This is a genomic window from Rhodopila globiformis, assembly GCF_002937115.1.
In the GTDB taxonomy this organism is placed as follows: domain Bacteria; phylum Pseudomonadota; class Alphaproteobacteria; order Acetobacterales; family Acetobacteraceae; genus Rhodopila; species Rhodopila globiformis.
Window position 1 is genome coordinate 1 of the sequence record NZ_NHRY01000263.1, and the last position, 114,025, is coordinate 114,025.

At 67.3% G+C, this 114,025-nt stretch carries 105 protein-coding genes; 52 read left to right on the top strand and 53 right to left on the bottom strand.

Annotated elements, in window-relative coordinates:
- From CCS01_RS36255 to CCS01_RS28455, 4 genes are all read left to right on the top strand, one after another.
- Positions 1–307 (top strand): IS66 family transposase (locus CCS01_RS36255; RefSeq protein ID WP_146102008.1); only part of this gene is annotated, 307 nt, incomplete at its 5' end.
- 103 nt (positions 308–410) lie between these two features.
- A complete protein-coding gene (locus tag CCS01_RS28450) occupies positions 411–1,016 on the top strand; it encodes a PhnE/PtxC family ABC transporter permease (RefSeq protein ID WP_239992447.1) in 606 nt (201 codons plus the stop codon).
- Positions 899–1,240 (top strand): PhnE/PtxC family ABC transporter permease, encoded by a 342-nt coding sequence (locus CCS01_RS35525; RefSeq protein WP_239992445.1) that lies wholly within the window; start codon positions 899–901, stop codon positions 1,238–1,240. The genes CCS01_RS28450 and CCS01_RS35525 overlap by 118 nt, the downstream gene beginning before the upstream one ends.
- A 69-nt stretch (positions 1,241–1,309) precedes the next feature.
- Entirely contained in the window at positions 1,310–2,050 is a 741-nt protein-coding gene (locus CCS01_RS28455; protein WP_104522151.1) for a dienelactone hydrolase family protein, read from the top strand.
- 24 nt (positions 2,051–2,074) lie between these two features.
- Here the strand turns inward: CCS01_RS28455 and CCS01_RS28460 are convergent, their stop codons facing one another.
- Positions 2,075–3,082 carry a Gfo/Idh/MocA family protein gene (locus CCS01_RS28460; RefSeq protein ID WP_104522152.1) on the bottom strand — a complete coding sequence of 336 codons (1,008 nt, stop codon included), beginning with the start codon at positions 3,080–3,082 and terminating at the stop codon, positions 2,075–2,077.
- 462 nt (positions 3,083–3,544) lie between these two features.
- Between CCS01_RS28460 and CCS01_RS28465 the strand changes: the two genes are divergently transcribed.
- The 11 genes from CCS01_RS28465 (at position 3,545) to CCS01_RS28515 (ending at position 15,484) form a co-directional block, all read left to right on the top strand.
- Entirely contained in the window at positions 3,545–3,991 is a 447-nt protein-coding gene (locus tag CCS01_RS28465) for a TerB family tellurite resistance protein (protein WP_104522153.1), read from the top strand.
- Positions 3,988–4,620, top strand: a complete 633-nt coding sequence (locus CCS01_RS28470) for an exopolysaccharide biosynthesis protein (RefSeq protein ID WP_104522154.1) — start codon at positions 3,988–3,990, stop codon at positions 4,618–4,620. Before CCS01_RS28465 ends, CCS01_RS28470 begins: the two co-directional genes overlap by 4 nt.
- A gap of 15 nt (positions 4,621–4,635) precedes the next feature.
- The gene (locus tag CCS01_RS28475; protein WP_338050010.1) at positions 4,636–5,406 is read left to right on the top strand and encodes a TerC family protein; all 771 of its coding nucleotides are present in this window, start codon (positions 4,636–4,638) and stop codon (positions 5,404–5,406) included.
- A gap of 552 nt (positions 5,407–5,958) precedes the next feature.
- Complete coding sequence (locus CCS01_RS28480; protein ID WP_193540176.1) at positions 5,959–7,278, top strand: UDP-glucose dehydrogenase family protein; 1,320 nt, start codon at positions 5,959–5,961, stop codon at positions 7,276–7,278.
- A complete protein-coding gene (locus tag CCS01_RS28485) occupies positions 7,278–8,516 on the top strand; it encodes an RsmB/NOP family class I SAM-dependent RNA methyltransferase (RefSeq protein WP_104522155.1) in 1,239 nt (412 codons plus the stop codon). Before CCS01_RS28480 ends, CCS01_RS28485 begins: the two co-directional genes overlap by 1 nt.
- A gap of 217 nt (positions 8,517–8,733) precedes the next feature.
- Entirely contained in the window at positions 8,734–10,344 is a 1,611-nt protein-coding gene (locus tag CCS01_RS28490; protein WP_193540177.1) for a heparinase II/III family protein, read from the top strand.
- Positions 10,345–10,579: 235 nt separating this feature from the next.
- The gene (locus tag CCS01_RS28495; RefSeq protein ID WP_104522156.1) at positions 10,580–11,731 is read left to right on the top strand and encodes a glycosyltransferase family 4 protein; all 1,152 of its coding nucleotides are present in this window, start codon (positions 10,580–10,582) and stop codon (positions 11,729–11,731) included.
- Positions 11,728–13,302 (top strand): bifunctional phosphoribosylaminoimidazolecarboxamide formyltransferase/IMP cyclohydrolase, encoded by a 1,575-nt coding sequence (gene purH, locus CCS01_RS28500; RefSeq protein WP_104522157.1) that lies wholly within the window; start codon positions 11,728–11,730, stop codon positions 13,300–13,302. Before CCS01_RS28495 ends, purH begins: the two co-directional genes overlap by 4 nt.
- Before the next feature lie 138 nt (positions 13,303–13,440).
- Positions 13,441–13,719, top strand: a complete 279-nt coding sequence (locus CCS01_RS28505; protein WP_104522158.1) for a hypothetical protein — start codon at positions 13,441–13,443, stop codon at positions 13,717–13,719.
- Positions 13,720–14,561: 842 nt separating this feature from the next.
- A complete protein-coding gene (locus CCS01_RS28510) occupies positions 14,562–15,026 on the top strand; it encodes a hypothetical protein (RefSeq protein WP_104522159.1) in 465 nt (154 codons plus the stop codon).
- Positions 15,023–15,484 (top strand): hypothetical protein, encoded by a 462-nt coding sequence (locus CCS01_RS28515; RefSeq protein WP_104522160.1) that lies wholly within the window; start codon positions 15,023–15,025, stop codon positions 15,482–15,484. The genes CCS01_RS28510 and CCS01_RS28515 overlap by 4 nt, the downstream gene beginning before the upstream one ends.
- 315 nt (positions 15,485–15,799) lie before the next feature.
- Here the strand turns inward: CCS01_RS28515 and pheT are convergent, their stop codons facing one another.
- From pheT to tsaA, 6 genes are all read right to left on the bottom strand, one after another.
- Positions 15,800–18,262 carry a phenylalanine--tRNA ligase subunit beta gene (gene pheT / locus CCS01_RS28520; protein WP_104522161.1) on the bottom strand — a complete coding sequence of 821 codons (2,463 nt, stop codon included), beginning with the start codon at positions 18,260–18,262 and terminating at the stop codon, positions 15,800–15,802.
- A 3-nt stretch (positions 18,263–18,265) separates the two neighbouring features.
- Positions 18,266–19,336: a phenylalanine--tRNA ligase subunit alpha gene (gene pheS / locus CCS01_RS28525; RefSeq protein WP_104522162.1), complete on the bottom strand. Its 1,071-nt coding sequence runs from the start codon at positions 19,334–19,336 to the stop codon at positions 18,266–18,268.
- Positions 19,337–19,418: 82 nt separating this feature from the next.
- Positions 19,419–19,775 (bottom strand): 50S ribosomal protein L20, encoded by a 357-nt coding sequence (gene rplT / locus CCS01_RS28530; protein WP_104522163.1) that lies wholly within the window; start codon positions 19,773–19,775, stop codon positions 19,419–19,421.
- A gap of 15 nt (positions 19,776–19,790) precedes the next feature.
- A complete protein-coding gene (rpmI, locus tag CCS01_RS28535) occupies positions 19,791–19,994 on the bottom strand; it encodes a 50S ribosomal protein L35 (RefSeq protein WP_104522246.1) in 204 nt (67 codons plus the stop codon).
- A gap of 339 nt (positions 19,995–20,333) precedes the next feature.
- On the bottom strand, positions 20,334–20,468 hold the full coding sequence (locus CCS01_RS35820) for a hypothetical protein (protein ID WP_275112982.1): 135 nt from the start codon (positions 20,466–20,468) through the stop codon (positions 20,334–20,336).
- 721 nt (positions 20,469–21,189) lie between these two features.
- Entirely contained in the window at positions 21,190–21,627 is a 438-nt protein-coding gene (gene tsaA, locus CCS01_RS28540) for a tRNA (N6-threonylcarbamoyladenosine(37)-N6)-methyltransferase TrmO (protein ID WP_104522164.1), read from the bottom strand.
- Positions 21,628–22,274: 647 nt separating this feature from the next.
- On the opposite strand from tsaA, the gene CCS01_RS28545 reads away from it, so the two are divergent.
- Positions 22,275–22,778 (top strand): MarR family winged helix-turn-helix transcriptional regulator, encoded by a 504-nt coding sequence (locus CCS01_RS28545; RefSeq protein WP_104522165.1) that lies wholly within the window; start codon positions 22,275–22,277, stop codon positions 22,776–22,778.
- A 207-nt stretch (positions 22,779–22,985) separates the two neighbouring features.
- A complete protein-coding gene (locus CCS01_RS28550) occupies positions 22,986–23,690 on the top strand; it encodes a ribonuclease activity regulator RraA (protein WP_104522166.1) in 705 nt (234 codons plus the stop codon).
- Between the two features lie 796 nt (positions 23,691–24,486).
- On the opposite strand, the gene CCS01_RS28555 is transcribed toward CCS01_RS28550, so the two are convergent.
- Complete coding sequence (locus CCS01_RS28555; RefSeq protein ID WP_104522167.1) at positions 24,487–26,277, bottom strand: aminopeptidase family protein P; 1,791 nt, start codon at positions 26,275–26,277, stop codon at positions 24,487–24,489.
- A 194-nt stretch (positions 26,278–26,471) separates the two neighbouring features.
- Here CCS01_RS28555 and CCS01_RS28560 point away from each other — a divergent pair, with 194 nt between their 5' ends.
- The 6 genes from CCS01_RS28560 (at position 26,472) to CCS01_RS35825 (ending at position 31,715) form a co-directional block, all read left to right on the top strand.
- Positions 26,472–26,783 (top strand): DUF1127 domain-containing protein, encoded by a 312-nt coding sequence (locus CCS01_RS28560; RefSeq protein ID WP_104522168.1) that lies wholly within the window; start codon positions 26,472–26,474, stop codon positions 26,781–26,783.
- Between the two features lie 1,000 nt (positions 26,784–27,783).
- Positions 27,784–27,969, top strand: coding sequence for a hypothetical protein (locus CCS01_RS28565; protein ID WP_104522169.1), 186 nt, complete (start codon positions 27,784–27,786; stop codon positions 27,967–27,969).
- Between the two features lie 23 nt (positions 27,970–27,992).
- Positions 27,993–28,577 (top strand): DUF1194 domain-containing protein, encoded by a 585-nt coding sequence (locus CCS01_RS28570; RefSeq protein WP_104522170.1) that lies wholly within the window; start codon positions 27,993–27,995, stop codon positions 28,575–28,577.
- Between the two features lie 38 nt (positions 28,578–28,615).
- Positions 28,616–29,800 (top strand): AI-2E family transporter, encoded by a 1,185-nt coding sequence (locus CCS01_RS28575; RefSeq protein ID WP_158258658.1) that lies wholly within the window; start codon positions 28,616–28,618, stop codon positions 29,798–29,800.
- Positions 29,801–30,813: 1,013 nt separating this feature from the next.
- A complete protein-coding gene (locus tag CCS01_RS33280) occupies positions 30,814–31,134 on the top strand; it encodes a hypothetical protein (RefSeq protein ID WP_146102009.1) in 321 nt (106 codons plus the stop codon).
- Entirely contained in the window at positions 31,131–31,715 is a 585-nt protein-coding gene (locus CCS01_RS35825; RefSeq protein WP_204848463.1) for a sensor histidine kinase, read from the top strand. The genes CCS01_RS33280 and CCS01_RS35825 overlap by 4 nt, the downstream gene beginning before the upstream one ends.
- An 83-nt stretch (positions 31,716–31,798) precedes the next feature.
- On the opposite strand, the gene CCS01_RS28585 is transcribed toward CCS01_RS35825, so the two are convergent.
- The 3 genes from CCS01_RS28585 to CCS01_RS33285 all read right to left on the bottom strand — a co-directional run bounded on the left by CCS01_RS28585 (position 31,799) and on the right by CCS01_RS33285 (position 34,619).
- The gene (locus CCS01_RS28585; RefSeq protein ID WP_104522172.1) at positions 31,799–32,044 is read right to left on the bottom strand and encodes an acyl carrier protein; all 246 of its coding nucleotides are present in this window, start codon (positions 32,042–32,044) and stop codon (positions 31,799–31,801) included.
- Between the two features lie 6 nt (positions 32,045–32,050).
- Entirely contained in the window at positions 32,051–33,937 is a 1,887-nt protein-coding gene (locus tag CCS01_RS28590) for an HAD-IIIC family phosphatase (RefSeq protein ID WP_104522173.1), read from the bottom strand.
- Positions 33,938–34,277: 340 nt separating this feature from the next.
- Positions 34,278–34,619, bottom strand: a complete 342-nt coding sequence (locus CCS01_RS33285; protein WP_146102010.1) for a hypothetical protein — start codon at positions 34,617–34,619, stop codon at positions 34,278–34,280.
- 128 nt (positions 34,620–34,747) lie between these two features.
- Between CCS01_RS33285 and CCS01_RS28595 the strand changes: the two genes are divergently transcribed.
- A complete protein-coding gene (locus CCS01_RS28595) occupies positions 34,748–35,254 on the top strand; it encodes a PEP-CTERM sorting domain-containing protein (RefSeq protein WP_104522174.1) in 507 nt (168 codons plus the stop codon).
- 626 nt (positions 35,255–35,880) lie between these two features.
- Here CCS01_RS28595 and CCS01_RS28600 read toward each other — a convergent pair.
- On the bottom strand, positions 35,881–36,573 hold the full coding sequence (locus CCS01_RS28600) for a Crp/Fnr family transcriptional regulator (protein WP_104522175.1): 693 nt from the start codon (positions 36,571–36,573) through the stop codon (positions 35,881–35,883).
- 280 nt (positions 36,574–36,853) lie between these two features.
- Between CCS01_RS28600 and CCS01_RS28605 the strand changes: the two genes are divergently transcribed.
- A complete protein-coding gene (locus CCS01_RS28605) occupies positions 36,854–38,716 on the top strand; it encodes a Hint domain-containing protein (protein ID WP_104522176.1) in 1,863 nt (620 codons plus the stop codon).
- Positions 38,717–38,923: 207 nt separating this feature from the next.
- Here the strand turns inward: CCS01_RS28605 and CCS01_RS28610 are convergent, their stop codons facing one another.
- On the bottom strand, positions 38,924–39,847 hold the full coding sequence (locus CCS01_RS28610; RefSeq protein ID WP_104522177.1) for a YihY/virulence factor BrkB family protein: 924 nt from the start codon (positions 39,845–39,847) through the stop codon (positions 38,924–38,926).
- Between the two features lie 230 nt (positions 39,848–40,077).
- On the opposite strand from CCS01_RS28610, the gene CCS01_RS28615 reads away from it, so the two are divergent.
- Positions 40,078–41,208: a type III PLP-dependent enzyme gene (locus CCS01_RS28615; protein WP_104522178.1), complete on the top strand. Its 1,131-nt coding sequence runs from the start codon at positions 40,078–40,080 to the stop codon at positions 41,206–41,208.
- A gap of 236 nt (positions 41,209–41,444) precedes the next feature.
- Here the strand turns inward: CCS01_RS28615 and CCS01_RS28620 are convergent, their stop codons facing one another.
- Together CCS01_RS28620 and thiS are read right to left on the bottom strand one after the other, a co-directional pair.
- Positions 41,445–42,227 (bottom strand): thiazole synthase, encoded by a 783-nt coding sequence (locus tag CCS01_RS28620; RefSeq protein ID WP_170114678.1) that lies wholly within the window; start codon positions 42,225–42,227, stop codon positions 41,445–41,447.
- 11 nt (positions 42,228–42,238) lie between these two features.
- Entirely contained in the window at positions 42,239–42,451 is a 213-nt protein-coding gene (gene thiS, locus CCS01_RS35920; RefSeq protein ID WP_239992438.1) for a sulfur carrier protein ThiS, read from the bottom strand.
- Between the two features lie 280 nt (positions 42,452–42,731).
- Between thiS and aroQ the strand changes: the two genes are divergently transcribed.
- From aroQ to CCS01_RS28645, 4 genes are read left to right on the top strand one after another with little or no spacing between them, the layout of a single operon-like run.
- The gene (gene aroQ, locus CCS01_RS28630) at positions 42,732–43,211 is read left to right on the top strand and encodes a type II 3-dehydroquinate dehydratase (RefSeq protein WP_104522181.1); all 480 of its coding nucleotides are present in this window, start codon (positions 42,732–42,734) and stop codon (positions 43,209–43,211) included.
- Entirely contained in the window at positions 43,208–43,666 is a 459-nt protein-coding gene (locus CCS01_RS28635; protein ID WP_104522182.1) for an acetyl-CoA carboxylase biotin carboxyl carrier protein, read from the top strand. The genes aroQ and CCS01_RS28635 overlap by 4 nt, the downstream gene beginning before the upstream one ends.
- Before the next feature lie 4 nt (positions 43,667–43,670).
- A complete protein-coding gene (gene accC, locus CCS01_RS28640; RefSeq protein WP_104522183.1) occupies positions 43,671–45,011 on the top strand; it encodes an acetyl-CoA carboxylase biotin carboxylase subunit in 1,341 nt (446 codons plus the stop codon).
- Positions 45,012–45,039: 28 nt separating this feature from the next.
- Positions 45,040–45,534: a cupin domain-containing protein gene (locus CCS01_RS28645; RefSeq protein WP_239992439.1), complete on the top strand. Its 495-nt coding sequence runs from the start codon at positions 45,040–45,042 to the stop codon at positions 45,532–45,534.
- 136 nt (positions 45,535–45,670) lie between these two features.
- On the opposite strand, the gene CCS01_RS28650 is transcribed toward CCS01_RS28645, so the two are convergent.
- A complete protein-coding gene (locus tag CCS01_RS28650; protein ID WP_104522185.1) occupies positions 45,671–46,150 on the bottom strand; it encodes a DUF6362 family protein in 480 nt (159 codons plus the stop codon).
- Between the two features lie 23 nt (positions 46,151–46,173).
- Positions 46,174–46,464 (bottom strand): AsnC family protein, encoded by a 291-nt coding sequence (locus CCS01_RS28655; protein ID WP_104522186.1) that lies wholly within the window; start codon positions 46,462–46,464, stop codon positions 46,174–46,176.
- Between the two features lie 744 nt (positions 46,465–47,208).
- On the opposite strand from CCS01_RS28655, the gene CCS01_RS28660 reads away from it, so the two are divergent.
- Positions 47,209–47,541, top strand: coding sequence for a helix-turn-helix domain-containing protein (locus tag CCS01_RS28660; protein ID WP_104522187.1), 333 nt, complete (start codon positions 47,209–47,211; stop codon positions 47,539–47,541).
- A gap of 3 nt (positions 47,542–47,544) precedes the next feature.
- On the opposite strand, the gene CCS01_RS28665 is transcribed toward CCS01_RS28660, so the two are convergent.
- Complete coding sequence (locus tag CCS01_RS28665) at positions 47,545–48,528, bottom strand: L-threonylcarbamoyladenylate synthase (protein ID WP_104522188.1); 984 nt, start codon at positions 48,526–48,528, stop codon at positions 47,545–47,547.
- Between the two features lie 89 nt (positions 48,529–48,617).
- On the opposite strand from CCS01_RS28665, the gene CCS01_RS28670 reads away from it, so the two are divergent.
- A complete protein-coding gene (locus CCS01_RS28670) occupies positions 48,618–50,108 on the top strand; it encodes a leucyl aminopeptidase (RefSeq protein WP_104522189.1) in 1,491 nt (496 codons plus the stop codon).
- 34 nt (positions 50,109–50,142) lie between these two features.
- Entirely contained in the window at positions 50,143–50,583 is a 441-nt protein-coding gene (locus CCS01_RS28675; protein WP_104522190.1) for a DNA polymerase III subunit chi, read from the top strand.
- A gap of 126 nt (positions 50,584–50,709) precedes the next feature.
- Here CCS01_RS28675 and CCS01_RS28680 read toward each other — a convergent pair whose 3' ends face one another.
- The gene (locus CCS01_RS28680; protein ID WP_146102012.1) at positions 50,710–51,372 is read right to left on the bottom strand and encodes a hypothetical protein; all 663 of its coding nucleotides are present in this window, start codon (positions 51,370–51,372) and stop codon (positions 50,710–50,712) included.
- Positions 51,373–51,375: 3 nt separating this feature from the next.
- Here CCS01_RS28680 and CCS01_RS33290 point away from each other — a divergent pair, with 3 nt between their 5' ends.
- Positions 51,376–51,618, top strand: coding sequence for a hypothetical protein (locus tag CCS01_RS33290; RefSeq protein ID WP_146102013.1), 243 nt, complete (start codon positions 51,376–51,378; stop codon positions 51,616–51,618).
- A gap of 460 nt (positions 51,619–52,078) precedes the next feature.
- Positions 52,079–52,426, top strand: a complete 348-nt coding sequence (locus CCS01_RS28685) for a response regulator (protein WP_158258659.1) — start codon at positions 52,079–52,081, stop codon at positions 52,424–52,426.
- Between the two features lie 262 nt (positions 52,427–52,688).
- Here the strand turns inward: CCS01_RS28685 and CCS01_RS28690 are convergent, their stop codons facing one another.
- Positions 52,689–54,554: an ABC-F family ATP-binding cassette domain-containing protein gene (locus CCS01_RS28690; RefSeq protein ID WP_104522193.1), complete on the bottom strand. Its 1,866-nt coding sequence runs from the start codon at positions 54,552–54,554 to the stop codon at positions 52,689–52,691.
- 1,353 nt (positions 54,555–55,907) lie between these two features.
- Here CCS01_RS28690 and CCS01_RS28695 point away from each other — a divergent pair.
- Positions 55,908–57,749, top strand: coding sequence for an alpha-amylase family protein (locus CCS01_RS28695; protein ID WP_104522194.1), 1,842 nt, complete (start codon positions 55,908–55,910; stop codon positions 57,747–57,749).
- A gap of 570 nt (positions 57,750–58,319) precedes the next feature.
- Here the strand turns inward: CCS01_RS28695 and CCS01_RS28700 are convergent.
- Positions 58,320–59,552: a polyhydroxyalkanoate depolymerase gene (locus tag CCS01_RS28700; RefSeq protein WP_104522248.1), complete on the bottom strand. Its 1,233-nt coding sequence runs from the start codon at positions 59,550–59,552 to the stop codon at positions 58,320–58,322.
- A 157-nt stretch (positions 59,553–59,709) separates the two neighbouring features.
- Between CCS01_RS28700 and CCS01_RS28705 the strand changes: the two genes are divergently transcribed.
- Positions 59,710–60,366 (top strand): glutathione S-transferase family protein, encoded by a 657-nt coding sequence (locus tag CCS01_RS28705; RefSeq protein ID WP_104522195.1) that lies wholly within the window; start codon positions 59,710–59,712, stop codon positions 60,364–60,366.
- Between the two features lie 476 nt (positions 60,367–60,842).
- Here CCS01_RS28705 and CCS01_RS28710 read toward each other — a convergent pair whose 3' ends face one another.
- The 3 genes from CCS01_RS28710 to CCS01_RS28720 all read right to left on the bottom strand — a co-directional run bounded on the left by CCS01_RS28710 (position 60,843) and on the right by CCS01_RS28720 (position 65,415).
- Entirely contained in the window at positions 60,843–61,478 is a 636-nt protein-coding gene (locus CCS01_RS28710) for a cupin domain-containing protein (protein ID WP_239992440.1), read from the bottom strand.
- A gap of 958 nt (positions 61,479–62,436) precedes the next feature.
- Positions 62,437–64,287, bottom strand: coding sequence for a chloride channel protein (locus CCS01_RS28715; protein WP_104522197.1), 1,851 nt, complete (start codon positions 64,285–64,287; stop codon positions 62,437–62,439).
- 141 nt (positions 64,288–64,428) lie between these two features.
- The gene (locus CCS01_RS28720) at positions 64,429–65,415 is read right to left on the bottom strand and encodes an NAD-dependent epimerase/dehydratase family protein (protein WP_104522198.1); all 987 of its coding nucleotides are present in this window, start codon (positions 65,413–65,415) and stop codon (positions 64,429–64,431) included.
- A 63-nt stretch (positions 65,416–65,478) separates the two neighbouring features.
- Here CCS01_RS28720 and CCS01_RS28725 point away from each other — a divergent pair, with 63 nt between their 5' ends.
- Complete coding sequence (locus CCS01_RS28725; RefSeq protein ID WP_104522199.1) at positions 65,479–66,639, top strand: diaminopropionate ammonia-lyase; 1,161 nt, start codon at positions 65,479–65,481, stop codon at positions 66,637–66,639.
- A 99-nt stretch (positions 66,640–66,738) separates the two neighbouring features.
- The gene (locus tag CCS01_RS28730; RefSeq protein ID WP_158258660.1) at positions 66,739–67,296 is read left to right on the top strand and encodes a DUF2939 domain-containing protein; all 558 of its coding nucleotides are present in this window, start codon (positions 66,739–66,741) and stop codon (positions 67,294–67,296) included.
- Between the two features lie 523 nt (positions 67,297–67,819).
- On the opposite strand, the gene CCS01_RS28735 is transcribed toward CCS01_RS28730, so the two are convergent.
- On the bottom strand, positions 67,820–68,221 hold the full coding sequence (locus CCS01_RS28735; RefSeq protein ID WP_104522201.1) for a rhodanese-like domain-containing protein: 402 nt from the start codon (positions 68,219–68,221) through the stop codon (positions 67,820–67,822).
- A 1,211-nt stretch (positions 68,222–69,432) separates the two neighbouring features.
- On the opposite strand from CCS01_RS28735, the gene CCS01_RS28740 reads away from it, so the two are divergent.
- On the top strand, positions 69,433–69,990 hold the full coding sequence (locus CCS01_RS28740; protein ID WP_104522202.1) for a GNAT family N-acetyltransferase: 558 nt from the start codon (positions 69,433–69,435) through the stop codon (positions 69,988–69,990).
- On the opposite strand, the gene CCS01_RS28745 is transcribed toward CCS01_RS28740, so the two are convergent.
- Positions 69,947–70,558 carry an MlaC/ttg2D family ABC transporter substrate-binding protein gene (locus tag CCS01_RS28745; protein ID WP_104522203.1) on the bottom strand — a complete coding sequence of 204 codons (612 nt, stop codon included), beginning with the start codon at positions 70,556–70,558 and terminating at the stop codon, positions 69,947–69,949. The genes CCS01_RS28740 and CCS01_RS28745 overlap by 44 nt on opposite strands.
- A 32-nt stretch (positions 70,559–70,590) precedes the next feature.
- Entirely contained in the window at positions 70,591–71,415 is an 825-nt protein-coding gene (locus tag CCS01_RS28750; protein WP_104522204.1) for an MlaA family lipoprotein, read from the bottom strand.
- 208 nt (positions 71,416–71,623) lie between these two features.
- Between CCS01_RS28750 and metF the strand changes: the two genes are divergently transcribed.
- Positions 71,624–72,574 (top strand): methylenetetrahydrofolate reductase [NAD(P)H], encoded by a 951-nt coding sequence (metF, locus tag CCS01_RS28755; RefSeq protein ID WP_239992441.1) that lies wholly within the window; start codon positions 71,624–71,626, stop codon positions 72,572–72,574.
- A 509-nt stretch (positions 72,575–73,083) separates the two neighbouring features.
- Here metF and CCS01_RS28760 read toward each other — a convergent pair.
- The 4 genes from CCS01_RS28760 to CCS01_RS28780 all read right to left on the bottom strand — a co-directional run bounded on the left by CCS01_RS28760 (position 73,084) and on the right by CCS01_RS28780 (position 77,214).
- A complete protein-coding gene (locus CCS01_RS28760; RefSeq protein WP_104522205.1) occupies positions 73,084–73,731 on the bottom strand; it encodes a choice-of-anchor E domain-containing protein in 648 nt (215 codons plus the stop codon).
- Positions 73,732–74,485: 754 nt separating this feature from the next.
- Positions 74,486–75,226 (bottom strand): type II toxin-antitoxin system PemK/MazF family toxin, encoded by a 741-nt coding sequence (locus CCS01_RS35925; protein ID WP_338050011.1) that lies wholly within the window; start codon positions 75,224–75,226, stop codon positions 74,486–74,488.
- Positions 75,227–75,469 carry a CopG family transcriptional regulator gene (locus CCS01_RS28775; RefSeq protein WP_104522206.1) on the bottom strand — a complete coding sequence of 81 codons (243 nt, stop codon included), beginning with the start codon at positions 75,467–75,469 and terminating at the stop codon, positions 75,227–75,229. It abuts the gene before it with no gap.
- Between the two features lie 725 nt (positions 75,470–76,194).
- A complete protein-coding gene (locus tag CCS01_RS28780) occupies positions 76,195–77,214 on the bottom strand; it encodes a zinc-binding alcohol dehydrogenase family protein (RefSeq protein ID WP_104522207.1) in 1,020 nt (339 codons plus the stop codon).
- 392 nt (positions 77,215–77,606) lie between these two features.
- Here CCS01_RS28780 and CCS01_RS28785 point away from each other — a divergent pair, with 392 nt between their 5' ends.
- Positions 77,607–77,954 (top strand): hypothetical protein, encoded by a 348-nt coding sequence (locus CCS01_RS28785; protein WP_104522208.1) that lies wholly within the window; start codon positions 77,607–77,609, stop codon positions 77,952–77,954.
- Positions 77,955–78,424: 470 nt separating this feature from the next.
- On the opposite strand, the gene CCS01_RS28790 is transcribed toward CCS01_RS28785, so the two are convergent.
- Positions 78,425–78,874 (bottom strand): winged helix-turn-helix domain-containing protein, encoded by a 450-nt coding sequence (locus CCS01_RS28790; RefSeq protein ID WP_104522209.1) that lies wholly within the window; start codon positions 78,872–78,874, stop codon positions 78,425–78,427.
- Positions 78,875–79,065: 191 nt separating this feature from the next.
- Between CCS01_RS28790 and CCS01_RS28795 the strand changes: the two genes are divergently transcribed.
- Complete coding sequence (locus CCS01_RS28795) at positions 79,066–81,111, top strand: hydantoinase/oxoprolinase family protein (RefSeq protein ID WP_104522210.1); 2,046 nt, start codon at positions 79,066–79,068, stop codon at positions 81,109–81,111.
- Positions 81,112–81,127: 16 nt separating this feature from the next.
- On the opposite strand, the gene CCS01_RS28800 is transcribed toward CCS01_RS28795, so the two are convergent.
- From CCS01_RS28800 to CCS01_RS28820, 5 genes are all read right to left on the bottom strand, one after another.
- Positions 81,128–81,631 carry an OsmC family protein gene (locus CCS01_RS28800; protein ID WP_104522211.1) on the bottom strand — a complete coding sequence of 168 codons (504 nt, stop codon included), beginning with the start codon at positions 81,629–81,631 and terminating at the stop codon, positions 81,128–81,130.
- Between the two features lie 9 nt (positions 81,632–81,640).
- Positions 81,641–82,435, bottom strand: a complete 795-nt coding sequence (locus CCS01_RS28805) for an N-acyl homoserine lactonase family protein (RefSeq protein WP_104522212.1) — start codon at positions 82,433–82,435, stop codon at positions 81,641–81,643.
- Positions 82,436–82,437: 2 nt separating this feature from the next.
- Positions 82,438–83,466, bottom strand: a complete 1,029-nt coding sequence (locus CCS01_RS28810; RefSeq protein WP_158258662.1) for an LLM class flavin-dependent oxidoreductase — start codon at positions 83,464–83,466, stop codon at positions 82,438–82,440.
- A 308-nt stretch (positions 83,467–83,774) separates the two neighbouring features.
- On the bottom strand, positions 83,775–84,812 hold the full coding sequence (locus CCS01_RS28815) for an MBL fold metallo-hydrolase (RefSeq protein WP_104522214.1): 1,038 nt from the start codon (positions 84,810–84,812) through the stop codon (positions 83,775–83,777).
- Between the two features lie 77 nt (positions 84,813–84,889).
- Entirely contained in the window at positions 84,890–85,951 is a 1,062-nt protein-coding gene (locus CCS01_RS28820) for a citrate synthase (RefSeq protein WP_104522215.1), read from the bottom strand.
- Positions 85,952–86,005: 54 nt separating this feature from the next.
- On the opposite strand from CCS01_RS28820, the gene CCS01_RS28825 reads away from it, so the two are divergent.
- On the top strand, positions 86,006–87,478 hold the full coding sequence (locus CCS01_RS28825; protein WP_104522216.1) for a tetratricopeptide repeat protein: 1,473 nt from the start codon (positions 86,006–86,008) through the stop codon (positions 87,476–87,478).
- Here CCS01_RS28825 and CCS01_RS28830 read toward each other — a convergent pair.
- The 4 genes from CCS01_RS28830 to CCS01_RS28845 form a co-directional block, all read right to left on the bottom strand.
- Positions 87,465–88,241, bottom strand: a complete 777-nt coding sequence (locus CCS01_RS28830; RefSeq protein WP_146102015.1) for a hypothetical protein — start codon at positions 88,239–88,241, stop codon at positions 87,465–87,467. The two genes, CCS01_RS28825 and CCS01_RS28830, sit on opposite strands and share 14 nt — an antisense overlap.
- Complete coding sequence (locus CCS01_RS28835; RefSeq protein WP_104522218.1) at positions 88,238–88,705, bottom strand: hypothetical protein; 468 nt, start codon at positions 88,703–88,705, stop codon at positions 88,238–88,240. The genes CCS01_RS28830 and CCS01_RS28835 overlap by 4 nt, the downstream gene beginning before the upstream one ends.
- Positions 88,706–88,718: 13 nt before the next feature.
- Positions 88,719–88,952, bottom strand: coding sequence for a hypothetical protein (locus CCS01_RS28840; protein WP_104522219.1), 234 nt, complete (start codon positions 88,950–88,952; stop codon positions 88,719–88,721).
- A 1,370-nt stretch (positions 88,953–90,322) separates the two neighbouring features.
- Positions 90,323–91,648: a B12-binding domain-containing radical SAM protein gene (locus CCS01_RS28845; protein WP_158258663.1), complete on the bottom strand. Its 1,326-nt coding sequence runs from the start codon at positions 91,646–91,648 to the stop codon at positions 90,323–90,325.
- Between the two features lie 750 nt (positions 91,649–92,398).
- Between CCS01_RS28845 and CCS01_RS36260 the strand changes: the two genes are divergently transcribed.
- Positions 92,399–92,602 (top strand): hypothetical protein, encoded by a 204-nt coding sequence (locus CCS01_RS36260; RefSeq protein ID WP_408887518.1) that lies wholly within the window; start codon positions 92,399–92,401, stop codon positions 92,600–92,602.
- Positions 92,603–92,989: 387 nt separating this feature from the next.
- On the opposite strand, the gene CCS01_RS28855 is transcribed toward CCS01_RS36260, so the two are convergent.
- Together CCS01_RS28855 and aat are read right to left on the bottom strand one after the other, a co-directional pair.
- Positions 92,990–93,199 (bottom strand): dodecin, encoded by a 210-nt coding sequence (locus tag CCS01_RS28855; RefSeq protein ID WP_104522222.1) that lies wholly within the window; start codon positions 93,197–93,199, stop codon positions 92,990–92,992.
- 194 nt (positions 93,200–93,393) lie between these two features.
- Positions 93,394–94,065 carry a leucyl/phenylalanyl-tRNA--protein transferase gene (gene aat / locus CCS01_RS28860; RefSeq protein ID WP_104522223.1) on the bottom strand — a complete coding sequence of 224 codons (672 nt, stop codon included), beginning with the start codon at positions 94,063–94,065 and terminating at the stop codon, positions 93,394–93,396.
- Positions 94,066–94,111: 46 nt separating this feature from the next.
- On the opposite strand from aat, the gene CCS01_RS28865 reads away from it, so the two are divergent.
- On the top strand, positions 94,112–94,525 hold the full coding sequence (locus tag CCS01_RS28865; protein ID WP_104522224.1) for a VOC family protein: 414 nt from the start codon (positions 94,112–94,114) through the stop codon (positions 94,523–94,525).
- A 504-nt stretch (positions 94,526–95,029) separates the two neighbouring features.
- Here the strand turns inward: CCS01_RS28865 and CCS01_RS28870 are convergent.
- Positions 95,030–95,758: a hypothetical protein gene (locus tag CCS01_RS28870; protein ID WP_239992442.1), complete on the bottom strand. Its 729-nt coding sequence runs from the start codon at positions 95,756–95,758 to the stop codon at positions 95,030–95,032.
- 214 nt (positions 95,759–95,972) lie between these two features.
- On the opposite strand from CCS01_RS28870, the gene CCS01_RS28875 reads away from it, so the two are divergent.
- Positions 95,973–97,673 carry a dihydroxy-acid dehydratase gene (locus tag CCS01_RS28875; protein ID WP_104522226.1) on the top strand — a complete coding sequence of 567 codons (1,701 nt, stop codon included), beginning with the start codon at positions 95,973–95,975 and terminating at the stop codon, positions 97,671–97,673.
- Between the two features lie 209 nt (positions 97,674–97,882).
- Positions 97,883–98,467, top strand: coding sequence for a Uma2 family endonuclease (locus CCS01_RS28880; RefSeq protein WP_104522227.1), 585 nt, complete (start codon positions 97,883–97,885; stop codon positions 98,465–98,467).
- Between the two features lie 9 nt (positions 98,468–98,476).
- Here CCS01_RS28880 and CCS01_RS28885 read toward each other — a convergent pair whose 3' ends face one another.
- The 8 genes from CCS01_RS28885 to CCS01_RS28920 form a co-directional block, all read right to left on the bottom strand.
- Complete coding sequence (locus CCS01_RS28885) at positions 98,477–98,785, bottom strand: hypothetical protein (protein WP_146102016.1); 309 nt, start codon at positions 98,783–98,785, stop codon at positions 98,477–98,479.
- Complete coding sequence (locus CCS01_RS28890; protein ID WP_104522229.1) at positions 98,782–99,009, bottom strand: hypothetical protein; 228 nt, start codon at positions 99,007–99,009, stop codon at positions 98,782–98,784. The genes CCS01_RS28885 and CCS01_RS28890 overlap by 4 nt, the downstream gene beginning before the upstream one ends.
- A 453-nt stretch (positions 99,010–99,462) precedes the next feature.
- The gene (locus CCS01_RS28895; protein ID WP_104522230.1) at positions 99,463–99,960 is read right to left on the bottom strand and encodes a nucleoside deaminase; all 498 of its coding nucleotides are present in this window, start codon (positions 99,958–99,960) and stop codon (positions 99,463–99,465) included.
- A 365-nt stretch (positions 99,961–100,325) separates the two neighbouring features.
- Positions 100,326–101,564 (bottom strand): CaiB/BaiF CoA transferase family protein, encoded by a 1,239-nt coding sequence (locus tag CCS01_RS28900; protein ID WP_104522231.1) that lies wholly within the window; start codon positions 101,562–101,564, stop codon positions 100,326–100,328.
- Between the two features lie 11 nt (positions 101,565–101,575).
- A complete protein-coding gene (locus tag CCS01_RS28905) occupies positions 101,576–102,274 on the bottom strand; it encodes a dienelactone hydrolase family protein (RefSeq protein ID WP_104522250.1) in 699 nt (232 codons plus the stop codon).
- Positions 102,275–102,354: 80 nt separating this feature from the next.
- Positions 102,355–103,269 carry a 50S ribosomal protein L11 methyltransferase gene (locus tag CCS01_RS28910; RefSeq protein ID WP_104522232.1) on the bottom strand — a complete coding sequence of 305 codons (915 nt, stop codon included), beginning with the start codon at positions 103,267–103,269 and terminating at the stop codon, positions 102,355–102,357.
- Between the two features lie 491 nt (positions 103,270–103,760).
- Entirely contained in the window at positions 103,761–105,971 is a 2,211-nt protein-coding gene (locus tag CCS01_RS28915) for an ATP-dependent helicase (RefSeq protein ID WP_104522233.1), read from the bottom strand.
- A gap of 633 nt (positions 105,972–106,604) precedes the next feature.
- Positions 106,605–107,429 (bottom strand): TIGR03619 family F420-dependent LLM class oxidoreductase, encoded by an 825-nt coding sequence (locus tag CCS01_RS28920; protein ID WP_104522251.1) that lies wholly within the window; start codon positions 107,427–107,429, stop codon positions 106,605–106,607.
- A gap of 198 nt (positions 107,430–107,627) precedes the next feature.
- Between CCS01_RS28920 and CCS01_RS28925 the strand changes: the two genes are divergently transcribed.
- Positions 107,628–108,620: a bifunctional GNAT family N-acetyltransferase/(deoxy)nucleoside triphosphate pyrophosphohydrolase gene (locus CCS01_RS28925; protein ID WP_239992446.1), complete on the top strand. Its 993-nt coding sequence runs from the start codon at positions 107,628–107,630 to the stop codon at positions 108,618–108,620.
- A gap of 11 nt (positions 108,621–108,631) precedes the next feature.
- Entirely contained in the window at positions 108,632–109,420 is a 789-nt protein-coding gene (locus tag CCS01_RS28930; RefSeq protein ID WP_104522234.1) for a competence/damage-inducible protein A, read from the top strand.
- Between the two features lie 510 nt (positions 109,421–109,930).
- Here CCS01_RS28930 and CCS01_RS28935 read toward each other — a convergent pair.
- Positions 109,931–111,277: a substrate-binding protein gene (locus CCS01_RS28935; RefSeq protein ID WP_104522235.1), complete on the bottom strand. Its 1,347-nt coding sequence runs from the start codon at positions 111,275–111,277 to the stop codon at positions 109,931–109,933.
- 310 nt (positions 111,278–111,587) lie between these two features.
- On the opposite strand from CCS01_RS28935, the gene CCS01_RS28940 reads away from it, so the two are divergent.
- Complete coding sequence (locus CCS01_RS28940) at positions 111,588–112,928, top strand: substrate-binding protein (RefSeq protein ID WP_104522236.1); 1,341 nt, start codon at positions 111,588–111,590, stop codon at positions 112,926–112,928.
- A gap of 16 nt (positions 112,929–112,944) precedes the next feature.
- Positions 112,945–113,820: a branched-chain amino acid ABC transporter permease gene (locus tag CCS01_RS28945; RefSeq protein ID WP_104522237.1), complete on the top strand. Its 876-nt coding sequence runs from the start codon at positions 112,945–112,947 to the stop codon at positions 113,818–113,820.
- Positions 113,821–114,025: the final 205 nt, after the last annotated feature.

The window sequence follows — 114,025 nt, forward strand, 5'->3', positions numbered from 1 at the left end:
CATCATGCGGACGGCGCCCAGCAATCGCCATGGCCAGCGGCTGCGAAAACGTTACGGCAGGCTGCGCAGCCACCTCTTCACCTTCCTCGATTATCCCGAGGTCGGCGCCGACAACAACGGCTCGGAGCGCGAACTGCGTCCCACCGCGACCTACCGCAAGGTCACCGGCGGCTTCCGCTCCAAGTGGGGCGCTGACTTCTTCGCCGCGGTCCGCTCCATCATCGGAACCGCCGCCCGCCGCGGCATCGACGCCTACCAGGCCATCAAGATGGTTGTACAGGGAAACTCCGTGCTCGCTCCCACCTGAACACAGCGGGGGGGAGATGAGCAAATACCCTGATCCTGCTGATCGTCGTCGCCATCGACCTGCTGTCCGAGCAACTGCGGCATCGCCTCATCGGCGCCGCGGCATGACCGACACGCTCGATATTGCCGCCGAACGAGCCCGCCACCCGCAAGCGTTCCGTTCCGTGGGCCTGTGGCGCGGGCTGCTGCTTGGCGGCGCCCTGGCCCATCTCGCGTATCTGCTGTGGCTGTTCGACTTTGGCCGTGTCTTCTCGCAACTGCCGCGCGCCTGGGTGATCCTGCGGCTGATGCTGGACTGGTCGGGGTTTGCCGGCTGGGACCACGCGGCACTGTGGCGGTCGATGCTGGAGACCGTGGCGATGGCCTATCTCGGCTCCATGCTCGCGGCGGTTTGCGCCGTGCCGCTGGGCTTCCTCGGCGCGCGTAACGTCATACCCGAGCGCCTGTTCTACTTCGTCACGCGCCGCCTGTTCGACGGCCTGCGCGGACTCGACCAGTTGATCTGGGCGCTGGCGTTCGTGCGCGCGGTGGGCTCGGCCCGATCGCCGGCATCCTTGCCATCGCCGTCGCCGAAACCGGCGTGCTGGCCAAGCTGTTCGCCGAGGCGGTGGAAAACGTCGACCGCCGCCAGGTGGACGGCATCACCGCAACCGGCGCCGGCCTGCCCGGCCGCCTGCGCTTCGGCGTGCTGCCGCAGGTGCTGTCGGTGATGATCAGCCAGACCCTGTATGCCATCGAATCGAACACCCGCGAGGCGACGATCCTGGGCCTGGTCGGCGCCGGCGGGATCGGCCTGCGCCTGTCGGAGCGGATCCAGATCAACGTCTGGGATCAGGTCGCCTACGTGATCCTGCTGATCCTGGTTTCCGTTGCAATCATCGATGCGGTCTCCCGCTTCCTGCGCCTGCGCATCATCGGCGTTGCCGGACGCTGACCCGCTTGCCCGATCACCCCGGCCATGGGACCATCCCCGGAACAGCGAACAACGCCGTGGGAGTGAGACATGATCGAGGAGATCCGCGACATCGCCACACGCGCCGGAACGATGGAAACCTTCATCGTCCATCCCGAACGCCACGGCCCGCATCCCGCGGTCTTCCTGCTGATGGACGCCCCGGGCATCCGCGAGGAACTGTACGACATGGCCCGGCGGCTCGGCACCGTCGGCTACTACGTCGTGCTGCCGAACCTGTACTACCGCGCCGGCCGGGACACGAAGTTCGGGCCGGACGTCCTGACCAGGGACAGCGCCGAGTGGGCGCGGATGCGGGCGGTGCGCACGAAGATGACCATCCCGCCGGTGATGGAGGACATCGCCGACATGCTGTCCTTCCTGCAAACCGAGCCGGCCGCGAAGCCCGGCCCGGTCGGCGCGCACGGCTATTGCATGAGCGGTCCGTATGCGCTGGCGGCCGCTGCCCGCTATCCGGACCGCGTCGCCGCCGCAGCCTCGTTCTACGGCACCTGGCTGGTCAGCGACGCCGAGGAAAGCCCGCACCTGACGCTGGGCAAGGCCAAAGGCGAGCTTTACATAGCCTGCGCCGAACATGACGAGCTGGCGCCGCTGCAGATGGTCGCTGAACTGCGGTCATTGTTCGACGAATCCGGCAACGGCGGCGAGCTGGAGATGTATCCCGGCGTCCACCACGGCTTCGCCTTCCCGCAGCGCTGGTGCTACGACAAGCCCGCCGCTGAACGGCACTGGGAGCGTCTGATCGCGCTGTACCGCCGGCGGTTGGGGTGAAACCAGGGGTGGCGCTGAAGCGGGCTATCCCGCCTTGATCAACCCCGACGCTTCCATCTGCGCCCGCGACGCTGCCATGCTCTCGCCCACCGCCAGCGCCGCCGCCAGGGCCCGCCGCCCGACGGCCGCGTCCACCAGCACCGGCGCGCCGTCCAGGATCGACGCCACGAACGCGGCATGCTCGGCGGCGAGCGAATCGTGGTCTTCCCACGCCACGTCCTCGATGCCGTAGCCGGCGAGGCCCGGCGCCGGCTGCTGTCCGGGCGGGCCCGCGCTCTCGTCATCCGGCATGCGCCCGACCACCGTCAGGGTCCGCGCCGAGAAATCCGCCGCCATGTAGGAATCCTGGGCGAAAATCCGCATCCGCCGTTCGGTCCGCGCCGAGATCCGGCTGGCGGTGACCGTCGCCACCGCGCCGTTGCGGAAGCGCAGCCGGGCATTGGCGATGTCCTCATGCGGGCTGGCCACCGGCGCGCCGACGGCATCGACGCTGTCGATCTCGCTGTCCGCCAGCGCCAGCACGAGATCGAGGTCGTGGATCATCAGGTCGAGGATGACCGAGACATCGGTGCCGCGCGGCTTGAACGGCGCGATGCGCGTCGCCTCGATATACAGCGGCGCCCCGATGCGGCCGGCCATCGCCTGGTAGGCGGCGGAGAACCGCTCGAGATGGCCGACCTGCAGCACCAGGTTGCGCTCGCTCGCCAGCGCCGCCAGTTCGTCGGCCTGCCGCAGGGTCGCGGCGATCGGCTTTTCCACCAGCACGTGCTTGCCGGCGCGCATGGCTTGCGCCGCCAGGTCGTAATGCGCCTCGGCCGGCGCGGCGATGACCATGGCGTCGACCATGTCCAGCAGCTCGTCGAAGCCGCACTCCGGCGCGCCGGCTTCCCATCCCACGGTCTTCGCCCGCTCGAGGTCGGGATCGTACACCCCCATCAGCTGCGTGCGGCCGGAGGCGGCGATCTTCAGCGCATGGTAACGGCCGAAATGACCGGCTCCAGCCAGGCCGACACGCAGACGGGAGTCTATCATCGCAATTCCAACCGTGGAGGAGGGACGAACATCGAGGCTTGGCGTGCCAGACATCGCGGCAGGCTTTGTGTCAAGAGGTATCGGCAATCCGGGCCTGCGGCAACGCCCGGGGCCGCGGCATTGTCAGCCGGCGTCCCTGGCGTCATCGTTCTGGCCCTGCTGTCGCGGACGGCGAGGCCACCTGGTTCGAGCGCCTGCTGCTCGTCGGCGCGCATGGACCGCCCGGCCTTCTGCGCGTGGTCGGGGGCCGACGTGTCCGGCGCCGCTTGACATCCGGCGTGCGGTCAACCATTTCGACGCCCAACAACACGATCCGGGCCCCTCTGGCGGGACGTCGGCGCAGGCCGGCCAACCTTGCGATGTCGGATCACCGCATGCGATCTCGCAGCGGTCGATCCCGGCCCGTTCTTCCGAGCTCGACGTTGCTTCGCATGCGTTCCCTGACAGCAGCGGAGCAAGACCATGTCACTGCGTGAAAGCACACGTTCCAGGCAGCCCGCCGGATTTTCCGTATCGGCCCGCCCGGGGCCCCGAGCCTTCGACAGCCTGATCACCGTCGCGGCCGAAATGGCCCTGGCCGACGGGGAGGCCCAGCCTGCCGAGCATCTGGCACTTCTCGCATTTCTTCGGCAGCACGACATGCTGGCCACGCTCGGCCGCCGTGCGACGCTGGACCGGTTTGCGGCAGCGCTTGATACCGTGGCGGCCCGGCACGCCGCCGGCGAGCCCGATGCGCCGGACCTGGCCGGGATGCTGCGTCCTGTTGCCGGGACCCAGGCTGCCCGCCTGGTCGCGCGCGCAGCCGCCCATGTCGCCGCGGCCGACGGCGCGCTGCATCCGCGGGAACTCGCGCTGCTGCACTCACTGCACGCCGCCCTCGGCTTGATCCGGGCGGAGCAACCGGCATGAGCAATGGAGCCACCCCCACCATCCGGATCCAGGGAGAAGCCGTGGGACCTGTCGAAAAGCTGCGAGCGATGCTCGATGGGTTGCCCGACGGTTCGGTGACGCTTGGCGACGTGATCGATGCACTCGGGTCCGCCGGCACCGGCCTGTTCCTGCTGCTGCTCAGCCTGACGGCCCTGGTTCCGGGAATCGCGCCTGTTTTCGGTGCCGCCCTCTGCGCCATCGCCGTCGGGCTGGTCCTGGGGCATGAACAGCCGCTGCTGCCGGCGCGCATGCGCCGCTGGACACTCGACCCCGGGCGCCTGCGCGCCGGGCTGGACCGCCTGGCCCCGCGCATTGCCTGGCTGCAGGCGTGGCTGCGGCCGCGCGGCGATCACCTGCTGCGCGCATCCGGCCCGCGGATGCTCGGCGTTGCCAGCCTGATCAATGGCCTGTTGATCGTGCTGCCGATTCCGTTCGGCAATACGGCGCCGGCGATTGCCATGCTCCTGCTGTCGCTCGGCCTGGTGACGGGGGACGGGATCGCCGTCGCGGCCGGACTGGCGGCAACTGTTGTTGCCCTGGCCGTTGATGCCGCGTTCGTCGGGCTTGGCTTCGCCGCTGTCGCCAGCCTGGTCAACAGCCTCGTCTGACAGGCAGAACATGCGATGATGGATGTGCTCCCCGATCCGTGGCTGCTGGCCGATCCGCAACTGTGGGCCAGCCTGCTGACCCTGACCGTCATGGAGATCGTACTTGGAGTGGACAACCTCGTCCTCCTCGCGGTCATGGCCGATCGGCTGCCGGAGCGGCGCCGGGGGGCGGCGCGGCGGATCGGCTTGCTCGCGGCGCTTGGCACCCGCCTTGCGCTGCTGTCCAGCATCACCTGGATCATGCGGCTGACGGCGCCGGTCATCGCACTGTCATGGCACAGCTTTTCCTGGCGCGACCTGATCCTGGTCACCGGCGGCCTGTTTCTGGTCTACAAGGGCACAAGCGAGATCCACCACAGGATCGAAGGCGAGGCGCAGGCGGAAACAGCCCCGGCGCGCCACGCCGGGTTTGCCGCCACGATCGTGCAGATCGCGCTGCTGGATGTCGTGTTCTCGCTGGACAGCGTCATCACCGCCGTCGGCATGGCGAACCGCCTCGGCGTCATGATGGCGGCCGTCATCATCGCCGTCGGCATCATGATGCTGGCATCCGGGCCGGTGGCCGGCTTCATCAACCGTCATCCAACGGTAAAAATGCTGGCCCTGAGCTTCCTGCTGCTGATCGGCATGACGCTGATCGGCGACGGGTTCGGCGCCCATATCCCCAAAGGGTATATCTACGCGGCGATGGGCTTTTCGGCCCTGGTCGAGGCGTTGAACCAGGCCGCGGCCCGCCGCCGGCGCGGCCCGGCGAGGCCGGAAGGAACGCCGGGCGCGCCCGGCTGATCGTCAAACGGCACAGCCGGCACGGTCGTTTTTCGTTCCGAGGGTACGCAGGGACGCGGTGCTATCGCATGCGTGGCTCGCATATCCGGCGTGGGCATCCTGCCCATTGGGATGGGACGGGGGTGTGTTTGCCGCCGCAATCAAGCGGACACAGAGTTCCACGGCGTTTGCACGGAGGAAGTGGATATTGCGCTTCGCGCGAAGCGCCTGAAATCATCGAACGCCGCCACAGGGGCGACCATGTTGGAGGCACCCCGGACGACTCCGTGAAACTCCGTGCCAACCCCGTGTAACTCCGTGTTCGCTTGATTGCCGTCGGTGAAACCGGCACAGGCCTTGACAGTATGAGGCATGGCTGCAGCGGACCGTTTCCGAGGTTTGTGCATCCCGTAGGGACGCGCCCGGCCATGACGGTGAGACGATGACCCTGCGGAACCGTATTTTCGTAGCAGTGTCCAGCCCGATGGATCACCGCCCGGGAAAAGCAAACCGCTGGCATCCGGCACCGCCATGTGCTGAAACACGCCCGCATCGATCGAGGGAAGGTACCACGTGCGCATCACGATGATTGGCGGCGGCTATGTCGGCCTGGTGTCCGGCGCCTGCTTCGCCGAGTTCGGCACCGAGGTAACGGTGGTGGAAACCGATGCCAACAAGCTCGCCGCACTGCGCGAAGGGCGGATGCCGATCTATGAGCCTGGCCTCGAGGACCTTGTGCAGTCCAACGTCAAGGCCGGACGCCTCAGCTTCACCGGCGACCTCGCCAGCGCGGTGGCCGGCACCCAGGCGGTGTTCATCGCCGTCGGCACGCCGACGCGGCGCGGCGACGGCCATGCCGACCTCAGCTACGTCTATGCCGCCGCCGAGCAGGTGGCGCGGGCGCTGACCGGTTATGCCGTCATCGTCACCAAGTCCACCGTCCCCGTCGGAACCGGGCGGCGCATCGAGGAGATCATCCGCTCCACCCGTCCCGACCTGGACTTCGACGTCGCCTCGAACCCCGAGTTCCTGCGCGAAGGCAACGCCATCGGCGACTTCATGCGGCCCGACCGCGTGGTCATCGGCGCGGAAACCGACCGCGCGCGCGAGGTGATGCGGCTGCTCTACCGTCCGCTGTACCTGATCGAGGCGCCGATTGTGTTCACCGCGATCGAGACCGCGGAACTGACGAAGTACGCCGCCAACGCGTTCCTGGCGATGAAGGTCACCTTCATCAACGAAATGGCCGACCTGTGCGAGCGGGTGGGCGCCGACGTGCATGACGTCGCCCGCGGCATCGGCCTGGACGGGCGCATCGGCCGCAAGTTCCTGCATCCGGGGCCGGGCTACGGCGGGTCGTGCTTCCCCAAGGACACGCTGGCCCTGCTGCGCACGGCGCAGGACTACGGCGCCCCGTCGCGCCTGGTGGAAGCCACGGTCGCGGTCAACGACGCCCGCAAGTCGTCCATGGCGATGCGGGTGATCAACGCCTGCGGCGGGTCGGTGCGCGGCAAGACCATTGCGGTGCTGGGCCTGACGTTCAAGCCGGAAACCGACGACATGCGCGACTCCCCGGCGCTGGCCATCGTCTCCCGCCTGGTTGGCGACGGCGCGGCTGTCCGTGCCTTCGACCCCGAGGGGATGGAGCAGGCGCGCCCGCTGCTGCCGGACGCAGTGGTCTATTGCACCGATGCGCTGGACGCGGCATCGGGCGCGGATGCGCTGGTGCTGATCACCGAGTGGAACGAGTTCCGGGCGCTGCCGCCGGCGCGTCTGGGCGAGGCGATGCGCGGCCGGGTGCTGGTCGACCTGCGCAACGTCTATGATCCGGTGGCGATGCGGCAGTATGGGTTCACCTATTACGACATCGGCCGCTCGACACGATCCCTCTGATGGCCGATGCGACGCGCGAGTCGGCGTTCGACCTGCTGACGGCGGTACTGGAGCGGCGGCGGCCGCTGGAGGAAGCCCTGGACGCGCTGCCGCCGCAGCAGAGCCGGGACCGCGCCGCGGCGCACCGCCTGGCGGCGTGCGTGCTGCGCCGCACGGGCACGCTGGATGCGGTGCTGGAGCCGTTCCTGCGGCGGGAGCCGCCGGATCCGGTGCGCCTTGTGCTGCGTATCGGCGCCGCCGGCCTGCTGTTCCTGGAAACCCCGGGCCATGCCGCCGTTGCGACCGCCGTTGCCCTGGCCAAGGCCCGCGGCCTGGCGCCGTTCGCCGGGTTGGTGAACGCCGTCCTGCGCAAGATCGCCGTTGCCGGCTCCGCGGCGCTGGCGGATCTGGATTCGCCGCGGCTCGATACGCCGGCCTGGCTGTGGTCGTCCTGGGGACCCGACGCGCGCGCCATCGCCACGGCGCACCAGGCCGAGGCGCCGCTCGACGTCACCCTGAAGCCCGGGACGGCGCCGCCGGATGGCGGGGTGCTGCTGCCGACGGGCTCGGTGCGCTTCCCGGCCGGCACCCGGGTCGCCGACATCCCGGGCTTCGAGCGCGGCGCGCTGTGGGTCCAGGATGCCGCCGCGGCGCTGCCGGCCCGGCTGCTGAACGCCCAACCGGGGGAGCGCGTGGCCGATTTGTGCGCCGCCCCGGGCGGCAAGACCGGCCAGCTCGCGACGACGGGCGCGGCGGTCACGGCGGTGGAGCGCGATCCGGCGCGGGTGGCGCGTCTCGTCGCGAACCTGGAAAGGTGGGGCGCACACGCGGACGTGATAACGGCCGACGCGGCTGTCTGGGCCCCGCCGGCGCCATTCGATGCGGTGCTGCTGGACGCGCCCTGCAGCGCCACCGGCACGATCCGGCGCCACCCCGATGTCGCGCACCTGAAGCGCAAGCGCGACGTCGAGTCTTTGATTCGATCCCAGGACAATTTGCTGGATGCCGCGGCCTCCATGTTGCGGCCGGATGGCCGTCTGATCTACGCCGTTTGCTCGCTGCAACCCGAGGAGGGGGCGCCGCGCATTGCCGAGGCCGTCCGGAAAGGCCGCCTGCGCCATGATCCGTTCCGCCCGGAGGAACTGGGGGGCGTGCCGGAGGCGTTGACCAGGGACGGCTTCCTGCGCACGCATCCCGGCCTCTGGCCCGGCCGCGGCGGCATGGATGGCTTCTTCGCGGCGCGACTGATTCGCGTGTGAGTCGATATCCGGCGAGGCCGATGGCGGGGGATGGCGAAATTTATCCCGCCTTGTGCGGCATCGGCGCGGATGTTTACAAATCTCATATGGTTTCCACCGAGTCGCGTCCCGTCTTCACCGCTTCAGGTCTGTTCGCTGCCAGGCGCATGCGGCCGGCCGGGCGCCGGTCTGGGGCGGGAACCGGCGGCCGCATCGTCTTTGCCGGGTGCACCAGGCCATGAACAACGCCAGATCGGGACGCTGGCTGCGGGGGGCGAGGCGCGCGATGGCCCGCCTGCCGACGATGCGCATGGGCCGGGTGCCGGATGCGCCGGCGCTGTCGGTGCGCGATCCGTGGCCGGGCGATCCCTCGCGCGGGGCCCGGCTGATCAAGGGCGAGTATGAACACGGCGGCATGGTGATGCCGCTGCGCCAGGGCGGCTGGGGCGACCTGGCCGGCACGCCGGTCATGCTGGCCGGCGCGCACGGCTTCGCCTGGCTGCGCGACCTGCGGGCGCTGGGCACCGACGCGGCGCGGCTGCGGGCCCGGGCGCTGGTCGCCGACTGGATCACCTATGCGCCGAATGAGTCCATTGCGCATCGCCCGGATGTCGTCGGCGCGCGGATCACCGCCTGGCTCGGCCATTACGATTTCTTTGCCGCCACGGCGGACGACGCGTTCCGGCAGCGGCTGATGTCGCAACTGGTGATCGACGCGCGCAGCCTGTCCGCCGCCCTGCCGGCCGAGGAACTCGACGCCCGGGCGCTGACGGCGATGAAGGGCCTGGTCGCGGCCGCGGTCGCCTTGCGCGAGCATACCGGCTTCCTGACCCGCGCCCTGCGCCTGCTGCCGCAGGAGGTCGCCCGCCAGGTGCTGCCCGACGGCTGCCATGCCGAGCGCAGCCCGGCGGCGCAGTTGGCGGCCTTGCAGGACCTGACCGAGATACGGGCGCTGTTCCAGACCTCGCAGACCCAGCCGCCGCCGGTGCTGGGCGCGGCGATCGAGCGCATGGCGCCGGCGTTGCGGATGATGCGGCACGGCGACGGCGGGCTGTGCCTGTTCAACGGCAGCCGCGAGGAAACCCCCGCCCTGGTCGAGCTGGTGCTGACCCAGGCCGGCCGCGGCGGCCGGGGGCCGGTGTCGCTGACCGATGGCGGGTTCCACCGCATGCAGGCGGGGCGCAGCGTGATGATGGTGGATTGCGGGCTGCCGGCGCCGCCCGGACTCGACCGCTTCGCGCATGCCGGCACGCTGTCGATGGAACTGTCCGTCGGCCGCGATCGGCTGATCGTGAACTGCGGTGCCTTCCCGGCTGGGCCACCGGAATGGCGCGACGCGGCGCGGTCCACCGCGGCGCACTCGACGCTGGTGGTCGCGGATATCAACAGCAGCGAACTGAAGCCCGAGGGGCTCGGCCGCCGCCCGACCGTGGTGGAGGTGAACCGGCAGGAGGCGGCCGGCGCCCATTGGCTGGATGTGTCGCACGACGGCTGGAAGAAGCTGTTCAACGCCGTTCACCGCCGCAGCCTGTACATGGCCGAGAGCGGCGAGGACATCCGTGGCGAGGACCTCGTCGAAGCGCCCGAGCCTCAGCCGTTCACGCTGCGCTTCCACCTGCACCCGGATGTGCAGGCGAGTTTGCAGCAGGATGGCAGCACCGTGCTGCTGCGGCTGAAGTCCGGCAGCTTCTGGCGCCTGCGCGCCGACGGGGCGCGGATGAGCCTGGAGGAAAGCATCTACCTGGGCGGCCCGGAACCGCGCCGCAGCGAGCAGATCGTCCTGAGCGCCTTCGCCGACGACCCGCAGCACGTCAAATGGGCGCTGAGCAAGGTTGAGCGTGCCGGATAGCGCTCTGTGGGCGACAGGATAAGCAGTCTGGCGGCTCAGGATAAGCGGGCTGGCGGAGCAAGGTCTTCGCCCCCACCATCATGGCCGGGCGTGTCCCGGCCATCTGCGCTTCGTCGGCGGGGGGTGGATGGCCGGGACACGCCCGGCCATGACGGTGGGGCAACGGACCAGGCACCAAATTCTTCCCCAGCCGCTTGCCCATCCTGATGCCCGCGGGTAACGCCTGGAAAGCCTGATGAAAATCATCGAAATAACCAACGTGGACTTCTCCCTGCGGCACTTCCTGCTGCCGCTGATGCGGGCGATCCGGGCGGCGGGCCACGAGGTCGTCGGCGGCTGTGCCGAGGGGCCGCTGCTGGACTCCGTGCGCGCCGAAGGGTTCCGCGTCATTCCGCTGCCGTTCGTCCGCCGCCTGTCGCCGTTGGCGCATGTGCGGGCGTTCCGGTCGCTGGTGGCGATCCTGCGGGCGGAAAAGCCTGACATCGTGCATGCCCACATGCCGATCAGCGGGTTCCTGGCGCGGCTGGCGGCGCGGGTGGCCGGCGTGCCGACGGTTGCCTATACGTGCCATGGGTTCCTGTTCAATCACCGGTCGTCCTCGCTGCCGCGCCGCGCGCTGTCGTTTGTCATGGAGTGGCTCGCCGCGCGCGTGACCGACGTGTTCCTGACGGTTTCCGAGGCCGAGGCGCGGGACGCCCGCCGGCTGGGTATCGCCGCGCGGGCGGAAGCGGTGCGGAACGGGCGTGATCCGCGTGTGTTCCGTCCTGATCCGGTTGCCCGCGCCCGCATCCGGGCGGAACTGGGCGTGCCGCAGGATCGCGTCGTTATCATCGCGGTGTCCCGGCTGGTCTGGCACAAGGGCTATCCCGAACTGGCCGTCGCCATGCGGTCCGTGCCGGAGGCGGAGCTCTGGGTCGTGGGCGAGCGCCTGGACAGCGACCGCGGCCCCGACATGATGGCGCTGCTACGGGACGCCGGGCTCGGCTACCGGCTGCGCCTGCTGGGCTACCGGGACGACATCCCCGCGCTGCTGGCCGCCGCCGACATTTTCACCCTGCCGAGCCGGTTCGAGGGGCTGCCGATGTCGGTGATCGAAGCGATGCTCACCGGCCTTCCGGTCGTCGCCACGGACGTGCGCGGGCCGGACGAGCAGGTGCGGCACGAGGTCACGGGCCTGAAGGTGCCGGCGGGCGATGCGGCGGCGCTCGGTGGGGCGTTCGCGAGGCTGGTGCGGGATGCGGCGTTAAGGGCTCGGATGGGGCAGGCGGGGCGGCAGCGGGCGCTGGACTGCTATGACGAGGCGAAAGTCCTCGCGCGGACGCTGGACCTGCTCGGCTTGTCGGTTTATCCCGCCGCGCTTGCAGTATCACGGGATCGAGCGCCATGAGCGACACTGTTTCCATCCGACGGGCTTTGATCTCCGTCTCCGACAAGACCGGGCTGGTGCCGTTCGCCCGCGCCCTGGCGGATCGGGGCGTTGAAATCCTGTCCACCGGCGGCTCCGCCAAGGCTCTGCGTGAGGCGGGCGTGCCGGTGAAGGAAGTCTCCGACCACACCGGGTTCCCCGAGATCATGGACGGCCGCGTCAAGACGCTGGTGCCGCAGATCCACGGCGGCATCCTGGGGCGGCGGGACCTGCCGGAGCATGTCGCGCAGATGCAGGCGCACAACATTGCGCCGATCGACCTGGTGGCGGTGAATTTGTATCCGTTCGAGGCGACGGTGGCGAAGGGCGCGCCGTTCGAGGATTGCGTCGAGAACATCGACATCGGCGGCCCGGCGCTGATCCGCGCGGCGGCGAAGAACCATGACTTCGTCACCGTGCTGACGGACCCGGACCAGTACGAGGAGGTGCTGGCCGCCCTGGCGGGCGCGGGCGGCACCTCGCTGGCGCTGCGCCGGCGCCTGGCGGGGGAGGCTTACGCGCGCACGGCGGCGTATGACTCCGCCATCAGCGCGTGGTTCGCGGGGCAGCGCGGGGAAGCGTTTCCGAAGCGGCTGAGCATCGCCGGCAGCCTGCGGCAGACGCTGCGCTATGGCGAGAATCCGCACCAGGCGGCGGCGTTCTATGCCACGGACGCGCGCCCGGGCGTGGCGACCGCGGTGCAGGTGCAGGGCAAGGAACTGTCCTACAACAACTTCAACGACACCGACGCGGCGTTTGAGTGCGTCTCGGAGTTCGAGGCGCCGACGATCGCGATCATCAAGCACGCGACGCCGTGCGGGGTGGCCTCGGCGGCGACGCTGGCCGAGGCGTGGGATGCGGCGTTCCGCTGCGACCCGGTCTCGCCCTATGGCGGCATCGTCGCGGTGAACCGTGTTCTGGATGCGGCTGCGGCCGAGAAGATCGCGGCCATCTTCACCGAGGTGATCATAGCGCCTGACGCGGATGAGGCGGCGAAGGCCGTGGTGGCGCGGAAGAAGAACCTGCGGCTGCTGCTGACCGGCGGGATGCCGGACCCGGCCTCGGGCGGGTTGACGTTCCGCAGCCTGTCGGGTGGCTTCCTGGCGCAGACCCGCGATGCCGGGCGCGTCGGCGCGGCGGATGTGAAGGTGGTGACGAAGCGCGCGCCGACGGACGCCGAACTGGCGGACCTGCTGTTCGCCTTCCGGGTGTGCAAGCACGTCAAGTCCAACGCCATCGTCTATGCGAAGGGCGGCGCGACGGTCGGCGTAGGCGGCGGTCAGCCGAATCGCGTGGATTCGGCGCGGATCGCCGCCTGGAAGGCCGAGGAAGCGGCGAAGGCCGCCGGCCTGCCGGAGCGGCTGACGCAGGGCAGCGTGGTGGCGTCCGATGCGTTCTTCCCGTTCGCCGACGGGCTGGAGGCGGCGATCGCGGCGGGGGCGACGGCGGTGATCCAGCCGGGCGGGTCGATCCGCGATGCGGACGTCATCGCGGCGGCGGATGCGGCTGGGATCGCGATGGTGTTCACTGGGATGCGGCACTTCCGGCACTGAGGTTTGGCCCGCAGGGGTGTGATCCCTGCGGGCTCTTGCGCGGCTTTGAAATGGGCGCTGGTTCCGGCCCTGGCCGGATCAGCCGGAATCGACGTGCGGTATCGACCCGGACCGGCTATCCTGCCATCGGAGGTTCGCATGGGTGTCGTTCAGGTCCGGCTGCCGGACAAAATCCGGGCAATGATCGGCCGGCAGGTCGCCGAGGGCCGTGCTGCGGACGCATCCGATTTCCTCGCCGAGGCAGCACGCCGCTATGCGGAGGAATTCGAGCTGGACGCCGAATGCGTGTCCGAGGCCAAGGCGGGCATCGCCGATGTCGAGGCCGGGCGGTTCCGGACGGTTTCGACACGCGAGGATCTGGCAGCGTTGGAGGCCGAGGTCATGGTCCGCGTGCGTGAGCGGCTTGCCAGGACCTGATGCCCTGGCGAACGCGGACGGCACCTCGCTGGCGCTGCGCCGGCGCCTGGCGGGGATCGCGATGGTGTTCACCGGGATGCTGCACTTCCGGCATTGAGGTGCGTAAGCGTTGGGAACTGCGTCAGCGTTGGCGGCTTACGGTCGCACGCCGCAGCGCTGCAGCAGCCTGACGGTCAGGCTCCGAAACGCCGCGTAGCATTCCAGCACTGCCTGCTGATGGCCGCCAAACGCGCCATCCGCGGGCTTCAGCAGAAACATCGGCTTCCGCGCATCCTGCGCCAGCGGCATGAGGGCGCGGAAGTCCCTGAGAACGGCAAGGCAGTTCGGATCGTCTTCGACGCTCGGGTATTGCGGAGGCCGTGACAGGATCAGGCGCGCATAGTCGCCGGGACTCCGCGACAGCCAGCGCCTGATGAGTCGGGCGATCGGTCCATGCGCGGGGAATGCCGCATGACGATATAGCCGGCAGGCGCCATTGAACCGGTTGGCAGGTCGATGCCGGGCGGACGGCGCTGATGGCGGATACGCCGCTGGACCCGCGCTGCATTCAGGGCGCCAGCAGCATAGAACAGCCCCTGCGACGAAGCCATATCCGCCGGCAGAGGGATGACAATACTGTCGCAGGCAAGCAAGCGGCCTGACTGGTGGCCAGACCCGTCCCCCACCGTCATGGCCGGGTCGCCGCTGTGGCGCAGATGGGCGGGACATGCCCAGCTATGACGAGGACACAACGATCTATCTCAACGCCGGCTGGTATTACGCCGTGGACAAGTTCTGATCGACGTACAAACCTAAGCCGCTGGGATTGAATAACCTAACGGCTTAGGCTAAAGTCACCCGCCATGAAGGTCTTCGATGTTCCCGGGGTGGGCGACGCGCTCATATTCCCCGACGATCATCCCCCGCCGCACGTGCACTTCGTGCATCGCGGTGAGGGGTGGACCGTCAAGGTTCGCTTTTCCTTCCTCAGCGACGTCGTCGGCCGCTATGGCGAGATCAGGATGGTGGGGCATCGTCCCACGGTGCGGACGGTCAACGACGTGCTGAACGAGGTCGAGGCGAACCTGCAGCGGTGCCGGGAGCGTTGGTGGTCCTTGCGGGGAACGACCGGACTTGACGGCCGCTGGGCCGAAGTGTCGCCGACGGGGATGGTCCGGCTGCCTTTGGCGCCGCCCCAGCGACCGCGCCGGGTGGCGCGGGCGACGTATCGTGCCCAGACCAAGGAGGTTCGCCTTGTCCTGGACGACGGTTCCCGGCACGTCATTCAGGCGGGGCGCGGAATTGAAGAGGCGGAGGAGTGGTCATGACCGAGCAGTGGACGATGCCGGCCCGTCGCCGTGTCACGCAAAAAGAGATCGACCGGGCGGTGCAGGCCGATGCCGAGATCGCGCGCACGGAATTCCGTGCCGTCGCGGTTTCGTACGACGAGTCAGCCGATCGGGTGAACTTCAGCCTCCCCGGCGGCGAGGTTCTCGCGGTCCCGCGGGCTTCGATCGACGGCCTCAGTGAACTCTCGCCCGCGGACATGCATGGCCTCCGGCTCTGGCCGGACGGCGTGCTCCTGGAGATCCCCGAGCGTGACGTCCATCTCCACGTGCCGCGGCTGCTGGCCCGTGCGATAGAGGTCATCACGCCGCCCGCGGTGTTGACCAGTATCTTCGGGCGTGTCGGCGGCTCCGTGACGTCCGAGAAGAAGCGTCTTGCTTCGATAGCCAATGGCAAGCGTGGAGGCAGGAAGCCGAAGCCGCAGACGGCCCTCGGATGAGGTGAAGGCGCCATCGGCATCGCACAGCGTCATCGTGCACGGGCGATCACCACCTCGATCCAGCGGTCAAGGTATTCGGATCCCTCGCTGACGAACCTTGAATGACGTCGGATGATCACCGCCGGGCGCTTCGACGGGCACCTTCACCAGGACGCCAAAGGTGGCCTGGCGGCCGTCCTCGCTCCGCGGTGCCTGCCACTGATCTCTCGGTCGTCAGGGGATCGCGGGCCCAGGGGGGAGGCCAGCCACGGCTTCGATGCCTGGATGGCACGCGGTCCCCAGCCGTTACCGCCCCAGCCCTTACCGCCCCAGCCCTTACCGCAGCGTCGCCCCCGTCGCCTTCGCCACCGCGGCGACGACCTTCTGGCACGCCGCCTCGATCTCGACGTCCGTCAGCGTCCGCTCGCGCGGCTGGAGCGTCACCTCGATCGCCAGCGAGGTCTTGCCCTCCGGCAGCTTGTCGCCGGCATAGACGTCGAACAGCGCCACGTTGGTGATCAGGCTGCGCTCCGCCCCCCGCGCCGCCCGGAGCACGTTGTCCGCCGGCACCGTCGCATCCACCAGGAAGGCGAAGTCGCGCCGTATCGGCTGGAACGCCGGCAGGTCCGCCGCGGCCTTACGGCGGCGCTTCGGATCGGGGATGGCGTCCAGGTTCAGCTCGAACGCCACCATCGGCCCGGGCAGGTCGAGCGCCAGCAGCAGCCGCGGGTGGATCTCGCCGAAATAACTCACCTCCGTCTTCGGTCCCTGGCGCACCACGCCGGAGCGGCCTGGATGCAGGAAGGCGGGTGCCTCGGCGGTCACCTGCAGCGACTCCAGCGGCATGCCCAGAGCCGTCAGCAAGGTCCACAGGTCGTTCTTGGCGTCCCACACATCCACCGGGCGCTGCGGCGTCAGCCAGTTGCGCGCGGTCGCGCCGCTGCGCAACCCGGCGGCGACCAGCTTCTGGCCCTCCGGCGCGTCAACCGCGAAAGCCGGGCCGATTTCGAACAGCGCGACATCCGAATAGCCGCGTGCCGCATTCCGCTTCGCTGCCAGCGCCAGGGTGGCCAGCGGCGTCGGCCGAAGCTGGTCCAGGTCCGCCGCGATCGGGTTGAGCAGCCGCAGCGCGTCGGGGACGGCGCCGAAGCGTTCCGCGTCGGACCGCGCCATGAAGCTGAAGGTGACGCACTCCATCAGCCCCGCCGCCGCCAGCGTCCGCCGCGCCAGGGCGGTGCGCTGCTGCCGCGGCGTCAGGGTCGTCGCCGGCACCGGGCTTTCGCGCGGCAACGACACCGGCGGCACGGCGTCGAGGCCGCGCAGGCGCAGGACTTCCTCGATCAGGTCATTCTCCGCCTCGACCTCGGCGCAGCCTGCCGCCGCGGCGGCGGCCTTGGCCGGGTCGAGCCCCGGCGACTGGTCCAGCACGATCGGGGCGGCGATGTCATTGCGCCAGGACGGCACCGCGACGGTGACGCGGGATTCGTCGCGGGCGCGGACGGCGAAGCCCAGCCGTTCCAGCGACCCGACCGCCTCATCCGCCGGGATGTCGGACCCGCCGAACCCGGCGATCCGGGCAAAGCGCATGGTCGCGTCGCGCTGCCAGTGCGGCTCCTGGCCCGCCGCGGTGACCGTGCCGGGCTCGCCGCCGCACAGCTCCAGGATCAGCGCCGTCGCGGCTTCCACGGCATCCGGCATCAGCGCCGGGTCGATTCCCCGCTCGAAGCGCTGGCGCGCGTCGGAGACGATTTGGTGACGCCGACCGGTGCGGGCGATGCGGACCGGGTCGAACAGGGCGCACTCGACGAAGACGGTGGTGGTGGTTTCGTCGCAGCCCGTTGCCTCGCCGCCGACGACGCCGGCGATCGACTGCACGCCGGCAGCGTCGCAGATGGCGCAGTCCTCGGGATCGAGGACGTAGTCCTTGCCGTTCAGCGCCCGCATCGTCTCGCCGGCGCCGCGCCGCAGGGTCAGCACGCCGCCGGTCAGCTTGGCCACGTCGAACACGTGCAGCGGCCGTCCCAGGTCGAACGTGAAGAAATTCGTCACATCGACCAGCGCGTTGATCGGCCGAAGACCAATGTATGTCAGGCGGTCCTGCAGCCATTTCGGGCTGGGCGAGTTCTTCACCCCGCGGATGGTGCGGCCGATGATCCAGGGGCAGGCCTCGGGGAAGGCAATCTCCCACCGCGGCCCGCCGTCGAACGCCGGCGGCACGACGGAGGGCGCGAACGGCTTCAGCGTGCCCAGCCCGGCGGCGGCCAGGTCGCGCGCCACGCCGCGCACCGAGAAGCAGTCGCCGCGGTTCGGCGTGACGCTGATCTCGATCACCGGATCGTCCAGCCCGGCCCATTGCACATAGGGCACGCCCACCGGCGCATCGGCCGGCAGCTCGATAATGCCCGAGTGGTCCTCGCCCAGGCCCATCTCGCGGGCCGAAAGCAGCATGCCGGCGCTGGTGACGCCGCGGATCTCGCCGACTTTCAGCGTCGTGCCGGTGCCGGGAATGAAGGTGCCCGGGCCGGCGAAAACCGCCTTCATGCCGGTATGGGCATTCGGCGCGCCGCACACCACTGACACCACCCCATCCCCCGCGTCCACCCGGCACGCCCGCAGCCGATCGGCGTTGGGATGGGGGGCGGCTTCCAGGACGTGGGCGATGCGGAACGGGGCGAGGGCGGCGCCGCGGTTCTCCACGCCCTCCAGTTCCAGGCCGATGTTGGTCAGGGTGTCGGTGATCCGCTCCAGCGAGGCGTCGGTCTGAAGATGCGTCTTCAGCCAGGACAGGGTGAACTTCATCGCTCAGACTCCCTCGTGCAGCATGGTGGGAGCCAGCGGGTTGAACCCGTAGTGCCGCAGCCAGCGGACATCAGACTCGTAGAACGGTCGCAGATCGGCCATGCCGTGCTTCAGCATGGTGATGCGCTCGACGCCCAGGCCCCAGGCGAAGCCCTGCCATTCCCGCGGGTCGATGCCGCAATTGGCCAGCACGCGCGGATGCACCATGCCGCTGCCCAGGATCTCCAGCCAGTCGCCGCCGCGGCCAAGCTCGCCGGTGCGGCGGTTCCAGCCGATGTCGACTTCCATCGAGGGCTCGGTGAACGGGAAGTAGGAGGCGCGGAAGCGCACCGGCAGGTCGGAGATGGCGAAGAAGGTGCGCAGGAAGTCGATCAGCACGCCCTTGAGGTGCCCGAGCGTCATGCCGCGGTCGATCACCAGCCCCTCGCATTGGTGGAACATCGGCGAATGCGTCGCGTCATGGTCCGCGCGGTAGGTCCGCCCGGTGACGATCACCCGGATCGGCGGCTCCTGCGACAGCATGGTGCGGATCTGGCCGGGCGAGGTGTGGGTGCGCAGCACCGCCGGCGTGCTGCCGCCGCGGGAGGGCGGCAGGTAGAACGTGTCGTGGTCCGCCCGGGCGGGGTGGTGCGCCGGGATGTTCAGCGCGCTGAAGTTGAACCAGTCGCTTTCCACGTCGGGACCGTCCACCACGGTGCAGCCCATGGCGCCGAAGATGGCGGCGATTTCCTCCATGGTGCGGGCGATCGGGTGGACCAGGCCGGTATCGCGCGGGCGCGGCGGCAGGGTCGGGTCGATCCGCTCGGTCATCAGCCGGGCGTCCAGGGCGGCGTCCTCCAGCGTGACCCTGCGCGCCTCGATGGCGCCGGTCAGCGCCTCCTTCAGCTGGTTCAGCGCGATGCCGCGTTCCTTCTTCTGCTCCGGCGGGACCTTTCCCAGGTCGCGCAGCATGGCGGTCAGGCTGCCGTTGCGGCCGAGCACGGCGATGCGGACGGCATCCCAGGCGCGCATGTCGGCTGCGGCGGCCAGGGCGGCATCGGTCTCGGTCTTCAGGGCGTCAAGGTCGTCGTTCATTCCATTGTCCCGGATACGGAAAGGGCCGCCCTGGTCAGGCGGCCCCTGTTCGCTCGTTCTCGGTTTCGGAGAGGAAACCGCGCTAGGCCAGGGCGGCCTGAACCTTCTGCACGATCGCCGCGAACGATGCCGCATCATCATAGGCAATGGCGGCGAGGACCTTGCGGTCCATCTCGATCCCGGCCTTCTTCAGCCCGCAGATGAACTGGGAATAGGTGAGGCCGTGCTCCCGCACCGCGGCGTTGATGCGCTGGATCCACAGGCCGCGGAACTCGCGCTTCTTGTTGCGGCGGTCGCGGTAGGCATACTGCAGCGACTTTTCCAGCCGTTCCCGCGCTATGCGGTAGTTGGTGGAGGAGCGGCCGACGAAGCCCTTGGATTGTTCCAGGACCTTCTTGTGACGGGCGTGGGTGGTGGTGCCCCGTTTGACGCGTGCCATGTCCGTGCGCCTTCCTTATTCGAGACCGTACGGCGCCCATTGCTTGACGGTCAGGCCGTCAGCATGGGTCAGAGTCTGGCTGCCGCGGTTGGTGCGCTTGGCCTTCTGGCTGCGCGCCATCAGGCAGTGGCGCTTCTTGCCGGGGCCGGCGAGCACCTTGCCGGTCGCGGTGATCTTGAACCGCTTCTTGACCGACGACTTGGTCTTCATTTTGGGCATTTCGTACTCCTTCACATGGCGCCTGCCGCGGCGCACCGGATGGTGCACGTCAGGCGGTCGCGGCCGGGCATGCCCGTTCCAGGCCCGGTCTCGCAAACAGGGGCGGGGATATAGCGGCGGCGGCGCGGACAGGCAAGCATGTTCGCAGCGCCGCCGCCGGCCGGCGGCTCAGGCGCCAGCCCCGCTCGCCGTTTCGTCCTGGTCCGACAGGGGGCATTGGCGGCAAGCGGCACAGCCGTGCCGGGCGGGTCAAGGCGGCGGCGGAGTCTGGATTGCCTGCCGCTTTCCAACACGGAGAACGCGAAGGACCACCGAGGACCACGAAGGGGTGTGAACGCGTCAGACAACGAAGCGCCGCAGGCCGTCCTTCAGGTACGCGGCATGGACACAGCCGGGCAAGCCTGCGGCGAGGATGCGATGCACCGCGATCGCCAGTCCCGCGATGCGGGTCGGCCGGTCCCGATCGGCCGGCAAGGTCCGGTCTTCGTGGCCCTCCGAGGTCCTCCGCTTTCTACCATGAAAATACGGTTCCGGACGCCTGGCCCCGCCGTCATGGCGGCCGCAGGGCCGCGATCCACGCCTTGCGACGCCGGTATCAGCAGAAGGCGTGGATGGTGGGCCTGCGCCCCATTGGCGTTAAAATAGCGTGGCGGCGGCACGATGCTTGCCATTCCGTCATGGCCCGGCTTGTCCGGGCCACCTATTCCAGCACTTGTGCCGCGACAGATGGCCCGGACAAGCCGGGCCATGACGATGGAGGAACGCTCTCGGCGCCCAGGCAAGCACTTGATTTTACGGTCATTTCCGACTCGTTTCCAGGATGTGTGCATTGCGTAGGGACAAGCCGGGCCATGACGAGGAGACAACAGCCAGCCCTATTTTAACGCCAATGGGGCCTGCGCCCACCATGACGAGGTGGCACCGACCTCGCCCATTTTCCGCCATCGCGGTGCCGGCGCGCCGGCTGGCTAACTCCGTGTTGAAATTTCGGAAGGATGACCAGACATGGACGGTCCTGGATTCCCCCGGCACCGCCCGCCGCGGAGTCAGCCCCCCTGTCCCCGGATTGGGCGCACCGGCCCCTCCACCATGACGGCATCGTCGCAGCCGGGTTCTCCATGAATGCGCCACAGGCACCGGTCATTCGTGGACGGGAACGATGAGCCAGGGCGTTTCCGACCAGGCCGGACGCGCTCTACGCCGGCTTGATGTCGAGCAGCGGCGTGCCGTCCACGCAGTCCAGGCCGCGCACCGTCAGCCGGGTTCCCTCCACGGCGACCAGCTCGACGATCGAGGAGGCGATCGGATTCGGCCGGATCGGCGACCGCAGGGCAAACGTGCCACTGGTCCGTCCGGCATGGTTCGGGGTCTGTAGCACGAGGTCCCGCCGCGCCTGGTGCATCCAGTACAGCACCTGGATCTGCGGACGGCCCGCAAGCCCCTGCAGCGCCTGGGCCCAACGCGGATCGACCTCGATGACACAGTCCGGCCCGGACGAGTCGCCGCGTCGCGGACAACTCTCCCGGGTTGCCCATGGCGTGTGGATTCGTCCTATATAGTAGAGTCCGGCATCAGTTCGACACGGTAAGGTTGTGCTGACTTCTCCGGCACGAAGTAGCGTGTCATCCGACATCAGCGGCGTTCTCCTCAGGTGGGGCGAATCCGGCAAGCGCACCGGCCGGATAGCATATCATCCGCGGGCGATTAACCCTTTGGGAGTCCGCTACCGTACACCCACGATTCCCAACACCATCCCGGGTGGCACGACAGGGACGCCGCGGCACCTGGCACCTGTGGCCGGCGACGGGCGTGGAGTCCCGGCGGCCCGTCCCGGGGATTGGTCGAGCGCTGAGTCCCGGACAAGAAATCGTGGGCGCATTTCAAGAAACGGCGTTGAAGCGGCCAGTGCAGGAGGATGCCGGTGCGCCTCACCCTGGTGTAACGCGGCCGGAAACCTTGCCCGGGAGGCCATGCCTGTTGTCGTGAAGCCCGCTTTGCGCTGCCGACGACTGCGCCTGATCCCCATGGCCTCATATGATACTGTCTGCAGGAACTATCCTGCTGCAAGTCATTTGCCCGCAGGCCCATGCCTGCGAGCAGCAGAGAGAATCGAATTCCCAAGTCGTCACCCCCGCGAACTGGTCGAGGCGAAGTGCCGGAACAGCCGATTCGTCTCGCTGGAGACGATTTTGAGTACCCGAGATACTACTTTGATAAAGAACATCTTGTTGAACAGCAATTTCTAATGCATAATGGTCCTACTTTCCGGGGTGGTTACAAGTGAAAGAACCAATACAGACTGATGGGAACGGCAGCGCCGAAGACTTCCGGCTCGAAGAATTCCTGCCGTTCCGGCTGGCGGTGGCGTCCGAGGGCGTTTCCCGCGTGATTGCCCGCAACTATCTCACGCGGTCCGGGCTGGGCATGCCGGAATGGCGGCTCCTGGCGGCGGTGGGGCGATTCTCCGTCCTGTCGCCGACGGCCGCCGGTGAGCGGACCTCGATGGACAAGGTGAAGGTCAGCCGTGCCGCGGCCAGCCTCGTCGCCCGTGGCCTGCTGCGCCAGGCCCAGGACCCGGCGGACGGCCGGGGGCGGCTGCTGCGGCTGACGCGCAAGGGCGCCAGCCTCTATGCCGGCATCAAACCGATGGCCGAGCAGATTGAAACCACTTTGGCCGCCGGCCTGAGCAGGACGGAGTGGAACGCCTTGCACAAGGCGCTGGGGCGGCTGATGGAGCACGCCCAGGCGATCAACGCCGGCAGCCCAGACAGCGACGTCGATTGAGGCGGCACGGCCGGCGGCTGATCCGCGCCGGCTCCGGTGTCCATCGTTGCGGGCGTGCGTCCGCAACGAGTGTCGCTGCCGGCGGTCTTCGCCGGTGGCGCGCGGCGCATCGTGATGGCACCCGGCTGGCGCCGCGCTTGCGCCGGCCGGGCCATGGCGTGTCAATGCAGCGTGACTGACTGGCCACTCTGCAGGAGACGGACCGCCATGACCATCGATTCAGCCATCCTCGCCGCCCTGTCCGGCGTTTCAACCGCAACCGTCACCACGGTGCTGCTGAAGAAGGGGTTGCGAAACGTCTGGATGCGCGGCACCAGGCCGATCCGCGCCGGCCAGCCGCGGCTGATCGGCCGCGCCTTCACGCTGCGCTTCGTGCCGGCGCGGGAGGATCTGGCAACGCCGGAATCGTGGTCGTCGCCGATTTCGACCCGCGCGGCCATCGAGGCCATGCCAGACGGTTGTATTGCCGTGGTGGATGCCATGGGCGTCACGGATGCCGGCATTTTCGGCGACATCCTGTGCGCGCGCATGGCGAAGAGGGGCGTCGCCGGCTTGGTCACGGACGGCGTGGTGCGCGACCTTGCGGGCGTGCTCGGCAGTGGGCTGCCCGTGTGGTGCCAGGGCGCGGCGGCGCCGGCCTCGGTGGCCGGGCTGACCTTCGTCGCCTGGCAGCAGCCCATCGGCTGCGGCGGCGTGGCGGTGTTTCCGGACGACGTCATCATGGTAGACGATGACGGCGCCGTGGTCATACCGCAGAAGCTGGTGGCCGACGTCGCCGCCGTGGCCGCGGAACAGGAGCGCATGGAGGAATGGATCATGGCGCAGGTGAACGAAGGCGCCGCGCTGCCGGGCCTGTATCCGCCCAATGCCGAGAACAAGGCGCGCTACGAGGCCTGGGCGAGGGGGCGTTAAACCCTGGCGCAGAATAACCGCTCGGCTTGCCGCCCGGACGCTCCAACCGCCATGGCGAGGGGGGCAGATCCCCATAGGCGTTAAAATAGGGCTGGCTGTTGCCTCCTCGTCATGGCCCGGCTTGTCCGGGCCACCTGTCGCGGCACAGTGCTGGAATAGGTGGCCCGGACAAGCCGGGCCATGACGGAATGGCAAGCATCGTGCCGCCGCCACGCTATTTTAACGCCAATGGGGCAGATCCCCGCTTCCAAAGCGGCGTGTCGATCTCTCCGAGGTTCGCTGCCGCACGGGCCAGGCTGCCGTCAGACAGCCGCTGCTTCGAAAATACGGTTCCGCAGGATCATCGCCCCACCGTCATGGCCGGGCGTGTCCCGGCCCATCCACCCCCCGCCGTTCGTGCGCAGATGGCCGGGACACGCCCGGCCATGACGGGGGCAACGGCGCCTGCCATTTTCATCCATCGTGATGGCCGCGCGCGGCCAGGGGGACTGTGTTGAAGCCAGCAGTTGTGGCGGCACGGACGGTGATCGTGGGACACGGACGGGCCCGTGCGGTTTGTTCTGTCGCTTCAACACAAAGACACGAAGCCACTAAGAACAGCGTGACCGCCAGGCTGACGGGCGTTCTCGGTACGCTCGGAATGGCGCCGGCGTGCAGAACCGGCCGAGGTGGATCGGTTATTCAGGCTCGGTCCATAGTAGTACAGCCGGCCGGGCAGCATTCGGTTGTTGAAGCAAAATTGTGTCTTTAAAAAAATAATACGAATTTCGCTTTTTTTCCTCGCTTCCTCCAGCCGCTACGTCCTACCGCGCGGATCCTGTCCGATCGGGGCGCAGGCCGCGACGAGCCACGCTCTCGCCGGCGGGGTCAGCGCCGGGCCGATCGTTTCCAGGACCCGCTGGTGGTAGCCATCGAGCCAGGCCCGTTCCGCTTGCGTCATCAGCGCGGGCTCCAGCAAGCGCCGGTCGAACGGGGCCAGCGTCAGCGTTTCGAAACGCAGGAACGGCTTCGCGGCGCCGGGCAGATCGGCCGGCTGGACCAGCAGCAGGTTCTCCAGCCGGATGCCGTAATGGTCGGGGCGGTAGTATCCAGGCTCGTTCGACAGAATCATACCGGCGGCAATGGGTACCGGCCGTGCAACCCGAGAGATGCTGACCGGTCCCTCATGCACCGAAAGATAGCTGCCGACCCCGTGGCCGGTGCCATGGTCGAAGTCCAGGCCGGCCTGCCAGAGCGCCCGCCGCGCGAGCACATCCAGGTGCGGGCCGCCGACGCCCGTCGGGAAGATGGCCGTGGCGATCGCGATATGGCCCTGCATCACCCGGGTAACCTGGTCGCGCAGCGCGGCCGGCGGCTGGCCGGGACCGGTCCAGACGGTCCGCGTGATGTCCGTGGTGCCGTCGGGATACTGCGCCCCGGAGTCGATCAGATACACCTCGTTCGCGCCGATCGGCCGGTTCGACTCCGGCGTGACCCGGTAGTGGATGATCGCGCCATGCTCGCCGGCGCCGGAGATCGCCGGGAAACTCTCGCCGCGAAAGCTGTCGACTTCCCGCCGGAAGGCCAGCAGGGTGTCGGCGGCGGACATCTCGGTCTGCCGGCCGGCCGGGGCCTCGGTGGCGAGCCAGTGGAGGAAGCGGCACACCGCGACCGCATCGCGCCGGTGCGCCGCCCGCGCGCCTTGCTGCTCGGTTTCGTTCTTGCAGGCCTTGGGCAGCAGGCAGGGATCGCTGGCCGCGGCTACGGTCGCGCCGGCGGCACGCAGTTGCTGCGCGAACCAGACCGGCGATCCGGCGGGATCGACGCGCACCGTCCTGCCGGCGAATTTCCGCAACGCCGGCCCCAGTGCCGGCCGATCGGCGATGGCGACCGCGTTGCCGAGCCAGGTCCGGGTTTCGTCCGGCAGCTTGGCCGGGTCGATGAACAGCTCGGTCGCGCCATCCGCGTGGACCAGCGCGAAGGCGAGGGCGAACGGCGTGAACGGCACGTCGTCGCCGCGGATGTTCAGCAGCCAGGCGATGGAGGCCGGATCGGTCAGCACCGCCGCGTCCTGCCTGGCCTCCCGCAGCACGCCGGCCACCTCGGCGCGCTTGTCCTCAGACGCCTTGCCGGCGTAGCGCAGCGGATGCGGCACCGCCGCCGCCACCGGCGGGGCCGGCCGATCGGCCCAGACCGTGTCGAGCGGGTTGCTGTCCAGGGGCACCATGTCGAGCCCGGCGTCGGTGTAGCGGGCGAGGCTCTCCTGGCTGATCAGCAGCGGGTCGTAGCCGATGCGGCCGCCTTTCGGCGCGTGCTCGGCGAGCCACAGGTGCGGCGGCTGCTCGGTGACGTGCAGGCGTTGCCACAGCCGGGCATCCGTTTGCTGCGCCAGCTGTAGGACATAGCGCCCGTCGGTGAACACGGCCGCCGTCGCGGCGAGCACCACGGCGAGGCCGGCACTGCCGGTGAAGCCGGTGAGCCAGGCGAGCCGCTCGGCCGAGGCCGGCACGTATTCACCGAGATGTTCGTCGGCCCGCGGCACGATGAACCCATCCAGGCCCAGCCGTAGCAATTCCCGCCGCAATTCGGGCAGTGCTGAAACGCTCATGTTCAATCCCTCGCCGGCCGGTGCCGATGCCGCTTCATAACTCGTTTGGCTTCCATGCGCTCAACGCATGACTGCTTGTGCTTTTTGACTCTTAAACCGAATGTAATCCGCCCTATGTTGCGCTGCATCATAAACCTGGGGGCGCCTCGCCACCCCGACGTCGCGTTGGTCCCGGGTTCGTTTGGGTATTTGTCATGAGCGTGCAAACCGCTGACTCGCAGTTTTCCTTCAAGCTCCCCAGCTTGAGCTATATTGATGCCAGATGGGAAGAGCCGGAGCTTCTGGCGCCGGCCGCGGCGCCGGGCCGCAGGACCGGGCTGGCCGCCTGGCTGTCCGCGCGGGTCGCCGCTTTCCAGGCGTGGCGCCGGGACCGCGAAGCCGCGGCGGAACTGGCTTCCATGTCCAGCCGCGACCTGATGGACATCGGACTGACTCGCTCCGACCTGAGCCGGGTGTTCGATCCCGCCTGCAACGACGATCTGCGCACACGCGGCGCCCGCCGCTGATAGCGAAAATCTGAACAGGCCCCTTGGGGCCTGACGCAGACGCTTCAACCGTTATGGCGGCTATCCGGGCCGCCATTGACGCCATTCCCTGTATCGGCATCGCAAGGCGTGGATGGTGGGCCTGCGCCCCATTGGCGTTAAAATAGCGTGGCGGCGGCACGATGCTTGCCATTCCGTCATGGCCCGGCTTGTCCGGGCCACCTGTCGCGGCACAGTGCTGGAATAGGTGGCCCGGACAAGCCGCATGGGCGCTAACCCAGGCGGCCGGGCGCCGGCCACCGCCCCGTCGTCATGGCGGCCGCAGGGCCGCCATCCACGCCTTACGGTGCTGATATCGGCAAAAGGCGTGGATGGTGGGCCTTCGCCCACCATGACGGGGTAGCAACGGCCGTGCCCCTGTCCGCCTACGTTAGCGCGTATGCGGACAAGCCGGGCCATGACGAGGAGGCAACAGCCAGCCCTGCTTTGACGCCAATGGGGCCTGCGCCCACCATGACGCGGAGGGTCGGGTGCGCCGGCGCGGGAGCCCTTGCGGTTGCGCCAACCCGGACCGTTGCGCCAACCCGGGCCGTTAACGCACGGTATATCGACCGGGCGTCGCGTGCCCAGGGCCCGCCGTGGCAGTTCCGCCGTTTCAGACCGGCCAGTGCATCGCCGACAGCGTAGCACCGATCATGGCGGGCAGTTCCTGCCATTCCGCCAGAATCCAGTAGCAGGCTATCAGGAGGATGATCCCGACCAATGGCGCGGCAAACCCCTTTCCGCCTCGCCTCTGATTCCGGGACAACGGCATTCCGCAACCTCCAGCCACAACAAAAAGCGGCCACACGGTTTGTGTGGACGCTACGCAGTGACTTGGTCACTGATTGCGGCCTATGTTAGGAATTCCTGTTAATTTTATGCCACAACAGAGATAGCTGATCCCCACCCGACGCATGGGTCAGGCCCGGCTGCCACGGGCACGATCCGCGCTGTCGTCTTCGGGGATCGAGGAGAGCCCGTGAGCCAGAACGCCGCCATTTCGACGTCCGGCACGGCGGCGCGGCTGGCCGCCGCCTCGCGGCTTCGGCTGCCTGTCGGCCCGGCCGCCGCGGCCCGGGGGCGCCGCGCCGGCGCGACGGGACGCGGCACGGCCCACCAGCTGTATTCCCGCCTGCCGCCGCCCGGCCTCGAGGCCCGAAACTGACCGCCGATCGGCCGGACCTGGCCATGGTGCTGGCGGTCGACGGGTCCGCCAGCGTCACCTATGAGGAATTCGGCCTGATCGCCGGTGGCATGGCGACGGCGCTGCGCGACCCGGCGGTCGCGGAGGGACTGACCGGACGCTCCATCCTGGCACTGCTGCTGTGGTCCGGCTCCGGCCAGCAGGACATCATCACGCCGTGGACCCGGATCGGCACGGCGGCTGATCTGGCGGCGTTCGCCGACGGCGTGGACAACATGCCGCGCACGGTGAGGGCCGGCACGACCGCGATCGGAGAGGCGCTGCTGGCGTCGCTGACGTTGCTCGGCCATGTTCCGGTGGCGCCGAAGCGCAGCATCGTGGATGTCATCGGCGATGGCCGCTCCAACGACGGGATCGCGCCGGGTCCCATCCGCGACCGCATGGCCGCCGCCGGCATCACCATCAACGGCCTGTGCATCCTGCATGAGGAGCCGGACCTGCTGGCCTCTTATACCAAAGAGGTGATCGGCGGTCCGGGCGCGTTCGCGGTAACCTGCCGCACTTATGACGATTTCACCGAGGCGATGCGGCAAAAACTGACCCGCGAGGTCAAGGGATTGATCGTCTGACAGCCGCGTCCCCATCAGAGATGGAAACGCACCCGATCATGACCGACAGCCAAGGGCCGGGTTCCGACGACCGGGTCGTCGCGGCGGAGACACGCAGCGAATTCGTGACCACCGGTGAGCAGACGGTCGGGGCGGTCACCGAGAAGAAGACCTTCGCCGCCGCGGCCGAGGCGGATGAGGACATGCCCCTGCCGACTGATCCTAAGACGATCTTCCTGGGCGGGCTGTTCTTCATCGCCGCCATGACGGTGCTGTATTTCGCCGCCGAGATCGTCCTGCCGCTGGTGTTCGCGATCGTGCTGAAGCTTCTGCTGCAGCCTCTGGTCCGGTTCCTGGAGGGAATCCGCATTCCGCGGCCGATCGGGGCGCTGCTGACCGTGATCCTGGTGCTGCTGGCGTTCAGCGGCCTGATCAGCATGCTGGCCGGACCCGCCACCACCTGGGCCAGCAAGCTGCCGGAGGCGATTCCGAAGCTGCACGACAGCTTCTATCTGCTGAAGCGGCCGATTGATACCGTCCAGGGCATGATGCGCCAGCTCGATGGACTGACCGGCGGCCAGTCGGCGCCGGCGCCGGCGGTGAAGTCGATCAACCTGGTGCGCGCCGTGTTCAGCAGCACCGCCGCCGCAACGTCGGGGTTGCTGACCACGCTGCTGGTGCTGTTCTACCTGCTGAGCTCGGGCGAGACCTTCCTGCGGCGGCTGGTGGAAATCCTGCCGCGCTTCAAGGACAAGCGCCACGTTGTGGAGCTTTCGGCGGATATCGAGCACAACGTCTCGATCTATCTTCTGACGGTGACCTGCATCAACGCGCTGGTCGGCTGCGCCACCGGCTGCGTGATGTGGCTGTGCGGCGTCGCCAATCCGGTGCTGTGGGGCACGGTTGCCTTCATGGTGAATTTCGTGCCGATCCTGGGGCCGGTGGTGGGGATCGTCGTCTTCCTGATGGCGGGCATCCTGTCGCTGGGGGTCATCTGGTGGGCGCTGATGCCGGCCGGCCTGTATCTGGGCATCCACATCATCGAGGGTGAGATCACCACGCCGATGGTGCTGGCGCGCCGGTTCACCATCAATCCGGTGGCGGTGATCCTGGCGCTGATTTTCTGGTACTGGATGTGGGGCGTTGCCGGCGCGATCCTGGCGGTGCCGATGCTGGCGATCACCAAGATCATCTGCGACGACCTGCGGCCGCTGCGGGCTATCGGGCATCTGCTGGAGGGGTGAGCCGCATCCGTACACCAATGGGTGGCCTGTCTCGCCGTCATGGCGGGGGCAGGGCCGCCATCTGCGCCTTGTGGTACCGGTGTATCGGCAGAAGGCGTGGATGCTGCGCCTTGGCCCACCATCACGCCGTTGCAGCGGCCGTGCCACTGGCCGCCCAGGTCAGGGGCCGAGCCTGAATAAGCGATCCACTTCGGTGGGTCCTGCCTTCCAGCGCCCTTCTGAGCGGACGGGGAGAACGCCCGGCCTGGCCCGTGACGCTGTTCTTACAGCAGGCCGCAGGTCGCTTGAGACAGGGCGACGGCGCTCCCTCATCGTCATGGCCCGGCTTGTCCGGGCCACCTATCGCGGCCCATGTGCTGGAACAGGTGGCCCGGACAAGCCGGACCATGACGATGAGGATAGGGGACCTCAGTGTCCCAACCGACCTGCGGTCTGCTGTAGTGGCTTAGTGTCTTTGTGTTGAAGCGGCAGAAGAAGCCGCACGGGCCTGTCCGTGTCCCGCGGGCGCCGTCCGTGCTGCTACAATCCTTGGCTTTAACACAAAGACACTAAGCCACTAAGGCTGGCGGCGTCTCGCGATGCCCGGGGATGGGCCCGTCCGCCGGGGCGATACGGTCCGCAACGCTGCGGGCAGGAACACGCTCTGCCAGCAAGACGCGAGTCGGAATAATAGAGCCGTGACACGGTTCCTGGGGAACATTGTCGGTTTCATCACTCTTCAGGCCATCGCAGGCCGCACCAACTGTCGCGGGAAAACGGCCAGAATTTCCCAGGCGCCGTATTATTCGGGCTCGATGCCTTGGGGCCTGTGGGACAGCACCCTCGCCCGGTTGCGGCCAACACTTTGGATCCGGCGCGGCCGTTGGCCCGGGGCGCGCAGAGGCAGGGAAATGCGGCATGACGATTCGTATGATTTCAAATTATTTCGTTGTATTCTGCTACTGAACCTCCAATCGATTCCGTTATTGGATGGATGGCGGGATAATCCGGCGGCTTGCGGAACGAGGCTGTGAATGACGGTGCCGGTGGTGAACAACGAGCTTGACGCGCGGGCACCGATCGATGGTGCCACACCGACGGTGCCAGGCTGGCCGGGTAGCTGCCGGTTGCGACCACCGGAGCGCGCGAGGCGGCGCCGGGCGAACCATATCGCCGATGCCATCCCCGCCGGTTTGGCGGGCGGCGCGGGGGATCGCCATCGGCGCGCCGGTGCCGCAACCGGCGACCAGGCAGGCCAGCCATCATTCACGGTCGGCCGGGCGAGCATCCGTGACTCCACCCCGATTCCCCACGTGGTGGCCGAATACTCCCGCATGAAGGCGCCCGGCCCATGAGCGAAGCCGCGGCACTGCTGGCCATCCTCGGTGGTGCCGGGCTGGTGCTGCTGATCGTGTCCCGCCAGGCGGCCTGGCGTCAGGCGGCGGCAGCGCGACAGGCGCTCGACCTTGCCCGCCTGCGCGAGGACGAACAGCGGCGCGTGCTGGATGGCATGCCGGGCGCGGTTTACCGGATCGTGTGGCCCGGCCGCGATGCCCTGCCAATCGGCCTGTTCCGCAATCAGGTCTTTGCCACATGGTTCGGCATACCGCAGGAACGGCTCGGAAACCGCGGCGGCGACATCACCGACCGGCTCGACCCGCCGGTTTCCCGCCGTGTCACGCTGGCGGTTGCCGACAGTGGCCCCGGCATCCCGCCCGGCGTGATGCACCGGCTGTTCGATCCGTTCTTCACCACCAAGCCGTCCGGCAAGGGCACCGGCCTGGGGCTGTCGATCTGCCAGGGCATCCTGACCAAATGCGGCGGCACCATCAGCACGGCGAACGCGCCCGATGGCGGCGCCGTCTTCACCCTGGACCTGGCGTGCTGGCAGGCGGAGGGCAATGCCGCAGCCGAAGCAGGCGCGCAGGCTGCCTGAGCGGAGGCCGTTGCAATCCGGTCAGGCCGGGCGTGTCCCGGGCAGCCACCATGACCTTGCGGCGACGACCGGCGGCGGCGGGATCAGGGAGTCTTCCTGCCGATCATCGCCGCAAGGTCGCCGACGCAGCGCAGGCTGTCGAGTTCGCGGGTGTTGAACTTGATGCCCCACTTCTCCTCGCTGGCCATGATGATCTCGATCTGCTTGAAGCTGTCCCAGCCCTGGACCTGTTTGGCGGTCAGTTCGGGGCTCAGCACGATGTCGTCGCGCAGGAACACGTCGTGGAAGATCTCGGTCAGCGCGCTGTAGATTTCGGCCTCGGTCGCCATGCGGTTTTAGCCCTCGACTACGTGGATGAAGGTTTCGGCGGGGGTGAAGCTCGCCAGGTCCAGGATGTTCCGGTTGCCGCCCGCCGGGTCGGTTTCCATAACTGTGAAACCCAGCCTGGCATAGTGATCCTTCACCATGCCGTTCTTCTTGGTCGGGATGTACTCGCCGGCCAGCCGCCTCGCGCCCAGCCGGGCCGCTTCCTGCGCGATCAGGTTCAGCGTCGTCGGCTCCACCTGGCGGCCCAGCACGCGACAGCTCATGAGCCAGGTGTCGATCGTCAGGTCCTTGTTGTCCTGCAGCCGGCCGATGATGATGGCGATGATGCCGTTGTCGCCGAACCGGTCGGTCAGGCGCAGTTGCAGGCCGAACGCCGTGTCATCGGCCATCACCGCAAGGACGTCTGCCTCGGTGTAGCGGCGGGTGGTCAGGTTGAACTGGTTGGACTTGTTGATCAACTGCACGATGCGCTGCAGGCCGATGGTGTCGAAGCGCTTCCAGACCAGCTGCATCTCCAGACTGCGTAGATACGACGGAAGGTCGGTCACCGCCGCCTTCAGCGCCTCGCGCGCCCTGTTGCCCTGGTACTGGCCGGTGCGCTCGCGGTCTTCCTCGGTGACGGACAGGCCCTCGAAATAGCCGCCGTCGGCCAGGGCGAGCGGATAGAAGGTGGGGTCGTCCGGCACCTCCGGCACCGCGACCATCGGCAGTTCCTGGCGCACCAGGTTGCGCTCGAACGGGTTGTCGTCGACGAAGCACAGCGCGTCGAGGCCGATGTTCAGGTCCTGCGCGATGGCGCGGATGTTGTCGGCCTTGTTCTGCCAGTTGGCGACGAAGCTGGCGATGTCGCCGCGCTTCAGCACCATGTCGGGATGCTTGTCGAACGGCTCCAGCGCATTGGCCTCGTCGTTCTTCGAGCACACCGCCAGGATCACGCCGCGGCGGCCGAGTTCGCGCGCGTATTCCTGGAACGCGGTATAGGCCTCGCCGAGCGGGCTGCCCTGGCCGATGACGATGCCGTCCAGCCCGTCGTCGCCGACGACGCCGCCCCAGATGGTGTTGTCCAGGTCCAGCACCAGGCACTTGTAGGAGCGTCCCTGCTTCGCCGCCAACCAGCGGCCGACCAGGTCGCCGTAGAGCGGGCCGGCGGTGGGGGAGACCTCCTGCTTCGAGCGGTGCCACAGCGCGGGGTCGTGCCACTTGCCGATGCCGTCGCGGGCGGCGCGGTCGTCCACCGCCAGGATGTCGACGCCGTCTGCCTCGGCCATGGCGCGGATCGCCTGGTTGAGGCGGGTGACGAACCAGGCGCGCGAGCCGGGCAGGCGGTGCTCGTTGTTGCCGAGCAGCGGCAGGTGTGCCGGCAGGATCGCCTGCTGGAGGACCGGGCAGCGGAAGGCGTCGCGCGCCAGGCGCCAGGCTTCGCGGATGCGGCCCTGCATGTCGGCCAGCGCGGCGTCGGCGCCTTCGAGGTCCAGGGTGGCGGTGACGCCGGCTGTCATGTGATAGGCGTCCAGCGCGAGCAGGGTCGCCGTCGGCTGGAATTCGTGCAGCGCCGAGCCGGGGTCTGATAGCTCCTGGCGGTACTGGCCGTAGTCGTTCTCGTAGGTGTCGATCCAGATGCCGCGGCGCAGGCCGGCGACGCGGATGGCCGGCAGCAGGTGGGTCAGGGTGGAGGAGCCGAGGACGGCGAGGCGGACCTTCCTGGTGGCCAGGGTCTCGGGACCGGCGGGCAGCACGCGGCGGAGGGTTTCGTCCAGGGCGTTGGTCAGGACGAAGTTCAGGCGGGCGTTGGCGAGGGCGACGGCGGTGTCCCAGGCGGTGGCCGGGTCGTTGGGGAGGGTGCGGAGGCGTTGACGCCAGTTGGGGACCTCGGGCAGCCAGTGGAGATCGGTCACGAATCCTCCGTTATGTCTTGCGGACCCGGGAATATGGTGCGGTGCCGCGGGCAGCTAACACCCACATGCGGTGGGCGCAACGAAAAAGCCGTCGTCGCCACTTTGTTCCGCGGCCTGCGGGCTGACAGGATCAGCCTCGCGGTGCAGATGTCGTCAAACCTCTCACGCAGTCGAACCGGTTTGTCATGTGCCTGCCCCGGTTCATCCGCGGCTGCAGCCTGTGCCAAAGCCGATCGAATCGCGCCTTTGCCCGTGTCATCGAGACTGGGAAGATTCGTGAGATACCGAGGCGAAAAAAAGTGGACGTGAGCGTATATTATATGTTGTGGGGTATAGAATGTTATTCTAGCGTATGCGACATGGTTGCTGTGGCGCTTCGATCCGCATGGAGGCGCGATGGATACGTGCCCCCTCCATCCCCGGGGGCGTTCCTGAACGTACACGATGCTGCCGGCGAGGAGTCGGAAAAATTTACAGCGCCGCCGTGCTCTCTGGTTCGTCGGCCGCGGCGCACCGAACAGCCAAATAATTGCTGATGTAGATCGATCAGGCGCACGCGGGCATTGCGTAACTTGGAAAAAACCGGTTGCGTATAACCGGAAAAGGCATTGGCGATCGTAGCCGCATGCTTGTCGTCGTCCTTGACTTCTCCGGCTTTTGCCGCCGGGTCCATCGAATTCACGGCGTAGATTTCTGTCGGAAATATTTACAGTACCGCCCTGACGTTTAATAAAACATGCGCTGAACCAATGGCTTATGAATTGGCATCCCGTTTGCATCGGTGGCGGTGGCAATTGGGGAGTTAGTCTCATGACGACGTTTCGTTCTTTTGTGCTGGTCGGCGCGATCGCGTCTGCCCTGACGCTATCCGGGACCCAGGCGCACGCCAGCCTGCTGAACTTCAGTTGGACTGACACCAATGGCGACACCGCCTCCTGGACGATGGATTCCAATCCGACCCCAATCAGCGTTAATACGGGCCAGAGCACCGAAGTAGCGGTGAACTCCGGAACCAGCAACTTGCTCGCGACCTTTTCCGCGGTTTACTTCTACATCGGGACTGTAGGAGGCGGCTTCTCGGACCCGAACGCGACGCTGAATACGGCTGGCGAACAGGTCTATACAAACACGGAGGCGGCGCCGGTGTTCTTGGTCGGCAGTTACGCCGTGGGCCGCGCTGATCCCAACACGGACAACTTGATCTCCAACGGCACGCTGACCGTGACCGCGGCGCCGGAGCCTGCCAGCCTGGCTCTGTTGGCCGGGAGCCTGATCGGGCTGGGCGTGGCGCGCCGCCGCATGGCAATCCGCGACTGATATCCCGCCCTGTATCGGCTGCCCGGCTCCAGCGGACGTCCATGCGGAGGCCGGGATCCGGTCCAAGGGGTACCATGACCGCAGAGTTGGCGGCCCATTTCTTCGTCGCTAATTCCATTGTGGCGCCGAACGGATCGCCACCGCTTCATGCGGTTGCGAAAATCGTTCCTGATCGGCCAGTTTCATCGGCCAGTTTCGAGGCTTGATACCGCGGTGCGGGAAACCTGGCGCGCCGGAGTTTCGCTCGTCGCTTGACAATGCGTGCAGCGATCGACAACGAGGCCGCGGGCCGCAGGGATTCCCCCCCCTGGGCCCGCGTGTTTCCATTCCAGCCAACAATACCCTGTCGTCATGCGCCGGCCTGTCGCGACCACACCCGCCGCCTGGCCATGGCCGGTGACCAGGTCTGGTGCAAGCGTCGCCAGATCCATGGCTCCCGTTGAACTTGGCGTGCAACGTTCGCGCTGTTGCTGCCGATCGTGTGCTTAATGTTAGTGTCTGCCCGACAAGTTTCCCTTATCTTCCAACTGGTTACGGACGACGCGGTGTCGCTCCTCGGCGGAAACCGCCGCTACTTTCGAAACCGTTCTGCTATCAACAGTGGGTTAACCACTTGATTCCATTGGCTACCTTCTCGGACAGACACTTAGGCCGGCACAGGATCGCAGCACCGCGACGTCCCGAATAACCACGACGCCGCGCTGTGTTTCGACACCCAGGCGGCGCAGGGCCGCAAAGGCACGCGACAGATTTTCCTGGGTACAGCCGATTTTTGCCGCGATATATCGTTTCTCCAGTGGCAGCACGAAGCGGGCCGGTGCCGAGTCCTCGCCGTCTGCCAGTCCAAGGAGATAGCGCGCCAGACGCTGTGTGGCTGGATGGCGCTTCAACTCGCAAATCTCGATCTGTAGCCGATGCAGGTCAAGCAGCGCATGGCTGAGAAAGCGGCGCGCGACTTCCGTATCCTGCTCGATCAATGTCCGCAGCGGCGCGGTGGGCACGATGACGAGCGTCACGGAACTGATCGTCCGGACGCCAAAGCGCGATGGCAAACCCAATATGGCTTCCGGACAGGCGATTGCCGAAGGCGACTGAATGACGTCAATGAGGACATCGCCATGATCCCCGTTCGCTTGTGTGGCGACCGCGGCGCCAGACATCAGGAAAATCAGGTCCGACGGTGTACGGCCTTCCATGAGAATGTCATGGTCCGGCCCCAACCGGGCCAAGTCACCAAGTTCGTTGAGAACGTGCAGTTGCTCCGCGTTGAGGGCGGCGAAAACGTGCAAACCTCGCAGTGTTTCGACTCCTGGTCTCATGTTCTGCCACTCGTTTTGTGATTTGAGGTGGTCACCACAGCTTTTGGTTGTAAGCGACGGTCGGAATCTCGAACTTCGGGGCGGCGACTATCGGAAATGATAATTATCAATCAACGACCTGACGTAGCGCAATTCTAGATACAAGAAACGACAAGTGTGATTTTGCGTATTGCATGTCAATGCAACTCGCGTCAATCGGAAATAGTTGCAAAATCGCTTTGGAAGCGCCCTCCGGCTAATCCGGTCGGACGCTTACGCAGCAGTCGTGAGGAACGAGGCCATGAGTATCGACAGTTGGGTAAAAGCAGGTAGATTGGTAGGCGGCACTTGGAGCCAGACCGGACATTGGTCGGCGAAAGGCATTCCCGGAAGCGGGGACACCGCGGACATCAGTCGTGCCGCAAAAAGCGCCTATACCGTCATTGTCGATGGCTCGTATACGATTGCCGATCTGACAATCGGCTCCAGCTATGCAACGCTTGCCTTTAATGCAGGCACAAGTCTCACAGTCAGCGGCACAACCACCCTTTCTGCCGGCACGATCGCGCTTGGCAGCAGCGGGGCGACGCTTTCAACCGGCATCCTGGATACTTCCAACGGCACGGCCATCACGATCGGCACTGGCGCCACACTGCTCGCTGGCAGCGGCACAATCAGCGGGGCAGTCTCCGGTCCCGGCACCATCGAGGCCAATGGCGGGACGCTGGATTTCAGCGCCGGGATTGGTGCGAATACTGGGCTGAACTACGAGATCTCCAATGCGAGTTTGTCTGTCCTTCAGATCGACTCGACTGTCGGCAACAACAACACGTTCAGCTTCGCCGGCGCGGCCGGTGTGCTTGACTTCACCGCCACCAGCACCAACCTGAACCAGACCGTGTCGGGCCTGAATGTCGGCGCCAGCGACACAGCGCCTACCAACTTCATCCAGGTTGCGGGCATCGTCACCGTCAGCGATGCCACCAACCTCTATTCCTATTCCGGCGCACCGGTAACAGTCGACTTCGGCAGCGCTGGCAGCCTGACCCTGACCAATGTCAGCGGCAGCAGCGGGTCGTTTTACGTCGATACCGTCATCACAGGCGGCAACACCGACATCTTCCTCGCCTCGACCGTCTGCTTCGCCGCCGGCACCCGCATCCTGACCGCATCCGGTGAGCAGGCGGTCGAGACCCTGCGTCCGGGCGACATCGTCCTCACGCTCACCGGCGACACGCTCACCCCCGAACCGGTCAAGTGGATCGGCTACCGCCGGATCGACCTGACGGCGCATCCGCGGCCCGAAATGGCGGCTCCCATCCGCATCCAACGCCACGCCTTCGCCGACAACCGGCCGCACACCGACCTGGTCGTCTCCCCCGACCACGCCCTGTTCGTGGACGGCAAGCTGATCGCCGCCCGCCAACTGGTCAACGGCAGCACGATCCGCCGGGAAACCGCCTGCAAGTCCGTCGAATATTTCCACGTCGAGCTCGACCACCACGCCATCCTGCTGTCCGAGGGCCTGCCGACGGAAAGCTACCTCGACACCGGCAACCGCGGCTTCTTCGCCAACGGCGGCGACCCGCTGGTCCTGCACCCGGACCTGATGGACGAATCCGATTGCCCGACCCGCGAGGCGGCCTCGTGCGCGCCGTTCGCCTGGGACGAGCCCACGGTGCGGCCGGTCTGGCAGCGCCTGGCCGATCGCGCGGCGACTTTGGGCCAGCCGGCGGTCAGCCCGGAAACCACCCGCGACACCGACCTGCACCTGCTGATCAAGGGCCGGGCCCTGCGGCCGCTGTACGCCGAGAACGGGCTGTTCATCTTCGCGCTGCCGCGCGGCACGGCCGAGGCGCGGCTGGTGTCCCGCGCCGGCGCTCCGGCGGATGCGCGCCCCTGGCTGGACGACCGCCGCGTGCTCGGCGTCCAGGTGCAGCAGATCACCCTCCGCGATGCGACCGACGTCACCACGATCGCCCTCGACGACCCGGCCCTGTCGCAGGGTTGGTGGGACGTGGAGCGGAACGGCATGACGATGCGGCGCTGGACGGACGGAAACGCCGTTCTGCCGCTGCCTCACCTGCCGGGCGTGTCGATGCTGGAAATCCGGGCCGGCGGCCTGGACTACCTGATCGGCAACGACCGCAGCGCCGCCGCATAGAGCGGGATCGTCCGGGGTCGGCGCGCGGCGGCGCGGCGACCTCGGGTCTCAATCGCCCGCGTCAACCAGGACGCCAGAGCACGATCGGGTCAACCTGACCCGATCACGCGCCAGGCCACGCCGGCAGGCGGCGCCCCGATCCCTGGCCGCGCCACCCGAACCGCCGCTCCGGCTGGCCATCCCTGCGTTCCGCCGCCGGAACCGGGATCAGGCTGCGGCGGGGTCGGCCCCGTTGTCTGCCCGGGCGGCGTCGGCCTGCTCCAGCCGGGCGTTCAGCTCCGCCCCCAGCAGCACGGCATAGGCGGACACATAGAACCACAGCATCACGCCGATGATGGCGGCCAGCGACCCGTAGGTCGCGCCGAAGCTGGACATGCGCGAGACGTAGAACGACAGCGCCTCCGACGCGACCAGCCACAGCACGGTCGCCAGCGCCGCGCCGGGCGCGATGCGCGGCCGCCTTGGGACCCGCCGCAGCGGGCCGAAGCGGTACAGCAGCGCAATGGCCACAAAGAAGAAGCCAATCAGCATGGCCATGCCGGCCGCATGCACCAGGCTGCCGCCATGCCGCGTCAGGCCCAGGAAGCTGATCGCCGGCGGCAGCAGCACCAGCACCGCGATGGCCAGGATCGCGCACAGGACGGCAATCAGGGTCATCGACAGGCCGATCAACTGGAACCGCAGCAACGGGCGCCGCTCGGTGACGTCATAGGCGATGTTCACTGCGGACAGCACCGACTTGCTGCCGGTGGAACTGCTCCAGAAGGTCAGCAGGAAGCTGATCGCCAGGTGCGCGCTCAGCTCGCCGCCGCTTTTGTGGACAAGCTGGTGCACCCGGTTGGCGATCAGGCCGAATGCCTGCGGCGGCAGCAGCCCGGCCAGGGCTGCCAGATGCTGCTCGGCGGTGACCGGGGCGAGCACCAGGCCCATCATCGAGATCAGCATGCTGATGGCGGGAAACAGCGCCAGGGTGGCGTAGAACGCGCAGCCAGCCGCCGCCAGGGAAATCCGGTCGGTGGTGCTGGCCAGCAGGGTATCCCGCACCAGCCTGGCGTAGCGGGCGCGGGCCGGTTCGGCGGTGGGGCCGTCCTCGGGCACGGTCACCTCGTTTCGATCAGCTTGGGCGGGCATGCGGCACGACCACGGCAGAGTTGAAGCCACTCAGATATTTCCTGTTGCAAGGGAGGGAAAGCGGTCTTAAGTGGCCCCCACGCAGCAACGCACGTGCCTCTGGCCCTCTGTGGTTACGCAACGACGTCAAGCGTTCTGGCAATCGCATGGTCGCTGGTTCGTTCGACCGTTTCGTTAACTACGCTCATCGCCTGGATAGATGAGCGTTCATAGGAGGGAGGCCCGGCGCGATGACCCCAAAAATCGCCCGTTTCCTGGCCCAGCATCAGCCGGCGACGCCGTGCCTGGTGCTGGACGTCGACCGCGTGGAGGAGAACTTCCGCGCGCTGAGGAACGCCTTGCCGCTGGCGCGTATCTACTATGCCGTCAAGGCGAATCCGGCGCCGCAGATCCTGCAGCGCCTCGTCGGCCTCTCCAGCCACTTCGATGCCGCCAGTATCGAGGAAGTGACGGCGTGTCTCGACGCCGGCGCGCGGCCCGAGGCGATCAGCTTCGGCAACACCATCAAGAAGGTGTCGGCGATCCGCCAGGCGCACGAACGCGGCGTCGGCCTGTTCGCGTTCGATTCGCGTGAGGAACTGGAGAAGCTGGCCGCCCACGCGCCCGGATCGCGCGTCTATTGCCGCATCCGCGTGGAGAACGCCGGCGCCGACTGGCCGCTGTCGCGCAAGTTCGGCACGACGATCGAAAGCGCGAAGGAGCTGATGACCGAGGCCGCAACGCTTGGGCTCGACCCGTACGGCCTGTCGTTCCACGTCGGCAGCCAGCAGACCACGACGCAGGCGTATGAAGCCGCCATCGGCAAGGTTGCGATGCTGTTCACCGACCTGACCGAGGCCGGCGTCAACCTGCGCATGATCAACCTCGGCGGTGGGTTCCCGACCCGGTATCGCGACGAGGTGCCGGGAATCGACCAGTTCGGCAACGCGATCATGCGGGCAATGACCGAGCATTTCGGCAACGCCCTGCCGGAGATGCTGGTCGAGCCGGGCCGCTTCATCGTCGGCGACGCCGGTCTTGTCGCGGCCGAGGTCGTGCTGGTCAGCCGGCGCGACCGCAACGATCCGGTGCGCTGGGTGTACCTGGACATCGGGCGCTTCGGCGGCCTGGCCGAGACCGAGGGCGAGTCGATCAAGTATCGAATCACCACGCCGCATGACGGCACCCGGATGGGCCCGGTGGCGATCGCCGGGCCGACCTGCGACGGCGCCGATATCCTGTACGAGAAAACCAACTATCGCCTGCCGCTGGCGCTGAAATCGGGCGACCGGGTTGAGCTGCTGTCCACCGGCGCGTATGTCTCGACCTATGCCAGCACGAAGTTCAACGGCTTCGCGCCGCTGGCGGAGTACTATTTGTAAAGAGTATCGATGACGGGGCGGCCGTCGCCATCCCGTCATGCCGGGGGCAGGCCCCATAGGCGTCACTATAGGGGCGCCGGCGGTGCGACCGCTCCGTCGTCATGGCGGCCGCATGGCCGCCATCCACGCCTTGCGGTGCCGGTATCGGCAGAAGGCGTGGATGGTGGGCCTCCGCCCACCATGACGGTGTAGGAACGGCCGTGCCGTCACCCCAGCCTGCCCGCGGCTTGCCCTCGTTACCGGATCAGACCCGTCAGCGGGCTGGACGGATCGGCGCCCATACGCCGCGGCATACGCCCGGCCAGATAGGCCAGCCGCCCGGCTTCGATCGCGGCCTTCATCGCGCGCGCCATCAGCACCGGATTCCTGGCATGGGCGATGGCGGAATTCAGCAGCACCGCGTCGCAGCCCAGTTCCATCGCGATCGCCGCGTCGGAGGCGGTGCCGACGCCGGCGTCGACCAGGAACGGCACGGTGATCTGCTCCCGCATCAGGCTGATCATCGCCGGGTTCTGCAAGCCCAGCCCCGAGCCAATGGGCGCGCCCAGCGGCATGATCGCCACGCAGCCCATATCCTGCAGCCGCTTCGCCGCCAACGGGTCGTCGGCGCAGTACACCATCACCTCGAACCCGTCCTTGATCAGCGCCTCGGCCGCCTCGAACGTGCCCGGCATGTCGGGGTAGAGCAGGGGCGCCGGCCCCAGCACCTCCAGCTTTACCAGGTTCCACCCGCCGGCCTCCCGCGCCAGGCGCAGCGTGCGCACGGCCTCGTTGGCGGTGAAGCAGCCCGCCGTGTTCGGCAGGTAGGTGTATTTCTTCGGATCCACGTAATCCTGCAGCATCGGCGCGTTCGGATCCGACAGGTTCACCCGCCGCACCGCGACGGTGACGATCTCCGCCCCGCTCGCTTCGATGGCGCGGCCGGTTTCCTCCAGGTCCTTGTAGCGTCCGGTGCCGACGATCAGCCGGGACCGGAAGGTCCGGCCTGCGACGGTCCAGGTGTCGTCAGCCGTGCTCATTCCGTCCATGCTCAGCCTCCACCGATAAAGTGCACGATCTCAAGCGAGTCCCCGCTCGCCAGCCAGGTCTCGGCATAGCGCGAGCGCGGGACGATCTCCTCGTTCCGCTCCACCGCCACCTTGCGCGTGTCCAGGCCAAGCGCCGCGAGCAGCGCCGAGACCGACAGCGGCCCATCCGCGGGTCCCTCGAACACCCTGCTTTCGCCGTTCAGGGTCAATGTCACAGAACTGTTCATGCCACCAGTATGGTGCGCCCGCCGCCCGGCGGCAATGCTGGGGAAGGGAAGGCCAGGGCTCCGCCCTGGACCCGCAAAGGGGCGAAGCCCCTTTGATCCCATGACGGCGGATGAACAGGAGGGGGGCGACCGTGCCGTTGCAACGGCTGTGTTGCCCCCCTCCTGTTCATCCGCCATTACCGGGTTCCAAGGGCCGTCGGCCCTTGGCGGGGTCGAGGGGCGGAGCCCCTCGCCTTCCTTTCACAGTCATGGACCACAGGCGCGGCCTATGCTACGCGCGGTGGTTATGCCTCATTCTGCAATCCGACCGTTGGTGGCGGTGCTGAACGGGCCTAACATGAACATGTTGGGCCTTGGGCAGCCGGACGTCCATGGCCGGGCCACGCTGGACGACGTGGAGGCGCTGTGCGCCGAAGCGGCTGAGGCGGCCGGGTTGGCGATCGACTTCCGCCAGACCAACGGCGAGGGGGAACTGGTGACCTGGGTGCAGGAATGTCGCGGCCGGGCAGCGGGGATCGTCATCGCTCCCGCCGGCTTCGCCACGACGTCGGTTGCCTTGATGGACGCGCTGCTGGCGACCGACCTGCCGGTGATCGAGGTACATATCAGCAACATCCACCGGCAGGAACCGTTCCGGCGCAACTCGTACGTCTCGCTGGCCGCGACCGGTGTCATTTGTGGACTTGGCGTGCGCGGCTATGCCATGGCCTTGCAGGCGATGGCAGATCTTCTGGAGGACCTTCGTTGACCCGTATTCCCATCGATCCCGATGCCATCCGCGCTCTTGCCATGGTGCTGGCCGAGACCGGCCTCTCTGAGATCGAAATCGCCGACAAGGACAGCCGTATTCGCGTCGTGCGGAACGTGGCGCCGACGACGGTGCTGACCTCGGTCGCGCCGGCGGCCGCTGCCGCGCCGCTCCAGGCCGCGGCTCCGCAGGCGCCGGTGGTGCAGGACCTGTCGAACCACCCGGGCGCCGTCACCAGCCCGATGGTCGGCGTCGCCTACCTGTCGCCCGAGCCCGGAGCGCCGCCCTTCGTCACCGCGGGGCAGCAGGTCACCGCCGGGCAGACGCTGCTGCTGATCGAGGCGATGAAGACGTTCAACCAGATCAAGGCGCCGAAATCCGGCACGGTTTCGTCGATCCTGGTGCAGCACAGCGCGCCGGTCGAGTATGGCGAAGTGCTGATGATCCTGGAATAGTCTCTTGTTTCAGAAAATCCTCATCGCCAACCGGGGCGAGATCGCTCTTCGCATCCAGCGCGCCTGCCGCGAGCTGGGAATTGCCACCGTGGCGGTGCATTCCACCGCCGACGCCGACGCCATGCACGTGCGCCTGTCGGACGAGAGCGTCTGCATCGGCCCGCCGCCCGCCAAGGACAGCTACCTCAACATCCCGTCCATCCTCTCGGCCGCGGCGATCACCGGGGCGGACGCCATCCATCCAGGCTATGGCTTCCTGTCGGAGAACGCCAGTTTCGCCGACATGGTCAGCGCGCACGGCCTGACCTTCATCGGCCCGTCGGCCGAGCACATCAGCATGATGGGCGACAAGATCGCCGCCAAGACGGCAATGGCGGCGGTCGGCGTGCCGCTCGTGCCGGGCTCGGACGGTGAGATGCCAGACCTGGAGACCGCGCGCAGCGTCGCGTCCCGCATCGGCTACCCGGTGCTGATCAAGGCGGCGGCGGGCGGCGGCGGGCGCGGCATGAAGGTAGCGCGCGACCCGTCGGAGCTCGAGGACGCCTATCGCCTGGCGCGCACCGAATCGCGCGCCGCGTTCGGCAACGACGCGGTCTACATGGAGAAATACCTCGACAAGCCGCGCCACATCGAGCTGCAGATCATGGCCGACGGCCACGGCAACGTGGTGCACTTCGGTGAGCGCGACTGCAGCCTGCAGCGGCGACACCAGAAGGTGCTGGAGGAGGCCGGCTCCCCGGCGATCTCGGCCGCCCAGCGGGACGCATTGGGCGAAACGGCGACGGCGGCGCTGCGCAAGCTGGGCTACCGCAACGCCGGCACGCTGGAGTTCCTCTACCAGGACGGCCAGTTCGCCTTCATCGAGATGAACACCCGCCTGCAGGTGGAACATCCGGTGACGGAAATGCTCTGCGGGATCGACCTGGTGCGCGAGCAGATCCGCGTCGCCGCCGGTGCCAGGCTCGGCTACGAGCAGCGCGACGTGACGTTCAATGGCCACGCGATCGAATGCCGGGTCACCGCCGAGGATCCGCAGACCTTCATGCCGACGCCGGGGCGGGTGATTGCGTACCACGCGCCGGGCGGCCTGGGCGTGCGAGTCGATTCGGCGCTGTATGCCGGCTACTTCGTGCCGCCGAACTACGACAGCCTGGTCGCCAAGCTGATCGTGCATGCGGCCACGCGCGAAGAGGCGATCAATCGGCTGCGCCGCGCGCTGGATGAATTCGCGGTGGTCGGCATCAAGACGACCATCCCGCTGCACCAGCGGATCGTCGATGACCCGCAGTTCCAGGCGGGTGACTACACGATCCATTGGCTGGAGAAATTTGTCGCTGGCGGCTAGGTTTTTTCCTTCAGGAGGAAGGAAAGCCTTGAGTCATCAGCACGAATCAACACCGGTACCCGGCACGGTTGACTGGAAGGTCAACGGTGTCCGGGTGATCAGAGGCGACCAGCTCGACACCAACACGCCGCAGACGCCTGGGATGAACCGGGCGGCGGCGATCAACGCGGCGCGGGTCGGCGCGCAGAAGATCTGGGCCGGCACGGTCGCCATCCATCCCAATGCGAAAACCGGCGCGCATCACCACGGCGCACTGGAGAGCGTGATCTACGTCGTCCGCGGCAAGGCCCGGATGCGCTGGGGCGAGGCGCTGGAATTCGTCGCCGAAGCCGAGGCCGGGGATTTCATTTTCGTCCCGCCCTACGTGCCGCACCAGGAGATTAACGCCAGCACCGACGAGACGCTGGAATGCGTGCTGGTGCGCAGCGACAACGAGGCGGTCGTGGTCAACCTCGACATCGAGCCGGTGGAAAAGCCCGAGGCGGTGTACTGGGTGGACCCGATCCATCGCCAGCCGTCATAGGGGGACAGCGACTGGGGCGGATAGCGACTGGCGCTGGAGCGTTCCCGCTCTGAGCGAGCATGCTCCAACTCCTGTTTCGTGCGCCATTTCATCGGCCTGAAATCGCCCCGCGAGCTCCAGTCAGGCCGATATTGCTCTAAGCCAGCGCCTTCAACGCCTCGACAATGATGCGAATGCCCTGGGCGTGCCAGCGCTGGACCGCCTTGTGATCGGCGCCGAGCGCCGCGCCCAGCCGCCGCCAGGGGAACAGATGCCGATCGGTGATCGGATGCACGAGGCTGCGGGCGCCGACGATGCGGCGCAGGACGTAGCGGTCGAGCGGAATCAGCGAAATCCAGCTCAGGGCTTCGTCCATGCGGGTGATCTTCTCCGCCGACGGCGTCACGGGACGGATGCGCGCCTCGGTCCAGCCGTAGGATTCCAGCGCGGTGCGCACGATCTCCAGGGACGAACTGCGCAACCGGGTTGACCAGCCGGTGTTCGGCAGGGCCAGCAGGGTCGCGCCGGCTTCCTCCAGGCGATAGATGACGAAATCGGCGTCGATCTCGTAGCCGTTGGTCACGACCGGGCGGATCCCCGGCCGCGCGGCAGGCTTTGATGCACGGACTGTCGGCATGCTCATGTCCTTTCGTGGCCCGGTCAGCGGATGGTCTGCGGGATGCGGAAAGGCACGCCTTCCAGCACCGTGCCGCGGGTGATGACGTCCCAGCTTCCGCTGTGGCCGGCTGGCAGCGGCAGACGGTCGGATTCGTCGAGCGTGGCGACGGCGTTGGCCGGCGGGCGCGCCACGCCGATGACGCGGCCGCGCTCGATCACCGTCCAGCGGGCCAGTCCGAGCGTGAGGGCGATGACGTCCCAACTCGCACCCTCGGTGCGGAGGCGGCGGATCTGGGTGTCCTGACCTTCTGTCCAGATGATTTTCTTCGGCACCGGCGGCTCCCTCGGGAATGATCCTGCGGAACAATTCAGCAACACGCCGTTAGTTAGTGGAACAAACGTTCTGCGTCAATCAAAATAACAAAGAAGCAAGGAAAATTTGCCTTGTGACAGCCGCCGGGCGCCGAGAGAGACCGCGCACCCGGGTCGCGCCGGCAGCTGGGCCGTCTGGCACCGGCTCAAGCCGGTATCCTTGCGGTGCCGATCGCGGCAAAGGCGTGGAGGGCGGCCCCGCGACCGCCATGACGGTTGAAACGTTCGTGCCGCAAGTGGAGCGGTTACCCTGCATCAGGCCCTGTAGGATCCGAGCCCGAATAAGCGATCCGCTTCGGCCCATCCTGCATGCCAGGCCATTCTGAACGAACCGGAAGAACGCCCATCGGCCTGGCGGTCACGCTGTTCTTAGGCGATCCCCAAAAACTAACGCTCCTGGTCAACAATATAAATGGCAGGGTATCGGCCGAATTTTGAATGCTGACGTGAAGCAGTTATTTTTGGGAATCGCCTTAGTTTGACTGTGTCAAAAACTGAGGGATAGTCAATGTTATCAATGGGTTATGGCGGGCACCTAGTTTGCGAGAAAACGTCGTAATTTCAATGTGTTAGGCGGAAACTGACACAGTCAAATCAATTGCCATCCGCCGCCGTCAGTGTCTGGCCGATCGATCTGGCGAACTATGACTTTTATCCTTCTGAATTCACTGGATCAGCTGACAAAGGTCAGCTAAACTAACATTTATGAGCACATCACAGCACATCGGGACCCGCATCCGCACCCAGCGGCGCGAACGGGGCCTGACCCAGGACGACCTCGCGCATCACGTCGGCGTCTCCCGCAGCGCCGTCGCGCAATGGGAAACCGGGCGCACCGGCCAGATCACCGGCAACCTGTCACGCATCGCCGCGGCGCTCGACGTCGGCGTGGAATACCTCGTCCACGGCGACGACAAGCGTGCCGCCGCCGAGGCGCGCCAGGGCGACGAACTGGCTCTGCTGCGCCTGTACCGGGACTGCGATCCCGAGGACCGCCAGATGTTGCTGCGGACCGCCCGGCGCCTGGCCCGCCGCTGAGCCTCAGCCGCCCCGCGGCGCCGCCGCCCGTTGCAGCCGATCGGCGATGGCCAGGCCGAGGCCGGTGGTGGGGATGGGCATGACGGCAATGCCGCGGGCGCCCAGCCGCGCGCCCTCCGCGTCCAGCCGGCGCAGGCCCTCGAACAGCCGGGACGCCGCCTCGGTGGCATCGGTCGCAAGGCTGAGCTGGAACTGGCAGGCGGCGCCCGGCAGCGGCGGCCCGAACGCCAGCAGCGCCTCGTCCGCCGCCACCGCCACGGCGTCCAGCCGGACCGGCAGGGACGGGGCGTAGTGCGAGACCATCAGGCCGGGGGACCGCAGCCCGCTCGCCGCGTGCGCCACCGCATGCGGCACGCCGCGCTGGATCGGGCCGATGGCCGCTTCCAGCGCCTCCACCGGCACGCCGCCCGGGCGCAGCAGGACGGGGCCCGGCCCGGTCAGATCGAGCACGGTGGATTCGACGCCGACACGGCAGGGGCCACTGTCCAGCACGGCGGCGATCCGTCCCGACAGCCCCTCCAGCACATGCCGCGCCGTGGTCGGGCTCACCGCCCCCGACCGGTTCGCTGATGGCGCCGCAACCGGACGATCGGCCTGGCGCAGCAGGGACTGGGCGACCGGGTGGTCCGGCACGCGCACCGCCAGCGTGTCCAGGCCGGCGCTGGTGAGCAGGGCGACCGGGCAATCCGCGCGGCGCGGCAGCACCAGCGTCAGCGGGCCAGGCCAGAACTGTTGCGCCACCTGCCGGGTCCGCGCGTCGGCGACGACATGCGCCAGCGCGGCCTCCACCGCGCCGTAGTGGCAGATCAGCGGATTGAAGCGTGGCCGGCCTTTCGCCTCGAAGATGGCGGCGACCGCCCGGGCATTGGTGGCGTCGCCACCCAGGCCATACACGGTCTCGGTTCCGAACGCGACCAGGCTGCCCTCGCGCAGCAATCCGGCCGCGCGGGCGATGCCGGGCGCGTCCGCGGTCAACATCTCCGTCATGCCGCGCAGCCTTTAAACGTTCCATCCGGACATGGCAAAGTCGAATGGGCCGGGCTAGGGTCACCGGCAACGAACTGGAGACACCACGCATGCTCGACATCGCCTTCGCCAAGCCGACCTTGCCGAAATCCGGCGCGTTCGCGTTGCTGGTTTATGAAGGCGAGAAACCCTCGGGTCTGTGGCAACAGGCCGACGAGGCGACCGGCGGCGCCGTGTCGCGTGCCTTCGAGGTGGCGGAATTCAAGGGTGCCAAGGGCAAGACCTGCCTGATCCTGGCGCCGGGCGCCGGCCTGACCCGGATTCTCGCCGTCGGCCTGGGCAAGCCCGCGGACCTGACCCGCAAGATCCTGGAGGAAGCCGGCGGCGCCATCGTCACCAACCTCGACAAGGAGCCGGCGGCCATCGTCGCCAACAGTGTCCTGACCGCCCAGCAAGCCGCCGACGTCGCCCTGGGCGCCGTGCTGCGCGCCTACCGGTTCGACCGCTACCGCACCAAGGAAAAGCCGGAGGACAAGCCGAAGCTGTCGAAGCTGACCGTGCTGACGGCCGAGGCCGGCAAGGCCCGCACCGCCTGGGAGCCTCTGGAAGCGACCGCGAAGGGCATCTTCCTGTCGCGCGACCTGGTCAGCGAGCCTGCCAACACCCTGCATCCCGCCGAAATGGCCGATCGGTGCCGGGCGCTGGGCGAGCTTGGGGTCAAGGTCGAGATCCTCGGCCCGAAGGAAATGGCCAAGCTGGGTTTCGGCGCGCTGCTCGGCGTCGCCCAGGGCAGCGCCAACGAGCCGCGCATGGTGGTCATGACCTGGAACGGCGCGGCCGGCAACGGGCGCGGCAAGGCGAAGGACAAGCCGGTGGTGTTCGTCGGCAAGGGCGTCACCTTCGACACCGGCGGCATCAGCATCAAGCCGGCCGCCGGCATGGAGGACATGAAGTGGGACATGGCCGGCGCCGCGACGGTCACCGGGCTGATGGCCGCGCTGGCCGGGCGCAAGGCGAAGGTCGATGCCATCGGCCTGATCGGCCTGGTCGAGAACATGCCGTCCGGCTCCGCGCAGCGCCCCGGCGACGTCGTCACCAGCTACTCCGGCCAGACGATCGAGGTGATCAACACCGATGCCGAAGGACGCCTGGTGCTGGCGGATGTCATTTGGTATGCGCAGCAGAAGTATGACCCAAAATTTATTGTCGATCTGGCAACTTTGACTGGCGCCATTATTATTGGCCTCGGGCATGAATACGCCGGTCTGTTCAGTAACGACGATGCCCTGGCGCAACGCCTGACGGCGGCCGGGCTGGCGACAGGCGAGCGCGTCTGGCGGATGCCGCTGGACGAGGCCTACGACAAGCAGATCAAGTCCGACATCGCCGACATGAAGAACGTCGGCGGCCGGCCGGCCGGCTCGATCACCGCCGCGCAGTTCATCCAGCGCTTCGTCAACGGCAAGCCGTGGGCGCACCTGGATATCGCGGGCATGGCCTGGAGCACGAAGGACGCGGCCGTCATTCCGAAAGGCGCAACGGCCTTCGGCGTCCGGCTGCTCGACCGCCTGGTGGCCGACAATTACGAATCGCAGGGATGATGGGCGCGCATACGCGGCATCGCGGGGCAGGCGCGTGACCGAGATCGGTTTCTATCACCTGACCCGGTCAACCCTGGCTCAGGCGCTGCCGCGCCTGCTGGCGCGTACGCTTGCCTCCGGGCAGCGGGCGCTTGTCGTGGCGAAATCGGCCGCGGACCTCGATAGGCTGAGCGCGGCGCTGTGGGCGCAGCCGGCGTGGCTGCCGCATGGCTCGGCGGCCGAGGGGGATCCCGATCTGCAGCCGATCTGGCTCAGCCTGGCGCCGGAGGCGTTGAACGGCGCCCGTTTCCTGTTCCTGGTCGACGATGTGGCGGCGGACCGTCTGGACGAGTTTGACCGGGTATTTGCGATATTCGACGGCAACGATTCCGCTGTTGTCGAAGCCGCGCGGGCGCGGTGGAAGGCATCCAAGGCCGCGGGCCATGTGCTGACCTACTGGCAGCAGACCGAAACCGGCTGGCAGAAAAAAGCCTGACGAATTCTGCGGGCCGGGCTGGCTGTCCGCCTGGACGCGAGCGGCACGCGGCAGTGGCCGTCGCCTGGCAGTTCGTGCGCGCCGGTTTGTTCGGTCGGCCTGCCCAATCGGCCTACTTGGGGCGCTTTACCGTCGTTTCGCGGCAGGTTTCGTATTCAGCCACCACTTGACGGGTTCGGGTTCGGGACTGCTGTCCTCGACGACTCTGGCACGCCGGATTTTCTTGTCGGCAGCCGGCGGTTCCGCAACCTGGCGCCCACGCCGCGCCGGCTCGGCCCGCTTCGGTTCGGCCCGCTTCGGTTCGACCGGCGCCGGCTCGGGCTGCTGCTTCGCGGCCTGCCGGCTGGCGGACGCGGCCGGGGAGCGTGTGGCCGCTTGTCCGGACAGCGTTCTGGCCCGTTCCTCCGCGGCCTTGCAGGCGGCCTGGGAAGCTGCCAGCGCCTTTTCGGCGGCGACGCGCGCCTGGCGCTCCTCGATCAATTGATTCTGGCAGTCCTGGACAGCATCTTCTGCCGCCTGAGCGCGTTCTTCCGCCGCGTGCAGACGTGCTTCCCATGCCTGCGCCTCGGCGCGCGTCTGGCCGATCGTCTCGCGTTCGCGACGCAATGCCTCGATCGCTTCATTCTTGGCGAGCTCGGCGTGACCGATCTTGGTCTGCAGGTCCTTGACGACCGCATGGCTCTCATTCAGCAGGCGCTCGGCCTTTTCCCGCGCCGCGGTTTCGGCGGTCAGGGCGGCCTCGGTCCGCTGCAGGCGGCTGCTGGTGGGGACGGCGACCGGCGCGACCACGCGGTGGGGCTGGCCGTCGTGTCCGGGTTCACGCCGCAGGACCGTGACCGGGATGTCGCCATCCTGGACGAACCGGCGGCGATGGAATCCGCCGCCATATCCGCCCCCGGACCGCGCCGGCTGTTCCAGCCGATCGGCTTCCGGGCGATGGCGCGGCGGCTCCCCGAGCAGCCCAAGCGCCCGGCGCATCTGCGACTCGGCCTCATCATTCGGACCGGCTTCCGCGGATGTCGTCTGGCTGGTTAGCCGGGAATGCCTGTCCTGCTGACTGTCTTCCGTCGGCATGTCGAGGCGCAGTTTAACGTTTTCAGACAATTCCATCACCTGGAGATAGAGAGGGCCGAGACAGAAACAATGGCGCACCGTTCCGGCCCGTTGCTTGCCACGAGGACAATTGAATGCCAGAGCGCCAGTGACCGTGCAGAGTCGGCCTTGAAGTGGGTGCTAGGGAACAAATGGTTCAGGCTGTCCGCTCGGTTGCATGTGCGATACACATCATCTGCCGCATTGGCCAAGCGGCTGATCGTATGATTCGCATCACCTTACATAGGCAACTTATCGAGTGCCACAAACAATAGCAAGTGATCAAGTGCATTCAAGGGTTAATCGCTCCAAGCCAGACGGCTAGCATATGGTGTGATCGTGACCACTTCGACCGTGGTCGAAAAAGGGGACGCATTGAATGGACCGGGACAGTGCGAGCATCGTGGCCGTCATCGACGATGACGATGATGTCGGGGATGTCCTTGGCGGCCTGCTGGAAACAATGGGCTACCAGGTTGAAACCTACCGCTCGGGGATGGATTTCCTGTCGGACGCGCAGATGGATCGGCTCGCCTGCCTGATCGTCGACCAGAACATGCCGCGCATGACGGGCCTGGAAATGATCGAGCGCCTGTCCGATCGCGGCTTGAATATTCCGTCATTATTGATTACGGGGATTCACGATGCGGAGGTCGAGCGGAAGGCGGCCAGCCTGGGGGTGATGACCGTGCTGGAAAAGCCCATGTCGCATCATGAGCTGTTGCGGTTTATCTCCGTCACGGTGGGATAAGGTATTCGCATGCGGATGTTGCGCCGGCAAGGACGGCGCCGCGGTGGCTGGTTTCATATGTAATTAATTGATCTGTACAGCGCCTTCTGCCGGGTTTATTGGAAGATTGTTCGTTACTGCCCGGGCCGGCGAAGGCAGTTGTATGATCGCCGGCAAATCAACAACGAAACCGGAAGTATAGTCCTCGCTATCACAGGAACGATGCCGATCGGCGGCGGCGCCGTGTGCGGCTGCCGAACCGGGCCTGTCTTCTTGACGAATATCAATAACCGGCAAGTTCAAGCTCTTCCGCAGCCGCCAGCCACTCGGTTTCGGCCGCCTCGGACTCCCTGGCGATTGCGGCCAGGCGGGCGTTGGCGGTGGTGATCTCGGCCGTGCGGCCGGGCGCATAAATGGCCGGATCGGCGAGCTTCGCCTCAATCAGGGTCCGCTCCGCCGCCAGGGCGGCGATCCGCTTCTCCGCCGCCTGCGCCTTCCTGCGCAGCGGCGCCAGGGCCGCCCGCGCTTCCGCGCGCTCACGCCGATCATCCTTGCGGGTCGCGGCGCCAGCCTTGGCCACCGGACGGCTGCGCTCCACCAGCAAGGCCCGGTAATCGTCCAGGTCGCCGTCGAACGGCCGTACCGTCCCGTCCGCCACCAGCCACAGCCGATCGGCGATGAGCTGGACGAGGTTGGGGTCGTGGGTGATCAGCAGTACAGCGCCCTGGAAATCCGCCAGCGCCTTGACCAGCGCATCGCGGGCGTCGATGTCGAGGTGGTTGGTCGGCTCGTCCAGGATCAGCAGTTGCGGCGCGTCGCGCGTCGCCAGGGCCAGCAGCAACCGCGCCTTTTCCCCGCCCGACAGGTTGGCGACCGGCGTTTCCGCCCGATCGGCGTCCAGCCCGAACCGGGCAAGATGCGCCCGGACCTTGGGCGGCGGCGCGTTCGGCAGCGCGCGGGCCATGTGGTCGACCGGGTTTTCGTCCAGCACCAGTTCCTCGGTCTGGTGCTGGGCGAAATAACCGACTTTCAGCTTCGGCCCGCGCCGCACCTCGCCCGCCAGCGGCGCCAGCCGATCGGCCAGGAGCTTGGCGAGGGTGGACTTGCCGTTGCCGTTGGCGCCGAGCAGGGCGATCCGGTCGTCCATGTCAATAGTCAGCGAAACGTTCCGCAGGACCGTCGTCGCGCCGTAGCCGATGTCGACCCGCTCCAGCGCGAGGATCGGCGGAGCGATGCGCGCCGGCTCGGGGAAGACGAACCGCGTCGGGGCGTCCTCGATGACCGCCTCGATCTGCGGCAGGCGCTCCAGCGCCTTGATCCGCGCCTGCGCCTGGCGGGCCTTGGAGGCCTTGTAGCGGAAGCGGTCGATGAAGGACTGGATGTGCGCCCGCTCGGCCGCCACGCGCTCGGCCGCCCGGGTTTGCTGCAGCGCCCGCTCGGTGCGGATACGGACGAATTCGTCGAAGCCACCGGGCGTCAGCGACAGCTTGCCCTTGTCGAGATGGGCGATCGCCTCCACCGCCCGGTCCAGCAGGCCGCGGTCGTGCGAGACGACCAGCGCGGCGCCGGGGAAGCGGGCGAGCCAGCCCTCCAGCCACATCGTCGCCTCGAGGTCGAGGTGGTTGGTGGGCTCGTCCAGCAGCAGCAGGTCGGGGTTGGCGAACAGCGCCGTCGCCAGCGCCACGCGCATCCGCCAGCCGCCGGAGAATTCCCGGACCGGCCGCGCCTGCGCCGCCTCGTCGAAGCCCAGGCCGGCCAGGATGGTCGCGGCGCGGGCGGGCGCGGAGTCGGCGGCGATGGCCAGCAGGCGCTCATGCACCTCCGCCAGCCGGTGCGGGTCCGCGGTTTCCGCCTCCGCCAGCAGGGCCAGCCGCTCGGGGTCGCCCTGCAGGACGACGTCGATCAGCGAGTCCGGGCCTTCCGGCGCCTCCTGCCGGACGGTGGCGATGCGGGCGCGCGAGGCCAGGCGGATCTCACCGCCGTCGAGCGGCAATTCGCCGGCGATGGCGCGCAGCAGCGTGGATTTTCCCGCGCCGTTGCGGCCGACCAGGCCGATGCGGCGGCCCGCGTCGATGGTCAGGTCCGCTTCGTTCAGCAATGTGCGGCCGCCCATGCGGATGACGGCGCCGGAGATCACCAATAGGGACATGGGCCGCATTTAGCGCCGGAGCGCGGGAGATGGAATGTCTGATTGCGCCGGCGGCGGCAGAGGGGGCGAAAGCCGATCGGCCGGATGCGGGCGGTCCGGGGCGGATGCGGCCCTGGTTGTCCGCAACTTTTGCCGTTGCCCAATGATGGATGGCCGGATCGGCGGTGCTCGCCGGCGCAGCTTTCAGGACCCTGAGCGCGGTGTTCTGGCCGATTGCGGTCAACCGGTTGCCGCGGTACCCGGGTGCGGCTGTGCTGGTCCGCTTCGAAGGGGGCGGTCCGGCCAGCAATCGTCGCTCGGGCTTGCGGCATCGATCCACTTGCAGGCGCTGCCGAAGCCGCCCCCGGCCGTCGTGGGAGCGGGAGGGCTGCTGTCAATCCTGATAATGGTCATGGTGTCAAAATGAGATGCCGGGTCGCCGGAGAAACCTGGTTGAACATGCCGTCTTCGCAGTCGTTGAACAGCGCTCGCTTGCTTGCGGCAAGTAAATGCGCCACGACCGTAAGTCATCGCGCCTGGACGGCGACGTCCCCGTAGGCGTTAAAGTAGCTGGCCGGCGGCGCGATGGTTGCCAGCCTGTTATGGTCCGGACACGCCTGGCCATGACGAGGAGGCAACAGCCAGCCCTGTTCTTACAGATGCGGCCCTCCTCGCCCTGAATGCCAGGCCGCGCGGCGCAACGAGAACAGCTCGGCCACGGTCCCTCAGCTATTGCAACGAGCGGCGGTATCGTCCCGGGTGGGTCAAGGCGGCGGCGGAGCCTGGATTGGCGACCGATTTTTAACACGGAGAACGCGAAGAACCGCAGAGGGCCACGAAGGGTGTGAACGAGTCAGAGCCTGAAAATCAACCGACTCCTGGCCGGAGCCGAAGTTGCTCCAGCATAGCGCAGGACGGTGGGGGGTCAGCTTGCAGGCATACAGCGGCGGCGTCGTCCGCTTCGGGCTACGGCCGGAGCGCCCGTCCGGACCACATGACGGTGCGGCCAGGGGCGTGCGGCCCTGGCATGGCCGGTGCCTGTTGCGGCCGACGATGGTTTACCACAGAGACACAGTGACACAGAGATTGCAACGAAGCCGTCGGCGGCGCGGCGATTCTGATCTCTGTGTCCCTGTGTCTCTGTGGTAGAATCCGCGGATTTTCCGCCAGTACAACATCGCCGATCGGCCCTGACGCCGCAGCCCGTTGCTGCGTGGAGGCACCCTTGCCGCGGCGCTTCGCGGTCCTCCGCTCTCTATGTATTGAAAATCAAGGAAGAACGAGCAGGCACGGCCGGTTCCCGTTTTGCCCGGTTACCCCCGCCTCACTTCCTGAGTAGGGTGCGCGCCGTGCCGTCGCACCCCGAGGAATCCAATGCGTATCCGCCGAGCCCTTTGCCTTGCTGCCCTGCTGTCCACCGCCGGCACCGCCGCCCACGCCGAATCCTGGCGCGGCTTTCCCGTGATCGAGTGGCAGACCCGCCCCGCGCAGCAATTGGCGGCCATGAAGCACCTGGGCATCACCGCCGAGGCAATCATGGCCGATCGGCAACATCCTGATCAGCCACGCCGGCAGGAGCTGCAGGCGGCGCAATCCGCCGGCACGGGTTTCTACGTCGAGAACATCGCCACCGATTTCTATTCCGCCTACCATCGCTGGTTTCCCGGCAAGCCGGTGAACTGGCGCTTTGTGGAAGCGCAGCAGCGCTACCGGGCGGACCCGGCGAACGACTCGCTGCTGTTCCGCGACCCCAGCCTGTCCGACCCGGCCTGGCAGGCGAGCATCCGCGAGCGGCTGATGGCCACGGTGCGCACCTATCACGCGGATCAGCCGCTGTACTACGACCTGGGTGATGAAAGCGGCATCGCCGATTTGTCGGCGTTCTGGGATTTCGACCTCTCGCCGCCCGCGCTGGCCGCCATGCGGCAGTGGTCGCAGCAGCAATATGGCTCGCTGGCGGCCCTGAACGCCGAGTGGGGCACGCATTTCGCGCGTTGGGATGACGTGCGTCCGGAGACGACACGCCAGGCGATGCGCCGCACGGACGGCAACTTTGCCTCCTGGTCCGACTTCAAGGCGTGGATGGATGTCGCCTATGCGCAGGCATTGCGTGCCGGCACCGATGCGGTGCACGCGGCGGACCCGCAGGCCGTCGCCGGCATGGAAGGCGTGCAGGTTCCGGGCTGGGGCGGCTACAATTTCGAGACCCTGGCGCACAGCGTGGACCTGATGGAGGTCACCGGCGCCTACGGTGAAAGCCTGCCGCTGCTGCGGGCACTGAATCCCCGGCTGATCCCCATCATCACCTCGTTTTCGTCCTCGCCGGCCAGCCAGCGCCGCACCTGGCACGCGGTGCTGAACGGGGCCCGCGGGCTGGTGCTGTGGGACGAGAATGATGCGATCGTGCGGCCCGACGGCACGGTGGGGCCGGACGGCACGGCCCATGCGCCGCTGTTCGCCGCGCTGCCTCGCGTCGCGGCGCTGCTGCACGACAGCCAGCCGGCGCTGGATGCAGTGGCGATCCTGTATTCACCGGAGAGTTTCCGGCTGCAGTGGATGCTGGACCAGCAACCGAAGGGCGACGCCTGGATGCAGCGCAAGTCGGAAACCGAGCTGGAGGACAATGCCTGGCGCCATGCGCTGCACGGCTACATGCAGACGCTCAGCGGGCTGCATCTGCAGCCGCAGTTCGTCACCGGCGCCATGCTGGCGGAGCTGCACAGCAAGGTGCTGATCCTGCCCGACACGCTCGGCCTGTCGCAGCAGGAGGCGCAGGCGATCGCCCGGTTTGCCGCGCAGGGCGGCGTGGTGATCGCCGATCGGCCTGCGGGCGGCTATGACGGCCACGGCAAGCGGCTGCCGCAGCCGGTGTTCACGGCCGGCGTGGCCCGTATCGTGGCGCCGGAGGATGCCCCACAGATCACCCGGCTGCTCGGCCAGGCCGGGGTCAGCCAGCCGATTGGCGTGCGCAATCCGGATGGCAGCAACGCGGGGGACGTGACGCTCTACAGATACCGCCACCACGGTGACACCGTGGTGGCGCTGGAGCGGCAGGATCGCGGCGCGCAGGGCAGGGCGGTGGTGCTGGACTTGCCAGCGGCAATCGCCTCGGTGAGCGATGCGCGCACCGGCGCGGCCGTGGCGGGTGGCAGGCAGGTGACGGTTCAGCTTGACCCGGTGGTGCCGACGATCCTCTGGGGACACGCCCGGCCATGACGGTGGAGCAACGGGCCGCTGCCATTTGCATCCATCGTGGTGGCCGCGCGCGGCCAGGGCGACGGCTACGCACATGCAGATCCGGACGCCTGGTTTACAGCAGACCGTAGGTCGGTTGGGACAGGACGACGGCGTTCCTTCATCGTCATGGCGGGCGGCGGCCCCATTGGCGTTAAAATAGGGCTGGCTGTTGCCTCCTCGTCATGGCTCGGCTTGTCCCTACGCAATGCACACATCCTGGAAACGAGTCGGAAATGACCGTAAAATCAAGTGCTTGCCTGGGCGCCAAGAGCGTTCCCCCATCGTCATGGCCCGGCTTGTCCGGGCCACCTATTCCAGCACTTGTGCCGCGACAGGTGGCCCGGACAAGCCGGGCCATGACGAAAGAGAAACGCAGCGGCGGACCGTTTCCGAGATGTGTGCATCCCGTAGGGACAAGCCGGGCCATGACGGAATAGCAAGCATCGTGCCGCCGCCACGCTATTTTAACGCCAATGGGGCCGGCGCCCACCATGACGTGGATGGGCCGGTGCCCTGCATCCAATAACGCGGTTATTCCCTGACGGACCCTCAGCGAACGCTTGATTGATTGGTGACCTCGATCATGGCGCGCACCCTGGGATAGACCTCCCGCGCCCAGCGCGACCCACTGAAGACGCCATAGTGGCCGACGCCGCTCTGCAGGTGGTGACGCTTCTGGCTGACCCGCACGCCGGTGCACAGGTCCAGGGCGGCCATCGTCTGGCCGATGGAGCAGATGTCGTCGCGCTCGCCCTCGACCGTCAGCAGCGCGGTGCGGCGGATCGCCTCGGGCCGCACCGGGTTGCCATGCCATGTCAGCCGCCCCAGCGGCAACTCATGGTCCTGGAAGATGCGCTGCACCGTCTGGAGGTAGAATTCCGCCGGCAGGTCCATCACGGCGTTGTATTCATCATAGAATTTCTTATGTGCCGCCGCGGCCACGACGTCGCCGCAGGCCAGCGCGCGGAACTGCGCCATGTGCGCGTTGATGTGGCGATCGAGGTTCATCGAGATGAACGCCGTCAACTGCATGAAGCCGGGATAGACCCGCCGGAAAGCGCCGGGATAACGCCACGGCACCTTGCCGATCAGTTTCTTCTCGAACCACTCGATCGAGCGCGACTTGGCCAGGTCGTTGACCTTGGTCGGGTTCCGCCGCGTGTCGATCGGCCCGGCCATCAGGGTCAGGCTGCGCGGCTGCGCGCGGTTATGGGTCTCGGCCATGACGGCGGTGGCGGCCAGCGCGGCGACCGTCGGCTGGCACACCGCGATCATGTGGCTGCCCTCGCCGACGACCTCGAGGAACCGGATCAGGTGGTCGACATATTCGTCGAACCCGAACACGCCGTCCGACAGCGGCACGTCGCGGGCGTTCTTCCAGTCGGTGATGTAGACGTCGTGGTCCGGCAGCAGCACGGCGACGGTGCCGCGCAGCAAGGTGGCAAAGTGTCCCGACATTGGCGCCACGACCAGGGCCCGCGGCTGCACCACGTCGATTTCCTTGCGGAAATGCAACAGTGTGGCGAAAGGCGTTTCGAACCGCGATTCCTCGACGACGCCGACCGTGGCGTTGCCCACGGCGACGGTCTTGAAGCCGTAGTCCGGGCGCTTGTGGGTCAGGCCGGTCTCGGCAATCATGGTGCATGCGGCGCCGAACTGCCGCAACGGCGCCGGAGTGTATTCTCCCAGGTCGAATGCCCGCGCCAATCCGGCTCCCAGTCTGGCAAGCTGGCGGGTGGGATACAGCAGGTCGGCCTGCGCTTGGTAAAGTTTGTAAATCATCGCCTGCTGGATCACGCCACTTTTGTATCGTTCAGTCTGGATCATTTTTGGATAGGTGTCATTAGCATGTCACCATGTTCACATGGGGCCTCGCCATCCCACCGCGGCTACTGATATATTGCGTCGCAGCATGCCAGCAGGTTCAGGGGTTGTCACTATGGCGGGAGCCACACTTCTCATTAGCAGCAAAAATTATTCCTCCTGGTCGCTGCGTGGCTACCTTCTGGTGCGCCTGGCGGGCTTGCCGTTCGAGGAAAAAGTGGTCGATCCGGACGATCCGGCGAACCGCAAGGAACTGCTGCTGCAGTCCTCCTCGATCCGGATCCCGGCGCTGATGCACGACAAGGTGGTGATCTGGGACACGCTGGCGATCGCCGAATACCTGAACGAAACCTTTCCGGACGCGCACATGCTGCCGGCCGAGCGGGTGGCCCGCGCCCGCTGCCGCTCGGTTTCCGGCGAGATGCATTCCGGATTCGCCGCCCTGCGGGAGGCGCTGCCGATGAACCTGCGGCTGTTTCGGCCCGGCTTCACGGTCTGGTCGGCCGTGCAGGAGGATATCGATCGCATCACCGAAATCTGGCGCGAATGCCTGTCGATCTGGAAGGGGCCGTGGCTGTTCGGCGCCAGCCCGACGATCGCCGACGCGATGTACGCGCCGGTGGTGACCCGCTTCCGCAGCTATGACGTCAAGATGGACAAGGTGTGCGAGCGCTACTGCCAGCAGATCATGGCCTGGCCCGACATGAAGGAATGGTTCGCCGCCGCGCAGCGCGAACCCGAGCAGATCGACGAACTGGACATCGAGTTTTGAGGGTTCTGTTTGACCGGGTTGGGCCTGGTGTTCAGGAGCGGTCGGCACCGGGGGATGTTCGTAAATGCGTGAGTCGGGGGGCTTGCTTCCGGCTCGGCCCGCGCGGCCCGGGATGGTGCGTCATCGGCGCGGACAGCGTGGTCGATGGCGTATTTTTTGTTCGCACTGAGTATGGACTGAGGGCTGCGGAGGGCCGCTGAGGATCAGGGGGACATTGCGCTGGCTGGTGCGGTTGTTGCTGTTGTGGAGGGCGGGTTCCCTGATCCTGACAGGCTCCGATGCGCGGCGCCAGTTGGCCGGACCGGTGACTCTGCCCGCCATGACGGCGCCATCCGCACCGCACGGCGCAATGTCCCCCTGATCCCCTGTGGCCCTCCGCAGCCCTCAGTTCGTCTCTGTGCGAACAAAAATACGCCCTCACCCACGCTGTCCGCGCCGGGGAGGCCACCATCCCGGACCGATCCCGCCCTGCCCACCTACCAGGGCGCAGGTTCCGGCACCGCGACCCCACTCTCCACCTCCACCGTGCTGAAATGCGCCGGGCCGACAACCTCCAGGTATTCCATGTCGGGGGAGTAATCGAAAAGGTAGTGGGTGATCCCCGGCCGCTGATGCACGCAATCGCCGGCCGCGACCAGGTGCTCCCGGTCCTCGTACATGAATTTTGCCCAGCCCTTCAGCATCAGGACGATGTGGAAGTCCGCCTGGTGCCGGTGCCAGCCGGTGCCTTTTTCCGGCGCCTCCCTGGCGCGCACCAGTTGCGCGATCACTCGCCCGCCGGTGGCGTTGGCGACGCCGAGATCGCGGTACTGGAAGAACGCCCGCACCCCGTCGTCGACCCACGGCGTGTCGCCGGGTTTCACATGAGAGAATGTATTGACGCTTGGCGTTTCAGGCATGGGCAAGGCTCCCTTTTTCAGGCGGCCGTCCTGGCGTTCCAGGCCATGCGCGGCCGGTTGTGAAACAGGCCTGCCTTCCGGATGTCCTCCCGCCGCGCGTCCGGCCTTGAGAGCCTGCCGTTCCGCTTTGAAAAAGTGTTGCAGTGCAGCGTGACATGCGGCCGGAAGGGGAGCAATCGCTTTTTTCGTTTGTTTCGAAACGGTGTCCGGCATGCCCGGCTTTGCGGCGTGCAGGCACTGGCTGCGTTTCGGGCGGTTGAGGGTCTCTGGCGGCACGTGCGGCCGGATTGTCCAAAAATGCAACCACAGAGAAGAACGGCGGCCCGCAGCGAAAGCATGATGGCACCGCGCCCGTCGCGACCAGCACCGCCGGGCGATGCCACATAGGCGCTACAGCAGACCGCAGGCCGGTCGGGACAGGGCGGCGGCGCACCCGCATCGTCATGGCCCGGCTCGTCCCTACGGGATGCACAGATCTCGGAAACGGTCCGCCGCTGCGTTTCCCTTTCGTCATGGCCCGGCTCGTCCGGGCCACCTATTCCAGCACTTGTGCCGCGACAGGTGGCCCGGACGAGCCGGGCCATGACGATGGGGGAACGCTCTTGGCGCCCAGGCGAGCACTCGATTTTACGGTCATTTCCGACTCGTTTCCAGGATGTGTGCATTGCGTAGGGCTCGTCCGGGCCACCTATTCCAGCACGTGTGCCGCGACAGGTGGCCCGGACAAGCCGGGCCATGACGATGAGGACAGGCCACCTGTGCGTCCCAACCGACCTGCGGTCTGCTATAACTTAGGCGGCCAGTGGCACGGGCATTGCCACAACGTCATGGTGGGCGAAGGCCCACCATCCACGCCTTTGCACGGCCTCGACACCGCCAGGCGTGGATGCCGGGCCTTCGCCCACCATGACGATGAAGGAACGCCATCGTCCCGTCCCAACCGACTTGCGGTCTGCTGTAGCGCCTATGGGGCGATGCCACGCCATGCGTCGCCGCGGAGCCGGATCGGCAAAACCGCCTGCCACGACAGCCCCATCCGCACCAACCCGCGCAACGTCCCCCTAACCCCCTGTGGCCCTCCACAACCCTCAGTTCGTCTCTGTGCGAACAAAAATACGCCATCAACCACGCTGCCCCCGCCGGTGAGGCACCATCCCGGCCGCGGCACCGCCTACTCCCCCGACAGCTCCCGCCGCCGGCGATCGAGTTCCTCGCTGTAGCGGCGCAGCGCATATTGCTCGGTCAGCAGGCCGATGACGTGCCGCCCTTCGGCACTGTCCACCACCACCAGCGCGTCGCTCTCGGCATTCTCGAACATCGCCACCGCTTCCTTGATCGTCATCTGCGGCAGCAGCACGGTCTCGGCGTAGTGCACGACGTCACGGACTTTCCGCTCATCGTCGGCATCGGCATGGGCTTCCGGCAGCAGGACGATGCCGGCGTAGCGGTCGCCTTCGTCCAGGACGATGACGCGCTGCGCGGCGCCCAGCGGAAAGTCCCGCTTGAACACGCTCAGCGGCGTATCGGCGCGGACCGTGCGCATTTCCCGCCGCATCATTCGCCCGACGGTCAGGTTGCGCATCCAGCCGATGTCGACGGCGCTGCGGATCGCCTCGCCGCGCAGGTGGAAGCGCCAGGTGGCGAACGAGTAGCCGAAGGTGCGCCGCACCGTCAGCGACGACACCACGCAGGCGGCCAGCACCGCCACCGTCATCGGCAGGCTGCCGGTCGCCTCCAGCGCCAGGAAGCCCATGGTCAGCGGCCCGCCGATGATCGCCACCGCCAGCCCGCTCATGCCGACCAGTTCGCAGACCGTCGCCGGCACGGCATGGGCGGAACTGACCTGGATCAGCGCGCCGGCAAACGCCTTTCCCAGCAGCGCGCCGAGGAACAGCGACGCGAAGAACAGCCCGCCGCGGAAGCCCGAGCCGATGGAAATTGCCGAGGCCGTTGCCTTCAGCAGCACCAGCAGGACAACCCAGCGCAACGGTTCGCGGACTTCGAACGACATCCCCAGCGCGCCGTGGCCGGACGACAGCACGGCCGGCGTCACCAGCGACAGCAGGCCGATGGCCAGCCCGCCGATGCCGGGGCGCATCCAGGCCGGGACGCCGCTCTTGCGGAACAGCTCCTCGGTGATGGTCACGCCGCGCATGATCGAGATGCCCAGCAGCGCGCACAGCATGCCCAGCGCCAGGATCGGGATGTAGTCCAGCGCCTCGATATGCGGCATGACCTGCGGGTTCAGGTCGAAGATCGAGCCGCCCAGCGCCTGCACCACCGCCTGTGAGACCAGGGCGGCGACGGAAACCGGAGCGAACGAGACCAGGGTATAGGTGCCGATGATCAGCTCGAACGCATAGAACGAGCCGGTCAGCGGCGCATTGAACGCGCCGGCGATCGCCGCCGCCGCGCCGCACCCGACCAGCAGGCGCATGTCGTTGCGGCGGACCCGGAAGGCGTGCCCCACGCGCGACGCCATGGCGGAGCCGATCTGGGTGTAGCCGGCCTCCAGGCCGACCGAGGCGCCGACGCCGTTGGACATGATAGTCTGGATGACGACGATCAGGCTGCCGCTGAGGGACATCCGGCCGCCGAACAGGGCGTTCGCCTCGATCGGGTCCACCGTTCGCCGCGGCCGAAGCCGGGTGAAGCCCAGCGTCGCCAGGCCCATTGCCAGGCCGCCAAACGCCGGTACCAGCACGGTCCGGAACGGGTCGAGCACAGCCATGGCGCTCAGGCGCTCGTCGTGGCCGATGCCGAACAGGACCTGGTGGACCATCTGGGTCGTCGTGGTCATCAGCCAGACGCTCAGGCCGGTGGCGCAGCCGATGAACGCGGCCAGCACCACCAGCCAGATTTCGTCGGTGCGCACCAGGGCGCGCAGCACCTGTGGCGCGTGCAGGACGGCGGAGCCGAACGGGCGGCGGCTCCGGCGGGCGGCAGCGCGGTCCGCGGCGGACGCGGTCTGGCCCGCGCCGCGAATCTCATCCGCGTCCGCAATCGTCGATTCGCCATCCATTATCGGCATCCACGCCCGCCAGCCGAAGCCGGGAAAGAACTGGGTGTGGTTTTGCGGCCTGCCATGGTTCGGAGCAACATGTCTTGCGCCAGGAAGGGTGTGGCTCCGGTAAACATCTCGTCCGCGGCAACAATAGGGCTGTTACAACCCGCGTTCCGCACGGGTGGCGGCCAGGTCGTCCTCGATGAAGGCGCGGATGACGTCCAGCACGGGCTCATGCGCGGAAAAGCCCAGGGTGCGGGCATGCAGGGCCTCGAAGGCCGGCGGCCAGGTCGAGACGATGGCCGCGATCGCCCTGTCCTCCACCCGCTTCACATGCGACGCGGCACCGGGCGCCACGTCCTCCAGCGCCTGCAACAGGTGCGCGACCGTGGTGCTGATGCCGGGCGGGTCGATGCTGCGGTCCAGCCCCATCTTGCCGGTGTCCATCACCGCCGCGTGCAGCAGCCAGTCCAGCGCCCGGCGCGGGCTGCAGACCCAGACGGCGAAATCGTCCGCCACCGGCAGTTCCGCATCCAGCCCGAGCAGCGGCTCGCGCACGATGGCGGAGAAGAACGAGCTGGCCGCCTTGTTCGGCCGCCCGGGCCGGACGATGACGGTGGGCAGGCGGAGGCTGACGGCGTCGAGGAAGCCGCGGCGGGACGCATCCGCCAGGATCAGCTCGGCCGCCGCCTTCTGCGCGCCGTAGCTGTTGCCCGGGACCTGGCGGGTGTTGTCCGCCACCGTGACGTTCTGGCTGCCGCTGAAGCTGGCGATCGAGCTGGTGAACACCACGCGCGGCGGCTTCCCGCCCGCCGCGACCAGCGCCCGGCAGCGGTCGATCACCGCGTCGGTGCCGCGCAGGTTCACCCGGCGCCCGAGGTCGTAGTCCGCTTCCGCCTGGGCGCTGACCACGGCGGCGAGGTGGAACACCACGTCGGTGCCCTCGGGGATGGCGCTGTCCGGCAGGGTGACGATGTCGCCGGCGAGGCTGGCGACCGGGAAGCCGGCGGCGGGCCGGGACGGTTCGGCGATGTCGAACAGCGTCAGCCCGGTGACCGGATGGCCGCCCAGCGTGCCGTCCTTCGCCAGGCGCGCCGCGATCTTGCGGCCCAGGAACCCGCCGCCGCCCAGGATGGAAATCTTCATGATCGTTCCTCCGTTCGCCATTGAAAGATTGCACCGACGCCGCGCGCGGTCCACCGTGGCGGCATGATCGGCTCCCATCCATTTAGTCTGCTGGTCAATCCGCGCCACGGCATACCCGGAGTCACGGTGCTGCCGGCCGGTGGGTTCCGGCGGGCGAAGGCGGCGATCACCGGCTGGGACGGTTACGCGCCGACGCCGCTGCACGACCTGGACGCGCTCGCCGCCGGCGTGGCGACGCTGCGGATCAAGGATGAAAGCGGACGGTTCGGCCCGGGCAGCGTCAAGGCGCTGGGCGGCCCCTATGCGGTCATGCGCCTGCTGGCCGCGGAACTGTCGCGGCGGGGCGTCGCCGGCGCCGCGACCGCCGAAGCGCTGGCGGACGGGCGCTACCGCGACGTGACCGGCACGCTCACCGTCACCTGCGCGACCGACGGCAATCATGGCCGCGCGGTCGCCTGGGCGGCCCGGCGGTTCCATTGCCGGTGCGTGATATTCGTGCCCGGCGCCGTCAGCCAGGGGCGGCGGGATGCCATCGCCGCCCTGGGCGCCGAGGTCGTGCCCGTCGGCGGCACCTATGACGATGCGGTGCGCGAAGCCAGCCGGCTGGCCGCCGCGGAGAACTGGCTCGTCGTCGCCGACACCGCGTATCCCGGCTACACCGAGACGCCGCGCGAGATCATGCAGGGCTATCGCCTGATGGCGGACGAGGCGGCGGATCAGTGGTCCGGCGACCCGCCCACGCATGTCTTCATCCAGGCCGGGGTCGGCGGCGTCGCGGCGGCGGTTTCCGTGCAGATGCGGACCCGTTTCGGCACCGCGCCGCGCCTCGTGGTGGTGGAGCCCGATCGCGCCGCCTGCCTGTTCGCCAGCGCCCGCCAGGATGCGTTGGCCGCGGTGCCCGGCGGCCTGGAGACGATCATGGCCGGACTGGCCTGCGGCGAGCCCAGTCTGCTCGCCTGGCAGGAACTGGACCGCGCGGCGGCGGCCTTCATGACGATTCCCGATGCGGCGGCGGTCGACACGCTGTGCCTGCTGGCGGACGCCGGGCTGGTCGTCGGCGAATCGGGCGTCGCCGGCCTCACGGGATTTTTTCTTGCCGTAGCCGATACGACCGCGCGCGCGGACCTCGGCCTGGATGCGGCAAGCCGAGTGCTTTGTTTTGCGACTGAGGGGGTTACCGACCGGTCTTTGTACGATACAAGGCTTAAGTCTCGACAGCGTTAACACTTATTCAATCATTTGTGCCATAAGCTGACGATGGGTTGACGGAAAGCGTTCGAACCCAGCAGCGTTAGACGGCCATGCGGAATGAAGGAGCCAGCAATGCACGTACGTGTCGTGTGGCCATTTCTCACGGCGGTACTGACCGCAGGGGTTGCCTATGGCGCAACCCCGTACCTGACCTTGTATCGGCTGGGTGAAGCCATCCAGACCTCCGATACCGGAACGCTCCGGTCGCTGGTGAACTGGCCGGCGGTTCGCGAGGGCATCAAGGAGGATATCTGCGATCTCGGGGACGACGATCCGGGTGCCAGCACCGGCAACACCCTGCCGCCTTTTGGCGCGTCGTTCGTGCGGGGGATCGCCTCCAACGCGATCGACCGGGCCGTGACGCCCGAGGCGCTGCTGGCCGCCACCGGCTCGTCGCCCCTGACCGCGTTGAGCAGCGAACGGCAAGCGGCGAGCGGCGACCAGCAGGGGCCGGACATCCAGGTGAACTGGGCGTTCTTCGACAGCCCCACCACGTTCTCGATCAGCCTGCAGGCGCGGGGCCAGGCCGAGCCCATCCGGCTGCAGATGGATCTGCGCCACGGGGCCTGGAAGGTGCAACGGGTCTGGCTGCCGGCGGACCTGCTGGCCAATCCCGGGTCGCGGGCCTGACCGGTCAGAGCCTGACAATCAATCGGCTCCTGGCCGGAGCCGAAGTTGCTCCAGCATAGCGCAGGACGGTGGGGAGTCAGCTCGCAGGCATACAGCGGCGGCGTCGTCCGCTTCGGGCTACGGCCGGAGCGCCGGTCCGGACCACATGACGGTGCGGCCAGGGGCGTGCGGCCCTGGCATGGCCGGTGCCTGTTGCGGCCGACGATGGTTTACCACAGAGACACAGGGACACAGAGATTGCAACGAAGCCGTCGGCGGCGCGGCGATCCTGATCTCTGTGTCCCTGTGTCTCTGTGGTAGAATCCGCGGATTTTCCGCCAGTACAACATCGCCGACGGCCCCGATGCCGCAGCCCATTGCTGCGTGGAGGCACCCTTGGCGCGCGGGGGCAAGGGTGCCTCCACGGGCTGTCGCCGCCGATCCGGCACGTTCGTCTCAACCGGCCTGCGGCTTGCTGCAAAGTCCTGTAAGATTTGGCGTTGGTCTTTGGAATCGTCCAGAAAGCCGATTGATTTTCAAGCTCTCAGGTCTTCGGCTTCGGTTCCTCGACCGGGCCGCCGGCCTTTTTCCAGGCGCCGAATCCGCCCTCGATATGGGCGACGCGTTCCAGGCCCATGTCCTGGGCGGTTTTCGCCGCCAGCGCCGAGCGCCAGCCGCCGGCGCAGAAAAACACGAAGCGCTTCGATTCGGCGAAAATCGGCTTGGCATAGGGGCTTTCCGGGTCGATCCAGAACTCCAGCATGCCGCGGGTGCAGGGGAAGGCGCCGGGCATCCGGCCCTCGCGGTCCATTTCCCGCGGGTCGCGCAGATCGACGAAGACCACGTCCGGCTGGCCGGACAGCGCAACCGCGTCCGCCACGGGCAGGGTTTCGATCTCCGCATTCGCCTCGGCCAGAAGCTGCTTGTAGCCTTTCCTGATCTGCATGCCCTGTCTCCTCCTGAATGCAACAAACGTAGCGGAGGTCACGGCCAACCGGAAGCGGCCAGTCATGCCGGTGGCCGCTGTTGGCTTGCGCCGCCACGGCCGGTTCATGCCGGACAGGCCGCGTGACCGGACAGGGCCGCCGGAACCGCAGAAGGAGCATCTGTATGCATCTGTGTTCATCTGCGTTTCCCCTTGTTTCGTAGAACGGACAACCTCGCTGCGTCCCGGTCAGTGCGCCGGCGGCCGGTTTGTGCCGCGCTGAGAGTGCCGGATTGGCTCTTGTTGGATTTCGGGGTGGTGAGACGCTTCACCGCCCATCCGGAACCCGCCAGGACTCTTGAAAACCGCAACCGAGCGTCCCGGCAACGATCGGCGCGCGGCCGACAGTACGTTCGGAGGTCCAGTTCACCACCGGCCCATCTGCGTTCATCTGCGTTCATCTTCGGTTCCTGAAGCAGCGTGGCGGCGGGAGGGATGTTCCAACCCGTGCGTGCTGCTCCGAAGGAGAGATGGAACCGCAGATGAACGCAAATGCAGCGGGGCTGTTGCCGCAGCGGGGGCGCACGTCATCCGACAGGGTATTGTCGTGGACCTTATTTCAACACGGTTCTGGTTGGATTTCGGGACCGTGGAACGCCTCACCCGACCACCCCGGAAGCCGACAACAGCCGCCGGATTTTGGAAACACAGATGCACACAGATGATGGCCGTGCGAACACAACCGGCGTGCCATCCGGCAGGCTCCGCTGGAACAAGGCATGATTGCGGAGGGCGGCCGCAGCGCGATCGACGGGGGTGGATTCGTCGGACGGAACCGATCCGTGGACCGGGAAGCTGGTATAACGTTGCCCGGCGATCTTGGCGGCGGTATCTGATCACGCAGCGGGAGCCGATGCCAATGCACGCCGAAGGCATAGCGCCGCCCGATGTCGATGGCCCCGCCAAGCCGGAACGATGCCCTGATCATGGGCCAGGACGGGCTTGATCCGGCCGGGCACGCCGCGGTGAGGCGCGTGTCCCCGTAACAGAGGGGCGTGCAGGCAGTCGGCTTCGGCGGAAGCCGTGGGTGCCGGGCTGCCGAAATTCCGGGGGATGCGCGTGGGCGTAGGGCTGTTCACCATGAGGAAGATGACCGGGCACCGCCGATCCGTCCCTGCCGCCGCGGCCGGGGCCGGGCCGGCCATCGGCACCGGTTTCCGGTCCGGGCAGCCGTGAATCCAGCCTGGGTCATCCATACCGGACGCCTCGTCCTCTCGCCGGTCGCTGGCGGCGACCTGCCCGATCTGCGGGCGATCAAGGCCGATCCCGGCGTGTTCGCGGTCATGTTGGGCGGCGTGCGCGGCTATGCCCAGGCGGCGGACGACCTGGCACGGGACATCATTGCCTGGGGCCGCTATGGCTTCGGCTGGTGGGCGATCCGCGAAACGGCCTCCCGCGAGACAGCCTCGGGGCGCTTCGCCGGCGTGGCCGGGCTCGAGCACCGTCCGGACGGGCGCGGCGTGGCTTTGCGGTTCGCGCTGTGGCCCGAGGCGCAGGGGCGCGGTCTGGCCCGTGAGGCCGCCTTCGCGGTGCTGCGGTTCGGCCACGACAACGCGCACCTGCCGCGCATCATCGCCGTCGCCCGATCCAGCAACTTCGGCTCACGCACCATCCTGGGCGCGATTGGCATGCGCGAAGCCGGCCGGTTCGAACAGCGCGGCTACGACATGATCCTGTATGAGAGCGTCAGCCCGCCTGGCTCTGCGATATCTGGTTGCGCATGGCGGTGATCAGCGCGTCGATGCTGTTGCCGTTGTGCTGGAGGTAGGAGGCATAGTCCTGCCGCTGGGTCAGCCGCAGCGACGTGCCCTCGGCCTTGACGTCGACGATCTTGGGATTGCTGGTGGGATTGGAGACGATCCACTCCACGTTCGTGGGTGGGTTGTTTGGCCGGTTCACGATGGTGGACACCACGGCGTCCTCGTCCTCCATCCGGGTGCGGCCCATGGTGAAGCTCACGCCCCGGTATTCACCGACCTTCGCGGTGATGTTCGTCACCAGCACCTCGCGGAACAGGCTGAGGTACTGTTTCTTCTGCTCGGGCGTCGCCTGGCGCCAGTAGCGGCCGAGGCAGAAGCGGCCGATCTCATCCACGTCCACATAGCTGTCGACGATCCGGGTCATGGCGGCGCGCTTGCTGTTGGGCGAGCCGGGGCCGTTCACCACGCTGACGATCTTGTCGCCGGTTGACTTGACGAACGCGGCTGCCTTCTCGGTGGCCTGAGCGAGAGCGGGACGCGCGGCGGACAAAGCGGCCGTCGCGGCAACGAGTGTCAGGAGGGACCGACGATGGATCATAAGATGTTCCGAGCTCCGCTAACAGGATCGCTTCACTTGCTGGGTTGGGCCGCCGCCGCGGGAAACCAGACGGGGACGGTGGCGCGGTTGTCGTTCCGCATCTCCTCGATCTGCGCATGACGATGCTGACGATACAGGCTGCGGAAGGTTGCGTAGGGATCGAGTGCCGTCTTCTTGATCTGCTCCAGGGAATCGAGCACCCGCTCGCGCGTGTCAACTGCATTCAGGCCATAGCGTGTCCAGTTGAACGCGGTCCAGCCGATCTGACCCGGGCCGCCGATCCATGTGAACGGATCGAGCGCGATGTTGACGCCGAAGCCGGCGGCGTCGCGCGGGTCGCTCGGGCCGAGCACCGGCAGGAACAGGAACGGCCCCTCGGGCACGCCCCAGGAGGCGAGCGTCATGCCGAAATCGGAGTCGTGGTTGGGGTAGCCCCACTTGGTGGCCACGTCGAAGATGCCCAGAACGCCGACGGTGGAGTTGATGACGAAGCGCATCGCCGTGTCGCCCGCCCGCCGGGGCTTGCCTTCCAGCATGTCGTTGGCAAGCTGCGGCGGCGTGCCGAGGTTGCTCAACATATTATGGATGCCGCGCCGCACTCCGCCGGGCAGGGCCCAGCGGTAGGCCTCGGCGGCCGGCTTCAGGATGACGGTGTCGAGCCCGTTGTTGATCGCATAGAACACCCGGTTGGTCGGCTCCAGCGGATCATTGGTCTGTTCGTAGTCCGCCAGCGCGTCGGGGTCGCTGGCCGGCGGCCTGGTGGCGCAGGCGGCCACGTTGACGGTGACGAGCGCGGACAGGGCCAGAAGCCGAAATGTCCCGCCAAGGGGTGGTCGAACAGGTGGGACAGATCGCATCAGTTTCCTCGGGCCAGGACAGGACACACGTGACCGGCACATGCGTCCGGGCGGAGACACACATGGCGAGCGTGATTCGCATTGGAACACCTTAGAAGTGAGGTTTCCGTGAACCGCTCGGCCAGAGACGTTACCATAGGCGCACCAGCGGTGGGAATGCCGCATGATCCAGACATCGCTTGCTTTTCCACAGAAAACCGGAGATTCAATGGCGATGGACACGTCACTCGACACTGCCTCCCCCACGCTGCAGCGCTGGCTGACCGGGCCGCGGTTCTCCGGATTGCCGATGCGGAACGCGGACCTGCCGGCGCCGAAGCTGTCGTTCGAGTTCTTTCCGCCGCGCACTGAGGCGCTGGAGCAACAGCTTTGGGCCTGCATCAAGCGGCTGGAGCCGCTGGCGCCGCGCTTTGTCTCCGTCACCTATGGCGCCGGGGGCAGCACCCAGGCGCGCACCCATGCGATCGTGTCGCGAATCGCCCGGGAGACCGGATTGGTGCCGGCGGCGCACCTGACCTGCGTCGGCGCGACTCGGGTGGACGTGGACGCGGTGGCGCGCCGCTATTGGGAGGCGGGAATCCGCCACATCGTCGCGCTGCGCGGCGATCCGCCACCGGGTTCGGCGTATGAGCCGCATCCGGGTGGGTATCCGTACGCGGTCGACCTGGTCGCCGGGCTGAAGATGGTCGCGGATTTTGAGATCTCGGTGGCGGCGTATCCCGAGGTACATCCGGCGGCGTCCAGCCCGATGGCGGACCTGGAGAACCTGAAGCGGAAGCTGGATGCCGGGGCGACGCGGGCGATTACGCAGTACTTCTTCGAGACGTCGACGTACTTGCGGTTCCTGGACCTGTGCCTGGCGGCCGGGATCACGGCGCCGATCGTGCCGGGGATCATGCCGGTGTCGAACTTCGCGCAGGCTGTCAAGTTTTCCGACATGTGCGGCGCCAGCGTGCCGGCGTGGATGGGGCGGCTGTTTGAGGGGACGGACGACGATCCGGAAACCCGCCGCATGGTGGGGATGGTGATCGCGGCGGAGCAGGTGCGGCTGCTGCAGGCGAACGGGGTGGATGAGTTCCACTTCTATACGTTGAACCGGCCGGATCTGACGTATGCGATCGCGCACGTGCTGGGGGTGCGGGCGCGGGTGGCGGCCTGATCCGGGCGCCCGCAGCCGGGCCTTGTAAGGCAACAAGCGTTGGTTTGGTGGCCAACGCTTGTTGCCTGCCGCGGGATATCAGCGATGGAGTGCCGTGGAAATGCTTCGCTTCAGCCCCGGTGGGCCTGCAGTACCACCCGCCGGAAGTCTCGTCCCTGGCCAACGGGAGGCATCCCACGATTCCTGCCTCTGCTGGCCGACAGGCCGGCTCGGGCTGGAACGTCCGGCGTCGTGTACGCGTGTGATGTCAGGTGCAGCCGGCATGTCGTCGATGTACCGGGTAGTGCCTGAAGGGGCAACCTCGTGTTCTTTTATAACGGTTTGCCGTTGATCGAGTTATCCTGGGCTCTGTTGGTGTCAAATTCTCCGACGTCCAGCGGTATGAGATTGCGTACATGGTTCACAAAGCAAACGAGACGGCTCCCAAAGGAACCGCCCTTTTCTGTGCCCTGTCTGCCAGCCGACAGGATGCGGATACGCACCGATCTGGTGAATTCCCGCGAAGGGGTTCAACCGCGGCGACGCACGAACCCGAGGCCGGCCATACCAGCGCCGAGAATCATCAGGTTCATGGGCTCCGGCATCGGCGTGGAGGGGGTGTAGGTATAGGTGATCGTGGTCGTGCCGCCGACATTGGCGCTGCCGCCGAAGAACACGCCAGAGATGGCCGTGCCGTGGTAACTCCCGTTGCCGGTTGCAACGCTGAAATCCAGGGATACGCCAGACGTCGTCGCTTCATAGGTGGCGAAATCGGCCGCAGCGACGCTGACCGACGAGGTGGCGTTGGCGGCGTTTCCCGGGAATGGGTCCGTCCCAGGCGCAGCGTTGCCATTGAACGGTCCGGCCACCAGGCTTTGCGACATGATGACGCCGGCCGGCCCGGTTGCCGTCACCGGGACTGAAGACGTCGCGTCCGTAAAGCTCTGCGCGGCGCCGGTGTTGTTTAAGACGTCGACTATGGCGGTCGAATTGGTCGTCAGGGTGATCTCGATCCCGGTCAAGGTGCCGAGCGACGTGTCGAACGCCGTCAGGGTGAAGTTATCGGTGAACGGAACCGTCTGGATCGGGGTTGTGTGGGAGAAACTTTCCGTGGCGGCGAATGCCGGGTTGGCGGCGACGGCCGCCAGGGCGGTCATTGCGATCAAAATACGCTTCATGGTCACACCTTTCTGATATCGGAAAGATATCCTGCTGACACAAAACTTCCAAGCAAAGGTCGTGCCATTGATGATTAATGTTATACTACAATGAATTGGCGTCGGGTCAAGGTGCCCATCGTCGCATCGGTGTCGGGATTCTTTACACACGGGAACGCCTTGGGTTGGAGCCTGTTTGGTTGGGCCATTTCAATGGTTGCCACGAAGACCTGGTGCGACGAGCATACGGCTTCCCTGCCGGCAAGCGTCAACCAGGCGCTGTCCGGCTCAGGGCCTCCCCGAGCGCGGGACTGTATACTGCGAAGGCGGCGTAACTCATTGAATTTGCGGCTCGAACAGGCACTGATCCCAGGCATGCTCTCCCTGCACCAGGCCGGCCGCGAACGAGGCGTTGCAGGCGTTTGAGAAGAGACCCCTGCTTCTTAAGACGACGTCGGTGCCCGACCGAGTACTCAGGCGGCTGCGACGATGCCTTCACTCTCGGCGTAAAGTTTTCCGACACAGGCGCGCCAGGCCTTCAACGGCTTGCGTCTCGTTCATCTTGTTGTGGCTTATTAACGTGCATACCCGCCAGTCCGTAACGAAAATTTCGACTGGCCGCAAGAAAATGGATGCCGTGCCGACATGAACGGCGCGCCGACACATTCCGATTTGGAAAGCTTCATTCCGGCGGTCCCACGGTAGGGCCCCATCGGTCGCGGCGCGGCAGGCGTTCCCTAGCTCCTGGCGGTCGGGGCGCCGCCGCCCGTCCGCATCATGCCGGCGGGCTGTGCCGCGTTCCCGTCAGGCCGAAGCCGCATGATCGGTATCCGGCATGAACCCCATGCCTCCCACCGGCTCGCCCGCCCCAACCCCAGGCAGCGGGCGGCGGTCGCAGTCGTCGATGGCCCGCCGCCGGTGCTGGTCGGCGCCGGCAGGACGCGCGTGCCGGCCACCCGCTTCGCCCACATCCCGCCGACCCGGCGCGCCTTCCCAGGCGCTCGCCGTCGCCTGCACCAACGAGGCCACCAACGAGGCCGCGCGCGCGATGCGCAAGCGGGTCAGCGCCATCGCCCGGCGACTGAGCGCAGCTTTGCGGGGCAGGCCATGCGGTGCCGCACCAGTCCGAAAGCCGCCGGATCAGCCATCCTTGGACCCGTTCATCCCGGGCCGATCGCCTCGGCCACCTGGCGCCGGATGCGGGCAAGCTGATCGCCGTGATGCGGAACCCCATCGCGCGCAGGCGCCGGGCCGAGGTCGATGCGACGAAGGGCGCCAGCGCATAACAGCGCTTCGTGCAGCCATTTTCAGGGCTTGGCTCGATCGGTTCCATCAGGCCCGGGATCGCCAGGCCGGCATCTTCGGTCAGCGGCACGAGAATGACGTTTGGGTAGTCCGGCCCGAACAAGGTTTCGTCCTCGATCACCACCGCGAGCCGGAACTTGTTGGGTTCCTTCGGCAGGGCGTCGCCCCGCCAATCGGCGATGACGATGTCCCCGGCGGTGACAGCCGCCACTTACAAGCCCTCCGAGCGCGGTGTGCCCCAGAATTCGGCGAAATCCTTTGCCTCGGGGTTCTCGGCGATATGGCGCGCGACGGCCGCGCTTTGCGCCCGGATGGCATTGCGCCGAACCTCGCGCGCGGCCTCTGTGGCAAGCTGACGGAGATACCTGGCCAGGCCGATGCCGCGGTTCCTGGCTTCCGCCTCCAGCATGGCCTGGACACTGTCATCGAGCCGGACGGAGAGTGGCGCCGCCATTGTATATCCTTCCTGATGTCGGACATGGTGTACACACATGGCGACAAATCAAGCGACAGCCGGCCCTGGCCACGCCGCCGCCTGGTACCGGTCGCCGGACATGCCGGTCGTGTTGGACGCAGCGGAGGGGCCTGTGCCTTTTGCCCGGCCATTATCCGCAAGGGCTGGGGATTGTGGGGGCGGATTCTCTGATAGACGGTCGCAGCGCCCCCGGAACCGTTCATGCTCGCGCATCCTTCCGTGATTCTCAACACGGAGAAGACGGAGGACGACAAAGGGCCACGAAAACCGGACCTTGTTGGCCTGGCGGGACCGGCCAGATCGCGTCATTGATCTGGCGATTGACGCGCATCACACGATCGGCCTGGACTTGCTCGGACCCATCCGTGCCTGAAGGACGGCCTGCGCCGCTTCGTGGCCTGACCCGTTCACACCCCTCCGTGGCCCTTGGGTGGTCCTTCGTCTTCCTCCGTGTTGAAAATCGGTAGGCAATCCAAGCTCCGCCGCCGCCTTCGACCCACCCGGCGCGGCGCACCGCTTGCCGCGAACGCCCTTTGCCGTCCGGTCCGCAAGGACTGGGGAAAATGGGTACTGACGCTCCGGCGGGCGGTACTGGCCATGACGGAAGGAAGACGACCTCGCTCCGCCACAGCCCCTGTCCTGATGGCTACGGGGCTTCCGGCTGCATCCGGCCCGACCAGCCATCGTGCCGGACAGCGGCTGCCCTACGCCGCGAAGCCTTCCAGCACGATCTTGCCGCGCGCCCGCCCGCTTTCGATCAGCGCATGCGCCCGCTTCAGGTTTGCCGCGTTGATGAGGCCGAAATTCTCCCCGAGCGTGGTCCGGAGCTGCCCCTCGTCCACCAGCCGCGCGACCTCGTTCAGCAGCGCGTTCTGCGCGTCCATGTCCGGGGTGTGGAACATCGGCCGGGTGAACATGAACTCCCAGTGCACCGAGACGCTTTTTCGCTTGAACGGCATGATGTCCAGCGTCGCCGGATCGTCGATCAGGGCGAAGCGGCCCTGCGGCGCGATCAGCGTGGTGACCTCGGCCAGGTGCTGGCCGGTGCCGGTGGTCGAGAACACGAAACCCGGCGCGCCAAGCCCCAGCGCCGCGACCTGCGCGGCCAACGGCTTGCCGTGATCGACCACATGGTGGGCGCCGAGATCGCGCACCCAGGCCTGCGTCTCGGGCCGTGAAGCGGTGGCGATGACCGTCAGGCCGGTCAGGCGGCGGGCAAGCTGGATCGCAATCGACGCGACGCCGCCGGCGCCGCCGATGATCAGGATCGCCTCGGCCGCGCCCGGCACCGGCCGGCGGACGTCCAGGCGGTCGAACAGGGTTTCCCAGGCGGTGATCGCGGTCAGCGGCAGGGCGGCGGCCTGCGCCCAGTCCAGCGACTTCGGCTTGTGGCCGACGATGCGCTCATCCACCAGGTGCAGCTCGGCATTGGTGCCCTGGCGGCTCATGTCCCCGGCGTAGAACACGGTGTCGCCGGGCTTGAACAGGGCGGCATCCGGGCCGGTGGCGACCACCGTGCCGCTGGCGTCGTAGCCGAGCACGTTCCACGCCCCCGCCTCGGCCTTCGCCCGGCGCCGGATCTTGGTGTCGACCGGGTTGACCGAAATGGCCTGGACCTGGACCAGCAGGTCGCGGCCGGTTGGCCGAGGTTTCGGCAGGTTGATGTCAACCAGGGCGTCCGGGGCCTCGATCGGGAGGGAGTCCTGGTAGCCGACAGCACGCATGGTGGGATCCTCGATGACGGCGCCGGCAGTTGTCGGCTGACAGGAAAGTCCTTGCCGTGATGATAGACCCGTTCCAACGACAATAAAATCCTTCCAGGCTGGCTGAAGCCCCGACCCTGCTCCGGGCCTGCGTGGACTGCTGCCGTGGCTACCCGCGCAGCCTGCTGGCCAAGCGGAAGTGCAACGAAGTCGCTACGTCCCGGAACGCCGCAGCGGGAGCCGGCACCGAGGCCGTCGAACATGGCAGCGCCCGCCTCCGATGCCACTCGCGGAGGCCCGGGTTGCGCCGCTGCGCTATATCCTGTTAAATATGGCGCCACGGCTGTGGCGGGCCCTTCGGCTCATCCGGCCGGGACCGTCGCGGAAGCAGGGCTGAACCAGGCGGGGGCGACATGATCGACGCGGCGGAACTGCTCGATGTGCGCCTTTCGGCGGACGGCAAGTGCCTCCGGCTCCGGCTGCGCGACCGGAAGGGGCAGACGGTTGCGCTGTCGTTGCCGGCAGGCTGCCTGAACAGTCTGCTCCGCGCAATACCGGAACAGTCTTTCAGCGGGACGATTCATCCGCTCGACAGCTGGAACCTTGAGCGCCCCGACGCCGGGCAGGATCTGGTCCTGACGCTGCGGACGCCCGAGGGGCAGGCGGTATGTTTCGCCCTGAAGCCCTGGCAGATCGACGGGATGGCAACAATCGCGGCCTATGGGCGCGCGGGACAGGCACCCGGGCCGAAACTGCACTGACCGGAAGCGAAGGCCGCGGCAACTGACGTATCGACAGATGCTGGGCCCGGACGGCTGGCAACCGGAGACCGTTGCCTCGCCGCGCCTGTGCGCCGTGCTGGTTCCGAGTGAAGCCGGCAGGAAGAAGTTCGCCGACGTACGAACACCGGCCGCCGACGTACATCCTGGTGTAATCCCGACGTCGTAGCCCGGTCTGGGCTGCGGGAAAGCCGCCACCGTACGCGCTCGGCGACCTGTTAGGGAGGCATCAACAGCGCGAGACGTATGCGCCGGGCCGCCCCATGCGTATCAGGATAAGACAACGGCTGGAGAAGGATTTGGCGCCGCGGCCGTTCCCTCTCCGTCATGGCCGGGCGTGTCCCGGCCATCCACCCCCGCCGTTCGTGCGCAGATGGCCGGGACATGCCCGACCACGATGATAGGGAGAAGACCTCGCTCCGCCGGGCATGACGAAGCGGCAACGACTGTGCCTATTTCAGCGCCACCGCGGCGCCGGCCTGCGAGCCACGTTTCTTCGCCGTGCAGTCCTGCGAACCGATATCCGCGTCGATCACGCCGCAGCCTGCTGCCGGTCCTGGCTCCGTCGCCAGCAACTGGGTCAGGGCGAGAAGGTCGCCGGCGAACATGATCTTCGCTTTCGTTTCCACCGCGCGGAATATGTCCAGCACGGCCCGCCCGGTCGGCGTCAGCGAGGCACTGCCGCCGCGCCGGCCGCCGACGACCCGCACCACCAGCGGCTCCTGGAAGTAGCCGTTCATGCTTTCCAGCAACTTCCAGGCGTTCGGGTAGGCCATGCCCATTGAGCGGGCGGCGGCGGCAATCGAGCCGAAACGGTCGACGCCTTCCAGCAACGCCATCTTGCCGGGGCCGATCAGCGGCAGGATGCGCACCTGGACGCTCAGCTCCGGTCGATCGGCCATGCGGGACTATCCTGTCGGTGGTGCCGATCCCCTAACGAGACCGCCGGGACCCGTCAAGAAACCTGTCGAGGCGCTTCCGGCAGGCCCCTCGGCCGGATCAAACCTCCCGCAGGTCCAGCGCCCAGCCGGACGCGCGGAGGCAGCAGCGCCGGCAGCGTTGCGCCACCCCGGAAGCCGGCTAATCTGTCGCCATGACGTACACGATCGGCATCGACGTCGGCGGCACCTTCACCGATATCGTCGTCTCCGGCGACGGTGGCGGAACGATCACCGCCAAGTCCACCACCACGCCGGCGGATCAATCCGATGGCGTGCTGGAGGGGATCGCGCTGGCCGCGCAACGCCTCGGCCTGACCACCACGGACCTGCTGGGCCGCGCCTCCCGCATCGTCCACGGCACCACCGTCGCCACCAATGCGCTGCTGGAGGGAAAGACTGCCCCCGCCGGCATGCTGACCACCGCCGGGCATCGTGACGTCATCGAAATGCGCGAGGGGCTGAAGCCGGACCGCTACAACCTGCGCATGGCGCCGCCGCCCCCGCTCGTCCCCCGCCGCCTGCGCCTGCCGGTCACCGAGCGGGTCCGCGCCGACGGAACGGTGGAAGTTCCGCTCGACACCGCCTCGCTCGACACCGCCATCGACCAACTGGAACGGGGCGGCGTCCAGACCGTCGCCATCTGCTTCCTGCACGCCTGGCGCAACCCGGGCCACGAGCATCAGGCCGCCGAGGCCGTTCGCCGTCGCCTGCCCGGCGCCTACGTCACCACGTCCTTCGACGTGCTGCCGCAGATCAAGGAGTTCGAGCGCTTCTCCACCACCATCGCCAATGCCGCGGTCGGCCCGGTGATCCAGCACTACCTCGGCCGCCTGGGATCCCGGCTGAAGGAGGCCGGATTTGCCGGCGAACTGCTGGTGATCCTGTCGCACGGCGGCGTCGCCTCGGTGGCCGAGGCGACACGGCTGGCGGCCGGCACCGCCCTGTCGGGCCCGGCGGGCGGCGTGGCGGCGGCGGTGGCCCTGTCGCGAACGGGCCTCGCGCCGGACATCATCGGCTTCGACATGGGCGGCACCTCGACCGACATTGCCGTGGTGCGCGGCGGGCAACCCGGCCTGTCCGGCGACAAGTCCGTCGCCACCGCGCGCATCGCACTGCCAAGCCTGGACATCGTGACGCTCGGGGCCGGCGGCGGTTCCATCGGCCACCTGGACCGGTCCGGCCTGCTGGCGGTGGGGCCGCAAAGCGCCGGGGCGGACCCCGGGCCGGCCTGCTACGGCCAGGGCGGGCAGGGCGCGACGGTGACCGACGCCAACCTGGTGCTTGGCTATCTCGACGCGGCGAACTTCCTCGGCGGCCGCCGGCGGCTGGATGGGGACGCGGCCACCGGCGTGGTGGCGGCGCTGGCGGCGGAGCTTGGCATCGAAACCACCGCCGCCGCTTCCGGCATCCACCGCCTGGTCAACAGCCGCATGGCGGACGGCGTGCGGGTCGCGACCGTGCGGCGCGGGGTCGATCCGCGTGGCTACACTTTGCTCGCGTTCGGCGGCGCGGCCGGGCTGCACGTCACCGCCGTGGCGGAGGCGCTGGGGATTGCGCGGGTGGTGGTGCCGCTGGCGGCCTCGGTGCTGTCGGCCTGGGGCATGCTGAACACCGACCTGCGGATCGAGCTGAGCCGCAGCCTGGGGCAGACCGGCGGGATCGACACCGCGGCATTGCAGGCCGCCTTCGCCGCGATGGAGGACGAGGGCCGCGCCCGGCTGGCCTGGTTCGAAGGCGACGTCGTGCTCCGCCCGTCGGCCGACATGCGCTATGGCGAGCAGGTGTTCGAGATCCCCGTCGCGCTGGATGACGTCGACTGGCGCTCCGGCACCCTGGCCGCCGACATCGCCGAGCGCTTCCACGCGGCGCACGAGCGGCTGTACACCTACGCCCTGCGCGGCCAGGACGTGGTGGTGGTCAACGCCCGCCTGTCGGCCATCGGCCGCCTGCCGGCGATCGCGGCGGCGGCATCCGTGCCATCCGCCGCAGCCGCCGCGCCGAAGGGGACGCGGCGGATTTATCTCGATGGGTGGGTGACGGTGCCGGTCTTCGATTTCCCAGCGCTCGGCGCGGGCCAGGCGATAGCCGGACCGGCGATCATCGAGTCCGACACTACCACCGTCCTGCTGCGCCCGGACGACACGGCACGCATGGACCCGCGCGGCTGGCTGGACATGGCGATCAGCCTGCCGGACTGACCGCCGTCCTGCCCGATCAGGCGATTTCCATCGTAACCTTCGGCGGCGTCTTGAGCGTCTGCAGGATCACGCAGTACCGCTCGGTCGTCTGGATCATCCGTTCCAGCTTCGGCCGATCGGCGTCGCAGTCGACGTCGAAGCGGAGGGTGATGTCGGTCAGGCCGACCGGGGCGGAGCGGTCCACGCCCAGCGTGCCGCGCGCGTCCCAGACGCCTTCCGCAATAACCTTGCCGCCGCGGATGGTCACGCCCATGGCCGTCGCCACGGCGCGCAGCGTGACGCCGGCGCAGCCGACCAGCGCCTCCAGCAGCATGTCGGCGGAACAGGCCAGCGCGCCGGACCCGCCGCCGGCCTTGTGCAGCCCGGCCGTGGTCTTGCCGTGCCAGGCATCCACGACGATGGCGATGTCGTTGGGGTCGAGGCTGCCCTCGGCGCGGGCGGGGACGCGGGCCGCGTCCGGCTGGTCGCGGTACAGTTGCTTCAGCGGCGCCTGGACGGCGCGCAAATCGTCAGCGTTCATAAGATTTCCTTACTGCAAAGGCGGGACGTCAAGCCGGACGGCGATGCCCTCCAGGTCATGCGACACCGGCGGATATCGTTTCATGACCAATGGATCGTGCCCCGGAACGATCAGCTCGGGCGAGGCGGCGTGCGCGCGCAGCGTGTCGAACGCCTCCAGCATGTCGCCGACGTGCAGCGCCACGGTGAACGGCCGGCCGGACTCCATGTTCTCATAGAAATGCGAGACGTCGGAGGCCAGTACGACCACGCCGCGCCGCGTGTTCACCTTGACGAACTGCAAACCCGCGGAGTGCCCGCCCGTCGGCACCACGCTGATGCCGGGCAGGATGTCGGCCGGACCGTTGTGATACACCACGCGGCCGTCGAAGTTCAGCCGGACGACGCCGCACACATCGTCCGGCTCGAAGCTTTTCGCCAGATGCGGGTGGCGCATGTAGCGGCCGGTGGCGTAGTGGATTTCCGGCTCCTGCAGATGGAAGCGGGCCTTGGGGAACCTGGCGAAATTGCCGACGTGGTCGTAGTGCATGTGGGTCAGGATCACGTCCTCCACCGAGGCCGGATCGACGCCCAGCAGCGTCAGCGAATCGATCGGGCAGCGTTCCAGCTGCCGCCCCCGCTTGCCGCCGCTTTCAGCAGTGAACCCGATGTCGATCACCACCGCCCGATCGGCGTTGCGCGCCAGCCAGACGAAATAATCCATTGGCATCGGCCCGTCATGCGGGTCGCCGCCAATGAAATGGTCCGACCGGTTCGCCGGCCGCGTGGCATAGCGCAGGGCGAACAGTTCATAGTCTGCGGTCATGCTCAGATGATCTCCTGGTGGGCGATGATGTCGGGCATCACGTGCCGGGTAAACAGGTCGATGGAATTCAGCGCCTCGTCGCCGGTGATGTCGCCGAAGGCGAAGCGGCACAGGATGTAGTTCAGGCCCGCCTCGTCGATCGCCTGCTGCAGGAAGTCGCGCACCTTGTCCGGCGTGCCGGCGACGGCGCGGCCTTGCGCCTCGGCGTCCTCGAAACGCTCCGGGAAAACCACCTGCGGCGAGGGCATCATGCCGTGGGCGAGCCAGAGTTTCAGGAAGCTGGCGCGCCATTTATCGTAGCCGCGGCGGGCGATCTGCAGCGCTTCCTTTTCGGTCTCGGCGACGACCACGTGGCGGCCGACGCCCATCAGTGGCAGGTCCGCGGGATCGTTACACAGACGATCCCATTCGGCGCGGTAGCGGTCGGTCAGCGCGCGCATGCCGGGGCCCGGCAGGTTGCCGACGACGTTCACCCGGTTCCGTGCCGCCCAGGGAATGGATTCCGGCCGGGCGAGCCCGTACCACAGCGGCGGATGCGGCCGCTGCACCGGAGTCAGCTCCATCGGCACGTCGCGATAGCGGTAGTAGGTGCCTTCGAAATTCAGCACCGGGCCGGTCATGCCGCGCAGGATCACCTCCAGCGCCTCGTTGTACATCGCCGGCGCATGGTCCGGATCGATTCCGTAATATCGCAGCTCGATCGGCGAGATCCCGCGGCCGACGCCCAGCATGAACCGCCCGCCGCTGAGCTGGTCCAGCATGCAGATTTCTTCCAGCAGCTTGATCGGGTGGTACAGCGGCAGCAGATACACCAGCGGACCGAAGCACAGCCGCCACGTGCGCTGCGCCACCGCCGCCAGCCAGACGCCGGGGGCGGGCGCGACGCCCAACGGGGTCGCATGGTGCTCGGCCACGTGGTAACAGTGGAAACCGGCGCGGTCATAGGCTTCGACCAGTTTCAGCCGTTCCTCGTAGAAGCGGTCCAGCGTTGCCTGGCTGCGGTCCATGTGGTCGAAGATGCCGACTTTCATCCGCCCTGTCCTATGCTGTGGCCATGACGATACAGGGGTGCGCGGCCATGACGACAGGGAGACGACCTTGCGCTGTGTGGCCATTGGCGCCTGTGGGTCCGCATCTTTACAGGAGAACGACAGGCTGCCTTTTCCCGTCCCAGGCCGCCCCACGACGGGTGGGACTGTCGGTGCCGGCCGGTCCCGGATCCACCGCTGCCACGGCGCCAGGCCGCGCCACGGCACGTTATCGTTGTCATTGTCGTTTCCTCGCCGCCAAGTCCGACTCGTACTCGCCGGTCAGGCCCTTGTCCAGATCGGCACCGCGTTCAGTGCGTCAGCGCGCCGCCTGCCCGCTTCCAGGCATCGAGGCCGCCGTGGATATGGCAGGCCGTCTCGAGCCCGGCCTCGTGAGCCGCGCGCACCGCCATTGCCGATCGTTCACCGAAGGCACAATAGAACAGTAACCGATGCCCTGTCGTTGCAGCCAACTGCAACAGCGTTCCGCCCGGCTGGATCGTCCGGTCCAGGTCACCGTACGGCACATGCAGCGCGCCCGGGATGGAGCCATGCTTCTGCCGCTCGGCCGTCTCGCGCAGATCGACCAGGATGGTGTCCTGGCTGCCGATCATTGTATGCGCCTGGTCCGCGGTCATGGCCCAGCCCAGCAAGGCGATCTCGTCCTGCGCCAGGCCCTGCCGCTGGTTGGCGGGAACCGCGACGTCCATCATCTTCGGGTTGGACAGGTTCAGGTTATTCATGATGGCGACGTATTCGTCGACGCTGCTGACCTGCAGGCGCGGGTTGCAGCGCTTTTCCTCGCCGATGGTGCTGACCGTGTCGCCTTTGTAATCGTGCGCCGGGAACACCATCGTCTCGTCCGGCAGCCGCAGCAGCCGGTTGAAGATCGACTCATACTGCGCCCGCGGGCAGCCGTTCTGGAAATCGGTGCGGCCGGTGCCGCGGATCAGCAGCGTGTCGCCGGTGAACACGCGGTCCTGCATCCGGAAGCAGTAGGAATCGTCGGTATGGCCGGGCGTATAGATCGCCTCCAGCTCCAGCCCCTCGATCCGCAGCGCGTCGCCGTCCGCGACGCGCATCGCCACGACGTCGACGCTCGACTGCTCGCCCATCACCGTAACGCAGCGCGTGGTGTCCCGTAGGGCGCCGAGGCCGGTGATGTGGTCCGCGTGCAGGTGGGTATCGATGGCCTTGACCAGGCGTAACTCCAGGTCGCGGATCAGTGACAGGTAGCGGTCAACCTTCTCCAGCACCGGGTCGATGATCAGCGCCTCCCCGCCCCGGCGCGAGGCGAGCAGGTAGGTGTAGGTCCCCGAGGTCGCGTCGAAAAGCTGGCGGAAGATCATGGCAATCTCCGTAGCTGCCTGGCAGGGGATAATCATGCCACGAACAGCGCGACGGAGGGAATGAACTTCCAGGGTGCTCAGCCGATGGGCGGCCCGACATAGGCCGAGATTGGGCGGATCATGCGTCCGGTCTTCCGCTGCTCCATCGCATGCGCCAGCCAGCCGGCGCTGCGCCCGACGGCGAACACCGGCGTGAAGGCGGCGCGGGGAATCCCGACGGCGTCCAGCAGCAGGGCGGCCATGATCTCCACGTTCGGCGGCAGGGTCCGCCCCGGCTTCACCCGGGCGATGGCTGCGGCGACCGCTGTTTCCAGCCGAGCGGCGAAGTCCAGCCGCCCGGCATGCGGCCCCATTGCCTGCAACGCCTGCCGCATGGCCTCGGCGCGGGGATCGTTGCCCTGGAACACGCGATGGCCGAACCCCATCAGCCGTTCGCCGGCGCGCAGCTTCGCTTCCAGCCAGGCGTCCAGGTCCGGCGCGGCTTCGGCGGCGTCCAGCATGTCCAGCGTCGGCCCGGGCGCCCCGCCATGCCGGGCGCCGGTGAACGCGCACCACGCCGCCAGGACCGCAGCGGCAAGCGAGGCCCCGGTCGAGGCCACCACCCGCGCGGTGAAGGCCGAAGCGCTGAGGCCGCTCTCGCACATGACGGTGAAGTACGTGTCGAGCGCCGCCACCCGGTCCGCCACCTGGGTGCGCCCGTGCAGCATCCGCAGCAGGTCGGAGGCGGTCGACAGCGCGGGATCGGGCGCCAGCGGCGGCTGGCCGACCGACTGCCGTGCCAGGGCCGGCACCGCCACGGTGAGCGCGGCCAACAGTTCGGCTGCGCTCGCGCTGTCGGGTTGGGCGGCGAGCGCGAGCCGCACGCCCTCGAACAACGGCCGCCCCGCGGCCAGGGGCAGCCAGGCCGAAAGCGTCTCATAGGCGGCGATGCGGGCCTGGCCGAACGGATCCCGCAGGCCCGCTGCGGACAGGCCCTGCCCGGCGAAGCCGTCCCACAGCAGCGCGACGGTGCCCTCGAAGCCATGATGCGCGACCAGCGCCGGCAGGGCGACGCCGCGTACCCAGACCATGCCGTTGGCCGGGTCGGTGTGGCTCAGGATCGTCTCCGCCGCGACAACGCCCTCCAGTCCCTTGTCCATGCCGTTTCCTCCGTCCTTCAGGGCTTGTTAACCATTTGGCGCCAGGATCGCTGGATGCAGCCTCTCACGGATGGCGCCTGCGCCCAACCTGTCACGTTGGATACGGATCGATCCGGCTACCGGCGCGGGCTGCTGGCGTTGCGCGCCGGCGAGCTGGACGAGGCCGTTACTTTATTGACACAGGCGGTCCGGGCGCATCCGCTCGATGCCGGCATGCGGCGCAACCTGGTGCGGGCCCTGCTGGCGGACCGGCGGTTCGGGCAGGTGGTGACCGAGGCGTCCTACGCCCTGAGTCTCGTGCCGGACGATGCCGAGCTGAACTGTGCCCTCGGCACGGCGCTGGGCGGCATCGGGCAGCCGGCGCCGGCCTGCGCGGCGTTCGCCCGCGCCATCGCGCTTCGCCCGGATCATGCGCCGTCCTGGCTGAACTTCGGCAACGTCGCGGCCGACATGGATGACGTCGCGTCGGCCGAGGCGCTCTACCGGACGGCGATCCGGCTCGACCCCGGCCTGCCGGAGGCCCATGCCAGCCTGGGCTACGTGCTGACGATGCAAGGGCGGCTGGCGGAGGCGATCGCGGCCTGCGAGGCGGCGATCCGCGTCGCGCCGGATCTCGCCATGGCGCACCTGAACCTGGCGACGGCGGTGCTGCTGGGCGGCGACCTGGCGCGCGGCTTCGCGGCGTATGAATGGCGCAAGCGGGTCGCGGCGTATCAGCGGGATTTTCCCGCCCTGGACGGGCCGGCGTGGGACGGCGGGGCGGTGCGCGGCCGGACCATCCTGGTTCGCGGCGAGCAGGGCTTCGGCGACACGATCCAGTGCGCCCGCTATCTGGCGCTGATCCGCGACGCGGGCGGGCGGCCGGTGATGACGTGCGCGACGGCGCTGGTGCCGCTGATCCGGTCGATGACCGGGGTCGTGACCATTCCGGTCGGCAGCGCGTTGCCGCCGTATGATGCCCACGTCGACCTGATGAGCCTGCCGCACGCGTTCCGCACAACGCTGGACAGCATTCCATTGCCGGACGGCTATCTGTCAGCCGATGCGGACCGCGTCCGGGCCTGGCGCGCCCGGTTGCCGCCCGGGCCGAAAATCGGCGTCGTTCTCTCCGGCAATCCGCTGCATCGCGCCGATGCGCGGCGGTCGATCCCGGTGGAACTGGCCGCGCCGCTGCTGCGGGTTCCGGGGGTCAGCTTCGTCAACCTGCAGCATGGCCCGGCGGCGCGTGCGCTTGGGCTGCCGGACCTGACCGGGTGGATGACGGACTATGCCGAGACGGCGGCGCTGGTGGCGAACCTGGACCTGGTGATCAGCGTCGACACCTCGGCCGCGCACCTGGCCGGGGCGCTCGGCACCCCGGCCTTGGTCCTGTTACCGGTCGCCCCGGACTGGCGCTGGATGCTGGGACGCCCGGACAGTCCGTGGTACGGCTCGGTCCGGCTGTTCCGCCAGGCGCGGGCCGGCGACTGGCCGGGCGTCATCGCCGCGGTCACGCAGTGCGTGTCGCGTGCATTCAGCAGTCTATGATCTCGGCAACCAGGCCGTCCGCCGTCAGCCCGTCATAGAAGGTGCCGTCGGCGCGCTCGAGTTGGCGCCAGACGATGCCGTAGGCCTCATCGAGCCGTGCGGCGACCCAGGCCCAGGTGGCGGGTTGCCAGGCGCCCCAGGTGCCGAGCCGCACCGTCGCCGCGTCGGCCAGGCCGGTGTAGTCCCAGGCGATGACGGCGTGGCCACCGACGATGCCGCCGTCGTCGCGGCCGGGCTGCACATCCCACAGCGGCGTCCGCTCCAGGTCGCGCTCGCGCAGGGTGACGCCCCAGTAGCCCACGCCCAGCCGCGCCATCCCGTGCGCCAAAGCCGATCGGCTTTGGCTGTCGAGGGTGGCATAGAGGCCGTAGAGGGTCTGTGGGCCGATCGCGAAGCCCTGGGTGGCCTGGTGGGCCAGCACGTCCAGCATGACCGCGCCGTCGGTGGCGACGAGATCGGGCGGGTTGCCGATGCAGGCGCCGTAGAACGCCGGCACGCTGGCCGGGGCCACCACAAGATCATAGCCATTCAGGGCGGCGATACCGCGCGCCGCGTTCACCAGCGACACGGCGGTGCAGTCCGGCAGGACGTCGTTGCCGTACAACCCCGGCTCAAACGCCATTGCATGCCGATCGAGGGCGGGCGGCGGGGGCACGGAGCCGAAGCGATGCGATGGCGCTCGGGCGAGCGCCATCGGATCGTGGCGGATGCGGCCGAGTCTGCCCCTGGGCGGGCAGCCGGCCAGATCCAGGCGGGCGGTCAACGGGAAGCCGCCGCCGCCAGGATCGTGCGCGCCTGGCTGGGCAGGAAGGTGACCGGCACACCGGCGCCCGAGACGCCCACCGCGGCCAGGATCACCGGCAGCAGCGACACGGCCGCCTGGATCGTGGCCTGCATGACCGAGCCGGCCGGCACCAGCGGCAGGGCGACCGACGCCAGGGCCTGCACCACCTGGCTGATTTCCTGCACGGTCGAGGTGGCCGGCGTGGCGGTCGCGCTGGCGACCTGGGCGGCATCCGCCTGTATCGTCGTGAGATACTGCTCGATCTGCGTCACGGCGGCAGTCGGGACGCCCGGGATCTGCCGGATGCTGTTGACCGTCGTTGCCAGGCCGGCGGCGATCAGGTTGACGTCGGTTGCGATCTGGGACGGCGTTTGCGTCCCGCACGCGAATAAGGTGGCCGCCGGCAGAAGGGCGGCGATACCGAGCAAGGTTCGGCGGTTCATGACAGGGATTCTTTCAGGATTTTGGCGCAGGCTGCGTCGGCGCCGAGGGGGCGGCGTTCCGGGCCTTGCCAACGTTGAAGGCGATGAAATTCACAGCGGCGTAGAAGGCGCGATAGAGGCTGTTCCCGCCGGCGGCCGGATGCGGCAGGACCGTCGCCAGGGCAGCGCAGACGGCGATGACGGCGGTGACGTACGGCAGGACCGGGCCGGCGCCCGGAATGGCCGCCAGGGTAGCCATGATATCCATGTCAGAAGACTCCAGATGAATGATGCAGGCCGGCAAATGAACACCACCCGCGGCAGCGGAAATTATGCCGGCTGGCGCCCGGGAAGCGCGCTTGCCTGGCGGCTCGGGCTTGCCCTGAGCGGCCGGTCGAGGCCGTCAGATCAATTCGTTGGGGCGCAAGGGGTTTGCTGCCGGTGCCAGGAGGGACCAATCGCAGTGTGCTGTGGGCCGTTCCGGCGCGAATTGCATTCCTCAAGACACGGGGCCCCTGCGCGTGAAATCTGCCAAAACAGCCGGTAGTTGCAATGCCGTGGGAATATAGTCACAAAATGGGATATAAGTCAAGATAATTCCGGTATCGGGGATTTTGCCACCACCACGCCCGGGCAGGCGCCTGGCGCAGGACGCTGGTTTGCGGCGCAGGAGGCCGGCGCGGTGCGGGAAACGGCGATCGTCAGCGTGTCGCGTGCTGGCAGGTCAAGGTTTGCGGGGACGCATAGGCGCTCGTTTAGGACCCGAGCGCGAATAAGCGATCCACTTCGGCGGGTCCTGTGCATGCCAGCGCCATTCTGAGCGAACCGGGAGAGCGCCCATCGGCTTGGCCGTCGCGCCATTCTTGGTGGCTTAGGCGACGCCCAAAAATAAGCGCGCCACCTCGTCGGAGCGACGTCCGAACCAATGGCATGCTGAACGGCGCGGCGGCGACCTGCTTATTTTTGGGCGTCGCCTTAGTTTGACTGTGTCAAAAACTGAGAGATAGTCAATGTTATCAATGGGTTATGGGGGCACCTAGTTTGCGAGAAAACGTCGTAATTTCAATGTGTTAGGCGGAAACTGAAAACTGACACAGTCAAATTAGTGTCTTTGTGTTGAAGCGGCAGAAGAAACCGCACGGACCTGTCCGTGTCCCACGGTCACCGTCCGTACTGCTACAACTGCTGGCTTTAACACAAAGACACTAAGCCACTAAGAATGGCGTCTCATGGTGCCCGGGGATGAGCCCGTCCGCCGCAGCGATGCGTGCAGGAACACGCTCTGCCAGCAAGATGCGAAACGGCATCATGGAACAGTTATTCAGGTTCGATGACTGAGTTAGCGCCTATGTGGCTCGTCCGGACCATGACGGAATGAGCCACCGCCGCGACGGATCGTTTCCGAGGTCTGTGCATGCGGTAGGGACACGCCCGGGCATGACGACGAAGACAGGCCGCCCGTGTCCCGACTTGGCACTCGAGACGAAATAACCGCTTCGATTGGCGCACGAGCGCCCTTGCCCGTCATGGCCGGCCATCCACGCCTTTGCCGCGATCAGCACCGCAAGGCGTGGATGCTGGGCCTTCACCTACCATGACGTGGCGGCGCCGGCGCCGCCGGAGGCAATCGCAGCCGCTTCAGAACTCGCTGAACTCGCACAACTTGTCCGAATTGAGCGCCACCTTTCGCTGGGTCATGTTGACGTTCCAGGAGGCGAAATCGGCCTGGGTCCGCGGAACCCGCAGGCGCTGGGTGATGGCCCGCAGGGAGTAGAACTCACGCTGAAGCTTCTGGACCTTGGCCACCAGTTGCTGGCCAGACATGTTCCTCGGCTCGATGTGGCAATACACGCCGGGCCAGCGGTCCATGTTGGGCTCGTCGATGATGCGGTTCTCGGCCTTCAGGCGATCATACACCGGCGTGCCGCGCAACGGCGCCAGGACGTTGAAATAGGCGGCTGGAACCTTGTGCTGCTGCAGAAACTGCAGGGTCGCATCGAACACGGTTTCGTCGTCGGTGTCCGTGCCGAAGACGAAATTGAACGAGAAGCTGATGTTCCTCCGGTTGAGGTTGTCGATCATCTCGTCATAGCTGTTCGACTTGTTGAACTCCTTGTGCATCGACTTCAGGGTGGTCTGGGAAATGCTCTCGATGCCCATGTTCACATGCAGCAGGCCGGACCGCTGCGCCAGGTCGAGGAACTCCCCATCCAGGCCGAACCGGGGCGAGAACAACGCCGACCAGCGGATTTTCAGGGGAATCAGCGCTTCCAGCAGTTCCATCGTGCGCTTCTTGTGGCCGACGAACTGGCTGGCGGCGAAGAACACGTGGCGCTTGCCGCTCTTGCGGATTTCCTCGACGATTTCCTCGGCCGGGCGGTCGCGGTAGCCGTAATCGCCGTTCAGGCGGCGTTCGGCGCAGAAGTCGCAAGTATAAGGGCAGCCGCGAGACTGCTGGATGACGACCGGACTGTAGAAGGTGTAGTTCTCGGGATGCAGCAGATCCCACCGCGGCGTCGGCATGCCTTTCATGCTGGCAACCGTGTCGCGCTGATAGAACTGCTTCAGCCGACCTGCCGCGGCGTCCTCCAGCATCTGGGGAAAGATCTCCTCCGCTTCGCCGATGCACACGCCGTCGGCGTGCTGCGCCATCTCCTCGGCGTAGAACGTGGCGTGCGGGCCGCCCATCAGCACGGTGACCCCCCGCTCCCGGAACTTGTCGGCGAGTTCCTGGGCCCGCAGCGAGGTCACCATGCGGGCGGTGATGGCAACCACGTCGACCGGCGCGTCGAAATCAACCTCCTCGACGGCGTCGTCGACGAGGGTGACGTCCCAGTCCCGCGGCGCGAGGGCGCCCATATAGGGCAGGACGGCGCCGATCAACCGGCGCTTGCGGATCTTCAGCGGGCGCCGGTCGCCGAAACCACGGTAGGAGGCGGCCTGGATGATCATTAGTCGGGGCATTTCTATCCGTCCGGCAAGAGGTGTCTGACTGCCGACATGCCAGTACTGGAGACCGGCCATGTCAGCATGGTATTCGATCGATTGTTCGCATCCACCGTATGTCCGCGCCAGGCAAGGCCGGTCAAATAGTCGGACGGATACTGGGCGTGAGGATATCCAACCTTCGAGAAGATTTTTATTCCAATAAAACCATGCGCTCTCCCGCCATCGCGCGCACCGGCCTCGCTGGCGGCGGCGACCGGAGCGAAGGCGCCTGTTTCGCCTGTCCGGACAAACCGTCGCGTCGCTGCCAGCATTGCGGAACAGGCCCTGTGAACACCCGCGTGTCGACCATCGCTTGCCGGACAACCTACTGGGCATCGAAAGGCGTTTCAAGGCACCAACGTTGCCGGGCCGTTCGGGCGCGGGCCATGGCCTGGCGGTCTCCGCCCCCATGATCCGCCGGGTTGCGCCTGTCCTGGTCCCGCATTTCGACCTGCGGCGCAGGCGCGCCCAGCGCCGAAACGGTGTCAGATTGGTACAGGAACCACCCTATCGGACAAGACTAAAAATTGATCCAAGGTCATGCAAATAATACTTTATCCAGATTCTTTGCCGCCTGACACTTAGCAAACATCCGGGACAGGCAATTCCCGAGTCGTTCAACCGACGCACCATCGGTAGCGGGCGCGCCACAGCCGGTCGCGGCGCCGGATCGGCCCTGGCGGCCATTGTCCACCCGAGACCATCGCGACCCGTGGCCGCATCGCGGTGCTTGCGACCGTCCCGGCTATGAGCGGATTTGGCGGGAACGCGGCGCAGAACGCCTGCCTCACCCGTCAGGCCGGGCTGCCGGACGAATGGGCGTTCCATCAGGCGAGGACCATGCAGGCCCGCGGCCCTGACACCATGCTGCTGGCAAGCCTGCCGCACGCCCGTGATCCGGCGACTCAGGCTCCAATCAGGGATGCGTGAGCACGTGCATCACGTATGCGTGATGATGTCTATGCGTGATGATCTCCGATGGCAGGAAATGACCTGCAGAGGCCGCGCATGCCCTGGACGCAGAGCGCACGAAAGCCTTGCAGCGTCATCACGAGCGTGAATCCGCCGCCGGCACACTGGAAATCGCCGTGGTTCCGGTTTCCGTTCACCGCCTGCGATCGGCGCCGCGGGCAATTCAGTATGTTTTAAGAACGAACTGGCGGAGGCCAGTTTCGTACCGTTTACCACCGGAATACGAAACTGGCTGTAGCCGAAGGGCAAGGCGTTATCCTGGCAGGTTGCCACCATGTGCGCGGAACAGGAAAGAAATCAAGCTTCCCCTTGTGGACCTGCAACAGATTGCCCCGGGGACGCCGCTCAATCCTCGAGTGTGAAGCCTACCTTCATCGTTACCTGGTAATGGCGCACCTCGCCATTCTCGATCTCGCCACGCATCTGGGTCAGCTCGAACCACCGCAGGTTCCGCGTCGTCTTCGAGGCGCGGGCAATCGCATTTTCGACCGCATCCGCATGGCTGATCTCCGACGATCCCGCGAGTTCGATAACACGATAAGTATGATCGGCCATAAATTGCTCCCTGATGACCACGGACACCGGCTATAACAGGCGAACCGCTGCCTGGTGCCGCACGCGCCAAGGTTTTTGTGCATCCAATGCCACAGCGTCACGGGCCGAATGGCCATGGCTGGCATCCCCATATCGGTGCCGCATGGCCAGGCTGCGTGCGATGAAAGCGCCAGCCGCCGCTTCCGGCGTTCCGATTATGGTATCGGCAGCTTGCCCGCGATCCGCCGGAATTCGGTAGCCAGCGCGTCCCATCCGGGATCCGCCAGCCACTCGGCCGGGGCGGCCAGTGCCTCGGTGAGCTTGCTCTTGTAGCTATCGCGGGGGATTTCCTCGGCGCCGAACTGCGTCAGGTGGGCGGTGACGAACTGCGTGTCGAGCAGCCGGTAGCCGCCCAGGCGCAGCCTGGCGACAAGATGCACCAGCGCCACCTTCGACGCATCCCGCGCGAAGCTGAACATGCTCTCGCCAAAGAACGCGCCGCCCAAGGAAACGCCGTACAGGCCGCCGACGAGCGTGCCATCCTGCCAGGCCTCCACCGAATGCGCGTGCCCCAGGCGGAACAGCTCGGTGAACAGGCGCTCGATCTGGGAATTGATCCAGGTTTCGGTGCGATCCGGCAGCGGAGTCGCGCAACCGGCGATCGTGCCGGGAAAATTCCGGTCCACGGTCACCTCGAAAGTGCCGGACAACACGGTGCGCAACAGCCGGCGGGACAGGTGAAAGCCATCCAGCGGCAGTATGCCGCGCTTGACCGGATCGAGCCAGAACAGCCGATCGGCCGAGCGGCCCTCGGCCATCGGGAACAACCCGTGGCGATAGGCGCGCAGCACCAGGTCCGCCGTGACTTCCACTGAGCGTTTGGACATGATCGTATAGTGCGGCCCCTGCCAACGGATTGGAAGGCGCAATACGATGCTGGCAATCAAGCACCTCGACCACCTGGTCCTGCGGGTTGTCGACCTGCGGGCGATGCAGGACTTCTATACCGGTGTCCTGGGATGCACGGTGGAGAAGGTCCAGGCGGAGCTGGGCCTGTATCAGCTGCGGGCCGGCGCCGCGCTGATCGACCTGGTCCCGGTCGACGGCGCGCTGGGCCGCAAGGGTGGCGCCGCGCCGGGGGTGGAGGGCCGCAACCTGGACCATTTCTGCCTACGGGTCGAGCCGTTCGACGCCGAGGCAATCACCACGCATCTGCGGGCGCACGGGGCCGATCCGGCGCCGGTTGCCTCCCGCTACGGCGCGGAAGGCCAGGGGCCGTCGATTTACGTGGCCGATCCGGAGGGCAACGTCGTGGAGCTGAAAGGCCCGCCGGACCCGGCATCCTGAGCCTGTTTGACTGGTTTCAGAGGCGGCCGGTTCTGAGCGCCGACGGCATGGGCAGGCTGTGGCTGCAGTTCGGCTGATTGAGCGTCATCGGCGGCGGGCGTGCGGCTGGGGCGTCCGAAAATGTAATCACCGCGATGGCCAGCCGGCGCGCCGGCCCTGTCTCTTTAAATTGGCGCCTATGCGGCTTGTCCGGGCCATGACGACAAGGGGACCTGGGCCGCGGCAGGTCGTTTCCGAGATCTCTGCATCCCGTAGCGTCCGCACCGGGCCGCGCGATGTCCCCCCTGATCCTCCGAGGCCCTCCGCAATGCTCAGTTCTGCTCTGTGCGAGCAGATATGCGCCATCAGCCACGCCGTCCCTGCCGGAGAGGCACCGTCCCGGACCGAGGCCGTGCCGGAACAAGAAAGCCACAACTCACTTGTTCACGAACGCCATGCGGCGCTGTTTTCCAGCCGGACAACAAGCGCTCGAGAACTCAAGGCCCAATTCAATCAGGCCGGCTGTCAGGGCAGAGACGTGCCGATCGACTTGACGACCTGAGCCGGCACAGCGGCTGCCGGCGAGGCTGTGGCCGCGGAGGTGGCTGCGGTCGCCGTCGTGGACGCGGATGCAGGCGCGAGGGTGGCCGCGGTCGCGGCTGCGATCGCAGGGACAGCTGGCGCAGCGTCGGCTGGCTTGGCCTCCGGCACCGCCGTCTTTGACGCCTCTGCCGGGGTGGCGGAATCGGTTGCCTTGCCGGAAGCGGCCGCCGCCGCGGCGTCCGTGGGCTTGCTGGCGTCCGCGGGCTTGCTGGCATCCGCCGGCTTCGCGCTGTCGGCCGGCTTGGCGGGTTCGCCGGCCTTGTCCGGTTTGGCTTGCGCGATCAGCGCCGGATCGGTGTAATCAGGCACCACCCGCGCCTGGTTGCCGGCAATGACCAGCACATGCTGCCCCAGCGCCAGGGGCGTCTGGTCCTTCTGCGTGACGCTGACCAGGTCGCCGTTCTTCTTGCGGACGATGTACTCGAATGCCGAGGTGTCGGCGACGATATGTTCCGCTGCCGTTCCCGCCAAGCCGCCAACCAGGGCCCCACCCAGGGACGCAAACGCGCTTTCCGCACCGGTTCCCACCTGAGACCCGGCGATGCCGCCCGCCGCCGCCCCGGTCACCGCGCCTGTGGTGCCCGAGGCGGTCACGTCGACCTTGCGAACGCCGATGACAACGCCTTGCTCGACCTTGTTCGCCTGCTGCACGGCATTGGTCGCATAGACATCCGGTGAGTAGCTTGGTCCGCAGCCGGCCAGGCCGACGAGAACCAGTCCCAGGCTCAACAAGCGCGTCTTCAACACGGCCCCGCTTCGTTGTTGCATGGATGTGGTAGCGGATCGAGCCGATAATGTCATAGTTAAATGAGGCATAACTGACGGGTATCTTCACCAGGCCCACCAGTCGGGCTAGCATTCCGGCATGACAGAACCTCCGATCAGGCGAGGCCTGGCCCGCAACACCGCCAACTACGGTGACAGGGATTTCGCGCTCTACCTACGCCGATCCTTCGCGAAATCGATGGGGTATTCCCAGGCGATGCTGGATCGGCCGGTGGTGGGCATCGTCGATACCGGGTCCGACTACAACAACTGCCACCGCACGGTGCCGGACCTGGTCGAGGCGGTGAAACGCGGCGTCCTGGCGGCCGGCGGGCTGCCGCTGGCCTTCCCGACCGTCTCGCTGTGCGAGCCGTCGCTGTTCCCGACCTCCATGCATTACCGCAACCTCGCCGCGCTGGACACCGAGGCGATGCTGAAGGCGCAGCCGATGGATGCGGCGGTGCTGATTGGCGGTTGCGACAAGACCGTGCCGGCGCAACTGATGGGCGCAGCCTCGGCGGATGTGCCGGCGGTGCAACTGGTGACCGGGCCGATGCTGGCGACGCCGTTCCAGGGCGAGCGGCTGTCCGCCTGCACCGATTGCCGCCGCTACTGGGCGGCCTACCGCGCCGGCAAGGTCAGCGAGGACCGTATACACGAGATCGAGGGCAGGCTGGCGACGACCGCCGGGACCTGCGGGGTCATGGGCACGGCCTCCACCATGGCCTGCCTGGCGGAGACATTGGGGATGGTCCCGCTCGGTCACGGGTCCATTCCGGCCGTGCACGCCGATCGGCTGCGGGCGGCCGAGGAAGCCGGAGCGCTGGCGGTGCGGCTGATCGGGAACTCGGTCAGGCCGTCGCAGGTCATCACGCCGCATGCCATCGAGAACGCGCTGCGGGTGCTGCTGGCGCTTGGCGGCTCGACCAATGCGCTGATCCACCTGACGGCGATCGCCGGGCGCGTCGGCGTGCGGGTGGATTTGCGCCGGCTGAATGAACTGTCGGATTCTACGCCGGTGCTGGTCGATCTGAAGCCGACCGGCGAAGGCTATATGGAGGATTTCCACGCGGCGGGCGGGATGCCGGCGCTGCTGTGGGAACTGCGCGACTTGCTGCACCACGACCCGATTGACGTCACCGGCGTGACGCTGGGCGAGCGGCTGGCGGAACCGGCGTTCGTCGATCGCCGCTATATCCGGGCACGATCCGAGCCGGTGTCGCCGGTGGGCGGGCTCGTCGCGCTGTTCGGCTCGCTGGCCCCGCGGGGTGCGATCCTGAAACGCAGCGCGGCAACCCAGTCGCTGTTCGAGAAAGAGGCCCGGGCTGTGGTGTTCGACGGGCTGGAGGATCTCGCCAACCGGATCGACGATCCGGGACTGGACGTGACTGCGGATGACATCCTGGTGCTGAAGAACGCCGGCCCGCTGACTCCCGCCGGCATGCCGGAGGCCGGCTACCTGCCGATACCATCCAGCCTGGCCCGTGCCGGCGTGAAGGACATGGTGCGCATGAGCGACTGCCGCATGTCCGGCACCGCGTTCGGCACGATCGTGCTGCACATCACGCCGGAAGCCGCCGGCGGCGGGCCGTTGGGACTGGTCGAGAGCGGCGACCGGATCAGGCTGTCGGTCGCCCATCGGTCGCTGGACCTGCTGGTCCCGGCCGAGGACCTGGCGCGGCGACGGGCCGCCTGGAGTCCGCCGCAAAAGCCGCAGCGGGGATGGGATCGGCTGGTCGCGGATCAGGTGCTGCAGGCGGACGAAGGTTGCGACCTGGCGATGCTGCGCGCCGGGGGATGATGTGGTAAGGGTCCGAGCCGGAATATCCGATCACCGGAGCCGGCGCACCGGCCCCTCCACGTCATGGTGGGCGAAGGCCCGCCATCCAGGCCTTGCGAAGCTGATCGCGGCAAAAGGCATGGATGGCGGCCCTGCCGCCGCCATGACGGTTGCGGCGATCGTGCGGCAAGTGGAGCGGTTATTCTGCATGAGGCCCTGAGGTTATAGTTATGAGCGTCGCGCTAAAACAACCGATGAGCCTGGAAGCGTTCCTCGCCTGGGAGGAACAACAGGAATTGCGCTGGGAATTCGACGGGTTCGAGCCGGTTGCGATGACCGGCGGAACGTCCGAGCATTCGGCGATCCAACGCAACCTGGTCTTTGCGCTGACCGGACGTCTGCGGGGAAAGCCGTGCCAGCCCTATACCAGCGATCTCAAGATCGCCGTGGCGGGTTCGATCCGCTACCCGGACGCCTTCGTCGTCTGCTCGCCGGTGCCGCGTGGCACCCGGGTGGTGACGGACCCGGTGGCCGTTTTCGAGGTCCTCAGCCCCAGCACGGCGAGCACCGACATCGGGATCAAGAACCAGGAATATCGCGATACACCATCGATCCAGCGCTATGTCATGCTGTCTCAGGACGACCAGCGGGCGACGATCTTCGCCCGCGCCGGCGACGACTGGGTCGGCCATATCGCGTCCGGTGATGCCATCCTTGAGATGCCGGAGATCGGGATCGAGGTGCCGCTGGCGGAACTGTACGAGGGTGTTTCGTTCGACCGCCCGGGTGGTGCGGAGGCTGTGCTGGACGGCTGACCCTGGCGGTCAATCCAAACCCGGATAGCGTTCGTCGATGGCTGCCCGGTCCCAAAATACGGCAATAATGACCGGCGGGACGCTATGCCGATAGGCGATCCAATATGCCCTGGACTTCAGCCACGCGATGCCGGGCCGGACGAGGTCGTTGTACGTTGCCGGGTATGCGCGAGGGCACCTCGGGCCAGCTTCGATTGCGGCTTCGGCCTCGGCCAAAGCTCTGTCGAGGTTGCGGAGCGCTTCCGACTGCTGCTTCAGCCGGTAATGACCGGCAAGCTCGGTTACCTGGCGGCGAGCAGCCGGCGTGTAGTCAATCAACAACGGTTCGGAGGCATGCCCCCCGTTGCGCGAGGCTCAACCGTGTCGCTTTCCAACTCGGCCAACGCAGCGCGGATGACGTCATGTACCGCGCTGGCGGGCACGGTTTCGCCGCGGGCCAGTTCAGCCTCGCTGACGGCGAGTTGCTCCGCCCAACCGGGCGGGGATTGATTGACTGACTTGTCCATGGAGGAAAGATAGCTGATCCCGATCGGAATTTCCATCGGAGGGCGGGCGGCGCCGGGATATGTCCGCAGCCGCTTCAAAAGAGGTAAAGAGTCTAGGCTTAAAGATGCTGGTGCCGGCCGCCGGAGATCCTGCCCCCATTGCCTGCTGAGCCCTTGCGACGGGCGGCAGTGTCGTCCGCGGGGGGCCAAGGCAGCGGCAGAGCCTGGATTGGCGACCGATTTTCAACACGGAGGACGACGAAGGATCACCGAGGGCCACGAAGGGTGTGAACGAGTCAGCCAACGATGTGGCGCAGGCCGTAAGTCAGGTACAAAGGATCTGGGGCGAAATAACCGCCCACCGGATCGGCGCACCGGCTCTTCCCCGTCATGGCGGCCCCGGGACAAGTCCCTGCCCACGCCCATTGATTTGGGCGACATCGAAACATTCACCGAGAGAAGCGCCTCCGAAAATCAATCAGCGCATCAAATTCATTATAAATTCTTCCCCTATCGGTTGAACTGCTCCTCCTTCGGCACATCGGCCTCAGGTGGCACATAAAGCGCGGCGCATTCCCGCACCATCAGGCCGCCTTCCAGCGCCAGATCATTACGGAAGGCATCGCGGATGAAGTCCACCGTGTCGAGATGCCGATCCTCGAAATACATCGGATGGACGTCATCGCGGCCGACGCCATGAACGATGCGGCCGATCTTGGCCCAGATCGAGGCCATGGTGCACATGCCGCACGGCTGCAGCGTCGTGTAGAGTACCGCACCGCGCAGTTCATGACAGGCCAGCTTCCGGCCGGCCCGGCGCATTGCAACGATCTCGGCGTGCGCGGTGGCATCGTGCCGCAGATCGACCTCGTTGCAGCCTTCGCCGATCACCTCGCCGTTGCGGACGATCACGCAGCCGATGGGGTTGGTGCCGGGCCGCGCCTCGCCGCTGCGGGCCAGATCGATCGCACGCCGCATCCAGGTCATGTCGTCTTTGGTCCAGGGCATGAACGTACCTCCGGTGATGCATCAAGGTTGATGCGTCAGCGGTTCAAGGCTGTCCAACCGCAACGTGAACCGCCGAGGCGCTTCGAACCGGGATGGAAACGCTTCGGCTGATGTTCCGGGGGCGGATTCATTGTTGGGGCCGCCGTTTTGGCGCTGGTGGTGCAGGCTGGCGGCTTGTCCGTTGCTATATCGATCTATTTCCTTATTGGTCCATTGCCTCACCGTCATGGCCGGGCGTGTCCCGGCCATGACGGTGAGGCAATGGACCGGACACCAAGTCCTTCTCCAACCGCCGCCCTGTCCTGGTAGCCGTGGGGACACGCCCGGCCACGACGGCAGAGAAACAGTAAAGTTGCGTAACCGATCTAGACCCGCCGCTGCACCTGTATCACGCCGGCAGCCTGCAACGCATCGATCTCGGCACCGGCGTAGCCGTGCTGTGTCAGAATCTCCCTGGCATGTTCAGCAAATTTCGGCGGCGGCTGGCGCGTTCCACCCCCGGTGCGGCTGAACTTGATCGGCGTGCCGATGCCTCTGTACCAGTCGAGCTCGGTGACCATCTCGCGATGCGCGGTATGCGGCGCGGCGATGGCCTCATCCACCGGCAGCACCGGCCCGGCCGGGACGCCGGCGCGGATCAACTGCAACGACAATTCCTGCCCGTCCTTGTCGGCGAATGCCTCCGACAGAGCCAAAGTCAGGGCCACGCGGTTGACGTTGCGCTCGCCATTGTTGGCGAAGCGCGGGTTGTCCGCCAGGTCCGGCCGGCCGATGATCTCGCACAGCTTGCGGAACTGGCCGTTGTTGCCGCTGGCGATGAAGATGTCGCAGGTGCGGGTGGGGTACTTGTCGTAAGGAACAAGATTCGGATGCGGGTTGCCCGTGCCGGCTGGGCGCCTGCCGTTCAGGAAAAAATTCGCGGCCTGCGGATGCAGCAGCGACAGGCCGCAATCGTACAGCGTCATGTCCAGGTACTGGCCCTGCCCCGAGCGTCCCCGCTCATGCAACGCCATCAGGATGGCGATCGCCGCGTAAAGCCCCGTGCCCATGTCGACGATCGCGGCGCCAAGCCGCATCGGGCCGGTCGTTTCGTCGCCGTTGACGCTCATCAGGCCGGTCATCGCCTGCAGGATCGCGTCGTAGCCCGGCAGCCCGCCCAGAGGCCCGTCGCCGCCGAAGCCGGACACGCGGCAATGGATCAGGCCGGGGAAGCGCTTCGACAGCACGTCCTCATACCCGAGGCCCCATTTTTCCATCGAGCCCGGCTTGAAGTTCTCGATCACGACGTCAGCGCCTTCCAGCAGGCGCAGCAGCACCGCCTTGCCCTCCGCCTTGCCGAGATCGAGCCCCATGGAGCGCTTGTTGCGGTTGACGCCGATGAAGTAGCTGGCGTCGCCCTCGTGGAACGGCGGTCCCCAGTCCCGGACCTCGTCGCCCTGGGGCGGCTCGATCTTGATCACGTCGGCGCCGTGATCGGACAGGACCATTGTGCAGTACGGGCCGCCCAGCACGCGGGTCAGGTCGATCACCTTGATCCCGGCCAGGGCACCGGCGGTTTTCGCCAGCCCCTTGCCGTTGCCCGCCGGTATCACTGAACCTCCCATTGGACCTTCCGTCATGCCAGCGCTGCCGCCAGGGCCTCGGCGCTGCGGCCATTGGCGATCGCCGCCGAGCGGCCGTCCCAGTGGATGCCGTTGACCCGGGCGAAGGCGTGGCCGGCCTTCGGATAGACGTGGCAGGCGACGTGCGGATTCTCCTTGCTGGCCGAGACGACCTTGGCGCGGCCCTCGGCGGGGAAGTATTCGTCCTCGTCGGCGATATGACACAGCAGCGGCTTGCCGACCTTGCCAAGCTCGCCCAGCAGGTCGTCCAGGCCGACGCCGTAGTAGGAGACGTTGACGTCGGCGTCGGACTGCTCCGCCATCATGAACGCCAGGCGCCCGCCCAGGCAGTAGCCCATGGTGGCGACCTTGCCGTTCGAGCCTGGCAGAGTCCGGCAGGCGGCGACGGTGGCCTTCAGGTCCTCGACCCCCTTGGCCTGGTCGAATGTCTGGAACAGCTCGAAGGCGCGCTTCCATTCGGCGTCGGTCTTGTCGGTCAGGTCGATGCCCGGCTCGATCCGCCAGAACAGGTCCGGGCACACGGCGATGAAGCCCATGTCGGCAACCCAGGCGGCGGTGTCGCGCATCGCCTGGTTCACGCCGAAGATTTCCTGGATCAGGACGACGACCCCGGCCGGCTTCGCCTTCGGCTCCAGCACATAGGCCGAGAATTCGCCGCTGCCGTCGGTCGCCTTGATCGTGATGCTTGCCACGCCCTTCACTCCCCATGTCAGTCGTTACCGGGGATTGTTAGCGGCGTTTGGCCCCGACTGGAAGCGCGGGCGGGCGGGCGTCAGGCGCCCTTCTGCACCACGCCCTTCTGCACCACGCCCTTCTGCACCACGAGCGTCGTCCAGTTGCCCTGCGGCAGCATCCGCTCCAGCCGCAGGCCCTGGCGGCGATGCGCCGACAGCACCCAGCGCGCCTGGCTGGCCAGCAATCCGGCCAGGATCGCGGTGCCGCCCGGCGCGAGGTGCCGCGCGAGGTCCTTCGCCATCAGGCACAGCGGCCGCGCCAGGATGTTGGCGAACACCAGGTCATACGGCCCGCCGCGGCGCACCACCGGGTCCTGCCAGCCATCGGCCAATACCGGACGCACGCGGTGCCCGACGCCGTTCATCCGGGCATTGTCGCCGGCGACGCGCACCGACCAGGGATCGATGTCCGTCGCCAGCACCGTCCGGTTCAGCAGCCGCGCCGCCGCCATCGCCAGGATGCCCGATCCTGTCCCCAGGTCGAGGATACGCCGCGGCCGGCGGCGCGCCACGGTCTCCAGCGCCACCAGGCAGCCGCGGGTCGAGCCATGCTCGCCCGAGCCGAAGGCAAGGCCCGCATCCAGCGTCAGGGTGATCCGGTTCGGCGCCGCCGGATCGGCCTCATGCGTGCCGCGCACGGCGAAGCGCCGGCCGATCAACTGTTCGGGGAACGCTTCGTAGGTGCGGACGAGCCAGCCATCAGCCTCGGTCGCCTCGCGCCGCAACTCCGGCGCGATGCCGGTGACCGTGGCGGCCAGAGTCAGCGAGGCGGCCAGTTCGGATTCATGCACGCCGACGGGCTTGACGCCTTCGACCCGCCATGTGCCGGTCGCCTCGTCGAGGAAGAAGCCGACGGTCTGGCAGGCATTCGACAAAGCGGCTTCGAACGCCTCCAGGGCATGCTCCGGCACGGTGACGGAGACGGTTTCCAGGGGAATCGGGTGATTGGCCATCAGGCGCGCTCCATGAAGTTGATCGGCCGGCGCGCCGGCACCGCGATGGCGGAGAATGGCGGGTGCCGTTGCCTCTCCGTCCGTTCGCTCATCGTCCGTTGCCTCTCGGTCATGGCCGGGCGTGTCCGGGCCATCTGCGCTTCGACGGTGGAGGGATAGGTGACCGGGACACGCCCTACGGGATGCACACATTTCGGAAACGGTCCGCCGCTGCGTTTCCCTTTCGTCATGGCCCGGCTTGTCCGGGCCACCTATTCCAGCACTTGTGCCGCGACAGGTGGCCCGGACAAGCCGGGCCATGACGATGGGGGAACGCTCTTGGCGCCCAGGCAAGCACTTGATTTTACGGTCATTTCCCACTCGTTTCCAGGATGTGTGCATTGCGTAGGGACACGCCCGGCCATGACGATAGAGTGACGACCTCAAGAGTGGCGACCTTGAGAGTGGCTACCTTGCGCCGCGCGGCCATCGCTGCCTGCGAGACGGCATGTTCAGGCGCGCTCCACAAAGCGGTCGAGCACGCGCTTGTCGCCGGCGGTTTCGAAATGCACGTCCAGCTTGTCGTCATCGACCGCCTTGACCGTGCCGTAGCCGAATTTCTGGTGGAACACCCGCGCACCCACCGGAATCGAGTCGGTCCGCGCCGGGCGGCCGGGCTGTTCCCATACCTCGATCACCCGCGGCCGGCGGGCCTGGAGCGGGAACTGCGTCGGAAACGACGTCGCAGCGGCGACGCGCCGATCGCGGGCCATGCTGGAGGAATTGGCCTGCTGCACATGCTCCGCCGGAATTTCCTCCAGGAAGCGGCTCGGGATGCTGGGCTGCCAGTTGGCGTAGATGCGCCGGTTGGCGGCGTGGCTGACGATGGCGCGGCGACGGGCGCGGGTCAGGCCGACATAGGCCAGGCGGCGTTCCTCCTCCAGCCCCTTGTTGCCGTTCTCGTCCATCGCGCGCTGGTTGGGGAACACGCCTTCCTCCCAGCCCGGCAGGAAGACGGTGTCGAACTCCAGCCCCTTGGCGCCGTGCAGGGTCATCAGGCTGACTTTGGCGTCGTCCGGCTGTTCCTCGTTCTCGGTCACCAGGGCGACGTGGTCGAGGAATCCGGCCAGCGTCTCGAAATCGGCCAGGGCGCGGAGCAGTTCCTTCAGGTTCTCCAGCCGCCCGGGCGCCTCGGGCGATTTGTCCTGCTTCCACATCTCGGTGTAGCCGCTTTCGTCCAGCATGGCGGCGACGGTGACGACGTGGCCGTCCTTGCCCAGCAGGTCGCGCCACTGCGCCATCTGCCGCAGCAGCGTGCCGACAGCCTCCTTCACCTTGCCCTTCAGGCCGCCGGCCTCCACCAGCCGGCCGGCGGCGACGGACAACGGAATGCTCTGGCTGCGCGCCGCCTCATGCATCGTCCGCAGCGCCGCGTCGCCGACACCGCGGCGGGGGACGTTGACGATGCGCTCGAACGCCAGGTCGTCGGCCGGCTGCACCGTCGCGCGCATATAGGCGATGGCGTCGCGGATCTCGGCACGCTCATAGAAGCGCAGGCCGCCGACGACGCGGTAGGGCACGGCCAGGGTGATCAGCCGTTCCTCGAACGCCCGGGTCTGGAAGCCGGCGCGCACCAGGACGGCGATCTCCGCCAGGCTGTGGCCCTCGCGGCGCAGCTCCTCGATCTTGCCGCCAACCATGCGGGCTTCCTCGTCGGAGTCCCAGAGTTCGACGATGCTGACCTTCTCGCCCTTCTGCGCGTCCGTGCGGCCGGGGCGCAGGGTCTTGCCCAGCCGCCCCTCATTATGCGCGATCAACCCCGAGGCGGCGGCGAGGATCGGCGCGGTGGAGCGGTAGTTCGCTTCCAGCCGGATGATGCGGGCGCCCTCGAAGTCCTTCTCGAAGCGCAGGATGTTCTCCACCTCGGCGCCGCGCCAGGAATAGATCGACTGGTCGTCGTCGCCGACGCAGCAGATGTTGCGGTGGCCCTGGGCGAGCAGGCGCAGCCAGAGGTACTGGATCAGGTTGGTGTCCTGGTACTCGTCCACCAGGATGTAGCGGAAACGCCGGTGGTAGTCGGCCAGGATGTCGGGGTTGGTACGCAGGATCTCGGTCACGTGCAGCAGCAGGTCGCCGAAATCCGCCGCGTTCAGGGTGCGCAGCCGCTCCTGGTACAGCGTGTAGAGCAGCCGTGCCTTGCCGTTGGCGTAGTCGGAGTCCTCGGCCAGGGTGATCCGCGCCGGGGTCAGGCCGCGGTCCTTCCAGTGCTGGATCACGCCCATCATCCCGGGCGGCGCCCAGCGCTTGGTGTCGATGCGCTCGGCCTCCATCACCTGCTTCAGCAGGCGGAGCTGGTCGTCGGTATCGAGGATTGTAAAATTTGCCGACAGCCCGGCGTGCTCGGCGTGGCGGCGCAGCATGCGGGCGCACAGGGCGTGGAAAGTGCCGAGCCACAGGCCCTCGGCCGGCTGGCCGATGATGGCGCTGACCCGCTCGCGCATCTCGCGCGCGGCCTTGTTGGTGAAGGTGACGGCCAGCACCTGGTTGGGGAAGGCGCGCCGGGTCAGCAGGATGTGGGCGAAGCGCGTGGTCAGCACGCGCGTCTTGCCGGTGCCGGCGCCGGCCAGCACCAGCAGCGGGCCATCGATGGTTTCGACCGCCGCCCGCTGCTCGGGGTTGAGGCGGGCGAGGTAGTCGGCGGGAGGGGGAACGGGCGTTTGCACTCCGGGGATATAGGGCAGTTCCGGGACGCGTGGAAACCTGGGGATCGCGCTCCGGGACTCGTGGGGGCCCAGACCTGGTGCCGCCCGCTGGCAAGTCCGCCTTCCTGTCCCCAGCCCTTGCGGCGCGCGGCAGTGCCGACCGGGGGGCGGGCTGCAGGCCCGGCCCCGCAACACCAGCACTATGGCACAAAACGAAGACACAAGGGTCACGAAGGGTGTCAACGAGTCAGGCAATGAAGCAGTGCGGTCCCGCCTTCAGGCACGCGCATATAGGCATCCGGGCAGGCCTGCGCTGATGCTGCGATGCCTCACCCCGATCATGCGGTCGGTCAGGTCCCAATCCGCCATCAAGGTCCGGTCTCCGTGGCCCTTGTGTGGTCCTTCACCTTCCTCCGTGTTAAAAATTACGCAAGCATAAGCAAGCGCGGGCGTGTCCGGATGGCGCCGGCACCATCGGCCACGTCCAAAAGGGCCGATTCTTCCGGCGCGCGCCATCAGGCGTGTCTCAACCATCCACCCCCCACCGTCGAAGCGCAGATGGCCGGGACACGTCCAGCCATGACGGAGGGGCAACGGACCGGGCGCCAGATCCGTCTCCACCCGGAAGCCCCCGGCTGCTCGGGCGCCGCGGCATCAAAGCCCCTCGGCCGCCTTCCGGACCGCCTCGGCCGTGCGCAGATAATCCTCGAGGTCCCGGTCCTCGGGCGCCGCGAGCACGTGCTGGACCCCGGCGTCGCGATATGTCCCCAGCACCGTGCGGACATCGCCGGTGCTGGCGGCGCTGACCGTGGCACGGACGGAAATCGTGAACTCCTCGCCCGGCCGTTCCGCGCGCAGGCGCTTCACCCAGCCGGCGGCCTTGTCCGGCGCGATCCGGCTGCCGTGCCAGCCGTCGAACCGCAACGCCCGCCGGATCGCCGCGTCCGACGAGCCGCCGATCCAGACCGGTATCGGCCGGACGGGTTGCGGCAGCGTGCGCATGGCGCTGATCGTCGCGGGGATCCATGTGCTTTCGAAGGTCACCGGGTCCTGCGACCAGACGGCGCGCATCATCGCGATGCCCTCGTCCATGCGCCGCCCGCGCTGCCTGAACGGCACGCCCAGGGCGTCGAACTCGGCCTCCAGCCAGCCGACGCCGGCGCCCAGGATCAGGCGGCCGTCCGACAGGTTCTGCAAGGTCGCCAGCTCCTTCGCCAGCGGCAGCGGATGGCGCAGCGGCAGCACCAGCACCGAGGTGCCGAGTCGCACCCGGCGCGTCACCGCCGCCGCCCAGGCCAGGCACAGCACCGGGTCCCAGAAGTTCGGCGTCGGCGGGTAGGGCGCATCGGCGGGAACGATGATGTGTTCGCTGACCCAGACGTCGTCGTAGCCCAGCTCCTCGGCCTGGACCGCGGCGCGGCGGATGCTGTCGGGTCCGGCCTTGCGTCCGATGTGTGGCAGATGAACACCCAGCTGCATTTTCCGTCTCCTCCGGCTTGTCCGGCCAGGGTGGCGCGTCGTCCGGCCTGCGTCCACCCTTGCGCCGCGCCCGTCGCCTGCGCCACTTTGCGCGCACGAAAAGCTGACAGGGGTGATCCGATTCCTACCACCGAGCCACTGAAACGTCCGCGCAGGGCGCCGCGCAAGATCAAGCCGGCGGCGGCGCCTGTCGCCGAGGTGACGTTCGAGCCGCTGAAGACCGAGCGCCTGACCCTGCGCCCCCTGAAGCCGGACGACGCCGAGTCGATGCACCGGCTGATCAACGACTGGGAGGTCACGCGCACCCTCGCGGAAGTGCCCTATCCCTACCCGCGCTCCCTGGCCGACGAGTGGATCGAAACGACGATCGAGGAACTGGCCGCCGGCGACGCCTGGCACCTGGCGATCACCGGGCACGAGGGCGAGCGGGAGATGCTCATCGGCGTCGTCGGCCTGCGGCTTGACAAGTCCGGCCGCACCGGCCGCCTGGGCTACTGGGTCGGCCGCGCCTACTGGCGGCACGGCGTGGCGACCGAGGCGGCGAAGCGGCTGACAAGCTGGGCGTTCGCCAACCTGCCGCTGGACCTGATCACCGCCGAGGTGACCGAAGGCAACGAACCCTCCCGCGCGGTGCTGCGCCGCATCGGCTTCCGCCAGGTCGGCATTGGCATGCGGGCGTCGGTCACAACCGGGCAGGAGCACATGGTGACGGTGTTCGAGGCAACCCGCGACGACGTCTTCGGCCGTATCGAGCCACCCAAGCCCGAACCGGCGCCGCCGGCGGACGACGCCAAGCCGATGCTGCTGGTGGTGGCTTGCGCCCTGGTCGACATCGACCAGCGGGTGCTGCTGGCGCGCCGGCCCGAGGGCAAGAAGATGGCCGGGCTGTGGGAATTCCCCGGCGGCAAGATACGTCCGGGCGAGACGCCCGAGGCCGCGCTGATCCGCGAGCTGAAGGAAGAAATCGGTATTGACGTAGCCGCAACGTGTCTGGCCCCGTTCGCCTTCGCGTCGCATGATTACGGCACCTTCCACCTGCTGATGCCGCTGTTCATCTGCCGCCGCTGGAAGGGCACGCCGACACCGCTGGAGAACCAGACCCTGACCTGGGTCAGGGCCACGAAACTGACCGACTACGAGATGCCGCCTGCCGACAAGCCGTTGATTCCCCTGCTGCGAGACTTTCTCTAGAGGACGCCTCCATGCCCGCGAACAATCCCACCGCCTGCCTGCTGGTCATCGGCAACGAGGTGCTGTCCGGCCGCACCCGCGACGCCAACATCCAGTTCCTGGCGACGGGATTGGGCAACCTGGGGATTCCCCTGCGCGAGGTGCGGATCATTCCCGACGTGCGCGAGACGATCGTCGACACGGTGAACGAGGTGCGGCGGACGTTCGACTACGTTTTCACCACCGGCGGCATTGGCCCGACGCACGACGACATCACCAGCGAATGCGTCGCCGCCGCGTTCGGCGTGCCGTGGGAGCATCATCCGGTGGCGTGGCCGCGCATGGAGGCCGCCTACAAGCCGGGGGAGTTCAACACCGCCCGGCAGCGCATGGCGACGATGCCGCGCGGCGCGACGCTGATCGAGAACGACATCAGCGTGGCGCCCGGCTTCCAGTTGGAAAACGTCTATGTCATGGCCGGCGTGCCACGGATCATGCAGTCGATGTTCACCTGGCTGGCGCCGCGGCTGCAGGGCGGGGCGAAGATCGAGATGCGGGCGGTGCATGTCTTCGGCCTGCCCGAGGGCGTGCTGGCGGAAGGGCTGGAGGCGGTGCAGGCGCGCCATCCGGACCTGGACATCGGCAGCTACCCGTTCTACCGCACCGGCTCGCACGGCGTGACGCTGGTCGCCAAGGGGCCGGATGCGGCGGCGGCGGACCGGGCGATCGCCGAGGTGACGGAGCTGATCGCTGGTTTCGGCAAAGTGCCAATTCCCGGGGAGCCGCCGGAGCTGAGCGCAGGGGAGGGGCCGGAGGAGTAGAGCCGGCCGTTGCTCCCTCGTCATGGCCGGGACGCGCGGCATCGCTATCAGGACAAGACGTCTGGCGGAGCAAGGTCTTCTCCCTCACCGTCATGGCCGGGCGTGTCCCTACGCAATGCACACATCCTGGAAACGAGTCGGAAATGACCGTAAAATCAAGTGCTTGCCTGGGCGCCAAGAGCGTTCCCCCATCGTCATGGCCCGGCTTGTCCGGGCCACCTGTCGCGGCACAAGTGCTGGAATAGGTGGCCCGGACAAGCCGGGCCATGACGAAAGGGAAACGCAGCGGCGGACCGTTTCCGAAATGTGTGCATCCCGTAGGGCGTGTCCCGGTCACCTATCCCTCCACCGTCGAAGCGCGGATGGCCGGGACACGCTCGGCCATGACGAGGGAGCGACGAACCTGGCGTCAAATCCTGCTCCGTCCACGGCCTCATCTTGATACCCATGGACACGCCCGGCCATGACGAAGGAGCGACGGCCGCCGAAGCAACGAGAGACAGGACAGGATCAGGTATAGGCCCCCAGGTGGCAGCCGAAAGCGTCGGGTGGCTGCATCAGGTTCTCGCCCGGCACCACTTCCAGAACGTCATAGTAATCGTCCGGCCCCTTCATTTCGCTCTTTTTCTTGCCGCGCACGATGATGACCGGCCGCACCAGTTGATGGTCCGCCGCCCTGAACCAGACCTCGCCCACCGTGGACTGGACGTGCTGGCCGGCTTCATACGCCTTGATCACGTCCACCGGATAGAAGGATTTCGCCCGCTCCACCGCATCGGCCCACATCGCCACCTGCATGTAGGCCGAGTTGGCCGGCCATTCCGGCTTGTAGCCGTATTTCTTGTCGAACGCCGCAACGAACCCCTTGGCGACCGGGAAACGGTCTTCCAGCGTCCACCAGAAATCGGTTGCCGCATAGACGCCCTGCATGATGTCGGGCCCCACGTCCCGTGCCAGGAACGGCGTGTTGTACGCCATGACCAGCGTCATCTTGTCCAGGACGCCGAACTGTTTGGCCTGCTTGATCGACTGCACGGCGTCGTTGCCGAAGGCGATGTTGATGAAGACGTCGGCGCCGCTGTTGGCGATGTTCAGCATGTAGGAACTGAAGTCGGAGGCGCCCAGCGGGTACACCTGGTTGGTGGCGACCGTCCAGCCGCCCTTGCGCAGGAATTCCTGCGTCGACTGCCGCACAGTGTGGCCATACGTGTAGTCCGGCGTCAGGAACGCGATCTTCTTGTTCCTGCCGATCGACTTGATCAGCACCGGACTCAGCGCGTTGGCGGCGGTATAGGCATAGAAACACTGGCGGAACGAATAGCGCGAGCAGTCCTTGCCGGTGGTATCGTTTGAACCGCTGACTCCCGGTAGGTACAGCACCTTCTCCCGTTCCGCGAGCTTGTTGAGCGCCACCGCAACCGCCGAGGACACCGATCCGCAGATCATGATCGCCTTGTCCTCGCTGATGAACCGCGATTGCGCCTGCACGGCGGCATTCGGCTTCGCCTCGGAATCGGCGACGCCGTGCTTCACCTCCTTGCCCAGCACCCCCTTGGTGGTATGCGGCGAAATCTGCCGGATCAGGGGATCGCCGTTGTTCAGTTGCTCGATTGCCAGTTCAAACCCCTTCAGCTCATCCTCGCCGGGCGCGGCATAGGTGCCGGTGCGGGGCAGGCAGATCCCGACGAAGACCGACGAGCCGGAGACGCCGGCCGGCCAGGTCCCGAGCGGTGGCTGCTCCGCGGCGAACGCGCCGCGCGGCAAGGCCGCCTGCAACAGGCCGCCCGCGAATGCCCCGGCCCCCGCCCGCAACAGGCCGCGGCGGGACGCGGCCGACACCGTGCGTGGATACGCCATCCTGAAACCTCCCAGTTCTGTTGTTTTGTCTTTTGCTTGTTTTGCTGTTTGGAAAATATATATTCCGGCTCGGCAGTAAACGCAGCCAGATATTCGGGCCGCCGCCGCGTTCGGCAAGGCCCCTGGCAATCGACAGTGACAAGGTGGGTTGCACGGGGAACTACAAATGATGGCGAGTCCGTCGCCTTGCGCCCGCCGCGCACCAATCGATCATTTGCGGCCGGCCCCTTTTGCGATCTACCTGCTCAACCAAACGGCGGCGCAGCGGTCGCCGGGCCGCGATCTTTGGCGGAAAACAGGGGGCAGCGAAATGAACCAGGGGACGGACAGCGGCGCCGTGCCGCGCCGGTGGATGCTCGGCACGGGTCTCGGTCTTGCCGGCGGCCTTGTGCTGGCCGGGAAGGGACGCGCGGCCGGCACGCCCACCACGATCGGGACCTTCCCCGCCGGGGTCGGCGCCGACTCCGTCATGGTCGGCATCACCACGCCGCTGACCGGTCCCTATTCCGCGGACGGCAAGGACGAGCAGCTCGGCTACGAGCTGGCGATTGCCGCGATCAACGCCGGCAGCCCGATCGTGCAGAAATGGGGGCTGACGGGCAAAGGCGTTCTCGGCAAGGCCGTGAAATACAAGATCGCCGACTCGCAGACCAAGCCGAACGTAGCGGTGCAGGCGCAGACAGGTTTCATCCAGAACGACAAGGCGATTATGATCACCGGTTGCGTCAGCAGCGCCACCGCCATCGCGCTGGAGGAACTCGCGCAGCGCGACAAGGTGCTGAACATGGTCGGGCTGTCGGGCTCCAACGACACCACCGGCAAGAACTGCCAGCGCTACGGGTTCCGCTCGCAGCCGTCCGCCTACATGGCCTGCAAGGCGCTGGCCCCGGTGGTGGCGAAGTCGCTCGGCAAGAACCTGAAGGCGGCCTATCTTGTCCCCGACTACACCTATGGCCATTCCGTCTTCAATTCGTTCTCCGAGTTCTCGAAGCAGCACGGCTGGTCGGTCGCGACCGAGCAGGTGGTTCCGCTGGGCACCAACGATTTCAGTTCCGCGCTGCTGAACATCGCCAACAGCGGCGCCGATGTCTTCGTCAACGTCACGTTCGGAGCCGATGCCGTCGCCTCGACCAAACAGGCGGATCAGTTCGGCGTGCTGAAGAAGATGAAAATGGTGGTGCCGAACATCTCCTCCTTCCAGGCCAGGGAGACCGGCGCCCAGCTGATGCAGGGCGTCTACGGCACGCTCGATTTCTGGTGGACGCTGGAGGACCGCTACCCGCTCGCCAGGGATTTCGTGACGGCTTTTCTGCAGAAGCACGGCTATCATCCGCGCTGGGGCGCGCACATCGCCTATATGCAGATGCTGATCTGGGCGGTGGCGGTGGAACGTGCCAAAACCTTCAACCCGGTCGCGGTGATCAAAACGCTGGAGGCGTCGAAGTCGGACCCGTTCGATACCACCCTGGGCAAGGTCTGGTACCGCGCCGAGGACCATCAACTGGTGCGCCCGGTGCCGGTGGTCGTCGGCAAGGCGCCCGCGGCGATGAAGAATCCCGACGACTTCTACGACGTGGTGGAGGTCGTGGCCGGCGAGGACACCATGAGCCCGCCCGACGAGTTCGGCTGCCACCTCGGCCCGTACACCTGAAGGCGGCCGGCACGCCATGCCAAGCGGCGCGCTGCTGCTATCCCAGGCGTTCAACGGGCTGGCGCTCGGATCGCTGCTGGCGCTGGTCAGCAGCGGCCTGACGATCATCCTCGGCACGCTGGGCGTACTGAATTTCGCCCATGGCGCCCTGTTCATGCTGGGCGCCTATGCGGTCTTCGTCGTGCTGCAGGCCACCGGGTCGTTCCTGCTCGCCCTGGCGGCGGGATGCGCCTTCATGCTGCTGGTCGGCCTGGTGATCGAGCGGGGGATCGTCCGCCTGTTCTACCAGCGCCCGCCGGAGGACCAGATCCTGGTCACGTTCGGCATCGGCATCGTGCTGGTGGAGGCGGTGCGCGCCTGGTTCGGCGGCGACACGCAACATGTGCCGGTGCCGGCCTGGGGCCAGGGCGTCACCCAGATGGGCTTCCTGATCTATCCGACCTACCGGCTGCAAGTCATCGGCATCATTGCCGTGACGCTGGTGATCCTCTGGTTCGTCCTGTACCGCACCGCCATCGGCCTCGTGGTGCGCGCCGGGATCGAGAATCCCACCATGGTCGGCATCCTGGGCATCAACGTGCGCCGCACCTTCCTGCTGGTGTTCGCCGTCGGCGTCACCGCGGCCGGGTTCGCCGGCATGATCTATGCGCCGATCATTGCGGTGACGCCGGACATGGGCGACACGTTCCTGGTGGAGTCGTTCGTGGTGATCGTCATCGGCGGCCTGGGCTCGTTTCCCGGCGCTGTCGTCGGCGGCCTGATCGCCGGCGAGATCGTCAGCCTGACCAGCGCCTTCAACTCGGCCTACTCCGACGTCATGCTGTACGCCGTCATGGCATTGCTGCTGACGGTGTATCCGCAGGGCCTGTTCGGCACGGAAGGGCGGGTATGAGACGCATGGGCGCTGACAGAGGGACGGCTGTTGCCCCTCCGTCATGGCCGGGCGTGTCCCATGCGTATCAGGATAGGCGAACCGGCGGAGCAAGGGCTTCTCCCCATCGTCATGGCCGGGCGTGTCCCTACGGGATGCACACATCTCGGAAACAAGTCGGAAATGACCGTGAAATCAAGCGCTTGCCTGACCGCCGAGAGCGTTC

Excerpts from the sequence above, each read along its gene's own strand:
- CCS01_RS28855 (WP_104522222.1), bottom strand. The coding sequence starts at position 93,199 with ATGGCCGATCATACTTATCGTGTTATCGAACTCGCGGGATCGTCGGAG.
- CCS01_RS28560 (WP_104522168.1), top strand. The coding sequence starts at position 26,472 with ATGAGCGTGCAAACCGCTGACTCGCAGTTTTCCTTCAAGCTCCCCAGC.
- CCS01_RS28515 (WP_104522160.1), top strand. The coding sequence starts at position 15,023 with ATGACCGAGCAGTGGACGATGCCGGCCCGTCGCCGTGTCACGCAAAAA.
- CCS01_RS28550 (WP_104522166.1), top strand. The coding sequence starts at position 22,986 with ATGACCATCGATTCAGCCATCCTCGCCGCCCTGTCCGGCGTTTCAACC.
- CCS01_RS28720 (WP_104522198.1), bottom strand. The coding sequence starts at position 65,415 with ATGAAGATTTCCATCCTGGGCGGCGGCGGGTTCCTGGGCCGCAAGATC.
- CCS01_RS28835 (WP_104522218.1), bottom strand. The coding sequence starts at position 88,705 with ATGAACCGCCGAACCTTGCTCGGTATCGCCGCCCTTCTGCCGGCGGCC.
- CCS01_RS28895 (WP_104522230.1), bottom strand. The coding sequence starts at position 99,960 with ATGCCCTGGACCAAAGACGACATGACCTGGATGCGGCGTGCGATCGAT.
- CCS01_RS28715 (WP_104522197.1), bottom strand. The coding sequence starts at position 64,287 with ATGGATGGCGAATCGACGATTGCGGACGCGGATGAGATTCGCGGCGCG.
- CCS01_RS28620 (WP_170114678.1), bottom strand. The coding sequence starts at position 42,227 with ATGAGCACGGCTGACGACACCTGGACCGTCGCAGGCCGGACCTTCCGG.
- CCS01_RS28505 (WP_104522158.1), top strand. The coding sequence starts at position 13,441 with ATGGGTGTCGTTCAGGTCCGGCTGCCGGACAAAATCCGGGCAATGATC.
- CCS01_RS28775 (WP_104522206.1), bottom strand. The coding sequence starts at position 75,469 with ATGGCGGCGCCACTCTCCGTCCGGCTCGATGACAGTGTCCAGGCCATG.
- CCS01_RS28570 (WP_104522170.1), top strand. The coding sequence starts at position 27,993 with ATGGTGCTGGCGGTCGACGGGTCCGCCAGCGTCACCTATGAGGAATTC.
- CCS01_RS28725 (WP_104522199.1), top strand. The coding sequence starts at position 65,479 with ATGATCGGCTCCCATCCATTTAGTCTGCTGGTCAATCCGCGCCACGGC.
- rplT (WP_104522163.1), bottom strand. The coding sequence starts at position 19,775 with ATGGCACGCGTCAAACGGGGCACCACCACCCACGCCCGTCACAAGAAG.
- CCS01_RS28735 (WP_104522201.1), bottom strand. The coding sequence starts at position 68,221 with ATGCAGATCAGGAAAGGCTACAAGCAGCTTCTGGCCGAGGCGAATGCG.
- CCS01_RS28910 (WP_104522232.1), bottom strand. The coding sequence starts at position 103,269 with ATGGCCAATCACCCGATTCCCCTGGAAACCGTCTCCGTCACCGTGCCG.
- metF (WP_239992441.1), top strand. The coding sequence starts at position 71,624 with ATGGCGATGGACACGTCACTCGACACTGCCTCCCCCACGCTGCAGCGC.
- CCS01_RS28615 (WP_104522178.1), top strand. The coding sequence starts at position 40,078 with ATGACCCCAAAAATCGCCCGTTTCCTGGCCCAGCATCAGCCGGCGACG.
- CCS01_RS28510 (WP_104522159.1), top strand. The coding sequence starts at position 14,562 with ATGAAGGTCTTCGATGTTCCCGGGGTGGGCGACGCGCTCATATTCCCC.
- CCS01_RS28555 (WP_104522167.1), bottom strand. The coding sequence starts at position 26,277 with ATGAGCGTTTCAGCACTGCCCGAATTGCGGCGGGAATTGCTACGGCTG.
- CCS01_RS28940 (WP_104522236.1), top strand. The coding sequence starts at position 111,588 with ATGAACCAGGGGACGGACAGCGGCGCCGTGCCGCGCCGGTGGATGCTC.
- CCS01_RS28845 (WP_158258663.1), bottom strand. The coding sequence starts at position 91,648 with ATGCCCCGACTAATGATCATCCAGGCCGCCTCCTACCGTGGTTTCGGC.
- CCS01_RS28700 (WP_104522248.1), bottom strand. The coding sequence starts at position 59,552 with ATGATTTACAAACTTTACCAAGCGCAGGCCGACCTGCTGTATCCCACC.
- CCS01_RS28785 (WP_104522208.1), top strand. The coding sequence starts at position 77,607 with ATGATCGACGCGGCGGAACTGCTCGATGTGCGCCTTTCGGCGGACGGC.
- tsaA (WP_104522164.1), bottom strand. The coding sequence starts at position 21,627 with ATGTCGGATGACACGCTACTTCGTGCCGGAGAAGTCAGCACAACCTTA.
- CCS01_RS28730 (WP_158258660.1), top strand. The coding sequence starts at position 66,739 with ATGCACGTACGTGTCGTGTGGCCATTTCTCACGGCGGTACTGACCGCA.
- CCS01_RS28900 (WP_104522231.1), bottom strand. The coding sequence starts at position 101,564 with ATGGGAGGTTCAGTGATACCGGCGGGCAACGGCAAGGGGCTGGCGAAA.
- CCS01_RS28490 (WP_193540177.1), top strand. The coding sequence starts at position 8,734 with ATGAACAACGCCAGATCGGGACGCTGGCTGCGGGGGGCGAGGCGCGCG.
- CCS01_RS28815 (WP_104522214.1), bottom strand. The coding sequence starts at position 84,812 with ATGATCTTCCGCCAGCTTTTCGACGCGACCTCGGGGACCTACACCTAC.
- CCS01_RS28820 (WP_104522215.1), bottom strand. The coding sequence starts at position 85,951 with ATGGACAAGGGACTGGAGGGCGTTGTCGCGGCGGAGACGATCCTGAGC.
- CCS01_RS28920 (WP_104522251.1), bottom strand. The coding sequence starts at position 107,429 with ATGCAGCTGGGTGTTCATCTGCCACACATCGGACGCAAGGCCGGACCC.
- CCS01_RS28750 (WP_104522204.1), bottom strand. The coding sequence starts at position 71,415 with ATGCGATCTGTCCCACCTGTTCGACCACCCCTTGGCGGGACATTTCGG.
- CCS01_RS33280 (WP_146102009.1), top strand. The coding sequence starts at position 30,814 with ATGACGGTGCCGGTGGTGAACAACGAGCTTGACGCGCGGGCACCGATC.
- pheT (WP_104522161.1), bottom strand. The coding sequence starts at position 18,262 with ATGAAGTTCACCCTGTCCTGGCTGAAGACGCATCTTCAGACCGACGCC.
- CCS01_RS28710 (WP_239992440.1), bottom strand. The coding sequence starts at position 61,478 with ATGCCGGACACCGTTTCGAAACAAACGAAAAAAGCGATTGCTCCCCTT.
- CCS01_RS28605 (WP_104522176.1), top strand. The coding sequence starts at position 36,854 with ATGAGTATCGACAGTTGGGTAAAAGCAGGTAGATTGGTAGGCGGCACT.
- CCS01_RS28825 (WP_104522216.1), top strand. The coding sequence starts at position 86,006 with ATGCAGCCTCTCACGGATGGCGCCTGCGCCCAACCTGTCACGTTGGAT.
- aroQ (WP_104522181.1), top strand. The coding sequence starts at position 42,732 with ATGCTACGCGCGGTGGTTATGCCTCATTCTGCAATCCGACCGTTGGTG.
- CCS01_RS35825 (WP_204848463.1), top strand. The coding sequence starts at position 31,131 with ATGAGCGAAGCCGCGGCACTGCTGGCCATCCTCGGTGGTGCCGGGCTG.
- CCS01_RS28485 (WP_104522155.1), top strand. The coding sequence starts at position 7,278 with ATGGCCGATGCGACGCGCGAGTCGGCGTTCGACCTGCTGACGGCGGTA.
- CCS01_RS28670 (WP_104522189.1), top strand. The coding sequence starts at position 48,618 with ATGCTCGACATCGCCTTCGCCAAGCCGACCTTGCCGAAATCCGGCGCG.
- CCS01_RS28595 (WP_104522174.1), top strand. The coding sequence starts at position 34,748 with ATGACGACGTTTCGTTCTTTTGTGCTGGTCGGCGCGATCGCGTCTGCC.
- CCS01_RS28610 (WP_104522177.1), bottom strand. The coding sequence starts at position 39,847 with ATGCCCGCCCAAGCTGATCGAAACGAGGTGACCGTGCCCGAGGACGGC.
- CCS01_RS28790 (WP_104522209.1), bottom strand. The coding sequence starts at position 78,874 with ATGGCCGATCGACCGGAGCTGAGCGTCCAGGTGCGCATCCTGCCGCTG.
- CCS01_RS28880 (WP_104522227.1), top strand. The coding sequence starts at position 97,883 with ATGAGCGTCGCGCTAAAACAACCGATGAGCCTGGAAGCGTTCCTCGCC.
- CCS01_RS28930 (WP_104522234.1), top strand. The coding sequence starts at position 108,632 with ATGCCCGCGAACAATCCCACCGCCTGCCTGCTGGTCATCGGCAACGAG.
- CCS01_RS28875 (WP_104522226.1), top strand. The coding sequence starts at position 95,973 with ATGACAGAACCTCCGATCAGGCGAGGCCTGGCCCGCAACACCGCCAAC.
- CCS01_RS28840 (WP_104522219.1), bottom strand. The coding sequence starts at position 88,952 with ATGGATATCATGGCTACCCTGGCGGCCATTCCGGGCGCCGGCCCGGTC.
- CCS01_RS28935 (WP_104522235.1), bottom strand. The coding sequence starts at position 111,277 with ATGGCGTATCCACGCACGGTGTCGGCCGCGTCCCGCCGCGGCCTGTTG.
- CCS01_RS28470 (WP_104522154.1), top strand. The coding sequence starts at position 3,988 with ATGAGCAATGGAGCCACCCCCACCATCCGGATCCAGGGAGAAGCCGTG.
- CCS01_RS28690 (WP_104522193.1), bottom strand. The coding sequence starts at position 54,554 with ATGTCCCTATTGGTGATCTCCGGCGCCGTCATCCGCATGGGCGGCCGC.
- pheS (WP_104522162.1), bottom strand. The coding sequence starts at position 19,336 with ATGAACGACGACCTTGACGCCCTGAAGACCGAGACCGATGCCGCCCTG.
- CCS01_RS28465 (WP_104522153.1), top strand. The coding sequence starts at position 3,545 with ATGTCACTGCGTGAAAGCACACGTTCCAGGCAGCCCGCCGGATTTTCC.
- CCS01_RS28575 (WP_158258658.1), top strand. The coding sequence starts at position 28,616 with ATGACCGACAGCCAAGGGCCGGGTTCCGACGACCGGGTCGTCGCGGCG.
- CCS01_RS28450 (WP_239992447.1), top strand. The coding sequence starts at position 411 with ATGACCGACACGCTCGATATTGCCGCCGAACGAGCCCGCCACCCGCAA.
- CCS01_RS28585 (WP_104522172.1), bottom strand. The coding sequence starts at position 32,044 with ATGGCGACCGAGGCCGAAATCTACAGCGCGCTGACCGAGATCTTCCAC.
- CCS01_RS28865 (WP_104522224.1), top strand. The coding sequence starts at position 94,112 with ATGCTGGCAATCAAGCACCTCGACCACCTGGTCCTGCGGGTTGTCGAC.
- CCS01_RS28745 (WP_104522203.1), bottom strand. The coding sequence starts at position 70,558 with ATGATCCATCGTCGGTCCCTCCTGACACTCGTTGCCGCGACGGCCGCT.
- CCS01_RS28810 (WP_158258662.1), bottom strand. The coding sequence starts at position 83,466 with ATGAAAGTCGGCATCTTCGACCACATGGACCGCAGCCAGGCAACGCTG.
- CCS01_RS28600 (WP_104522175.1), bottom strand. The coding sequence starts at position 36,573 with ATGAGACCAGGAGTCGAAACACTGCGAGGTTTGCACGTTTTCGCCGCC.
- CCS01_RS28460 (WP_104522152.1), bottom strand. The coding sequence starts at position 3,082 with ATGATAGACTCCCGTCTGCGTGTCGGCCTGGCTGGAGCCGGTCATTTC.
- CCS01_RS28475 (WP_338050010.1), top strand. The coding sequence starts at position 4,636 with ATGATGGATGTGCTCCCCGATCCGTGGCTGCTGGCCGATCCGCAACTG.
- CCS01_RS28495 (WP_104522156.1), top strand. The coding sequence starts at position 10,580 with ATGAAAATCATCGAAATAACCAACGTGGACTTCTCCCTGCGGCACTTC.
- CCS01_RS28795 (WP_104522210.1), top strand. The coding sequence starts at position 79,066 with ATGACGTACACGATCGGCATCGACGTCGGCGGCACCTTCACCGATATC.
- purH (WP_104522157.1), top strand. The coding sequence starts at position 11,728 with ATGAGCGACACTGTTTCCATCCGACGGGCTTTGATCTCCGTCTCCGAC.
- CCS01_RS28890 (WP_104522229.1), bottom strand. The coding sequence starts at position 99,009 with ATGGAAATTCCGATCGGGATCAGCTATCTTTCCTCCATGGACAAGTCA.
- rpmI (WP_104522246.1), bottom strand. The coding sequence starts at position 19,994 with ATGCCCAAAATGAAGACCAAGTCGTCGGTCAAGAAGCGGTTCAAGATC.
- CCS01_RS28695 (WP_104522194.1), top strand. The coding sequence starts at position 55,908 with ATGCGTATCCGCCGAGCCCTTTGCCTTGCTGCCCTGCTGTCCACCGCC.
- CCS01_RS28455 (WP_104522151.1), top strand. The coding sequence starts at position 1,310 with ATGATCGAGGAGATCCGCGACATCGCCACACGCGCCGGAACGATGGAA.
- CCS01_RS28780 (WP_104522207.1), bottom strand. The coding sequence starts at position 77,214 with ATGCGTGCTGTCGGCTACCAGGACTCCCTCCCGATCGAGGCCCCGGAC.
- CCS01_RS28665 (WP_104522188.1), bottom strand. The coding sequence starts at position 48,528 with ATGACGGAGATGTTGACCGCGGACGCGCCCGGCATCGCCCGCGCGGCC.
- aat (WP_104522223.1), bottom strand. The coding sequence starts at position 94,065 with ATGTCCAAACGCTCAGTGGAAGTCACGGCGGACCTGGTGCTGCGCGCC.
- CCS01_RS28660 (WP_104522187.1), top strand. The coding sequence starts at position 47,209 with ATGAGCACATCACAGCACATCGGGACCCGCATCCGCACCCAGCGGCGC.
- CCS01_RS28705 (WP_104522195.1), top strand. The coding sequence starts at position 59,710 with ATGGCGGGAGCCACACTTCTCATTAGCAGCAAAAATTATTCCTCCTGG.
- CCS01_RS28650 (WP_104522185.1), bottom strand. The coding sequence starts at position 46,150 with ATGCCGACAGTCCGTGCATCAAAGCCTGCCGCGCGGCCGGGGATCCGC.
- CCS01_RS28805 (WP_104522212.1), bottom strand. The coding sequence starts at position 82,435 with ATGACCGCAGACTATGAACTGTTCGCCCTGCGCTATGCCACGCGGCCG.
- CCS01_RS28800 (WP_104522211.1), bottom strand. The coding sequence starts at position 81,631 with ATGAACGCTGACGATTTGCGCGCCGTCCAGGCGCCGCTGAAGCAACTG.
- CCS01_RS28760 (WP_104522205.1), bottom strand. The coding sequence starts at position 73,731 with ATGAAGCGTATTTTGATCGCAATGACCGCCCTGGCGGCCGTCGCCGCC.
- CCS01_RS28945 (WP_104522237.1), top strand. The coding sequence starts at position 112,945 with ATGCCAAGCGGCGCGCTGCTGCTATCCCAGGCGTTCAACGGGCTGGCG.